Genomic DNA, 115,343 nt, shown 5'->3' on the forward strand with positions numbered 1-115,343 from the left:
TAAATAACAGCCATTGCCACTCGATCGCCCTCCGATACCCCTTGGCGGAATCCTGGTCAGCCCACCTCTGAGAAACCTATGGATGCCTTTGCACCGGAAGCACCCGACTGGACAGACTCCGCCGTTCACGCCCTGGAGTTCTGTTGCCCCACCTGTGGCGCATCGGTTTTAGAAGCGGAGCGCGTGTGGATTAACCGGCGATCGCCCGTGCTCACGGAAACCTACCGCCGCAAGTGGCAGGAGTTCTATGGGTGTCATTGCGGCTGTGTGTGGTGGGCTTGGAGCGATGAACGCCCCCCGTCTGATTTGGTGGCCACGGAGCCGCCAGCACCCCCCGAAAATCGAGGAGAAGATTGGTTTTGAAACGAGTTGCGCTCTCGGAAGTCCCGATCGAGCGGGTTTCCCACAACCCCGCGATCGCCAAGCAAGTGCTGTTGCGACAAGGCGACCTTCCCCACCTCACCAACTTTTCCCGAGCCTGCTTTGCGCCCGGCCAGGTTTCGCCCGGCCATGCCCACTCGGATATGCACGAAGTCTTCTTCATTGAAGCCGGCCAGGGGACAATGATCATTGATGGCCAGCGCTTTGATCTGGTTCCAGGTGTTTGCCTGGCGATCGCCCCCCATGAGGTGCATGAAATTGCTAACACGGGCCCCGAAGAATTGGTAATTACCTACTTTGGCCTACGGGCGATCGGGGATTGAGCAATCCCACAAATCTCAGCTATCTTTGAGAATGATTCTCATCCCATCGACAATAGCCAGAACCATCCCCCAGCGCCTACCGGCCTAGCGTCCACCCGCTAACGGCCCATCCACGCCCTACTTCATTTCCTTTCATCAATCCCTGTCCCATGGCCACCAGTCAAGATCTAACCGCCCCCAGCCCAGTCATGGCCGCCCCTAAATTGGGCTTGCCAGTCACCATCATCACAGGCTTTTTAGGCAGCGGCAAAACCACCCTGCTTAATCATATTCTGAGCAATCAACAGGGTCTGAAGACGGCTGTTTTGGTCAATGAGTTTGGTGAAATTGGCATTGATCAAGAGCTGATCGTTGAAGTCTCAGACGATGACAGCGTGATTGAACTCGCCAACGGTTGCATTTGCTGCAACATCAATAATGACTTGGTGGATGCGGTCTATCGCGTTTTGGAACGAGAAGAACGGATTGACTATCTGGTGGTGGAAACCACGGGTTTGGCGGATCCTTTGCCCGTGGCGTTGACCTTCCTGGGCACTGAACTGCGGGATATGACGCGGCTCGATTCAATCATCACCTTGGTCGATTGCGAAAACTTCAGCCTCGATTTGTTCAACAGTGAAGCTGCCTATAGTCAAATTGCCTATGGCGACATTATTTTGCTGAACAAAACCGATCTCGTTGCGCCCGAAAAGGTGGAAGCGCTTGAAGAACGGGTCAGGGAAATTAAGCAAGGCGCTCGCATTTTGCGCACCCAAAACTCGGAAGTGCCGTTGCCTTTGGTTTTGAGTGTTGGTCTGTTTGAATCGGATCAGTACTATCACCCGGAAGAAAGTGCTGATGCCCATGATCATGACCATGAACAAGCGCATGATCATCACAACCATGATGCTTGCGATCATGACCATGGCCATTGTGTCCACGACCACGATCATGACCATCATCACCACGGCCATGACCATGACCACCATCATCACTCCCATCACCTAGAAAATGATGGGTTTGTGTCCGTTTCCTTTGAGAGCGATCGCCCCTTTGTGATCCGCAAGTTCCAGAGCTTTTTGGATGATCAAATGCCGGAAGCAGTCTTTCGGGCTAAGGGAATTTTGTGGTTCCAAGAAAGCGAAAACCGCCACATTTTCCACCTGTCCGGCAAGCGCTTCACCCTGGAAGATGATCTTTGGAAGGGGCAACCCAAAAACCAGCTCGTGCTGATTGGGCAAAACTTGGATCAGGCTACGTTGCTGTCGCAGTTGGAAGATTGCCTGGCCTAGGCTGAGGCGATCGGCTGCGGTGGGCGATCGCGCCGTTTCCCTCGCTGGTTCAGAATTTTGAGCCTGGGGGGTTGCCCAAATGCAAAACTGATGGCAGAATGACATCTGCCGAACAGAACGGCGCAAGGCGGCATGGCCAAGTGGTAAGGCAGAGGACTGCAAATCCTTTACCCCCAGTTCGAATCTGGGTGCCGCCTTTAATCGAAACTCAATAACAGCAAGCGTTACCGCTCTCGGATTTTCCAAGGGCGGTAACGCTTTTTAAGGTGCAAATTAAGGCGGGAAATTAAGGTTTAGGGTTTGAGTTTTGCCAGGCTCGATCGAGGTCTTCTTCTGCTAACCACTTTTGATAAATTCCGTAATGAACTTGTGGTTCGTGCCCCATTGAGCGGGCCATAACCGACAGTGACTGCCGGCCATGGCCCCTCAGTGCGTAGCCGTGCCTCAGGTCGTAGGCGCTAAAGGGAAAGCCGAAGCGCTTAAAGGCGTTTGCCACTCGGTGTCCCAGAGCGGCGTGGCTTGCGCCGGAGCAGTTGGGCCGGCGGATGACCTGCAATCCGAACCGATCGGGCCAATCAGGCATCAGGGGGTAGACCAGACGCGGGCCGGTCTTACCTTCGGTGACCCGGAGCCTGGGATAGGGGTCAAACTTGCAGAAAAAGACCTCATGAGGGCGTAGCCCGTAGGCAGCCAAGATCCCGAAAACCCATCGCCACTCTTCCGAGGCGATCCGCTCCCAGGCTGCCAAGATTTCCTCGTCTGAAGGAATTTCGCGTTTAGCCACGCTCTTGGGGCCGTAATTCCCCCGGTAGGGCTTGAGGTCGATCGCCAGTCCAGCAAATCGGGCCAGGGCCTGATAGGCGAGGCACACGCGGCGACGGGTGCGGGTGTCGGGTTTGGTGGTTTTGACTGCCTCCAAAATTGCGGTGGCGGTCAGTGGCTCGTAGGGGTGCAGGCGGCGAAACGGGCCGGCATAGTCCACTTTCCAGGTGACTTCTGTGTTGGGCGTTTTAGGGCGGCGGGCCCAATAGTCCGCCTCAAACTTCTCAACCCAATCAGCGGTTAGTAGTTGTTGAGCCGTGGGGGTCGATCGCCACAGGGCCCAGTCAAACTTGCCGCTCAGGAGTTGCTCCCCTAATTCCCGTGCCCGGCGTTCGGCTACCTTTAGGGATTGGAGGGTGGCGGGCAATTTTAGGGCGATCTTTTGCTGGTGGCGGTTTGGGTTTTTGCTTCCGGGAGCGGGCGGAAGTGTCGCCTGGAGGGAGAGGCGATCGCCACCAGATCGACTGCGAACCACGGTGATCGCCACTCGATACCCTTCTTCCTTCAGTCGCCCGTTTGATTGGGCGATCGCTCCTTTGATGCTGGATGCCATCGGTTAATCGATCCTCATCGATGGCGGCAGGTCGGCGGCGGCGCGATCGACTTCGGCCCAATGAGCAACCCAGTCGTTAACCAATTGAAGATAGGAATCTGCCCAGGTGCACGTTCGATCAATCAGTTCCGGGGTGATAGGGCGGGATTCGTCCCCCCAGTGGTTACGAATGGCGATCTTTTCGGCTTTTAGGTGGCGCAATTGCGCGTGTAGCTGTTGAGCGGTAGCCATTAATCGATCCTCATTGATGGCGGCAGGTCGGTCTCTTGCTCGTTGAGCAGGTGCTCCATCAAGTCCTTGGGGTCTCGTGCCCGCGCGTAGTGCGGCATGTATCGAGTGACCGTTGCGCTGGGGCGAAATTTAGCGCAGCCCTCTCGGATTCCATCGCCCAATGAGACCAGCACTAGCGATTCCCGGGCGCTCTTTTTCACGAACAAGAAGTGCCGCCAAACTCCCTCGTTGCAGTCATGCACTGCTCCGAGTGGCAGATCCTTGTAGGGGCATTCGTAGACGGGTTGAAATTGTTTGATCACTGGTCGGCTCCGAATAGGTTGAGTTGGCCCTGGCGCTCCAGGGCGATCGCCCGTTTGGTGGACATGGCCTGGAGATCCATGCGGCAATGGCAAGGCGCACAAAGGGCGCGGAGGTTTTCGGGGCGGCAATCTTCGGGGCGGTGGTTTAGGTGGGCCACCGTCAACACAAATCGGCCGGTTCGGAATTTGGCAATCGCGCCAAGTGGGCCGCCGTCGATCATGTCCACGAGGTCATCACGCCATCGGGGTGTGTTGTACAGGCGTTCCACCAGTTCTTCTGCGCTCTCGTCAGGGCGGCGGCAGGGGCGGCCGCATTGCTGGCAAGTCCAATTGGCAGATTCCTTGAGCGAACGGGCGATCGCGTCCCAGTTTTTGGGGTAAAGCTTGCGGTTCATCGGCATGGCACGCACCTAAAACAGGCTGAGTTGATGGGGTGCTGGGCGGCCGGCGGCGCGGTTTTTGTCGGATGCTTCGGTGCATTGAGCACATCCCGTGAACAGCACTTGTCGCTCTTTCCAAACCACGAGCCGATCGGTGCATCCACAACTGCAACGCCATCTGTCTTTAGCGATTCCAACCGACCCGAGAATCCCCCAGTGAGTCGATTCGGGATAAAGCTTTTCGAGGTTCATCGGCATATCACGCCCCCTTTTGAAGTTGAGCAAGGGTTTCCTCAAGTTGTTGCAAAGCCGCATCGCTGAACATTGGTTTAGCCAACTGCCAAATGGGTAGTAAATCCTCAATTGGATAGCCCCAGGTGCGAGGCGCAAACCCAAGCCAGTAAATGTTTATCTTGCAGTGCCCATCTCGTACAAAATTTCGCAATCGACAAACAACTTGCTGAAGAGTCCAACCACCATTGAAGTTGCGCCATTCGCCTTCGTAGTGGGTGTAAATCCTCTTTTGAGACTGAGGATTGAAGTACCAAATGCGCCCGCGCTTGTCGATTTCCAATCGAGCGATTCGGCCTTCATGTTCAAAGAATTTGCGCCCACGTTTTGCGATTTCTGCGATTACTTGATTCACCAATTCGAGGCGTTCTTGCTTGTTCATTAGGCGACCTCCTGGGCTTGGGTTGGGGGATAGCGGTAGGAGAGGACGGCGAGGCAGATGGTGGGCAGGAAGTGCCGATCGCCCTTGGGGGTTTCAATTTCGGCAAAATCGCCCGTGTAGGTGGCTGGACGGATGCCCCGTCGCGGTTTTTGGGTGAGCGATCGCACCTGGTGTTCCTGCCAGAGCCAATCGGCTTGGGTGATAGCCCGATGGTGGGCGTAGAGATCGAACAGGGGTTTGGCGGCGAGGATCACCCGATCGCCCGGCATGGGGTAGAACTGCCAGCCAAAGAGGCGGTCTTCGATCGTCTCGGTTCCGTCGCTGAGTTCGATCCAGGGCTGGCCGTCGTCGCCAATCCAGCGATCGACCAAGCCATAAACGGTGGGTGAAACTTCGGGCCGCCAAAGGAAATCGCCCGGTCTGGGGTGGGTCTCTGGGGTGTTGATCGAAAACATTTCTCTAGAAAGCGATCAACGCGATCAACAGGATCGCTAGAACGCTGATAGGGTTTGGATTTGAGGGCGTTGATCGGGCGATCAACAGCGATCAACAGCGATCAACGCGATCAACAGTGGGAAATCAAGGGTTTTGGGCGCTGGTGGGGGAGCGCTGCGCGGGTTGGTGACGGACGGCAGCGCGAGCAGCAAAAAGGCTAGTAACGCTTGCGGCGAGAGGCTTTCGGGTCTTCAGCGGTGGCAACAGCAACGGGCTGTTGATCGGTGTTGATCGCCGTTGATCGCTGTTGATCGTTTGTTGATCGGCGATCAACGGGGTCTATTGCTTGCGGGGTGGGCGGTTCGGCGATTCCGTTGATCGCGTTGATCGCTTCGCTAGAAACGGAAATGATCAACGCATCGTTTTCGACCTTGCAGCCGGGGATGGCAGCGGCGATCGCCTCGAACCGTTCCAAGACTTGGGGTTTTTTCAACCCTTTCATGGCCTGGCGACGCAACACCGTTTGGGTGGCTTCGCGGGCGCTGAGTTGCCCGCCACGCTTGCGGGCCGCGTCGTAAATTCGGAATAGTTCGCCGGTCAGGGTTTGGGCTTGCTGGTCTTCGGGTTCGGCGTGGGCCTGCACCAGGAGGAATTGACCGATATAAAAATCGGCCAGTTGAACGGCACGGGCGGCGGTGGTGGCGCTGATCCGATCGACCCAGGGGCGATCGCCTGACTCGCAAGCCCACTCCACGCAATGGAGCCAGAGGGACAGGCGTGGAAAATAGCTGCACATCTTGCCCAGGAAGAAGGCAAAGGCAGGGTTTTGGGTCTCGTATCGCTGGTAGCCGCGCCGGTAGCGCTCCCACTGTTGGCGCTTGATTGCGTCGGCTTCGGGGCTGAAAATCACCAGCCCATGGGGAACTCGTTTTAACTGCCGATAGAGCGCGTCGATCGTCCCGTAGATCGAAACCGTTGTATCTGACCACTGGGCAAAGTTGGCGGGCAGCGCGGGCCGGGCGGGCAGGATGCGGCTCAACAGGCCATCGGGGTCATCGAACTGGGCGAAGTGCCGCTCTGCGAGTTTGGGCTGAATGCCGCCTGCAATGTTCAGGGTTTGCCCTTTGAGCCTGAGCGATCGCTTGCCGTCGCTGTATTCCTTGCGGATCTTTAACGGTTTGTTCCAGGCCGTGAGCAACAATTGTTTACTGTTGCCTTTGCCCTGGCCTTTGTATTGATCCAGCCCTGCGAACAGTCCTGAAAGCTCGTCTTTGACCCAGCATGTGCCGGATTCTGGGGGGTTGTCGGCTAGGCGGCGGAGCATGGCTTCCATCTCGCCTTCATTGAGCAAAAAGGTGCGACGGGTTCCCAGAATCTCTTCCTCGTAGACCTTGGGATTGGCGGTGCTGTTGGCGTTGGCGGCCCGCTCGTCTTTGCCCATGGCTTCCCACTGGTCACGCACCATGGCCAACTCAGCTTCGGCCCGTTCCACGCGATCGTCCTCGCTGGACTGCATGGCCTCCAGGGGTGCAAAGATGGCATCCTGGGCGGCTGATTTGCCCGATGAGGGGCTGCTAACGTCCATCGTCCAGAAGATCGGGGCTTCGATCCAACTGTCGTGTTCACTCTCGCCCTGCTTCACGACGACGGCGACGCGGCCACCCAATAGAACCCCACAGGCGGGCAATAGGTTTTGCAGCAGGCGGATCGGGTCTACGCGATCGCTCGTGCTTTTCGTCAGCATGGCCCGGGCGATCGGGTCGGGCAAAATTCCCGTGGGGTCAAATTGCTTGCTGGACTGTTCAATCAGCTTTTTCAGTTCCAGACTGTCATCGGCCAGGCGCTGGCGCTCGGACAGTTCAGCGATCCGGGCTTCGACCAGGCGGCGCACGGACTGTTCCGATCGGCCACTGGCGGCGGCCAGCACGGGGATTTCAATTTCGGTGTCGAGGATCGATCGCTCAACCAGTCGGTCGATCGCTTCCTTCAGCTGTTCGGGGTTGAGGGCGGGGGCGGGTTCTGGCTTTTCGGGTTTGGTGGTTTTGGTGGGTTGGGCCTTGGGCGATCGCTTGGGTTGGACGGCGGCCAAGATTTGATGCCGGGTGGCTCCTTCTGCAATCCAGTCGGCAATATCCACGCCCTTGTCGCGGGGGAGGTTGTCCCAAATGGGGCTATCGGGCCAGGCGTATAACCAGAGGGCACGAGGGTAATCAGTGGCGACTTGTTCGGCATATTTCACGCCTAACTGGTCGCAATCAGGTGCTATGTAGAGATTCCATCCGTCGCCAAAATCCTGGCTGTAGTCGCCATAGGATTTGTAGCCACCGCAGCCGCCGATCGATGTGGTGGCCACCAAGCCCAATGCTTCCAGGGCTTCAACACAAGGCTCGCCTTCAACCCAGAAGATTTGCTCAGTGTCCCGAAGTTCTTTGATTTTTTCCCAGCGGAAGGGAGCTACGCGGCGCTTGTAGTCGGCTTTTTCGTCTTCGGTGAGCCGATCGGGTTTAACCCAGCAGCCGTGATACCAATACTCTTGCCAAATCTTGCGGCCACCTTTGCCATCATCTTCGCGGCGGGTACTGATCAGGGGGTTGCCCTGGCGATCGTAATATTCCCAGCGCTTGGATTGTTTGGGGCGAAGGGGCTTGGGTTTGGGCTTGGGGGCGGGTAGGGGGATAATGCCAAACAGTTTGCGGTCACCCGCGCCCTCGGGTTTGGCGGGTGGGCTGATTGCGTCGCGGATGTCTTTCTTGTGCTGCTCGTCGTCGGGATAGTCCCAGCACTGCCATTTCCCGGTCTTGAGGTCGATCTTTAGGTTGGTTCCATTGCAAGCGGGGCACTCGCAAACCAACTGTGTTCGGGTTTCTTTGGCAATATTAAGGCTATCCCGATGCTGCAAGAGGTCAAAAGTCATGGCATCGGAGAGAGGGGGATTGATGATGCGGCCCGCTGGGGGGCGGGCCGTGAGGCCTAAAACGGGATTTCGTCGTAATCGATCGGGTAGGCGAACTTAACCGGGTAGTCCCTGCGCCACCCTGCTTGCTCGATCGGGTGGAAAATCTGGACGCGGGGGCAATGCAGCCAGTTCACGTCAATTTCAATTCGTTTAGTCTTGAGCCGAACCGAGACCCAAAAGAGTTGGATCCAGGCAATTCGGTAGGACTGGAACTCCGGATCGTGCATGGCGGTCAGAATCCAGTCACGAACCCAGAGGGCGGCGAGGTGGAGGTTGACCATTGCGCGGGGCCTCCTGGATTGAGTCAATTGCCTTTGATTCCAGCGGATTAGGTTGCACTGAAGCTCCCGCACCGCAAGGCGTTTTAAGAAACTAACCATTGCGCGGGGCCTCCTGGATTGAGTCGATCGCCTCTTGCAAGGCCTTGGGTGAGGTGCAGCCGGAATCGATCGCGCCCTGAACGACGGCTTGGGCGATCGCCTGGGGGGAAAGTCCTGGATCGTCGTCTATGGCGGTCTGGATGCCGTTGGCGGTCAGGACTGCGAGCACATGTTCCCAGGTGGATGTAGTGGCGTTATTCATGGCCAAGTCCCAATAGGTGGTATTTTCCGGGCCGGCGGATTTTGCGGCGGCGGCGGCGTGGGGGTTGGGTGGGCCGATCGAGCGGCTCGCCAAAATCGGACAAATCAAAAATCGGAATCAGCCTCAATCCCGAGTCGATCGCCAAAACAGCGGTGTTGGCCGTCCTGGCGATGACGAGCAGCGTTGCCGAACATTGCACCAACAGCACATTCTGTTGGTGACTCGGGTTGGGGCAAAGGCGGGGCAAAGCATCGCGAATGTCGCTAGCCATGTGCCCAATGAGTTCCAGGGTTTGCCTGATGGGGTCGATCGGGTGGCTGCTGCTAGCAGGGCGCATACCGCCTCCGATCGATCGAGAAGGTGGGATAGCCCTTTTCCCGCACGGTTGCTTCCAGCCGATCGAGCTGGGCGGGCGAAAGGGCAGTTTCCGAAGTGACCAAATCGAGATGTGAGGCGAGCCGCCAAAGCGCGTCGGCGGCCAAGACTGTGCGGCCTTGTCCTAAGCCGAAAGCATAGGCCGCGACCTGTTTTTGGACATAGGGATCCAAGTGCTCAGGGCGGTGCAGCAAGTTAGTCATCTTGCCAGCCCTCCAGGGCAGAGAGCTGGGCCAGCAGTCCGGCTGAGGCCTCCGGCAGGAGCGCATCGATTTGGCTGATCAGAAGCTCGGGGGAAACTGAGCTGGCCCGATCGATCAAAGCGGCCCTCAGCAGGGAGCGATCGTGCCTGATTTGCAATTGCTGTTGACGGACGATCCGCAACAGCCTGAGCGCAAACTCGTTGAACTTTTCAAGCTCGAGTTCCAAGCGCTCGATCCTGGTATCTTGCCCCCCTTCCGGTGGATTTTGGAGAGGGGTGTGTAAACTTTGATGCATCGCGAAGACTCTGAAAACTGGGTTTTTCGTTGTCGGCTAGCGCGATACCCTTACAATCTTCGGTAGATACACGCAAAGGCAATCGCGGGTCTACGGATTCGTGGGTATCTAACCAAAAGGGGGCGGCAACCCGTCTTTTGGTCAGGGGCGAAGGGCGGCAACCCTTCGCCTCTGCTTTAGCTCTTATCAGTCAATGAACAAAGTTCGTGATAAATCAACTTGAACTTTGTTCATATCAAGCTTATCATGAGACAAGAGTTAGTCAACAAAAATCTCGTGAGTATCCGAGAATCACTACGGTTAAACCAACAGCAGTTCGCCACCGCCCTTGGTGTTTCGACTCGCACGATCTCTTTATGGGAAAACGGCAGGGTTCGTAATCCGCGACTGACTTTGACTCAAACAAAGCGCTTGGTAGAAATGACAGGTAAGACCTTGGATGAACTGGTGGAAATTTTTGAGGCGCATCTGGAGGATCCTCTGTCCTCTAACTAAAGCCTTGGTGAAATGCGCAAAGCCCACCCGATTGATCGAGTGGGCTTTGTTTTTTGTGACTTCGATCGCCGCCTTCAATCCTTCAGCGATTTAGAGTCCTGAGAGTGTTGGGACGCAGCGCATGAAAACAGCAACCGCCCTCGCCTTCTTGCTCACTGCATTGATTACCGGCTGTGAATCTGACGGCCCCGTCGTTTGCTCCGGTAGTAACTGCGATCGTCGTCAGGCAGACTTCAGTAACCGCAAAATGGCAGGCTCAAACCTCAGCCAGGGTTACTTCGAGAAATCGAACTTTTCAGGGGCAGACCTCACCGGATCCAATCTCGCCGGTGGCGACTTCCGGGACTCCAATTTCACCGGGGCCAACCTCTCCGGGGTCAACCTCAGCGGTGAGGCATACCTGAAAGGCGCAAACCTTTCCGGGGCTAATCTCAGCGGCGCAGATCTCACCAATGCTCGCCTAGACGAAACCGATCTCACCGGGGCTAACCTCAATGGGGCCAACCTCGCCGGAGCAATGCTGAACGATGCCACTGGCGTAGATTTGGCCGGGGCGAAACTCTGCAAAACGCGCCTCCCCGACAACTCAGAATCAGGCTGCCCCTAGGAATTTCTTATGCAAGTCGCTGCATTCCTGCTCTGGTCTTTGCTGGGTTTAGCGATCGGCTGGGCGGGAGCCGTGGCCAAAGCCGCCCTACTCGCCAACGATCCAGGATGGGCCGGCACGTTCTACATTGTGACCTGCGCCATTTGGATTGGTGGCTTATTCCTTGGGTCAATCCTGATTGCCCGTGGCTTCCAAGCCTGCGGTATCTGGTTCACGCGCACCCTCACTACTTGGTGCGGTGTCCTGACCGTTTTGCTGTGTGGACTGTCCGATCTGTCCTTCGACTACCTGCTTTGGCGCAAAACCCAACCCGCCAACACGCCCCCAACCCTCACCGCCTGGTGGCAGCAATACAGCACCAAAGACGTGATCTCCTACAGCCGTCGCCATGGGGCTACAACCTTGCCCCAGGGCGTACAGTTTGCGCTTCAGCTAGGGGTTGCCGCGCTGATTGTGGTGTCCGGTTGCTCCGGTCTGGGCTACGACCCTGAGGACGATCGCTAAGATATGGCCGCGCATGTCAAACAACACAACACAACCGCGATCAACCCTGTGGGGCGATCGCGGTTTTTTGTTGGGCAACTGGTAAGGATTACTTGCTAGGGGATAACTTGGAGATCGAAGGGCAGTGCCTTGACCCAATCAGATTGGAGGTCACAGTGGCGGATTTGGCGAATCCACTGCTTGCGATCATCCTTCCACCAAAAGCCCGCGTTTTTTGCCAGTTGTCGATTGTCGTAACCGACCAACGCGACAACCGTTACTCGCTCGGATTGGGTGCGGGTGATCGCCCCCTGAACAACAGCAGGTAAGCGATCACCCAACCGATCTAGGCAGGCCACCAGTGTCCGCACATCATCACCCGCCCGGTGCGCGTGCAACACCCCCACGCCCATCGACAGAGACAGGGCAATCTGAGATTGAGGTTTGCGAATCCAGTCAGCCGTCCACTCGAAATCGCTGTAGGCGCACAACCAAGGTTTACTGGACTCTGACTCAACCGCTTTCTTGAAGAACGGGCGATCAAACTCAGCATTAAACGCCACCCAATAATCAGCCAGTTCAGCGAGTTGGCGGAGGTATCGCAGCGCCCAATCCTGAGCGGACTCAACTTGGGTTAGGGCGGGGTCAATTTTATTGACCGACCAAGCGGGGTTGGTGGCACTGGGCAGCAGGGTAGAGACCGAAGCAACCGCGCCGCTCACCTCCCCAATGTGGTAGAGCGTGGCGGACACCTCAAGCGCGTGATCGTCAGTAGTTACGCCCGTAGTCTCGGTGTCAATCAGCAGTAAATTCATTGCTTTGTCAGAAATTGCAGTAATTCGGCGCGATTGGCATTGCGAGCCGTTTTCAGCCCCCGCTCACGGGCAATTTGTCGCAACTGGGCCACGTTGTATCCCTCCCACTGCCCCTCCTCGATGGCGGCTTCCTGGGCTTGGACTGGGGCGGGGCGAAGGGATCGTAGCCAGGCGATCGGGTCGGGCTGCTGGTCGGCCTGACGGGCAATCTCGGTTAACGCCTCATGAAACGATTGAGGCAGCCGAATCGGCATCGAGGGCGTGTTGCGCCACTTCGCCGCCCAGGTGGTTGAGGTGCGGCCCCCAAACCCCTCGCGGCGGGTCAAAGTTTCGGTGGTTTGCGTCACTGTGATTACCTAGCGCGTTACAGGCAATAGTCTAAAGCCTGTAACCGGCATATGTCAAGCCGGTTACAGGCTTGTTTTAAATCAAGCTCAATTGCTGGACTGCTGGATCGGGGGTGAGTGCCGTTTGCAGCGCTACACCAAAGTCCTGCCGCGCTCGATCGATAGCGGCCGGTGACGTGCTCTCATCATCCAGATCGTCATCAGGCCCCCAATACCCTGACCAATCAAAGGAAAACCATTCATCGCCATAAACCCAGGACAAAATCGGCTCGCCATAGGCGCTATATAGTGACCATCCATCGCGACTTTCGATCAGCTCATGGCCATCCGTATCTAGCGATGGTTCACCGCGATACCATCCAGCAGCCAACAACCCTAAAGCGACATCCCTAGGTGTTCCCTGCATCCATGCCGAAACGCCATCTAATAAAATTCGAGCCATAACGCCTCATTTCTCGTATTGCCTAGGGCGATTAGCCCTAGGCGTTGTCTTGGTCGATCCAATGGTCAAATCAGGCTCAATTGCTGGACTGCTGGCTTGGGAGTGAGCGATCGAACGCTGGTAATTTTGCCGAACAAATCCCGCTGAATCGCTACCGGCTTGGGGGTTGCGACGGGATTAGCCGAAGCATTGCAAAAATCACTCAAGAATCGGGCCAGCCCCTCATGATCGCCGGTTTTCCAGGAAACAAGGCTTTTACCATGCCCACCTAACTGAAGGCGATCACCGTCCAAGAGGCATATATAGAATCGGCCGCGAGAGAGCTTGATCCTGTACCACGGACGATCGGCGGGAGCTAGCAAAATGCCATCGCGAAATTTCCAGCCAAACCGTAGGGCCACCCGATTTATCGCATCCCAATCCGCAGTGTAATTGCGTGCCATATCAAAACCTTGTGTACTTGAACGCTGGCTTAAATCCCAGCTATTAGAGGCCGTAGCCCCTAATCGTGGGAATTAACCAACCAAAGTTAAGCGGGCAAAATAGGAAGCCGCTAGCGTGATTTGCCCCAGTCGGGATTGGCAAACAACCAAATCGCCAATCACGGAATCAACCGTAATTTCCAGACCACGAAACAACCAACGACTACCAGCAACAACCGGAAAGTTTTCGCCGTTCATGCCATCAACAACCTGGACAACCCCTAGCTCAATTCCGTCGGAGGGAATCACCTTGAAAACGGGATGGTCTTCTAACGCTACCGTCCAGCTATCTGAGTCAACAGATTCCACAACCGCGAAATAGCAATCGCTAGAAGTTTGTACCTTGATCCGCTTGCCAGTTAAGTCTTGCATTGCCTGTTACGCGCTTCAGAATGCTCTTAGCCTATAGCCTGTTACAGGCAAGTGTCAACCCCTAGCGCCAAAAAATATTTGCCTGTTACAGGCATTGACAACAGCCTGTAACAGGCATTATCTTAAAAAGCGAGCAATAGCTAACGCGACACGGCATTAAGGACGCGGGCTAAAAAGCCTGTGAACGGGTTAATGAACCTATTGCCAGCGTGAGAGACAGAACACTGAACCGGTGCTTTTGGCGTAGTGGCCATACCGCTATTAGCTAAGGGGACGTGCTGTTGGGCAAAGCCTAGGACTTGACCCGCTAACGCTCAAAAAATAATCAAACCAACCAAACAGAAACCCTAAACAAAATGAACAAGCGTAAGAGCCAAGGCAAGCGAAAACGAAAACAGGTTAGAGACTTTAAAAACCACGATCTAGCCGGTAGAGAACTAGCAGTAATTGCGGTCAATGATCTACACGTTGACCCCGAAAGATTCCAATACAAATTAAGAGCCGGTCGCGACGGTTCCGTTAACTCGCTAGCGGGGATTGCTGCATGGAGCTTTGCTGCTGAAAGCGTCCTAGATGTGTGGCGTGATTTTGATGGCAAGGTTTACGTGGTAAACGGGCACAACCGCCTAGCCCGCGCCAAACAATTAGGCGTAAAGAATTTGCCCTGCAAGTTTCTGAATGCGGTTTTCTGGCAACAGGCTAGGGAATTAGGAGCGATCGCCAATATCGCGGCTGGATGTGGCACTGCGTTGGATGCAGCCCGGTTCTTCAGGGACGGGAATTGGGATCGGGCCCGTCTGAAGCGCTACGGGATCCGCCTATCGCAGTCCGTTGCGGCTGATGGCTGGGCAATCGCTCGCCTATGCCCTGAGTTGTTCGATCGGGCCCTCAGTGGCACGATTACCGAAAAACGGGCAGCGATTATCGGATCGGCGGGCCTCACACCATCTCAGCAAATCGCCCTGGCTTCAGCGATCGACAGCCGTGAATCGGCCGGCAAAATTTGCACTGATGACCAGGTGCGCGAGTTGGCAGCACTAGCCAAAGTTTCGGCTACCGAAACGGTAGAACAAACCACATTGTTCGGTTTTGAGAGTTTCGAGCGCTCTCTAATCTTTGAAACGGCTGAAGTCCAGGCCGCGATCCGGGCCCAACTGTCGGGCGATCGCCGTCTCTACCGGGCCGCCGTGAAGGGAGCTGACACTTTGGAATCGGCCAGCGTGGCCACGGTCGATCGTTCCGCTGGGGAATCCCTAGCCGATCGGGCCAAGACCGCCCTAGAACGTTTCAACGCTGAAAAGCTGCTTGCTGGCCCCATTGCCCAAGCCGTCCAGCAAGCGGCCGAACAAATTGCAGCGGGCCAGCCCAAGACCTGCGCGATCGCCCAAGCCTATGAAGCCGTCCTGGCATTGCTGGCATAAAAAAACGGCCGAGCATTGCCCGGCCGTCTCATCTCTCCATGTTCTCAGGGGGAAGGTCGCACCAACTGCCTTAGCGCCACCTCGAAAGCCTTGCGAGCAACCACGTCCCGAGGGGTTACCATCCACGCTTGCAGCGCAAGAGCAACGCAACAGATAGCCTCTTCTGTGTCTTCCTCACTCTCTCGGTGACCCGGCTCAGGGGGTTGGCGGCTTTGGCTTGTCTCCATTGTCTTTTCTGATGCAACCTTTGGCAATATCTGACCCTGACTATCTGCCTCAGTCGCCTTAGTTTGCATAACATAATCCTCCAACCAGTCCCCCAAGCTCTTGCCCGCCGCTTCAGCTTCACGACGGCAAAACGCCTGAAATTCCGGGCTAATCCTGAAATTCTGAGTGACCTTGCCTAGGTATTTTCTGCCCATTCCGCGATTCTCGCATGGTGACTAACGAGATACAAGTTATTTTTCTTTGCATTGCCTATTGACATAGACGATACAAGATTGGTAAAAGTTGTACAAGATAAAACGCTGCGATTTCGCAGCGAGAACGCAACAACTTCGCAACACCACCAAACCCATATGGCCAAAGGATTTGGGTCTGAACCCCCGGTTGACCCGCAACCCATTCGCAGCACCTTCGCAACACCTTCGCAACACCTTCGCATCACCTTCGCAGAACCCTCGCAAGACCTCGCAACGGAAACCACCTATAGCGGCGTTGAGCTGGCCAACCTCCTGGGCTGGTCAGAATCCACCCTCCGTAACCGGTTTAAGACCGTGCTGATCCTGGTGCAGCGGGGTGTTTTGACCCGTGAGGAACTCAGCGAAAACGGCCGCTACACAGAACGGGCCCGCCACTTGCTTGAAAGCTTGGGCGCTACCCTCGCGACCGATCGGATGGGCGGCCCGCGCTGGCTTGAAGAACAAGCCAAGACCCTGAAAACGTTTGCCGCCATGGCCGAAGCTGTGCCGGTGGAAGTCGTGCAAGACGAACCGGGCTACTCCGGGGCGATCGCACTCTATCAGCAACGCACCACAGCGATCACTCAATCCACCGAAGAGATAGTGGAAAGCACCCTCACGCTGGTCTCGGGCTTACGCGCCCAGCAACTTGGTTTCCGTCGCCAGCGCCAAGAAGCCATGCGGCAACAGGCCAGGCAACATGCAGCGGAGGACGTTGCAGTTTACGAGGCCACCTACGCTCAGACCATGAACGAACTGGCGATCGCATCGGGAAACGCCTCAGTCGCCTAGCCGCCTGGTGGCGACGATTTTGGAAACGATGAGAGCCGGGGGGATGGCACTCCCACACCGGCTCAGTAAACCTCAACAGGTCTAAACCCTATGTTCGGACGGAAACGCCCAGACGGCAACTCTCAGAGCTTTGAAGAGCTGCGCCGCATTTATTTACAAGCCAACGATCTTCACACCGATGATCCACGGTTGGCAGAGCGGGCCGCTACCGCCCAGGCCAAAACTGCCAAGGGCTACCAATTATTCGAGAGCGATCGCCAGGCACTATCAGATCTCAATCGCGAATCGCGGAAGGATGCGCCGCCGCCGCCCAAAATGCACGCCGACGACGATTCGGCGTGGCGGTGGTGGTAGCTATGGACTTGATTCTGAGTTTTTGCCTGGCCGGGAGTCCAGGCGACTTCCCCGATCTGGCCAACTGGTTGCGCGGCTCTGGCCGCCGGGGCTGGGTTAGCCGGATCGAATACCGGCGCTGTAACGATCGCCGCGATTACGGGTGCAAGGGAGGTTTTCTGTAATGCAGCACTTCCAGCAGCGGCAGCGGCAACCGTCCCAGCCAGTCCACCCCGAAGCCCCAGACGGCGAAGGCTGGTTGCATGTGGCCGTCAAGCAGCAATCGCCGCCACCACCACCGCCGCCACCGTCGTATTACTATCCCCCGCCGAAATCCCCGCTCCGCTACTGGGTTCCTCGCATTGTGCTGGCGCTGGCTGGCTACTCCCTCGCGATCGGCTACCGGGACTGGGAAATCCTCCAAGCCAAAAACCGCGAAGCCCAAGCCCTCCAACAAGTCCAGCAGCTCCAGCAAGCCAAAGAAGTCTACTGCAAGAGCCTATGACGGCCCCACAGCAAAACGCCCTAGTCGTCGCCGCCTTGGCGGCCACCTGCCTGGTTGGCGGCGTAGCTCAGGGAAGCGGACAGGCGATCTTCGCCGGGTTCGGATTTCTCGCAGTAATTCCCACCACACTCAATCCCCCACCCGATCCGAAGTAACGAAGCAATCAAACCCCTAAGAATCAAGAGGCATCAACCATGTTCGGGATTCGCAACTTTTTGAAACGCCATCTTTCGGTGGAAGCTCTCACCAGCTCAGTTGAGCGCAAAATCGCCAGCGACATGGCCCGCGATCCTTCCCACCCCCGCAACGCGATCGGCGGGAAATTGATCGCCTCGATCCAATCCGTTCGAGAGCAAGCGATCGCCCGTCGTGAGCTTGAAGATTTAGTCCCGGCCCACAACATCCGAGCGATTGAAGTCAAGGCAGAAATGGATTTTTTCGTTAGTCAGACACCTGAATGGCAGGTTGCTCACGCCGACGAAAGAGAACGCATCCAGCGGGCGATCGATTCGCTCAATCAGACATCAGAGCGAATCAAATCCCTGGCTGACACCGCTGGCATTGAACTGAATGCCGTAGACATCCATCACGGCGCTCTCTCTACCTGGAAGCAACCCTAACCCGCCGCCCCCAAGTAACCCTAGCCACCCCGCCCGCGCGGGGTTTCGAGTTTTATGAAGCGCACTCAAATCGCAATCCAGATCGCTAGCTGCCTAGCCGCCGGTTCACTGATGGCCCACTCCTTCGACCAAAAAGACCTATCGCAACACTTGGCTACGGCTTGCGCTGCGATTGTGGCCACAGAAACGCTCGTGATCGCTTCTAGTGCTCTGGAGGATGAGTAATGCAGCCCGTCAACATCGATATCGACCTCCATGGCCAATCGCAGCCCACCGAGCCACGCAACCCACGCGCCAAGCTGCTGACCCTGGCCGCCTTTCCCTCGCTTCAGCCCGCCAGCGTGGCCGACGCGATCGGCCGCCTGCTTTTTGCGATCGGCTCCGGTTTTGGGCTGGTCGGAGCCGTTAGCCTGATGCCCCCCACGCCCCCAACCTGGGCGCTCCTGGCGTTGCTGGTAGCGATCGCCCTCACCGTCGTGGTGTTGGTGGCCAAATTCGGCCACCGCTCGGAACAGGCCGCCCTCACCGTCTACGGCGCAATGGGTGCGGTTTCCGCCTTGATTGCTGTTTTTGTGGGGTAAGTTGCTGTGATTTTTGAGCATCTACAAGACAAACACCAGGCGGCCACCGCCCTCACCCGGGCCACCTGGGGCGCGATCGCCGTGGGGGCCCTCTCAGTTGTTGCAGCTCCCTGGATTGCCCACCCCGCAGCCCGGTTACTGTTTGGCAGCAGCGCGGCCACCATGGGGGCGTTGGCGATGGCCACCGATCGGCAAAAGCGCAAGTTAGATGTGGTTTTGAAAACCGCTGAAGCCGAAGGGGCGATCGCCACCATCGCAGCCCTCCGGCGCGAGCTGGCCCCCGCCCGAATTGAGCAAGCCCTAGCGCTGCCGGAATCGTCCGACCCGCTGCCCATGGCCCAATGGTGGGGCGATGTTTTGGACGCACGGTTGCTGCTGATTTGCGGGCCTCAAGGGTCGGGTAAAACCAGCCTTGCCCTGCGACTGCTGGCCGATCGCGCAAGCCAAGGTCATCAGGTGCAAGTTCTCGACCCTCACGCAGCCAAGGGGCAATGGCCTTACCAGACCATCGGAGCAGGTAAAGACTACCGGGCGATCGATGCCGCGATTAAGGATTGGATCGATGGAGTGGAGGGGCACTACCGGGCGATCGCGCAAGATGCCAACGCACCCACACCCACGCCCCAAACACTGCTGGCAGAGGAATTAACCCAATGGGCTGATGAGGTTGAATCGGCTCCCAAGATGGTGCGTGTTGCTTGCTCGGATATCCGCAAGGCCAAGCGCTACCTAGTCGCTGTCAGCCATGGTCGGACACTGGCCACCCTCGGGGGAGCAAAGGGGTATCGCAGCACGATCGACAATGCGGCCATGGTGCTTGAACTTGACCGGGCTGCTGATGAGCTAGGCGCATCCACCGGCCGGCTCTACCGTCCCGGCAACCCGGAACCGATTCGAGTTGCGATCGACCGTTGGGCCCCCACTCCTGCGATCGCAGCAGCAGCCACCGCCTCAGCAATCCCAGGTGTTAACGCCACCCATTTCGCTCTCGAATGGGACTTGCGAGAAGCCATTGAATTGCCCCACCAAACAATCGCCAGGGCAGAAGTAAAACAGGAGATTTTAGACCTTGTTCTTAAGGCCTTGGATGGGCGAAGCAACTGGTTTTCGATGGCTCAGATCAAGCAGCTCCGTCGCCCCTTGCAGCGAGTTGATGACGCAGATTTAAAAAGTGTCTTAGACGCTGCTGTGACCATGGGAGACCTCGAAATTGACCAATCTGGCGCTATTCCCAAGTACCGTCTAAGTAACGTCTAAGTTGCCCATGCCACAAGGCTTAGACGGTCTTAGACACCCCCGTCTAAGCACCGTCTAAGCACCGTCTAAGCGTCTACAGACCGTCTAAGCTAGATAAATAAATTTTGCCCGCCAATCTTTTGGCGTTTTTTTATTAGCAAAACCTTCTATTTTAGCAAATTCAGCTATTGATTATTTCGTACAAAAAAGACTTGCAAAAACTTAATTAGTTGTGCTTACAATAATCAAAGACCGCACAAAAACACCCCCAAAAACGTGCCAGAGCCAACGCTCGAAGAAATCTTTGAAGGGGCCAGCCAAACGCTGGATTCGATCGTTTTGCCCAAGGAGGCGCTGGCTACCCTCGCCCCCAAAAGCAGCAACACTGGCGATCAAATCAGCGCGGCGTTGCTGTCCACGCTTCAGCGGTTCTATGTGCCAGAGCGTCGGGCGCGGGACGGCGATTGCTCGATCGTTTCCGATCCGCCAATCCAAATCCCAGACCTGTTCTCTGAGGGGCGATCGCATCATGTGCTGTCCTTGGGGTTCGCTCTCTACTACGAGAGCCAAGTGCCAGAACTCCGGGCCGATCTGCTGGGTTTTCCGGGGCCGCGCAAGCTGGCAGTGCGAGCCAGGTTGGCGCTCAGGATCACAGGCAGTTACCCGCGTTCTTTGGGTGGGTCGATTTGGGCGATCGCTCAAGTCAGGGTGGCGGCTCAAGCGCCAACCCTGTCCACTTGCTCAATCAGGGCGATCGCTCGGGTCGAGGTGGTCAGGGTTTCGGTACTGACTGGGGTGGTTTGCGTTGTGGCCCGCGTCCGAGTCGTCCTCGGCGCGGCTATCCCAATCAGGGCGGACTTGCCCACACGGGCGATCGTTCAAGTCAGGGTGGCGGCAATTTCACCCGCTTTGAGCGTTTTCCCAATCAGGGCGATCGCTCAAGTCAGGGTGGCGGCAGTTCCGATACTTCGCACAGATATCCCTGTTCGGGCGATCGCTCAAGTCAGGGTGGCGGCAATTTCACCCGTCCTGGCTGTGAGTCCGATCCGGGCAATCGCCCGCGTAGGGCTAGATCGCGTGGCTGTGCCGATTGCTCTTACTGCGGTTGAGGCGATCGTTCAAGTCAGGGTGGCGGCAATTTCACCCGCCTTGAGCGTTTTCCCAATCCGGGCGATTGCTCAAGTCAGGGTGGCGGCAGTTCCGATACTTCGCACAAACATCCCTGTTCGGGCGATCGCTCAAGTCAGGGTGGCGGCAGTTCCGACACTTCGCACAGATATCCCTGTTCGGGCGATCGCTCAAGTCAGGGTGGCGGCTCAAGCGCCTTGGGGTGTGGTTTTGCCTGTGCGGGCTACTGGGCAAATCCTGGTTGTGCGCCAGCACCCTCAATTGGTGGTGCTTTTCGTGGGGGTGCGGGTTGCGCTGCTGTCGCTAGTTTCCGTGCCCCGGCGAGTGGATACCCCTGTGCTCGCTGTCGTCCAAATTAGGCTTAGAGGTCAAAATGCCGATTGATGTTCCTTGCCGCGAGCTCGAGATAAACACGCTCGACTGGCTATTTAACTCCGGCCCAACCGTCCAGACAATCCACGGGATTTTGATCGACGGCACGACGGCGGAAATCACAAATCTGATCCAGCGGCCGAATTTATCGCTGGCGGATGTGGTTGCTTTCGAGCTGCCTGAAGCAACAGCAGCCACTTATACCCGGACAAGCCTTAAAGCTCCTGCCCCCTTACCAATCGTCTTCGATTCAGTCTCTGATCAGCGCTCCGAAATTGATCGTGTAATTTTTGCCACGACAATCACTCCGGGGCAGGTCTGGCCTTACTTAGGGCTGGGGGTCGTTGCCAGGAGTCGTCCTTGGGCTAGTCGCTTGCTGACCGCCACAGACGTAAACGCTGACTGGGTGCAATTTCAAACAAGGGGAGTAACTTTTGTTAACGGCGAGCGGGTGATCCTTACTGCCGAGCCAGGAGGAGTGCTGCCCGGCGGAATCAGCGCAAACACGGTTTACCAGGCAAACATTGTCGCTACAGACGCAAACGTCACCCACTTCAATCTTCGCACTCTGGGTAGTACGACAAACATCAACATCACCACTGCCCACACGGGCAACGTGAGAATTCGATCCGTAGACGGATTTTTGGCAAAGCTGACGATCGAGGGCACTGGGTCGATCGGTAATCCCGTGCTGCAACGGCAACAAGCCAGCGGTACTTTCCAGTTTGGCCTAGAGGCCGGCATTCAGGCGATCGCCTAACCCTAAATTCCAACAAAGACACCACACCATGGCCGAACTCACCCTCTCGCAACTCCTTCCGGGCGCGACGCAAGACGAAGACATGATCATGATCCCAAAATCGGCCCTGCCGATGGAGGCGGCGGCCGAAAACCGCGCCGACGTGATCACCGTGGCCCTTCTCAAGCGACTAAGCGCAGTCTTCACCCAGGCGAATCGCGATGGCGACCTCAGCCGATCGATTGTTGTCCAAGAAGGTCGCCCTTCGTTGCAGCAAACCTTCGACTCCTCTGGTAGCAGCACAAATTGGCTAGTTTACGCCTTTGATTGTTCAGTCTTTAAGCAGTGGGATCCAGACCCGCTGGACGCAAACATTTTCTAATGGTCACCCCCTTTCGTCCGCCTTCGGCCAGTGTTTTGCTCGACGGGCAACCCGTCAAAACCTTCCACAGCCCAGACGGCTGGGCATTGGTCGGGCTAACGCTCTTTTACGGCTCTGTGCAGACGGGACAAGTTCAGGTCGGGTACAACAGCAACCCCTGCCCTAACGGGGGGAGCTACTTACCCTTCTTTTACGATCCGGCGCGGGGATTCGTTGGGCGATGGGCCCGGGCGGAGGGCTGCTGGTCTGGGAACTGGTTTCCTACCGCCTCCTCGGTGGATTCCGCCTGGGGGCGCTGGTATGCCCCACCGTCGCCCGTGGGGCCGATTTACGAGCCGGTCTATTCGTTTTACCTGCGTTACGTTCCCAGCGCGATCGCCGCCAACGGCAGCGACGTATCCGGCCCCTTAGGCGTGGAACCCTACGAAGTCCTGTACAACTCCATGAGCGCTCGGGACGCGGCGATCAGCCGACACACCACCACGACGATCGGGCTGCTGGTCTGCGATCCCGCAACCCAAATCCGGTGCGGCCCTTCGCTAAAAACGAGCACCACCACCTGCTGTTTGGACTGTGCCACGGTTTCCGCCCAGTTCGGCGGGCTGGCGGCGGCCCTGCAAAGTGCGGCCGGGTTCACCCGCTTAAAAGCTGATGCCCTGATTGCCCAAGCCGCTGAAAATCGCAAAAACAACCCATGACCACTACTTGCGACGGAATCGAAGCTCAACTTGCGGGGATTAGGGGATCCCTGTCTGCCCTGACAGCCCAGGTGGCTCGCTTGCGTCTGGAAGGCGGCGGCGGCGGGGGAACTGTGGATGAGGTCGCCAGGCGCATGGCCAAGCAAGCGCTCGCGGAAGCGATCCGGGCGGATGCTCATGCACTTCGGGCCGAAGGTCGAGCTTTCGACGCGATCGCTCAGGCAAACGAAGCGAAGGCGATGGCGGCGATGGCTTTGGCGGCGGTGGCGGCTCTAGGGATAGCGGCTCTCTGGTCGGCAGTCAACGCAGCGATCAGTTTAGGATCCAAAGCGCTCAATATTGGTGCTCAGGGTCTCTCAAAAGCCGGACAAGCCGCAAGTGCCGCCTCGGATGCCCATGATCTCGCTAATTTAGGGTGCGATTTGGCCGAAAACGCCCGCAAGGTTGGGGTTAAAGCCGATGGGCGGGCAGGACGGGCACAGCTTGAAGCGGGCAAGGCCCAAGCCAATGCGGACTACGCCGGTCGGCAGGCTGAAACCGGCAGAGCTGAAGCACAGAAAGCCAGCCGAGAAGCCAAGGATGCGGATGGCCGGGCAAAGCGAGCCGATGACAACGCCGATGAGGCTCACACCAAAATCGAGATTGTAGCGGGTGACATTGCAGACGTTTGGAGCTTCGTCAAAGAGCTAGATAGCTTTATCAAGGAAGCTTTTGCAGTGGCAACGGGAGCAAAATCCCTGGCTGAAGCAGGCCTTGATTTGGCCCATAGCGCCCTCGACATTGTGGGAGATGCACGAGACAACGCCAACAAAGCTAAGGGGTTAGCCGGTGGTGCTTTGGCAACTGCTAATAGTGCTTTGGCAACTGCTAAAGGGCTGGCAGGCGGAAAAGGTAAGCAAGGCCCTGCGGGCCCGCCAGGGCCGAAGGGCCCACCGGGAGATAAGGGGCGGCCGGGTGACCCGGGCAAGGCTGGTGACCCAGGAAAGCCAGGAGATAAGGGGCGGCCGGGTGACCCGGGCAAGGCTGGTGACCCGGGTAAGCCGGGAGATAAGGGGCGGCCGGGTGACCCGGGCAAGGCTGGTGACCCAGGAAAGCCAGGAGATAAGGGGCGGCCGGGTGACCCGGGCAAGGCTGGCGATCCAGGTAAGCCGGGAGATAAGGGGCGGCCGGGTGACCCGGGCAAGGCTGGTGACCCAGGAAAGCCAGGAGATAAGGGGCGGCCGGGTGACCCGGGCAAGGCTGGCGATCCAGGCAAACCAGGTGACCCAGGCAAGCCGGGCGATCCAGGCAAACCGGGTAGGTCAGGTGACCCGGGTAAGGCCGGAAACCCAGGAAGGCCAGGTGACCCGGGTAAGGCTGGCAATCCAGGAAAGCCGGGTGACCCGGGCAAGGCTGGTGACCCGGGCAAACCAGGTGATCCAGGCAAACCAGGTGACCCCGGTAAGCCAGGCAGACCGGGTGACCCAGGCAAGCCGGGACGGACAGGTGATCCAGGTCGAACGGGCGATCCAGGTAAACCGGGTGATCCAGGTAAACCGGGTGATCCAGGCAAACCAGGTGACCCAGGCAAGCCGGGTGACCCAGGCCGCCCAGGTGACCCCGGTAGGCCCGGCCGTCCAGGTGACCCAGGCAGGCCGGGACGGCCGGGCGACCCCGGTAGACCTGGAAAACCAGGGCCAGACGGTCGCCCTGCTGACAACGATGGTGACGGCAATAACAATGGCGACGGCGATGGGGGTGATGACGTGGACACCGCAAGGATTTTGCGTGAAATCGAGAAAGTCCAGAAGGCAATCGGAGTAAAAGATTTACCTTTCAATGCTCCAATTCTCAACGAGAGCGCGGTGGGACTCACCTCAATGAATTCCCTGGTCGATATTGCCGAATGGCAAGTTAAGTGCCTCAATTCTGTGCTTGGGAGCTGGCCTCGGAAGGTTCCCTTTATTGATGAAAAAGGGAAGAAAAAAGATGTCGAGTTTCTGCATTTGGGTCACGCGATCGATGAATTGACTCAAATTGCTTTAACCACGGCCGAAGATGCTGATGCGGCGGTCAATGTTGCCTCACGGGCAGTGGTGGAAGCAGTTAACGGGAAAATCGCAGCTTTCCAGGCAACGGACTGGGCTAAAGCCAATGCTAAGTTTTTGGGTTATGCCGCTGTTCCGAAAGCCGAGAAAGTGAGGCTGGCAGTTACTCCCGCTGCTGCTGGAGCCAATAACAAGCTAGAAAACCAGGAAATGGCAGATTTCCTGAAGCCCTCTTTTCGTTTTTACCAGTCCGTGGAATGCCAGGAAAAGCATGATTTGCTTTCAATCGCTAAGAGAACTTTGGAGGATGGGGAAATTGCCCGCGCGGCTCTTTTCCGTCCGCTCAAGCCTACGATGGCCGGACTGACGGGCGAATCGATTCGAGAGGAGCGTAAAAAGGGCAAACGATCAGATAAGCAATGGAAGCAATTCTTGGAGGATATGAAACGCGCTGGGGTAGTGATTAAGGATAAAACCACTTCAGGCCCGAAAGGCTAACTAACTGCAATGCCGAAAACGCTTACACGATCTGAGCTGCCTTCTACGCGGATTGATCGCCAAATTGAAGTACGGCGAAAGGTTGCCAATGCTGGTGGCAAAATCTTAAGCAAAATTCAGCGACTTGGAATTAGTGCTTTTGGTGCAGTTGCTCGTTTTTTCAATCTCGATTTTTCGAGTCTTTGGGACACAATTGTCCAGGGCTATTTCACTCTCAAATACTTTGATTGGAATAGCTCTGACAAAGAAATTGAGCAAATGATCGAAGCGAACAACAAGGCCATCGTGACCCGTGCGGCTGAGTCGCTGGGGGAACAGCTTGGGATTGGCGTTGTGCGTCTGGCTAATTTTTTCCTGGGCAAGGCGGCCAAGGCAGCGGGGTCAATCAAAGTCCCAGTTTTGGCGGCACGGGTGGGGCTAGCTCTGGCTGAAGAGCAAAACGATGAGGCGATGGCAGCGGTGCGATCGCTGTTGGGGGCAGCATCTCAGGCGATGGTTTCTAATGCCTTCCTTAGTTCGATTTTGTACCTAAGACGTAACGAGTTATTTGGGCAAAAGAGCATCACCGACGACAACTTACCCACCGGGTCAATCGCTGAAAAAATCGACTCGCAGATCGAAAAGCTGCCGGAGTTTTGGAGACAGCCCGCCGAAGCTTTTATTGATGGCTTTGAGGACGGCATTGTAAGCGCGGGATACGTTGTGGCCTTCACGATCGACGATCACATTTCGGCGCTGCAATTTGCCCAGCAAGAGAAGGGGCCAATGCGCCGAATTGAAATTGTGCCCGACCCCGACGACCCCGACGAGGTGATCGAAATTTCGGCGCGACAGGGTGACATGAGCGCCGTGATTCCTCAAGTGCTGGCAACCCATGAGCAGCTTCGGGATAAGGATATTGGGCAGTTTTTCGGGGAACCGATCGACGATCGCACCAAGCCCAAGCGGTCTACGCGGTTCCTGAAAATCAGCTATAACAGCCGCCCGCGCCCACCTTGGACTGTTAAGGGGAAAGAGTCCGTCCGCGCCGAAATCACGATTTCGGACGCGAAGGAGGGGCTTGATCGATCGGACTTGCTCAATTTACCGAAATACACGCGCGGGCCGGTCTATTGCCACCAACGGCTAGACAATGGCCGCAATGTCTCGGTTTGGTCTAGCAGTGAAGGCGAGGGGCGGCGACTGTTGCAAACGCTAGTGGACAAACTCAGCACGGCCAAGCTGGTGGAAGGTACGTTTCGCTCATCGACGGGCGATCGCACCGGCACACGCGAGATCACCCGAGTTCCGATGCATCCAGTCAGGGCCTCGCTACTCGACTACGAGCGGATCACCGAAAAGGGAGAAACTTCCGGAAGAGCCGCGAAGAACTTCCAACTTTTCAGCAGGAGCGGAGCAAAAGATAAGTAATTTCTATCATTCAATCCACGACAAAACGCGGCCCTTAAGGGCCGCGTTTTATTTGACCGTCCATTGATCGCAAAAAGACTACACCACAAGCCTTTGAGGACTTGCTACGCTAACCGCAGAAGCTCGATTCCATTCGACCCCTTCAACCGCTACAACCTATTACTACGGACGCTGTATGCTGCAATCCACCTCGCTTCCCGGCGCTTTGCTCGAAACCGCAACTCTGTTGAGCGCCGCCGAAAAGGCACTGGCAACCCCTCGGGATAACATCCAGATTTCTTATAACTTCGAGACCTTTATCGCCAACGTGGTGGCGACTTTGCCTTTTACGGTTGATCTTTCCGGCACGGATCAGGTTGGGTTGGTGCCCACCGATTACGCTCCGGTCTCTGGGTTTAATGCCGCAGCGGTTGCGGGCCTAACCGGCGGAGCTTCGATCACGTCTCCCGCCACGGCTCTGCTGAAGATTGCCGCTGCTATGGACGTGGCCGAAAAAGCCAAGGTCGCCGCTGGTGGATCGATTCCGGACGGTGTGGGAATTGCCATTACGGGCGACCTGGAAAACTTGCAGCTTGGTTTGGCGATCGATGTGCCGTTCCAAGTTGCCGTGGGTTCTGGTGGCACTCAGGTGCTAACTGCCGTTAACTACCTGGCCTAGTTAGCCATACTTCAAACTCATCCTGGTAGGTAGATACCTATGGCAACTAAAAAAGACCCAAACATCGTCCCCGGCGATGGTGTCCGCATCATTGCCAAATTCGGCACTGTAATGCGGAAGAAACCAAGCGGCACGGGCAAAGAACCGTATGTCGCCTACATCCACGTCACGCAGCGCGTGGCTGATGCCCTGGGGCTTGCCCCAGCAAAAAGCAGTGAGCTAGAGCGAAAAGGGAAAGGAGATCGAGTCTATCAAGCCGGGGTGTCTAAGGGGAGTAAATCGGTCAAGGTAGACAACCCCAAAGAACCCGGAAAATTCATGAGTCTGCCTGTCCCCGGCAACGCCAACATCAAGCAGATTGCTGACTTTTTGGCTCCTACGAAAGCCAGCCGCTTTTCGCTAGGTGGTCGCTTTTACCCTTGCACTGGAGAAGAAGCCGAAGCAGCTAAAGAGGCAGTTCGGTCGGCTGCGGCGCAAGAGGCCAAGAAGAAGAAATCGGGTGGCTAGGCTAGGTGAAGCTCATCCATGACCAATCGCACAGCCGCAAACCCGGCAGTGAATACCTGTCGATACCCCGATTTCGGGTGCTGAAGCCAGGGACTTACTCGCGGGTTGCGGTTGCTGTGAGTGCAAATGCTCCTGGATGGACACGTGCCGGGCGGCTGGACTTGATTTCTCGGGTCGATTCCAGCCGCCTGGAGGTGATTGCCCAGCAGATTTCCGTTCCGCTCAATCAGGAGCCAATCCTGATCGAGCTGCCGGGTGGACAGGAGGTGCGCTACTTCGCCTTTGAGGCCTGGCGATCTCGCCGGGCTGGTTTTGCACGATTCCGGCTCAAAATTTGGGCTGAGGACTACTCTTCTCCAGGGGGACAAAGTGCTTGAAACGCTGGTAGAGGACTTGCGACAGCGGTTGGGGCGAGTGGAGCTGTCCCTGTTTGGGTCGGGTGATTCGATCGCCCGGCTCGTGGCCACTACCCAGGCCCAGATGGATCAACTCTCAAAGCTGCCCGGAGATCTCAACGAACTTGAAAACCGCACAATCCTGCTTGAAAACCGAGTCGGGGCACTTGAAGAGCGGGTCAAACGGGCCCGCACAAGCCTCCACCTTCGGGAGCTGATTGCCCTGGTCGATCGAGTGCCAGGCGGCTGGCGAACCCTCCTGATTGCTTGGGGCGGGGCGACGGCGGTCATTGATATCGGCCTCGATCTGGTCGGGGTCTCTCGGATCCTTAAAAATTTCCTTGGGCTTTAAGGCGCGGTTTAAGGATCTGGCGATCGCCCCGCAAAGTGCCCCTCTGAGGGTTCGATCGCCATGGGGGATATCCCAGCGATTTAAGGCGCGGTTTAAGGAGTGGAAATAGTCCAAAGTCTCAAAGCTTTGCAAATCAAGCTTTTGTGATTGTGTGGCTGGGTCTGCAAATCCTTTACCCCCAGTTCGAATCTGGGTGCCGCCTTTTAAAAGACTTCAATCAACCCTTTGTCTTCAAATTTGATGATGAAGGTATTCTCTTTGGCGCTAGTCGCGATGGTGACTAAACCCAAGCCCCGTCAAAGTTTGAAGACGGGACTATTATCATTAATAATGTTGCATTTGCTAAAACGCTGAAACCTAGACTCCATAACGGTTAAACTGCATTTAGCTCAACGCAGGGAAAATAATCACTCCCTGATTGCATTTTCCCCTCATTGCTGACAGCGCCCCAGGCTCTCCCCGATCGTCCCATCATCGATCTGCTATGCCAGTTGAGATCGCCCGATTTCATTTCCGACTAGTCAGGAACGGAATGGGCTACAAAATTTGTGGGCAACCAATCAGAACAGCGCCCAGGTCAAACTCAAAAATAGTTCCCGATCGGCTTCTGATGAACTGGATGCTGACGGCGACGCACAAATAGTCCAAAGCCCCTGAGGATGCAGTGTCCTAGGGGCTTTGGAATTGGCGGGGGTTGGTGATCTTTCCGATCACAACGCTACTCCCATAAACACGCAAGCGGCTTATAGAAGTGCTTCCTGCTCAAAGGCGCTTATCGCACCCTTAGCGAGTCAGGCAGTGGCTATCCCAACAGAAACGAGTGGGAGCCAACCGAGTTCACACTGGTACACACAAACTAGCTGATATCAAGTTGTTTGACAAGCGCGTAACCATGAAAACACTGGAGTTCAAGGCCCATCCTACGCAAGCCCAGATTCTCGTGCTGGAATCTTGGCTGGCAACTCAAAAATGGGTATGGAACCGATCGGTTGGATTGATCAAAGACTTCAATCAGTTCAACGTCTACCACAAACCCGATAAGCGCACCTACCCTGCCAGCCCGATCGTTGTTGAGCATCGATGGCTGTGGCAACCGCGCACCCTGTGGGCTGATGAGGCTGGCATCGAATCACCGCTGCTGACGCGGGAAGTCGTCACCAAAGGCGACAAGGAACTAGAGAGCTATCGAGTGGGTGGCGTTGAGGTGAAGCCCTGGCAATCAGGCGAGTATCCCTGTTGCCCGATCGGCTGGCGGGTGGCCGATGGGCAAAACATCGAACCAACGGGGAAAAAAGGCGATCTGATCCATCCTGTGCGGATGGCTGATGGTGGTCATCCGGCTGTGTCGCTATCAGCCTTGGGGATGGCTTATGCCTTCGCCCAAAAACTGAATCCAGGGTTGAAGGATTGCCCTGCCAACTTCAACCGGGGCACGGTGGCGGCCGCGGCTAAATCCTGGGATGCTTTCAAAAAGGATAAGACGGGAACCCGACGGCCGCCCAAGTTCAAGCGCAAATACGATCGAGTGGACACGCTGATTCACAACGATTCCAAGGGGATTCGGATCGAGGGAAATCGGATTCAAGTGCCGGTGCTGGGATGGCTACGGGTGCAAGGACTGTCAAAGCGCTGGCCCCAAGGTGTGCCGTTTTGCCCCCTGAAGATTTGCCGCAAGGCCAGTGGGTGGTATGTGCAACTAACGGGTGAGGTGGGCGATCGCCCGCCGGTCAAGTTCACGGGCAAGGTTGCCGGGTTGGATGCTGGCGCAACCCAGGTTTACACGGATGACGCGGGGCGATCGCTTGAACCGCCGCGCTACCTGAAGGCCAGTGCCCAAAAGCTGGCCCGCCTTCAGCGCAAGTACGCCCGATCGTTCCAACAGAATGCGGAAACGGTGGCCGGGCGCAAGCGGTGGGGGGCTGATGGGCCAACCAAGAACGCCCAGAAGATCCAGAAGCGCATCGCTCGGTTGCATGAAAAAATCGCCCGATCGCGCCGTGCCTTCAACCATTGGCAGTCAACCAAGTTGGTGCGTCAGTTCGATGCGATCGCGGTGGAAGATTTGAATTTGCGAGGCATGACCCGCGCCCCCAAGGCCAAGGCTCGCGACGATGGCAAGGGGTTTGCCCAGAATGGGGCCAAGCGCAAGGCGGGGCTAAACAAGGTGCTGCTGGACAACGCGATCGGGCAACTGTTCCAACTGACGGAAACCAAGGCGACGGCGGCAGGCAAGGCGTTCATGCGCGTGCCGCCTCACTGGACTTCACGCCGTTGCCCTAAGTGTGGGTCTGAGAAACCCGAGAACCGGCCGCGGCCGGGTGCGCCGTTCCGTTGTGTGGACTGCGGGCACTATGACTCGGACGGCGATCGGAATGCGGCGATCAATATCAAGGCGATGATGACGGGCGATCGACCGAAGCCGGAGGACAAACCGAAGGCGACCAAGGCCCGGAAGGGCAAGGCGAAGCCCAAAGATACTCCTGTGGAGAATGCGCCGATCGAGATTGTGGGGGATGTGGGCGATCGTGACTCGCAAGGGGCTGTGCAATTTGGCGATCAGTTATCGCTGTTTTGAGACGTTATGCCCAAATACAAGCACCTCTCGACGCTTTGCGGGCGATTGGATGAGTTGCCCGTATTGTGGGGACTATAGCGATTTCAGCAGTTTTAGATGCTTGTATTTTCTGAAAGCTTTTAAGGATAGATGTTTCAGCAATTCAAGCTTGTGGTTTTGCTGCGGAAGTTGCTTGGTCAGCTATTCTTTTAGAAGGGTGCTTGTAAAAGTGCCTGGGAAGCCTTGCGGGGCCGATTCTTTGCAGGGTACCCTGATCAACGTGTTTTCCCCTTGGCGGGGGTTGCACCACGGATCACCACCGTGTCAGAACTTCAGTCAGGCTCGGTCTGATCAACGTGTTTTCCCCTTGGCGGGGGTTGCACAGAAACGATCCCGTTCATTTGTAGTTCTCTGAATGGTCTGATCAACGTGTTTTCCCCTTGGCGGGGGTTGCACAAGGATTAGCTGAAGTTGCTCGATCGCCTCGTCACTGATCAACGTGTTTTCCCCTTGGTGGGGGTTGCACTGTAAATGCGGAGAAGAACTAGACATGGCAACCGACTGATCAACGTGTTTTCCCCTTGGCGGGGGTTGCACATTGCCCGCCCTGACAGGGTAGACAGCCGATAGACTGATCAACGTGTTTTCCCCTTGGCGGGGGTTGCACAACAAACGAGCTGGCAATCGCAATACCTCCATTCCTGATCAACGTGTTTTCCCCTTGGCGGGGGTTGCACATCGAGGTAGTGGGCCGCAAGCACTGGATTGCTTCTGATCAACGTGTTTTCCCCTTGGCGGGGGTTGCACCTGTGCTGTGCTGCCGCTGACTTGACCGGCGACTATCCTGATCAACGTGTTTTCCCCTTGGCGGGGGTTGCACCATCCCAACACTCTCAGGACTCTAAATCGCTGAAGGACTGATCAACGTGTTTTCCCCTTGGCGGGGGTTGCACGGCGCAACGGAACCGATGGAACCGATGGGACTGACTGATCAACGTGTTTTCCCCTTGGCGGGGGTTGCACAGGGTCAAGGTGGTATCGAGCGAACGAAAGGGCGATCCCTGATCAACGTGTTTTCCCCTTGGCGGGGGTTGCACATAGACGGAATAGGGTAGTCTTCACCATCCAGAAGACTGATCAACGTGTTTTCCCCTTGGCGGGGGTTGCACTGTCTCGCCTCTACGATTCCGAGGGCTACGTTGACTGATCAACATGTTTTCCCCTTGGCGGGGGTTGCACAAGTTGCCGAGCAAGGCCAAAAAGCAGGATTGGATCCTGATCAACGTGTTTTCCCCTTGGTGGGGGTTGCACCCGATGCGGCGGTCAATGTTGCCTCACGGGCAGTCTGATCAACGTGTTTTCCCCTTGGCGGGGGTTGCACGGTCTACAACCTTGCCCCAGGGCGTACAGTTTGCGCTCTGATCAACGTGTTTTCCCCTTGGCGGGGGTTGCACTCTCGACTCCAAAATCGCGACTGCCAATAGTGCCTCGCCTGATCAACGTGTTTTCCTCTTGGCGGGGGTTGCACTACAAGATAAATCGCAGCGAAATCGCTGATCAACGTGTTTTCCCCTTGGCGGGGGTTGCACTACAACAACAATGACAACAACTACCGATCGATCAGCTTTCAAGGATCTCGGAGTCTTCAAAATAATTAGATAAATAACTCAACATTAATTTCTTCGTTTCCTGCACTAAGCGGGTTTGTGCCAAGTCCGTCTGCCCGAAAGTAAACCATAGCAATGTGCCAATTCCCTTGACGATCACAAAGGCGATCGCCTCATAGGTTTCTGCCATTTGACCGGGATAGCGATCTTGAAAATAGTCAATGTAGCCCTGGATCAGGCGATCGTCATTTTCTGCATCAATTTCGGCCAGTTCTGGCAGTCCTTGCAAGGGCATGAGAATGGCTAAATAGCCCGGGTGGGTTTTCAGAAATTGATCGAAAGAATCAACAATCCGATCAACATAATCCTTGAGGGATAAATTTTTAGCCTCTGAGGCATGAAGTTGGAGAAATAGCGCATACATCTGATCGTTATAGCGCTCCGCCAAGGCTCCGACGATGGCGTTTTTGTCGGGAAAAAACTGATAGAGCGACCCGATCGGGACTTCTGCTTGGGCCGCGATCGCCTGGGTGGTGGTGGCGTTGTAGCCTTCGGCGATCAAAAGTTTTTCCGCCACATCCAAAATTCGATTCACGCGGGCTTGGCTGCGGGCCTGGCGTGGTTTCTTGCGGGCTGCTGGCTTGGGGGGAGCTTTGGTTCCGGGAGTCATCATGCGTTGAACTGGGGCCAATAGGGGGCTTGACAAAAAACGAGGATCGCTCATATCTTGAATATGAGCAAATTTCATATTTATCTTTCCACTTCAAGGTTCTTATGTCTAGTTCCCCGCGCTGAAGCCATTTTTGATTGGGCTTAATTAAGCCTAATTGGGTTTTCTGGAGCTTTTTCTCGGAATTTCATCGCTGAATACGACGTTTCACCGGCTTAATCGTATGTTCAACGTGGCGTTTTTATATCGAGCATTTGAAATAAAAAGTGCGCCCTCAGTCCTCAATCCCTTGAAACCGATGCTGCGGACGATTTCAAAACTCACGCTGACTCCAGCTTCTGTTCCTGCCGAATCGAAGCCTGCTAGCAACCGGCCTCGCTGGCCCTGGGTGCGTTTCTGGCGCTGGGGTCGCTTGCGACTTGCTCCTTGGATCGCGCTGCTGACGGCCGGGTGGAGCCGCGTGGCCGCCTGGGGAGATCAGGATCACCACGAGCGATCGCGCTGGTTGGTGGCCCTCAGTCGCATCAATTTTGTGGCGGTGTATGGATTGTTGAGTGAACTGCTGTGGTGAACGGTTTGAGTCGGTGATGGCAATCAGTGTGAGGTGCGTCCAATGTTGAATTTGAAACGGTTGCGATCGAGACCGGCCCGACAGTTTTTGTACCTGTGGGCGGGTCAGACTTTAATTTTCTGTGCCGCACAAATTTGGTTGGTAGCCCTGACTTGGTTGGTGTTGCAAGAAACCCAATCTGGTTGGGCGGCGGGGTCGGTGTTGATGGCGGCGGCGATTCCTCGGGGGCTGTTGATGTTATTGGGGGGAGCCATGAGCGATCGCCTGCCCACCAATCGGGTGGCGGCGCTGGCGGGGGCAATCGCATCCCTGGCAATTATGGGCGTGGTGGCGATGCTGCTGGCCGATCGCTTCTCCCTGGAAGGGATGATCGCCATTGCGGCCCTCTTTGGTTCCCTGGAAGCCTTTCTTTATCCTGCCGTTTTGGCCCTGTTGCCGAAACTGGTTCCCGCCGATCGCCTTTCTCAGGCCAATGCTTGGATGCAAGGCAGCGAACAGATCACGAATGTGGTTGGGCCGGCGGCGGCGGGCTTGGCGATCGGGGCTGTGGGGTTGACGGCCACTTTTACCCTCAATGCCTTGTTACTGTTGCTCGGCAGTCTTTGTATTTTTCTGGTGCAACCCAAGGCTCCCGGGCGATCGGCCCATTCTTCTCAGTCAACGCCGAAACAGGCCCTGGCCGCAGAAATTGGCGAAGGGTTGCGCTATGCCTGGCAGCGATCGGACATTCGGATCGGGTTGCTGCTGATTGCGGCCATTAACTTTGCCATCCTGGGGCCGATCGTGATTGGCGTGGCCCAACTGGTAACCGTGCGCTTACAGGGCAATGCCACTACTTTTGGATCGCTTCAGGCCGCCTATGGCGTGGGGGCCTTGCTGGGTGTGGTGATTGCGGGGCAACTCAACGTGATCGCCAACCTCAAAACGCCCCTGGCTTGGCTGGCGGGAGCCTTGGGATTGGGCTTAATTTCCCTGGGCTTTGTTCACAGCACCGCCCTCGCCGCGATCGCGATCGGGGGAATGGGGATCGGTGGCGGCATTGTGGGTGTTTTGGCCATGACTTGGCTGCAACAGCAAACCGCCTTCCACATGCAGGGGCGAATGATGAGCCTGATTATGTTTGCGGCGGTGGCCTTGGATCCCTTTTCGCAGGCGGCCTCGGGTGCGTTGTTGGAAATCAGCCTCACTGGATTGTTTGTGGCGGCGGGGATCGTCATGTTGTTGACGGCAATAGGCGCGGCGATCGGGCCGGAAACTTCCCGATCGGCCTAAAATCCCGAACCATCAATAACCGTTGATTAACCCCAACGCATATCCCAAAACCATTCGCCTAAAATCATTCGCCCAACATCCACAACCCTGCATCCAGCAAAAGCAATCGCCCGCAGAGGCCCCAACCTCCACGGGCGATGTCTTGCTAGACTTGCCCATCGGGCAAAATCCTAGATGTCCGACTCGCTCAGTTCGCGGGTCATGTAATCAAACGGTGCATCCACCACGCTGGCATCCACACCGGCCGCCGTCACCAGCGACTTCACAATATCCTTCATGATTTGAATGCCGCGCACCGTCGGAGCCGGAGGCACACCCAAAGAGTTGTAGGTTTCGCGCAGACCGTTCAGCACACGCTCATCCAACACATCCGCATCCGCCGCCACGATCGCGTAGCTGGCATAGCGCAGGTAGTAGTCCATATCCCGCAGACAAGCCGCATAGCGCCGAGTGGTGTAAGCATTGCCACCCGGACGAATCAGCTCGGGCACTTCCTCAAATAAAGCCAAGCCCGCTTGCTTGACAATATCTGCCGCATTGGCATTAATCACCGAGGCCGCCTTGATCCGAGTTTCACCCGACGCAAAGTAGGCCTTCAGGTCGTCCATTGCGTCGCGATCGAGGTAGCGACCCGTAATGTCATAGTTTCTGATTAAAGTCGTCACAGCATCGCGCATCATGAGCGATTCTCCCAACAGTCTTTATCGAAGAGAAATATTGACAGTAGCCTACATTAAGGAAGCTGCTTGTCTTAAACTCGTCCCGGGACTCGGCTGAAATCGCTACACATCAGACGGTGCAACGGATTTCTGCGGCGACGCTCGGGCCCTCTCAATCATCGCACACCGCAGCGCCTAGCCCAAAGTCTCAGCACTAAGTTTTGTATCTCCCCTCAGCAGAGAAATAGTAGTTTCTGATACAAAAACCGCCCTAGCCTCTCTTTAGGATGTGACGAATGTAGCGCTACCCCGAGTAAGCGTCATTTATAGGTTTTGCTCTAAGCGCAACCGTGACAGAGGGGCAGTGCCTCGCATCTATTCCAAAGAGCGACTAAACAAACAGGTTCAAGGAGTTCGTTCATGACGACTGCCCAAGATGTCTTGAAAATGATTCAAGACCAAAATATCGAGATGATCGACCTGAAGTTTGTCGATCTCTTCGGGATCTGGCAGCACTGCACCTTCCATCGCAGCCTTATCGACGAAGAAGCCTTCACCGAGGGCGTGGCCTTCGATGGTTCCAGTATTCGCGGTTGGAAGGGCATCCAAGCTTCCGACATGTCCATGGTGGCTGATCCCAACACCGCCTGGATGGATCCGTTCATGGAAGTGCCCACCCTGAGCATGGTCTGCTCGATCAAAGAACCCCGTACCGGCGAGTGGTACGATCGCGACCCCCGCTCGATCGCGGCTCGCGTGTTGGGCTACCTGCAAAGCACCGGCATCGGCGACACCGTATATTGCGGCCCTGAACCGGAATTCTTCATCTTCGACGATGTGCGCTACGGCCAAAACGAGCACGAATCCTACTACCACGTGGATTCGATCGAAGCCCAGTGGAACTCGGGTCGGATTGAAGCTGGTGGCAACCTGGGCAACAAAATTGGCTACAAGCGTGGCTACTTCCCCGTTGCTCCCAGCGACACCCTGCAAGACATCCGCACCGAAATGCTGCTGACCATGGGCAAGTGTGGCGTGCCCATTGAAAAGCATCACCACGAAGTGGCAACCGCCGGCCAGTGCGAGCTGGGCATGAAGTTCAGCGACCTGATCAGCGCCGCTGACAACGTACTGACCTACAAGTACGTGATCAAGAACGTGGCTAAGAAGTACGGCAAAACCGTCACCTTCATGCCCAAGCCGCTGTTTAACGACAACGGCTCCGGGATGCACACCCACATGTCGATTTGGAAGGACGGCCAGCCCCTGTTCTTCAGCCCCGATGGCTATGCCAACCTGAGCAAGATGGCATTGAACTTCATCGGTGGTTTGCTGAAGCACGCTCCCGCTGTGTTGGCCTTCACCAACCCCACCCTCAACTCCTACAAGCGCTTGGTGCCGGGCTTTGAAGCGCCGGTGAACTTGGCCTACTCGGCGGGCAACCGTTCGGCTTCGATCCGGATTCCGTTGACCGGCTCGAACCCCAAGGCCAAGCGTCTGGAATTCCGTTGCCCCGACGCAACCTCCAACCCCTACCTGGCGTTCTCGGCCATGCTGTTGGCGGGTCTCGACGGGATCAAGAACGAAATCGATCCGGGCGAACCGCTGGATGTGGACATCTACGACCTCAGCCCCGAAGAACTGAGCAAGGTTCCTTCGACCCCCGGTTCGCTGGAAGGCGCTCTGGAAGCGTTGGATCAAGATCGCGGCTTCTTGACCGCTTCGGGTGTGTTCACCGATGACTTCATCGACAACTGGATCACCTACAAGCTGGATGCGGAAGTGAACCCGATGCGCCTGCGTCCGCACCCCTACGAGTACCTGCTGTACTACGATGCCTAATTCCTGAATGGGTTAGGTGGCTGGGTTGCGCTGGGGCCGATCGCCCTGGCCAACCCAACCGGTAATCTCACAATCAAAGAGGCGATCGAGTCGTTTGCTCTGTTGGCAAGCCCGGCTCGATCGCTTCTCGTTTTTTGGGCGGGTCAAGGCTGCCCCGATCGCCCCACCCATCATCAACGCTTTAATGGGTATGGCTGCCCAGCCCTTGGCCCATCTGCTGATCTGCAATTCCTAATGCCGCCAGTGAACCGCGATCGACTTCAGGCGTTTGTCACCTTTTGCCAAACCTATATCCTGTCGCAACCCGCCGCGACGGAACGCAGTAATAGCGGGCCGTTCCTGGAGGCATTCTTTCAGGCGTTTGGGTATGCGGGAACCAAGCAGGCGGGAGCCACGATCGAGCAAGTGGTTGATCAGGGTAGCCGCAAGGGCCAGACGGGTTACGCCGATTTGTATTGGCCCGATGGTTCGCTGTTGATTGAACTGAAGCGGCGATCGGAGCGACATCTCGATCGCCACTACAACCAAGCCTGGGGCTATGCCCAACGCCTCACGCCCCAACCGCAATACATCATCCTTTGCAACTTCGAGCAGTTTTGGATTTACGACCTCACCCAATCGGTCAGCATTCCCGTTGAACGGTTAGCCCTCGATGAATTGCCGTTTCATCCCGAAGCCTTCCGCTTCATGGAACGGGGAGCCGCAAAACCCAAGTTTCGCGATGGGCAAATTGTGGAGGTGACGGCGACGGCGGCCCAACGGATGGGGCTGCTGTATCGATCGCTTTGTGACCGGCGCGATCGCCTGAAAAATCCCCCCTACACCGAAGCCGATGCCCATGAATTACTATCGAGCGTGCCGCCGCAACCGCAACGCTACGTGATTGATTTTCATCCCCAATCCCTAGAGACTGCAAAAACCTATCCAGCAATTTTTAAACAGATTAAGAATGAGGTCTTACCGACCCGGCAACAGGCCGCCCAAGCAGAAGCCGATCGCAATCAAGCGGTCTTGAAGAAAAACCCAAAAGCGAAAGTTAATCATCACCACCAGAATTTTTTAAATCGCTGGTGGCTCCTGTCTTACCCGCGTCCTGAAATGATTACAAAAATCAGCCAGGGGGATCGTTATATCGTCTGCGGGCGAGTGACGAAACGCCCTGTCTTTGCCCTCATTAGCTCTGCAATTCGGCCGAGTGATGCCTTACAGGTTTTTGCCCTTGATGATGATTATTCCTTTGGCATTTTGCAATCTTCGTTGCATTGGCAATGGTTCACCCGCCAATGTTCAACCTTAAAAGGCGATTTTCGCTACACCTCCAACACCGTTTTTGACACCTTTCCTTGGCCGCAAACGGTGACGATCGCCCAAATTACGGCCGTGGCAGAAGCCGCCCGCGCCCTGCGCCAATTGCGCGAAACCCTGATGGCCGAAGCCCAATGGAGCCTGTGCGATTTGTATAAAACCTTGGATCAACCGGGCGATACCCCGCTGCACCGGGCCCATGCCGCGCTCGATCGGGCCGTAGCTGCGGCCTACGGTTGGGACGATCGCACCGATCCCCTAGCCTTTCTGTTTCAGCTCAACCAAACTGTGGCAGCAGCCGAGCGATCGGGAGAACCGGTTTTGGGGCCTGGTTTGCCCCCTTGGGTGGGCGATCGTCAGCCTTTAATCAGCGCCGATTGCATCACTAGCTAGCCCGTTGGCATTCCAGAGTTGGTCATCCTAGGCTAGGGCAAAACGGGAGGCCCGAAACCACGATGGCGTGTTAGTAGAGGTGGAGACGGAGGAGAACGAGGCGCAACAAATTCCGAAATTCTGAGGAAACAGCAGGGGGAGTTGATGCAGTGTGCTTAGACTAATAGGGTGATTTTTGTAGGAATTAAGTCAACTCGGTGAAGAGCTAAATTCTGCCAAAATCGCCTTGATTTTTTCTAAATCTATTCTCAGGTCGTACCAAGCTGGTTCCTCTTGAAACAGTCCATCTGCGCGCTGAATGGCTTCCCCAATCACATAGCGATAATTTAAGTCCACAAACTCGCTGATCACTTTGTAGCAGACTGGTCGATAGGCAATCGATAGCAATTCAAGAACCCAGGTTCCAGGCGAGGCAAACACTAAATTAGTTAGCCCAGCCCCATGGGGCGCAACCACCACTTCCGCAGTGGCAAACATGGCTACTTGTTTCAACAATGGCAGTGTTTCCAGTTCAACAATCTCAAATCCTTCGGCTATAAGAAACTCCATCACTTCTGTCTCATTGAGCAACCGCCGGTAACTCGCTTTACTGCGTGTGATATAGATTTTTTTGGCTGACTTGTCAGCGCCCAAGGGATGAATAGACAAGCTGCTTGTTTCCCTAGCCAGATGGTTCTCTGTGGGTTGAGCGTCTGTGGCTTGTAATTCCACGCTGCCAGTGATCGCCGTCAATTCCTGCGGCTGTAAGGCGCGGCTCAAGAACGTATTTCGCAAAAAATTACAGGCATAGCGTGTGATGCCGTTCATATAGGACGGTACTAGGACAGACTCAAAACATAAGACTGCTTGGTTGCCTGTTTCTATTACTTTGCTAGCTTCGATGCCAAGCAAACTTAAGGATTCTTTGTGAAATGGGTGATTGATTTTGTCAAAAACAAAATAATCAATTTTATCAAGAGCATTCTTGTCCTGATAAAACTTTTCTTTGTATCTGCCAATCCTAGGCAAGATATCAAACATCCAGTGATAGTAATTTTCTCCGCATAAAGTAGACAGAATCAATGCTTTTCCTGGCTGAACTTCTGGCCAATCAGGTGCAAATTTTTCCCGTATCAGAGTTGATAGCTTGCCACTACAAGCTTCCACTAGAAACTTTTTCTCATGATTTAAAATTGCAACAGCTTGTGATTCAATCCAAACCATGGCTGCCTTAAGCTCAAAGCAATCACCTAATTGGGGGTTAAGTGTTAATGCTCCGTCATCTTGATTAGATGAATTTTGGGGCAATGCTGTTGACCAAACAAGGCTATCGTCACAGGAAATAATTTGACTAAAGCGATGCAAGAGCGAGGGAGTTAAGTCATGCTGAGAGCAGAAATCAAACCAATCTTGGCGCTGATGGTCAACACCCAGGCGTTTGATCGCCTGATAGGCTACATCCGAGCCAGGATTGATTGCTAGCAGATGCAAATAGCCTTCAATGGCCGCCTCCCATCGTCCTTGTTGTTCCAAGCACTGCGATCGAAGTTGCCATAAATCACCTGCCCCAGGAGAAACCTTCAAACCGCGATCGCAAGTGGCAACTGCGTCCTCTAGCTGTGCCAAATATTTATGCAGCCGAGCCAGGCACAGATAGCTGTGATGCCAATTAGGATCTAGTAAAATCGCCTGCTCATAGGCCCGTAAGGCAGCAGCAAAATGACTTTGAGTTAACAGCAAGGTTGCTAGATTGACATAGAGCGTGGCTTGCTCTGGAAAAACTTGAATGGCCTGCTGATAAACAGTGATTGCTTCCGGCACAGCTTCTTGTTCGGTGAGTATTTTGGCTAAGAAGTTGTAGCCATCTAACCATTCGGGACAGGCATCTAGTTTTTGGCAATAGTGAGAAACTATGGCAAATACCTGTTCTTGATCAGTCAAAGCTTTCGCTTGGGCAATTTTCTCGCCTAAACTACTGATTTTCATAACGCCATTCTACTGATTGGGTTGGACTGTATTGCTGAAGCTCATCAACATACGATACATCTATAGCCAGCTTTTGCTCATCGATCTCACTTTGGGTTGGCTATTTTCCACAGCTCTATCACGCTACCCCTGAACAACGCACCCAGTGGCGACCCATTGGCGACGGCGTTGGGATGCACTAGGGAGCAGCCGCGACATAGCAGCGGTGCGTAGGGCGAAAAACCCACCTCGGGAACCTGCGAACCGTTGCCCTACGCACCCTACGGCAGAATTGGGGATTAAGCTAAAATCCAACTCAGCTAGCAAGCCTAACGCGATCGCCCAAGACAATTTCTATGGCCAAAGATCTATTTCACCAAGCCGTTCGGAACGCATTAGAAAAAGAGAATTGGTTTATTACGGATGATCCCCTGAGTCTCAAGCTCGGCGGCGTTGATTTGTATATCGACTTGGGGGCAGAAAAGCTGCTGGCAGCAGAACGTGCCGGCCAGAAGATTGCTGTAGAAATTAAAACCTTTGGCGGACGATCCGAAATTGCTGAGTTTCATTTAGCACTCGGTCAATTTTTAAACTATCGATTAGCCTTACAAGTCGGCGATCCCGATCGGGAACTCTTCCTGGCTGTTCCCCAAGTTATTTATGAAAGCTTCTTTACGCTTGAATTTATTAAAATGTCGATTACGAATTACCAAATCAAACTGTTAGTTTATGAACCCGCAACGGAGACCATTGCCCTATGGAAAAACTAGCGACCTATCGGCAATACGTCAAAGAAGTGCTGAACGATTTTTGCGAATTTCGTCGCAACGCTTCCATTCGTCCCGAAGCCAGGGCGATCGCCGTTAACCCCATCTTTGATGAAGCCAACGATCGCTATGCCGTCGTCATTGATGGCTGGACAACCAAGCGACGCGACTATGGCCTGATCATGCACATCGACATCAAAAGCAGCAGCCCAGAGGATGCCAAAATTTGGGTTCAATACAACGGCACAGAAGTCGAAATCGTGCAACAACTGCTTGATCTCGGCGTACCCAAGGAAGATTTGGTGCTGGGCTACCATCACCCCAGCATCCGCTCCTTCACTGAATTTGCCCTAGGTTAGAGGTTGATGGATTGCTGCATTCTTGGAGGAAACCATGCCAGACACCCTCGCGATCGCCCAATCCTTCCTCAGCCTGCGCCAGGTCGAAACGCGCTTTCAGCTCAACCCCACCGTTGACCCCGCCTTCTTTGCCGAAGCAACCGCCGCCCAAACTGCCCAAATCACCCTCAGCCCAGCAGAACGCCAAACCCTCGATCGCATTCGTGCCAGCTATCGCTACAGCAGTGCCGAAGGAGATTTGACCGAAGCAACGGTGAACTTATTGTTGGTTTCGCCGTTGCTGTATCTCGCAGGATTTTGCGATCCGCCCTTTCGACTCCAAGCAGAAGCGAGCGTCGAAATTGTGGTGGACGATCGCAATGAACGCTACACCGGGCGAATTGATACGTTGGTGATTTGTCAAGAACTGTGGGTGGCGATCGTTGAGTCGAAACGCACCCGATTTGCCGCTTCAACGGGCATTCCCCAAGCCTTAGCCGATGCCTGTGCCAACCCCGATCGCGATCGCCCCCTGTTTGCGCTAGTCACCAATGGCGATAACTTTTTATTTTTGAAAATTCAAGGCAATCACTACGCGATTTCCAACGATTTTTCAATCTATTCCCAACCAGAGAATGGACTCTATGGCGTATTGCGATTACTAAAGTCCATTGCCTCGCAGGTCGAGGAGATTCGCGTCTAACCACCCTGCCAAAACCCAACAGTGCCACAACATCCAAATTGCGATCGATCGCCCTCAGCACCCTAAAGATCGGTTGTTTGGTTATATCGATGCTGGGAGAAAACCGCGCCAGCAGGCTGCTTCGCTGCCCGATCGCCCGATTGATCGTAAAGTTTTCGTTACAATAGACCCTCAAGACCGCCCCAATTGCCATCGGGGTTTGGTTTTCGCCGGGGACTTGCCCCTTAATAATCCAAGCGATCGACGCATTCCCGGTCTCGGGTCGATCGCCCTTCAAAATTTCCCATTGCCATGACTGCCACCACCGATCGCCGCCCACAGCAACCTTTTCCGCTGCCGAATCCTAATGACCTGCTGAAGCTGGCCTATCAGACGTTTCAGCAGGGCAAGGGGGCTTTTAGCTTGGCCCACAAGCAAATGAACACGCGGGTTTTGAATGCGATCAAACCCCTGCCCCAACGAAATCAAAGCCTGCCGCCGGAGGTATTTCAGTTGTTGCAGCGCCGGATGCAAACGCTGCTGGAAACCGATTGGCAGGATGTGGAGCGGGGGGTTTATGGGCCCGAGTTGGTGTTTGAAAATGCTTGGGATGAGTTCCTGAAGTTCTATCCGTTGGTGATTTGGGATGGGTTTCAAACTTGGATGCGCCTGTCGGAAAAGCGCTTTCAGGAGTTTTCGCCCTCGATCGACACCAATGGTTATCCGAAGTATTACCTACAAAATTTCCACTACCAAACCGATGGCTATCTGAGCGATTGGTCTGCGAATTTGTACGATTTGCAGGTGGAATTGCTGTTTAACGGGACGGCGGATGCGATGCGGCGGCGGGTGTTGGCCCCGATCGCCCAGGGGGCACGCGCTTTCCCAGAAGTGACGGGGCGCGATCTGCGGGTGCTGGATGTGGCTTGCGGGACGGGGCGCACCCTGCGATTCATTCGATCGATTCTGCCCAAGGCGGCGCTGTTTGGGCTGGATCTGTCGCCGGCCTATCTGCGCAAGGCGAATCAAATGTTGTCGCAACAGCCCGGTGAGCTGCCCCAACTCGCCCAGGGTCAAGGGGAAGTGCTGCCCTACGTGGATGATTATTTCCACATCACCACTAGCACGTTCCTGTTCCACGAGTTGCCCGGGCCAGTGCGCTCCCAGGTGATCCAAGAGCTGTTCCGGGTGACGAAGCCGGGGGGCACGGTGGTGCTGTGCGATTCAATTCAGGCGGCCGATGCGCCGGAACTGGAGCCGGTGTTAGCAGGGTTCCCGGCGGCGTTCCATGAACCGTTCTATCGCCACTACATCACGGATGATTTGGTGGCCTATTTGGACAAGGCCGGGTTTGAGCAGGTGGAAACCTCAACCCATTTCCTGAGCAAATATTGGGTGGCCCGGAAGCCGAGCGATCGCCCTGAAAATCCTGAAAATTAAGATCCCGAATATCCAGCAATAGATATTCAGCATCAGACGCTCAGCAATAGACGTTCAGCATTAGACATTCAGTATCAGTTGCATCGATCGAACGTTGCGACCACACTGGATGGGGTGGGCATGGGGCGATCGGGCGGCTGGCCTGTGGCCAGTTGCTCGGCTCCTGCGGGGCGAAATCCCCTCCAGCCCGCTAACCTGACTCAACACTTGACTTAGACCTATGACAACGGCGGCGGAAGAAGCTTTGTTGGACGTAGCAGAAGGGCCCACCAGCGCGATCGAGACGATCGAAACGGTGATCTCCAGCTTGGCCACAGAAAACAGCGCCATGGTTAATCGCAGTGGCGGATCGTCCCTTTGGCGGTTTCAATACGGCTCGGTGGAGGTCTATGTGCAACTGACGGGCGAAACTGACGATGACACTTTGACGGTGTGGTCATCGGTGTTGAATCTGCCGGTGAAGGATGAGGCCGGGTTGCTGAAAAAACTGATGGCGGCTAATTGGTTGAGCACCTTTGAGGCCCGCTATGCGATCGCGGAAAATTCTGTGGTGGTGACCACAACCCGCACGGTGGCGGAACTGTCGCCGGGGGAAATTTCCCGATCGATCACGCTGGTGGCTTCGATCGCCGATGACAATGACGAAGCACTGCAAGCGGAATTTGGTTAAAGCGGCTTTTGCTGGCGAGTTGCGGGGCCGCGATTGATATATCCACAAATTGAGGCTATTCACCAATTGAGGCCATGGGCGATCGCTGGCGACTGATCCCAACCTTGAACGAATCCGGCGCGGTGCAAATGGCGATCGATCGCTGGTTGTTTGAGCAGCATGTTCAAGCAGCGGGCCCGCCGGTTTTGCGGTTTTATACCTGGTCGGAACCCACCATTTCCCTGGGGTTCCATCAACGGCGTTACCCGGCCGCTTGGGAACAGTTGCAATGGGCCGATCGCCCAATTCCCCTGGTGCGGCGGCCCACGGGGGGCCGGGCCGTGCTCCATGGGGATGATCTCACCTATGCGGTCATTGGCTCCCAGTTCGGCAGCCGTCGGGATGCCTATTGCCGCATTTGTCGATTTTTGATTGCGGGTTGGCAGGCCCTGGGGGTGGAGTTGCGGTTTGGCGAAGGGCGATCGGTCGGTTTGCGTAACCAAGCCAACTGTTTTGCGCTGGCCACCGATGCGGATTTGGTGCTGGCTGATGGCGGCGAAAAGTTAATCGGCAGCGCTCAATATTTGCGAGGCGCGACGGTGCTGCAACATGGTTCGATCGCCCTGCATCCCAACCGATCGCTCCATGGCCAGATCTTTGGCACGGAGCCGCTGGAACCCCGGTTGCCGCCCCTGTCCCGATCGCACCTGGTGGCGACCCTGACCCAGGCAGCTCGGGATACGTTCTCGATCGAGCTGGAGGAACAGCCCTTGAGCGATCGGGAATGGGCGGCCATTCGGGCCCTGGCCCAGGAACAGGAGTTGCCCGATCGTTCCCGGGCCGATCGCTAATGCCGTGGTCAATTGCCGTAATCAATCGGTACGCTCAGACAATACGCTCAAACAATACGCTCAAACAGCATTAACAATTTCCCCAACCCAGCGCCCTCATCTCCGTCCAGCGTTATCGTGGATTTAGCAGAGAGATTGCAACGCCTGTCGTTGTCCTCGCGATGGTTTCCTCCACCCGCCTTCCGGATCTCAAGCCTGAATACGATCGCCTCTGGGAAACTTGCCAAATCCGCTCCAACTGGCAAGCCAGGGCCAAGCAAGCAGCCGATCGCGCTTTGAAGTTTCGATCGCGCTATGGGGCCATTGAGACCGCGATCCAAGTGCCCTGGTGGTTTGTGGCGGCGATTCACAACCTAGAGTCCACCTGTGACTTTCGCTGCCATTTACACAACGGGCAACCCCTCAGCCAGCGCACCACGATCGAGCCGATCGGGCGGGGCCCCTTCAAAACTTGGGAAGAAAGTGCGATCGATGCCCTCACCCTCAAGGAGTTTGACGGCCCGCGCGTGAAGGATCGCTCCTTGGGGGCTTGGTTGTGGCGAGCCGAACGGTTCAACGGCTTTGGCTATCGGCTCTATCGCCCCACGGTGCTCACGCCCTATCTGTGGAGCGGGAGCAATCACTATCAAGCGGGAAAATATGTGGCCGATGGCAAGTTCGATCCCCAAGCGGTGTCGGAACAAGTGGGGGTGGCGGTGTTGTGGAAAGCTCTTGAGGCCATGGGGGCGATCGACCTGCCTTGAGAGGCGGTTAAGTCGGGTTTGTTAATGATCGTGGCAATCAGGAATTTCGCCGTAGAGTCCCGTTGTTGGTTATGGTTCCACCAGGAATCGCGAGAAGTTGCCTAGAGTTGCTGCCATGACTGTTTCGGCCCCGTTCCCCTTGCCTGACCTCGATCGCCTGACCCTGCGCCAACAGATTGCCCAAATGGTTGTTGTGCGGGCTTCGGGCTTTCTGTTTGATGCCCAAATTCGCTATCCCGCTTGGGAGCCGATCGCCTCGGTGCTGGAATCTTGGATCCAGGAGTTGGGCGTGGGGGGCGTGATTCTGCTGGGTGGGGGCGCGGCAGAGGTGGCGCTGCGAACCCATGAGTTTCAACGGTGGGCTCCCGTGCCGCTGCTGATTGCGGCGGATATTGAAGAGGGCGTGGGGCAGCGGTTTGGGGGAGCCACCCAAGGGCCGCCCCTGATGGCCCTCGGCGCGTTGGCACAGCAGGACTTACCCCAAGCGCTGACCTTGGCCCACAACTTGGGAGCCATGACGGCAGCGGAAGCCCAAGTGATCGGGCTGAATTGGTTGCTGGGGCCGGTGGTGGATGTGAATAACAATCCTGCTAATCCGGTGATTAATGTGCGATCGTTTGGGGACGATCCGCAATTGGTCGGGCAACTGGCCGCAGCCTTCATCGCCGGGGCCCATCAGTTCCCGATTTTGACGGCGGCCAAGCATTTTCCGGGCCATGGCGACACGGCGATCGATTCTCATTTGTCTCTGCCGGTGATTCCCCACGATCGCCCACGATTGAACGCGATCGAGCTGCCTCCCTTTAGGGCGGCGATCGAGGCCGGTGTGGATGCGGTGATGAGTGCCCATTTGCAAATTCCCGCCCTTGATGCCCAACTGCCCGCCACCCTGTCGCGATCGATTTTGACCCAGTTGCTGCGGCAAGACTTGGGCTTTGGGGGGCTAATTGTGACCGATGCGCTGGTGATGGGGGCGATCGCTCGGCACTATGGGGCCAACGAAGCGCCCGTGATGGCCGTGGAAGCGGGGGCCGATATTTTGTTGATGCCGGTGGATCCCCCGGGGGCGATCGAGGCCGTGGCGCAGGCTGTGGAGGCGGGACGCATTTCCCCGGAGCGGATTCGGGAATCGGTGGCGCGGATTTGGCAAGCCAAGGGCAAGGTTTTTCAGGCGGCCGATCGACAGGCGGCCGATGCTCCCCCCAGCGCGATCAACCTGCGGGGACAACTGGGCCAGCCCCAGCACCAAGCCACCGTGACAGCCATTTTGGAGGGCAGTTTGGGCGGTGGTAACGGGGTGTTGGCCCTGCCCCGATCGCCCGAGACACCCGAAACGCCCAATCGCACCTTGGCCCAGGAAGCCTTGGAAAATTTGGGCACTTTGGCGGAGCTGACCCCCGAAGCGGCGATCGATTCTCCAACCCAGCGCCCGATCGCCCGCAATTTGATCGTGGTAGATGACGCGATCGCCAGTGACTTCCTGGGGCAATTTGTCCCGGCGATCGCCTGGCCGCGCCAGTGGGGCATCGGGCAACTGCAAATTGTGGACAGCTACAGCCCGGTAGATTTCGAGGCGATCGGTTCCCTGGCGGCCCAGCAACCCACCCTTTTGCAAATTTTTGCCCGGGGCAATCCCTTCCGAGGCAGTGCCAACCTCACCCAAGGGGCGATCGCTTGGCTGAAAGCCCTTCAAGAATCCCACCAATTAGCGGGCGTGATTTTATACGGCAGTCCTTACCTGCTAGAAACCATGCGGCCGCTGTTGGGGTCACAAATTCCCTACCGATTCAGCTATGGCCAAATGCCTCGGGCCCAAGCGATCGCCCTGGGCAGCCTGTTCAATCAAGTGATGTCCTAATTGCCTTGCCAATCGCCATCGACCCGGCAAAACACTATGATGAGAATGAGACGCGCGAATGATGAACTAGAGCCTTATGCCGATCGCGAATAGCAAGCTCGTTTTAGGTGCGGCGGCCACAACGGTGGCTGCTGTGACTCTGACAGGCGCGGGCATTCACCTTTCGCAAGGTCATGCTTTCTTCCAAGAAAACCCGAAGGAAGTGATTGACGAGGTTTGGCAAATTGTCGATCGGCTCTATGTGGATGGCACCTTCAACCAGGTGGACTGGCAAGCGGTGCGCCAAGATTATTTGAACCGCGACTATACCCAACCCGAAGCGGCCTACAAAGCGATTCGGGAAATGCTGGAAAAACTCGGCGATCCTTACACTCGCTTCATGGATCCCGATGAGTTCCGCAACATGCAAATCGACACCTCCGGTGAACTGACGGGGGTGGGATTGCAGTTGGGTGAAGACAAGAAAACCAAGGAATTGGTCGTTGTTTCCCCGATCGATGGCTCCCCGGCGGCCAAGGCGGGCATTTTGTCGAAGGATAAAATCCTGAGCATTGACGGCAAATCCACCAAGGGGATGGATATTAACCAAGCCGTGAAGCTGATTCGCGGCCCGGTGGGAACCACGGTGGTGTTGACCCTGCAACGGGGCGATCGCACCATGACTTACACGATCGAGCGGGCCCGCATTGAGCTGCATCCGGTGAGCTTCAGCGAGCGGCCCAAGGACGGCACAGCCCCGATCGGCTATATTCGCCTGACCCAATTCAGCGCCAACGCCGCCACGGAAATGCGCGAAGCCATCCAAAAGCTAGAATCCCAAAATGTTTCTGGCTATGTGTTGGATTTACGCTCCAATCCCGGTGGCTTGCTGTATGCCAGCATTGACATCGCGCGGATGTGGATGAATGAGGGGGCGATCGTGTCCACGGTCGATCGCAACGGCGAGACCGATCGCCAACAGGCCAACCGCACCGCCCTCACGAACAAACCCCTCGTGGTTTTGGTGGATGGGGGATCTGCCAGCGCCAGCGAAATTCTGTCTGGAGCTTTGCAGGACAATCAACGCGCCGTTTTGATTGGTACGAAAACCTTTGGGAAAGGGTTGGTGCAGTCAGTTCGGAACCTGGGCGATGGTTCCGGGATGGCGGTGACGGTGGCTAAATATTTGACTCCCAGCGGTCGCGACATCAACAAACACGGGATCGATCCCGATATCAAGGTGGAATTGACCGATCAACAACGGGAGTTCCTGAGTGAAAACCGCGACAAAATTGGCACGCTAGAAGATGCCCAATACGCGAAGGCCCTGGAAGTGTTGCAAGGGGAAATTGCCAAGCTGAAGGACGGTGAAAATGCTGGAGCCAGCGCCGCTACTGCTCCCCGATAGCTGATTAGATCTTTGATTAGATCTTTGAGGAAGCAAGCTGCTGTTCATCAACGGGCGATCGACTCGGTGATTGCTCAATTGGGTAATTGATTAATTAATTGGCTGGTTGATTAATTAATTGGCTGGTTGATTAATTAATTGGCTGATCGGCAACTTCGGTAATTAGGGTTAATCAACAGATTGAAGACGTTGATGGAAGTCCCGGGATTCTATATTGTGCGCTGTGCAGACGATCGCTGCGAAATTGTCCCGAGCGATCGCCTGGCCGATTTGCCCAATCCCCATCCAACGGGCGATCGGTGGGGCCCCTATGGCGAGCTGGCGGAGGCGATCGCTAAGCGCGTGGGTCTGATTCGTGCGGGCAAATGCAAACCCCAGTAGGCACAATTGGGCGATGTCGGTAGCCCATGACCCCAAAATTGCTCCCCGAAATACTGCTCAGGCATCCTTTAAGATCAATATCTCAAACGTTCCGGTAGTTCTCATTCATGACCGACTTTGCGACTCCCCAGCCGATCGGAAAGGTTTATTTGGTGGGGGCGGGGCCTGGCGATCCGGGCTTGCTGACCCTGAAGGGAAAAACATTGCTCGAATTGGCCGATGTGGTGGTTTACGATGCGTTGGTGAGTGCCCCAATTCTGGCCATGATTAATCCCCAGGCGGAACGAATTGACGCGGGAAAACGCCGGGGCCGCCACTCAAAGTTGCAAGCAGAAACCACCCAATTACTGATTGAAAAAGCCCAGACAGCGGCGATCGTGGTGCGGCTGAAAGGGGGCGATCCCTTTGTGTTTGGCCGAGGGGGCGAGGAAATGCAAGATCTGTTGCGATCGGGTGTGCCGGTGGAGGTGGTGCCGGGCGTGACGGCTGGCATCGCTGCGCCGGCCTATGCGGGCATTCCCTTAACCCATCGCGACTACAGCTCATCGGTGGTGTTTGTGACGGGGCACGAGTCGGCGGGGAAATACCGTCCCCAGGTGAATTGGTCGGCGATCGCCCAAAGTGCTGAAACGATCGTGATCTATATGGGTGTGCATAACCTGAACCAAATTGTGCCCGCCTTGATTTCAGCGGGGCGATCGCCCACCGATCCCGTGGCGCTGATTCGGTGGGGAACCCGTCCTGAACAGGCGGAATTGGTGGCCACCTTAGAAACGGTGTGCGATCGAGTGACCGAAACGGGATTTTCTGCCCCGGCGATCGCCATCATTGGCCCCGTGGTGCAGTTCCGGGCAGATTTGGCCGCGATCGCAGCCCCGCAGCAGTTTCAAATTCCGCTGACTGGGTGGGAAATCTCAGAATCAGGGGTCGATTTTGCGCCGACAGGGGTAAAATAACAGGGCTTACCGGGAGAGGTGGCAGAGTGGTCGAATGCGCTCGACTTGAAATCGAGTGAGCCGCAAGGTTCCGTGGGTTCGAATCCCACCCTCTCCGTTGATCTTTATTCCCACCACCCTAATTCCACCGTTGATCGATCAACGGCGGAATCAGGGTTTCAGGCGATTTGACGACACGCTCTAGCCCCATGGCCCTTCCAAGTGGCGGCTGGGGGCTGGGCATCACAGCGCGTCCGGGTGCAGCACTTCCACTTCTTCGCTCAGGTCATCGCCCCGATCAACCGCTGCCAGAATTTCAATTTCTTCGAGGGTTTGCCAGCCCGCTGCCCACAGATCACGGTTTTTGAGATTGCGCGCATCAATCCAAAACCGCGCATTGGGATCGCAGGAGGACACCAGTTCCGCATAGACTCGATTGCCCTCGTTTTTGCGATTGTTCACCTGGAAATGTCGCCAGCCGAAGGTGCGCTGGCGGGCCGTCCACTTGGAACCCAAGAGATGCGGAAATTTTTGCTTTTTAGCCATGGTTGCTCATGGGTGCTGAATCATGAATTGGGCAACCAATTTAAACATTGGGCAATCAACTTAAATTGGGCAGCTAACTTAATCGGGCAGCCAACCGCAGAGAATTTCCACGATCCGATCGCCCCGTAGGCGCAAGGTCAAAAAAGCCCCGTCATCGGTCAGGTAGCCCCAGCGATCGGAATCGCGCCAATTGGGTTCTCCGTAAACGGCCAGGATGCGGCTGGAGCGATCGCCCACCCGTACCCCTTCAGCCGTGCCCCAGCTAGGTCGCGTCGTCGTGATCATGGCCAACGCTCCATCACCAAAGCCCAAAATCAGGTTGGGGTAATACCAAGCCTCGTAGCGGTCATAGTTGCCAGGGGGCTGGTTTTGGGTGCGTTGGGGCCGGCCCAGTCGGGCCCGCACCCGCTGGGGATTGTCGCCCAAGCGCAGGCCATTGAACCCCAGCCGATCGCTCCGGATCCCTGCCGGTTGGTTCGGGGTGGCTTGGGCGAGTGGGCTAGGAGGCAAACCCGCGATCGCCGCCGGGGCGATCGCCCATTCCAGGCAAAGGGCCAAGACCAGGGCGATCGGGATCATAGGGGCTATGCGTCCGACTCAGGAGCGCGGCTAGGTTTCGGTTTCAAATCCACCAACCGAATCGGAGCCTTAGGCGCAGGGGCCGGTTCTGGCTTGGTGGCGGGTTCCGCTGCTGCCGGGTTGTCTGGCGTTTCCGGGGCGATCGCCTCGGGGCTGGCCTGGGCTGCGGTTGATTCGCTTGATTCGCTTGACTCGTTTGAGTCAGTCGGTGCGATCGATTCTGCGGCTTCCGGGGCGGTGGGCTGCTCAGTTGGCTCCGGGCTGGACTCCGCGATCGGCTCCGGCTCTGCATCCCAGTGGGGATAAAGCTGGGCATGACGGGCGATCGCCTCGGTCATCACCGTGGCCTTGTTTTCCAACATTTCGCCCCGATGATTTTCCAGCACCGCTGTTGAAAGGGCGATCCGTCCCTTCCACTCATCAATTTCCATAATCACTGCCCGGATCCTTTCGCCCTGGCTGAACAGATCCTCGATCGAGGCCACATGGGCTTGGCTCATTTGCTTGACATGCAGCAGCCCTGTGTTGCCCTCAAAGCTCACAAACACGCCAAAGGGGCGAATCCCGGTGATTTTACCTTCAATGAGTTGGTTCACCTTCAGGCGTGCCATCAGGCCCACCTTGGCCGCTTCCCGGTTCGAGAGCACCAGTTTTTTGGCATTGCGGTTCACCTCGATCGGCACGACGGTCAAGGTTTGGCCCACCAACGAGTCCAAATCCTCCCGCTCCACCAGGTGCGATCGGGGAATGAACCCCCGCAAGCCCATCACGGCCGCCGTCACGCCGCCTTTGTTGACCCCATTCACACGCGCGGCGATCGCCTGTTTTTCCTCTTGGGCCTTGGCTAACTCTTTCCAGGCTTGATCCAACACCATTTGTCGAATCGAAATGGTCACCTGACCATCTGCGTTGGCTTCCTTGAGCACAATGAACTCGCGCTCCACATTGGGCGGCAACAGGTTTTGCAGTTCCTCAGCGCCCGAGGGTTCGCGCATGGCGGCTTCGCGCACCGGCAAAAACGCAGCGGATTTGCCGCCAATGTCTACATAAACCCCGTCGTTGGCGTACTCAAAGGGTTTGCCCTTGACCCGTTGCCCCGCCTCAAAAGAGACGGTTTTTTCGTCGAGGGCAGCCATGAAGTCCTCCATGGAAAAGGAGGGAGCAGCGGGTTTTGCGGCCATGATGGGTTTAATCAGCAAATAACAAGTCAAAAATCCGAGCCGGACGGGCGATCGCGCCGTGATTGGCTCCATCCCCTCACTATAGCTGAGGGGCGATCTTCCGGGGTCAGCGGGCATCTCTGATCAAGACATGGATTCAGACATGTAGGTTGATCCATGATGCTCCTGATCCGGCTCTGGTCACCTGCTGCTGATCGCGCTTGGAATGGTTGGGCGATCGCAATCTGCGGCCGGTCGTTAGATGGCCGAAGCTGGCTGATCGCGCTGCCAATCGACCGGATCGGTTAGCCGATCGAACGCCTAAGGGCCCATCGCGGTAAGCTGGAAAGCCGAAGCGCCGATCGCGATCGCAGCCGTTTGAACTTGACCTCCCCGAATGCAAAACTTCCGCAACTACTACGCAATTCTCGGTGTTGCCAAAGAGGCCAGCGGCGACGAAATTAAACGGGCCTTCCGGCGACTGGCTCGGCAATATCACCCCGACCTGAACCCCGGAAACAAGGAAGCCGAAGAGCGATTCAAGGACATTGGCGAAGCCTACGAGGTACTTTCGGACACAACCAAGCGGGCCCAATACGACGAATACAGCAAATTTTGGAAACAGAAGGGATTCCAAAATGCCCGGCGGGCAGCGGCAGGACGCACCTGGGGCGATCGCTCCGAATCTCGGGTGGCCGACAACCTGGACTACAGCGAGTTTATTGACTTCAATAGCTTTGTCGATCGGCTGTTGAATCGACGCGGCGAACCGACGGCCCCACCCCAGCCCGGCAATCGAGATTACTACCGGCCCGGCACAACCCGCACGGCCTATACCGTGAAGCCACCGGTTGCCCGGGATGCGGAAGCACGGTTAACCATTCCCCTGGAAAAGGCTTTTAGCGGTGGCCGGGAACGAATTCGGCTAGAAGACGGCCGATCTCTGGAGGTGAACATGCCGCCAGGGTTGGTGACTGGCCAGCGGATCCGCCTTAAAAATCAGGGGATTAATGGGGGTGATTTGTTCTTGAAAATCACCGTCGCCCCCCACGACTTTTTCCGGCTGGAGGGGGTCGATCTCTATTGCGAAGTGCCAGTCACCCCCAGCGAGGCGGTGTTGGGCAGCGCGATCGAAGTACCAACCTTGGATGGGATGGTGAAGATGAACCTGCCGCGCGGGGTGCGCCACGGCCAGCGGCTGCGTCTGTCGAATAAGGGCTATCCGATCAACCGTGATCGCCGGGGCGATCAGATTGTGGAAATCCAAATCGCTACGCCAACCCAATTGAGTACCGATGAGTTGGCGTTGTATGAACAATTACGGGCGATCGAGTCGTTTGATCCCAGAGCCAACCTGCCCATTTAAGAGCAAGGTTTGAGCGGCCGGTGCGATGGGCAATGCCCACCTGTTAATCGCTTTATGGCATCTGTTTCATGACTTGTCGATCGTTTTAGATCAAGGCTGGAGGTGAAGGCGATCAGGCCATATCGATCGATTGGGCCTAGATATCACCAAATTCCTGACCACTGCCCGTCCAGTTGAAATCCGTGATCCGCAGTTGCAGGGAGCCGGATTGGCGCTCTGGATCAACGCGCAACAGCAGACCGTAGGTGCGGCGGCTATATTCCAGGGTGTAGTTACTGTCGATCCGTTCGCCCGTATCAACGTTGTAGACCTGCTGGAAGCCAACCCGGAAGGGGCCATAAATTTGCTGAGTGAGGCCAACGACCACCACCCGCGCATCACCGACGCGATCGAACAGGAACGGTGAGGAACCATGCCGCCAGTTTTCGATGTAGCCCAAGGTGAAGGCTGTGTAGTCTAGCCAAGGACGGGAAAAATGGCCCAACTGTCCCTGGAGGACGATCGAGCCGGTGAGCACATTTTGATAGTCGCCGCTGCTGTAGTTTTGCCAAACCATTTGCAAGCGAGGAACCAGCACAATGCTCGGCCGCAGGGCCACGGGACTGTAGCGCAGGCCGGCTTCGGGTGTGGCCGGCAAGGCTTCGCCACGCCACAGGACGATCGGGCGGGCCACTGCAATGGCCATTTGGGTGCGATCGAGGGTGATTCGATCGTCCGTGTTGCGGCTGGGTTCATCAATCAAATTACCAAAGTCCGATTGGGCATTGATGTTTTGGTAGCCCAATTGGTAGTTGGCAATGAAGCCGGTGTTGCCAATTCGGATTTGGGGCGAGGCAAAAACGGCCCCGATGCTGCGTTGCACGGTGCGGAACCCAAAGGAGCCGTTAAACAACCGATCGCGATAGCTATATTCCAGGGTGAGGGAGTGGGGGCCCCAACCGGTGGGGATGATTTGATTAAGCCGAACGCTGCCTCGGAAGTCATCTTCAAAGCGATCGGGATCGAGCGTCACGGCCCGCACCACACCCAGCAGAGAAGTGGTGGGGGACAGTTGCGCTGTCAGTCGAGCCTGCAAACCCAACACATCCAACCCGATCGGCCCGTTGGCTTGTTCGTCAAATAGGGCCCGCTGGATCAGGTATTGAGGCGTGACCCGCAGACGAACTCGGGGCGTGCGAATTACATCGAATTGCCGTTGAATGTATAGCCCGCCTCGATCTTCACCGTCGTAGCGAATTTCAAAGGGCTGGGGTGGCCGTTCCCGGCGATCGATCACCGTTCGGCGCACCAACAGGGGCAGGGTGAAGCGATTGTCAAACACCACCCGGGGGCGATCGGCAATTAGCTCATCCCGCAAGGGCGACAAGCGCCGCAACCGGGCCCGATCGGCCCGAATTTCCGTTTCCGGGGGCGAGAAGGGATCATTGGTGATCCGCACGTTTTGGGCCACCCAGCCATTGGGGTCAAAATCGACCCGATCGGCCTGGAAGCGGAAGTTTTGCACCTCGCCCACCTGGCCCGGCGGCGGATCCAATAGCCCAAAATTGCCCGTGCCCACTTGCAGCCCAAATTGACCCGTTTGGCGCACATCCCGCAGCGGCTCATTGGCCGAAATGCGATCGCTCAAGGGGCGATCGAGCGCGGGATTATAGGGCCCGGCGGTGATCACCTCTGCCGGGGCAAAGTCTTCGCCAGTGGTGGGCTGGAAAATTTCGCCGTAGCTCTCAAACAGGGAACCATCCCCCTGCACCAGGTTGTATTCCATCCTTGCACCCCGAATCACCTGCTGGCCACGGGTGAGGGCTACGTTGCCTTCTGCGAGGGCAATTCGATTGTCAAGGCTGACCTGGAGTCGATCGGCATTGATCACGGCTCCTTGGTAACGCATGGTGACGTTGCCGATCGCGATGAAAATTTGTCGAACCGAGTCGAATTCCTGTCGATCGGCCGTTACTTCAATCGCCCCGATCGCGCCGGGGGGCAAATTGGGCAACTCTGGCCGCGGGGGCCGACCGCCACCGGGTCGATCGGTTCGGTTCGGTGAATTGTTGGGGTCGCCCGCATTCACCGGTTGGGGCGGTCGATCGGGGTCGATCGGTCGCTCCGTCGGCTGCGGATCCGTGGGGGATGGGGGTTGATCGCTCGATCGCGGCGGGAATGGTGGATCGCCCGTGGCTGGCTCGGGAGGCGGTATCTCCGGCCCCTCGGTTCCATTGGGTGGTTCGGTCACCGGCCCTGGCCCTTCCCGAGGAAACAGGGGCGGCACATTCCGCAGGGGATCCTCATCGGGATTGTCTGCCCGGAGCTGTTGCCCAGCGCCTTGAGCATTGGGTTGGTTCGTTGGATCCTGAGCGGCGTAGACCGTTGCTCCCTCAGTTGTAGCTCCGACTGCTGTGGATCCGACTGCTGTGGATCCCCCGAGTCGGCCAGGGTTGGCGGCTGACGGTCGATCGGTGGACTGGGTTAATTGGGGGGGCGTTGTTTGATCGCGAGTGGGTCTTGCCCAGCGACGTAGCGGCGGCAATCCAGCCGGCGGGTTCTTCCCGTTACTGGTGGCAGTTGTCCGCTCTTCGGTCTGCGGGCGGGGTGGGTTTTGTCGGTTGGGCGGATCCACTTGCCGATCAATTTGTCGATCGATTTGTCGATCGATATGAATCAAGGCCCGATTCGGCCCCAATTGGTCGGCGGCCCGTCGGTCTTGGCGGTGCTGTTGCCGAAAATCTCGCAAGGATCCGGGCCGCAAGCTGCGAGCCGGCCGAGGCGGCAGAGATCCTAACCGGCGCAGGGGAACCGACGCGGGGGCGGTTGAATTTGGCTCAGGGGGGCGATCGCCCTCGGCGGCCGTCGGCTCAGTTTCCCGCGTTACAGCCACGTCCTGGACTAGCGGCGGCATCTCGGGCGGTAGCACCGGGTAGGGCATAAATCAGTCGTCCAATGGGCAAAAAATCACGACAATCAACCACACCATCGAGCCGGATCTCGATCGCAAGTAAACCATCCAGCCGGCCACTACTCAGCCCCAAACAATCCCTTGGGTGAGCGTGCTTGCGTGGTCATTGTACTGGGGATATGGCAAGAGATGCCGCCATTGGGATCCTTGCTGCCACACACAAAAACTCAGCGTAGCAAACTGGTCGCTATCGCTGAGTTTCATCATCAACACAAGGAGCAGGATTGAAGCTCGGAATTGCGATCGCGCCGATGGACAACCCATCGATGGCTAGCGATGGCATTCCAAAATCCAGCTCAGGTTTATTCAAAGTCGCGACGGTTGGGGTTCCGGGCCGGGTCGTTGGACAGAAAACCAAACACAAACAGGCCAATGAAGAACGAGACAACAACGTATACAGTGATTTTAAGCGCCAGCATTTGTATTGCTCCGAACGAGGAAAGAGGCTTGGGCAGCCAAGTTGTGGGGCAAGCCGGGGCAAAGGCCAACGCGATAGCGAAGTTGCCAACGGTGACTCAGTGCCGACGGGGGCCCACAGGGGCACTGTCGAATCGCGATCGAACGCTTGGCTAAGGCAGCCCCGATCGAACACGACGCGATAGCCCCCCTATGATACCAATCGGTTGATACCAAATCTGTTCACTGTTAATTAGCCCTCCTAATTTGAATCTGTTTTGAATCTGTCCCGATCGCACCCCACTGCACCTTCCACGGAGCGAGCTGCCTGGTTGGCCTGGTCGCGGGTTCCGGATGTGGGCCCTGTGCTCTTGCAGCGGCTCCAGCGGGCCTTTGGTTCCTTGGCCGCCGCTTGGCAGGCAGCGCCCGGGGACTTAACCCCCATCGAAGGCATCGGCCCCCAACGGCTGGCGAAAATCCTGGCCGGGCGATCGGCGATCGACCCTGAGCAGCTCTTGGCCGATTGGACTCAAAAAAATCCCCAGTTTTGGACTCCCGCCGATCCAGACTATCCCCAACTGCTGCGGGAGTTGCCAGATTTCCCAGCTCTGTTGTATTACCGAGGCCAACCCCACCCGGCGGAACTTCAGGGAACGCAACCTCTGGTGGCGATTGTGGGCACGCGCCAACCGTCGGACTATGGCCAGCGATGGACTAATCGGCTCACCACCTGTCTCACCAAAGCGGGGTTTGGCATTGTTTCTGGGTTGGCGGAGGGCGTAGATGCGGAAAGCCATCGTGCTTGTTTGGCGGCGGGTGGGCGCACCATCGCCGTCTTGGGAACCGGGGTCGATCGGGTCTATCCCACGGGCAACCGCGATCTCTATGGTCGAATTGTGGGTACGTTTGACTATCCCGGCTCCGGGTTTGCCCTCAGTGAATATCCCAGCGGCACGGGGCCCGATCGCGCGCACTTTCCGCGCCGTAACCGAATTGTGGCGGGGCTGGCGCGGGCAACCATCGTGATTGAAGGCGGCGAGCGATCGGGCGCATTGATCACTGCAAACCAAGCGGCCGACTATGGCCGAGATGTTTATGTGTTGCCCGGGTCATTGGACATGCCCCTTTCGGCCGGTTGCCTGAAGCTGATTAACAGCGGGGCGCAGGTCATTTTGAGCGAAAACCATCTGTTGGATTGTTTGGGGGCCCTGCCCCAGCTCGATCGGGCGGAGTCCGCCACCGTTATTGAAACCGCCCGATCGCCCGTTCCGGGGCCCGCTGCTTCTGGGCCAACCCCAACGGCCAAGCCGGCCGTCGCCCCAATGCCGCCACCACCAAACCTGGCTCCGGCTCCGGCTGCCGTTTTGCGGGCGATCGACCCAACTCCCACGGCCCTGGATGCGATCGTGGCGGCCAGCGGCCTCAGTCCCGGAAACGTGATGGCGGCCCTTACGGAATTGGAGCTATTGGGCCTGGTGGAAAACTTGCCGGGAATGCGCTACCGCCGAGCTTAAGCCCGAGTGGCGGTTCAATGGCTCAAGGGGTGATCCGTAACCATCGCAGGATTGAGAATCGTAACCGGGAATCAGTAGCCGATCGGTTTGGGTTCAGTGGGTTGTTGCCCCTCACCCGTGGCCGGTGGCAACGCTGCGGGCATGTTGGGCGATCGGCCGGTGGCTTCCGTCGTGTTGGCGGGCTTCAGGAAAATCAGTTGTTTCGGTGGGGGGGGTTGCAAGGTGGAGTCGGTCGCCGCCGCTTGGCGGGCCACCTTGTCTTTCAACACCTCCAGGGCCACGCGCAAATCTCGTTCTTGGCGCTGAAGACTTTGGAGTTTGCGATAGTCCATCGTCCAAGCCTGTTGCAACTGCACCGTTTGGGCATAAACCAACACGGCCAGAGCGATCGAAACCATTGCCGCAATGGCCGACCAACGCTGAATTCGCTTCAGGCGCTGAATGGGCCGCGGTAGTGGCGGCTTGGGCGGTAGGGGAGACACCTTGCGACTGCGGGCCGCCCGCCGCGATTGCCACAACGACAGCAGCGTCACCCGCGATCGGGAGGATCGAGGCGATCGGGCAGGGCGATCGGGGCGGGCCCGGCGAGCAGTCGGCATAGGGGTGGAGATGAGGTTGATCGGGTTCGATCGGGGTTTAGTGGGTTCGATCGAGCTGTTTCAGGCAGAATCATGCTCGATCGAACCATGCTCTGAAGCCCTAGTCGATCGAGATAGTCGTGGGCCCGGCATTGCTGCTGGAGCTGGCACTGGCCGCACCGGTCAAGGGCGTGCGAAAGTCACGATAGAACTGATCGCGCCAGTCAAAGAAGCGAGCATAGGCCGGATTGTCAGCAATGCCCGGAATGCCGCGCCCGCGCAGCCCGATCGGCACATCAAAGTAGGGCGTGCTGGGAATTTTCACCAACACACTCACCGCCGCCACCGCCACATCGGCCAGGGTGGGTTGACTGCCAGTCAGGTAGGGATTTGCTTCCAAAAGGCTGCATAGACTTTCGATCGCGCGGCTGAGGTTGTCCTTAGCCTTTTTCAGTACCTCCGGTGTGAGACCCACACCGGCTCCCATCACCCCAAAAACCTCGCCGGGAATGAAGCCCACCAGGGTCTTCAACGGATCCGGCGTTTCATCCGGCAACAGGGCCGTGCGGTAGCCCGGATCTTGCCCCAGGGTGGCCAGAAAAACCTTACGGGCATCGGCATAGAACGAATCATCGGCCCAAGCTTCCAGCACCGTCGCCAAGGCCCGCTCGGCAGGATTGGGGGGCAAAAGGGGGCGATCGGGATAGGCGCGATCGAGATAGTTCAAAATCGCGGTTGAGTCGGCAATCACCTCGTTGCCGTCCTTCAGCAGGGGCACTTGGCGCTGGCCCGACAACCGAAAAACATCAATTTGCCCGACTCCGGGAGTCACTTCAACTTTGCGGTAGTCCAGGCTCTTGTAGTCCAGCGCAAGGCGCACCTTCTCGCAGTAAGCCGACAACTCAAATTGGTACAGTTCCAGCATGGTAGTTTGCGGCGTGGGTTCAAAGAGCCGATCGAATCGTTGCTCCCGTTAGCTCTTGGGCGATCGGGGAGCGTTTGATCGCAGTATAAGGCAAGGGTTTCGCCCTTTGGAGATTTGTCCTTGGTTTGCTGGGGGCGACGTGACCCGTTGGGGTTGGTGTTTTGGTCTTAATGAACCCGGCGCAACTTTGGCGCAATTTTTGGCGCAACTTTGGCGCAATTTTAAGGATCATCGGCTTGGGCCAGCTCCTGCACTTGCTCGATCGACAAGCCCGTCACCCGGCTGACCGTTTCCGGATCCAGCGTTTTCAGCAGCTCGCGGGCAATTTCCAGTTCTCGCTGCTTTGCACCTAAGGTGATCCCCTCAGCACGCCCTGCTGCCAGCCCTTCAGCCAGCCCTTCCGCTAGTCCTTCAGCTAGTCCTTCCGCAAGACCCTCGTCCCGAGCGCTGAAAATTTGCCCTTGCATGACGCGCAGTCGATCGAGTTCCGCCTCAAAAAAGCGCAACTCCGCCGGAGACAGTTGACTTTCGTTGGCAATGTCTAGGGCTGACTGTAAATCATGATCGCTGGTCAATTCTGGAGGAGCTTGTTGCAACTCCCCTGCCCGTTGCAGGAAAAATAACCAGCGATCAACCAGCCCTTCTAAGTCCACCAAATCCTTACCAAATTTCGGTAATTCCACAAAAATCCAGCGCAATTGCGAGGTGCAAAGGGCGTGGGTTTCTTCATTCAGAATGCTGAACCGAGAAATGGGCAATGACTGATCCACATCTGGATCGTCGAATAAGATAAAGTCTGTGATGGTGACGGCAATCACGGGCCTCAAATCCCAATAATACTTACCCCGTCCCAGTTGGCTGGCATAGGCTTTGGTGGTGTTATACAAAATGCGCTGTATAAAGGCTTCCACCTTGGCCACCTGCATTTCAATAATCACGGTGGAGCCATCATCAAGCTGAGCTTTCACATCCAAAATGCTCAACTTAAAATCGGGAATTTCCGGTTGCTGATAGGGATCTAAAATTTCCAGATCCTGAATCCGCAGTTGCCCATCATAAACGAGGGCATTGAGCAGGCTTTTCAAGATGGGCCTGCTGTTAGGAGAAGCGAAGATTCGCTTAAAGCCAAAATCCGTTTTTGGGTCAATGAAGCCCATGGTTCACAGGGTGTTTTGCGATCGCTCATTACCAGCCTAAACCAGATGTCTGGGATCTGAATGACCGCTGGGGAAGTGGTGCTGGGGGGAAACGCAGGATCCCGAGGGGCCGATCGCCTGGCAAGATGGGCTAATCAACAGAACCACCCGCACAGAACCGTTGATTAACCCTCTGTTTCGTTGCACTGAAGTTGGCGCTAGGGTTGCTCTCGGTTGTTGTTCATGGGTTCATCAATGAACCCATGACTGATGGCGATCGACATTCGGTTCAACACCCTGGCCCCTTTTTCCAAACCTCCATGATGTCTGCGATCGCCCGGCTTCGACAGCTTTTGATTGACCCCGAGCCAGCCCGTTGGGTCGATCGGCTCTGGTGGATTGCCAGTGTTCTGTTCGGCTTGGGCTATGGCTTGGCCATCTTGCCGGAAGCCTTTGCGGATCCCTATGTGGTGGCCGATGACGGTCGGCAACATTTGTTCTGGATGCTGCGGCTCAGTCACCCGGATGCGTTTCCGGGCGATTGGATTGCGGATTATTTTGAGTCCGTTGCCCCCTGGGGGTTTCGAGCCATCTACTGGTTCCCGGAAGTGATGGATTGGGGAGCGGTGACGGCGGCCAAGGGGTGGCCGTTAATTCTCAGTGGCGCGATCGGGGGATTGGCTTGGGCCGTCACGCGAGCCATTTTGCCGGTTCCCTTTGCCGGTTTTGTGGCGGCGCTGCTGTTTCTCCAAAATCTTTGGCTGAAGGATGATTTGGCTTCGGGCACGGCGCGGGCTTTTTTGAATCCCCTGTTTTTGATGGTGCTGTGGGCTTGGGTGAAGCGATCGCCCTGGGGGCTGTGTTTGGCGATCGGGCTGTTGGGGGGTTTTTATCCCCACTATGTTTTGGTGACGGCGGCCATGTTGACCCTGCGTTTAGCGATCGGGGTCTGGCGGCGGGAGGCCCATTGGCGCATTTGGGTGATCGGGCTGGGGGTTTGTGTGGCGGTGTTGCTGCCCTTTGCGGCCAATGCGTCTGCCTTTGGCCCCACCATCACCGTTGATCAAGCACGTCAGTTGCCAGAATTTTTACCCAATGGGCGATCGCGCTTTTTCTATGAAGATTTTGGGCGTTTTTGGCTGTCGGCGGGTCGTAGCGGCATTCAACCGCCGCTGGAGCCGCCTTTGCTGGTCTTGGGGTTGGGCTTGCCCCTGATTTGGCGCTGGCGCGATCGGTTTCCCCTCTGGTCTCAAGTGCGATCGGGCATTGAAGTTCTGCCGTTGTTGACCCTGGCCAGTTTCGGTTGCTTTGGGTTAGCCCATCTGTTGCTGTTTCGGTTGCACTTGCCCAGTCGCTACACCCAACATGGCCTGCGAGCTGTTTTGGCGATCGCCACAGCAATTGTGCTGGTGTTGCTGCTCGATCGGCTTTGGACTTGGGCCCAAGGACAGCGGCGACTCCTGGCTTGGGGTCTCACGCTCGGGGCGATCGGGCTGTTAGTTGCCTATCCGTTGGCCGTGCGCGGGTTCCCGAAAGCGAACTACGTGATCGGCCAGGCACCGGATCTCTATGAAATTTTGGCCGACTATCCAAACAACACACGCATTGCCACCCTTTCCGGCGAAGCCAGCAACATCCCCACTTTTGCCGGTAAATCCGTTTTGGTGGGGGCCGAATTTGCAATTCCCTACCACTGGGGCTATTACCGCGAGTTTCGATCGCGCGTGGAAACCTTGCTGCGGGCCCAATACAGCCCTGATCTCAGCCTGTTGCGAGCCGCGATCGCCCAATATCAACCCACTCACTGGTTACTGGATCCGGGCGCGTTCGATCGCGACTATTTGGAAAATAATGACTGGTTACGGCAATACCAACCCGCCTACGGAGAGGCCCGGCGCTGGTTAGCCCGTGGCCAGCGATCGGCGCTGGCTCAACGGGTCGATCGATGCTTGGCAGCTCAATCCCAAGAGGGACTCTTGCTCTTAGATGCCAACTGCTTGGCCCAAACGCTCCCCCCAACGGCCCCAGAATTACCCCCGATCGGGCAATGATGCAGATCTCAGCTCATTGGGCGCAGAAGCCGATAGACCAAGACGCTAGTAAATTCGCCCCAGAAACCTGTTGCAGAAAGCTTCTAGACAGGTCGTAGAAAACTTCTAGACAAGTTGCAGACAAGGGGCTTAAGCCCCTTGTCCCTCACGATTTCGCAACGGGTAGACAAGGGGCTTAAGCCCCTTGTTCCTCACGACTTTGCGGCTTCGCACCAGCAAGATTTAGACACTTGAGGATCTGATGACAGATCCTCAGTGCCCTGCCTTAAAACCTAGAACGACGGCTGATGCCGAATCAGGTTCAGAAACTCTTCGCGGGTTTTTTGGTCTTCTTGGAACACACCCACCATGGCACTGGTCACCGTCCAGGAACCCGGCTTTTGTACCCCACGCATCGACATGCACATGTGGGTTCCCTCCATCACCACAGCCACCCCCCGAGGCTCCAGGACTTCTTGGATCGCTTCCGCCACTTGACGGGTTAGGCGTTCTTGCACCTGCAAACGACGGGCATACATTTCCACAATCCGAGCCAACTTGCTCAAGCCCACCACCTTTTGGTTGGGAATGTAAGCCACATGGGCTCGGCCCATGAAGGGCAGCATATGGTGTTCGCAAAGACTGAAGAAGTTGATGTCGCGAACGAGAACCATTTCATTGTGGCCCTCATCAAAAATGGCCCCATTGACCAATGTTTCCAACGACATGTCATAGCCGCTGGTGAGGAAACGCATGGCCTCCGCCACCCGGTGCGGGGTTTTCAGCAGCCCTTCGCGCTCGGGATCTTCACCAACCCCTAACAGAATCGTCCGTACCGCGTCCATCATGTCATCCTTGCTGACTGCTGGAGGCTGGTTCACTTGCGCAGGTTGTCCGTCATGGGTGTTGCGATCGGGACGGGTTAAAAGCCCTTTGCCCTCGTCTTCCGTGGCTGAACTATTGGGATTAACCATCCCATTTGAGATCGCATTAGAGGCGGCGATAGTCATGATTGAAATAATGAGGGAAATCCTTCCAAGAAGAACGCGCAGTGCTCCAAACACTGAGTCTCTGTTAAAAAATGGTAATACTTTTTGGCGGCTGGCGGCGAAACCCGGCCAATTCACGATCCCCGGCGTTTGGATAGCTCAAGGCGATCGATCTGTATGAGTGGGGCGATCGAGTTGATGGATTTCTGAACCAATGGGGCCTGATGAAATCTATAAAAAAAATCTATCAATCCCGTCGATGGATCCAGCGCGGGGAATGGGGAGCCACCGGCTAGGGATTGCGCAAAATCATGGCCAGTAATGTATCAATGACGCGCTGGGGATCCATGGGAACCAAGTGCTTACCGCCCAGCATCTCTTGCGTAATGTTGAAGTGAGCCAAAGCACCAATAAAAACGCGGGCGGTTGCTTCTGGATCGTCAATCTTTAGCTCCGGATGGGCTGCTAAGTAGCTGGTGAGGGCTTCGCAACCGCGCTGGCAAAAATTTCGAATAAACAGTTCGGATAGCTCCGGGAACCGCTCCGACTCGGCCATGATCAGGCGAATGAAGGCCATATGTCCTTCGTCCTGGCCCACCTTGAAGATGAAGAGATTGGCCAAATGCCGCAAAAAGTGGTGTGGGTCAGCCCCCAAGAGGGTTTCGTCAAACATTTCCGGAAACTTGCTGCGGGCCAGCTCTTCCACCAGCGCCCCAAAGAGACTTTCCTTGCTTTGGAAGTGGCTGTAAACCGTTGCTTTGGAAACGCCTGCGGTGGCCGCCACGCGATCCATGCTCGTGCCTGCATAACCTTTGGCCAGGAAGGTTTTCATGGCTCCGTCCAGGATCTGGCGTTTTTTGCTGAGGGGGGCGATCGGGTGCGCAGCCGGAACGGACATGGTCATTACCTACAAAATAGCAACGGAATTGAGCAAGGGGGGCTGGGCTGCCCCGATCTCTGCCCAGGATCTTCCTGCCCAGAATTGACAGGATTGGCGGGATGAATGATTGACAAAATGGAGGCGGTGTAAGCGTTAATTCGCGGCTGATGCGCGTTGACTTTTGACGGGTTCCAACCCATGACGCTTCCGCAAGGTTTCAACCTTAACTCTCCTCTGGGCAGTCATTAAAGATTAATGGGCGATCGCCTTGGATTGCATCAGGTGATTTTGAGCGGTAAAAGGCCGTTGTGGTTAAAGGTTTGGAGAGATCGAGTCCGCAAATTACGATTTGGGATGAATTCCGCATTAATTCCTATTGTACTAAACGGTTTAGTCTAGCTATACTCAAAATTGAACTAGACAGTTCAGTTTGATTACCTGCTATACCTCTCTCACTCCACAGCTCGCTGCACAAGATTCGGAGGGCGACATCGTGACCAGTCCGGTTCCTTGGAAATTGCTCAATCCCCGTCAATGGACTCAAGCGACGATTCCGATCGCCCTGGGAGCGGTGGTCTTGGTGGGTGGGGGAGCGGTGTTGTTGCGCAGCCGGGCAGCGGAAACTCCGGCCCCGGTGGTTACGCCCTTGCCGTCGCCAACGGTGGTGACGGCTCTGGGGCAACTGGAGCCAGCGGGGGAGGTGATTACGCTGGCGGCTCCGCCCTCAAGCACTGATTCGCGAATTGCCCGCCTGTTGGTGGAAGAGGGCGATCGGGTGCGGGCGGGCCAGGTGGTGGCGGTTTTGGATGAGGCGGAACGGTTGGCGGCGGCGGTGGAACGGGCCGATCGCCAGGTGGATTCGGCAGAAGCGGCCCTCGATCGGGTGCGAGCCGGGGCCAAACGGGGCGAACTGAATGCCCAGTCGGCAGAGATCGATCGGGTGCGGGCCCAGCGGGATGGCGATTGGCGCTCCCAACGGGCCACGCTCGATCGACTGCTGGCGGAACGGGATACCCAACTGGCCGCCCAGCGGGCCACGATCGCCCGTTTGGAAGCGGAGTTAGCCAACGCCCAGGTGGAAGCCGATCGCTATGCCAGCCTCTATGGCACGGGGGCGATTTCTGCCTCCCAACGGGACAGCAAAACCACCACCTTGGATACGGCCCGTGCTCGGTTGGTGGAAGCGCGGGCTAATTTGGCCCAAATCGACGCTTCCTATCGAGAAAAAGTGGTAGAAGCCCAGGCCAGCCTCGATCGAATCCGGACAACAGGCGTGGCTCAGCTCACCGCCGCTCGGGCCACCCTCGATCGAATTGCGGAGGTGCGCCCCACGGATTTGCGGGTGGCCGAAGCAGACCTGGCCGCTGCGATCGCCGCCGCCAAGCAGGCCCGGGCGGATCTCAACCGCGCCGTCATTCGCGCTCCCCGAGATAGCCAGGTACTGAAAATCTATGCTCGGCCCGGCGAATTGGTCGGTAGCCAAGGCATTGCCGATTTGGGTCAAACCCAATTCATGGAAGTGGTGGCGGAAGTGTATGACACCGATGCACCCAAGGTTCGCGTGGGGCAAACGGCCACCATCACGAGTGATGCATTTTCCGGTGAACTGCGAGGATCGGTGGTGCGATCGGGGTTGCAGGTGCGCAAACAAACCACCCGCGATGTTGATCCCTCTGCCAATTTGGATGAGCGTGTGGTGGAAGTGCGAATTCGGCTGGAGCCAACCGACGGTCAGCGGGTGGCCAATCTGACCAATTTGCAAGTGAAAGCCACCATCGACCTGAAATCTCTGCCCCAGCCTTGATCGATCGGGCTGCCTAGCACGCCCTGATCTGCAATTTTTGCGCACCGTTGGCAGCCGGGTTGCCCCAATCGCTGCCCGCGCTGCCTGAGAACCCTTCGGGATGGATGCCCATCATGCTCGATCGCCTCACTCGCTCTGCCGACTCAGCCCCTGAATCTCTGGCTCCCGGCACGGCTGACTTGGGAGCTGCCCCCCAGCCTCGCCCCAATCCCGAAACCAAGACGACCCCCGCTTGGGTTGCGGCCCTGCAACGTCGCATTCCCCTCGGTTGGCTACAGCTTCGGCACGATCGGGGACGGCTACTGACGGCCTTGGCGGGCATTGCCTTCGCGGACTTGGCGATTTTTATGCAACTGGGGTTCCAAAATGCCCTTTATGACAGCAACACCCGGCTGAACCGGGCCATCACCGCCGATGTGGTGTTGATCAGCGCCCAGGCCCGCAACCTGATTGGCCTATCCAGCTTTGCCCGTCGTCGTCTGTTTCAAGCAGAAGCGATCCCCGGCGTGGCCAATGCGGATCCCCTCTATGCCACGATTAGCAACTGGAAAAATCCCGAAACCCGCAAGGAAAAACAAATCCTGATTTTGGGAACCAATCCCGATCGCCCGGCCTTTGATTTCCCTGAAATTCAACAGCATCAAAATGATCTGAAGCTGCAAGATCGCTATCTGTTCGATCGGGCAGCCCGGGGGGAATATCAAAAAACCATTGCCCAGCTCGATCGGGGCCAACCCGTGCAGACCGACCTCGATCGCAAACGAATTGAGGTCATTGGTACTTACAAAGTGGGCGCGTCCTTCGCCGCCGACGGCAGCATTCTCACCAGCGATCGCAACTTTTTGCGGGCCTTTCCCCGGCGGGATCCTGGCAGCGTCAGCATCGGCCTAATTTACCTGGAACCGGGAGCCGATCCCGTCACCGTGCGCACCCAACTGCAAGCCGCCTTGCCAAACGATGTGAACGTGCTGACCAAAGCGGAATTTGTGCAATTTGAAAAGGACTACTGGGCCAAAAACACCGCCATTGGGTTCATCTTCAGCTTTGGTGTGGCCCTGGGGTTTGGCATTGGCGTAATCATCGTTTACCAAGTGCTTTCCACCGATGTCAACGACCACATTCGGGAATATGCCACCCTCAAGGCCATGGGCTATCGCCACCGCTATTTCATTGGCGTGATTTTGGAAGAAGCGCTGATCTTGGCCATTGTTGGGTTTGTGCCCAGCTTGGCCGTGTCCGCTGGGTTATATGCCCTAACCCGTAATGCCACCAACTTGCCCATGTTCATGACCTTGGGGCGGGCGCTGTTGGTGTTGATGGTCACCTTCGTAATGTGCTGTTTGTCGGGGGCGATCGCCTCGCGGCGTTTGCAATCGGCGGATCCGGCAGACATGTTCTAGGTGCGGTAACCCGTGCGGCAACCGGCACGGCAACCCGTGTGGCAATTTCAGACAGGCAAACCAACCACCATGACTCACCCCATCCTCAACCAAGCCGCCACGGGACAGCCAAACGGGGCGATCGACAGGCTGAACACAGCGATCGACAGCGCGCCCGAAGCCGACTGGGCCATTGAAATTGCCAATCTCAATCACTGGTTTGGTCACGGAGACCTGAAAAAACAAGTCCTCTTTGAGATTAATTTGCAAATTCGGCGCGGGGAAATTGTGTTGGTGACGGGCCCTTCCGGTTCCGGCAAAACCACGCTGCTGACGCTGATTGGCGGTTTGCGTTCCGTCCAGGAAGGACACCTGAGCGTGTTGGGGCGAGAACTCCACGGGGCCAGCTCCGAAGAATTGGTCTTGGCGCGACGATACAATGGCTATATCTTCCAAGCACACAACTTGCACCGCAGTCTAACCGCTGCCCAAAACGTGCAAATGAGTTTGGCCCTGCATGTGGGTTGGAGTGTTCAGGAGATGCGATCGCGCGCGATCGAGATGCTAGAACTTGTGGGCCTGGGTCATCGCACGGATTACTATCCCGATGATTTATCCGGTGGGCAAAAGCAACGGGTGGCGATCGCCCGCGCCCTTGCCAGCCATCCCAAAATCGTGTTGGCCGACGAGCCGACTGCTGCCCTCGACAGTCAATCTGGCCGGGAGGTGGTTAACCTCATGCAAGGCCTCGCCAAGCAGCAGGGTTGCACAATTTTGATGGTGACCCATGACAATCGCATTCTTGATGTTGCTGATCGCCTCGTTTCCGTTGAAGATGGACGGCTTGTTTCCACGCCCCGATCTGCCTAGCTCGATCCGAACTAGCCTGCTCTGACCTAGTTCGATCCGAACTAGCCCGATTTCCATGAGCCTGATTGGCATGAGCCTGATTGGTACGAGTCTGATTGATTCGCCCAGCCGTTATCCACCCTCACCGGCCATTCAGCCATTCGCCCCGATCGCCAGTTGCTCCGATCAGTGGAATCGATGATCTCGATCGTTGCACCCAAGTTGGGTTGATGCAACTATCACCCCACCATCGTCTGAACCATCTTCTATGGTCAAAGTCGGCCAAACTTCGTGATCCATCTGCTGTGCCGCGAGTCAACCGGGTTTCCAACCCCTCCAAGGCTCGCCAACTCGGCATTATTGAGGTTGTCTCCGCCTAGTCGCAAAATTGGTGGCTTAAAGTCCGGCTTTTGCGGATTTCGAACGAAAAAGCAATTATTCGACCCGTGACCCCCCGGATCGGGTCGGCCGAATAAGCCTACGATCACGGATACCCATTCACCGGTAACCGATTTACCAGTAACCGACCACTGATCGCTAACAACTGGTCACAGGCCCACCGAGCACGCGCCAGTGATCGCTGACAATCGCTAACAGACAATCGCTAACAACTGATCACAGACAACCGATCGCCCGCAGTGATCGATTTATGCTTGGGGTAAGTCAAAGATCGAGGGCGATCGTCACCCATCTGAATCAGCCATTGCCAATTATTGAGGGTACGAGGATACGCAGAGTTGATGTTGAGGCAAACATCAGGGATTTCTAGACTGAGGGCGTTGCTGACAACGATCAATGCCAAGCAGCTCTCGGGTGTTCTGTCGCTTACCGACACCAAGCACACCTGGTTGCTCCCGTTTTACCGTGGCAAACTCGGTTATCCCACCTGCGAAATTCACCGTGTTCGTCGCTGGAGCCGCGCCATCAAACGCAGTTGCCCGCAATTTCGCCCCAGCCGAATTCGAATTGAATTTGCCAGCCCTTCAGAATTGCGTTTTTGGGAACAGCTCACCCTGGCCCGTGGCCTGAAAGCCGAAGAAATTAACCCAGAGCAGGCTCGCGATATTGTTTGCACGGCGGCCAAGGAAATGCTCTTTACGGCGGCCAGCATGATGGAGCCGCAGTTTAATTGGCAGCCCTTTCCCCTGTTGGATCATGACACCGGATCCCAGGTGACTTTGGAACAATGCGAAGTTCAGTCTTTGATGCAGGTGGCAGAGCAACTTTGGCAGCGCTGGCAACTGCTGGGTTTGGATTTGGACTATAGCAATCGTGCGCCGATGTTGAAAGATTCGTCGGCTTTGAATACCAAAATTCAAGAACAAACGGAAAGCACATCTTTTTATAGTTTGCAGCCGCTGTTTAATGGTCAGCGAACCTTTTGGGATATTGACGTTAAGCTGCAACAATCTTCGATGGTGGCCATTCGCATTTTGCGCTATTTCTTGCAACAAAATGCGGTGGAATTTCGGAGCTTGCCAGATTTACCCAATCCCCTTTCGGGCTTGCTGGAACCAACGGCGGGGGCACTGGTGGCTTGCATTGATGACAGTATGGTGATTTGTCGGTCTTTAGAAAATATTGTGACCCATGCGGGTTATCGGTTTGTGTCAACGCAGGATCCGGTGCAGGCGATTCCGTTGTTGCGCAAACACCGGCCGGATTTCATCTTTTTGGATTTGAATATGCCGGTGGTGAATGGGTATGAGATTTGTACTCAGATTCGCCGTTTGGAAGGGTTTCGCGATACGCCGGTCACAATTTTGACGGGCCAAGATGGGCTGGTCGATCGCGTGCGGGCCAAGTTGGTTGGTTCTACGGACTTTTTGCCCAAACCGCCTCGCAAGGAAAAGATTGTGGCTCTGTTGGAAAAATATTTGGGCGATCGCGGTGGCGCGGGAACTGCGAAGTCCCCGTCTCCATTGAGAAACTAGACCTCTTGCCCCAATCAAAACCCTCACCCTAAATCCCTCTCCCGACTTAGGAGAGGGACTTGGCGACTGATAACGAAATCGCTGTTATTCCTTAAAAACCAGATCACCCAACCAGGCCACCAGAGAAGGCTATTGGGTGGGAATTCCCAAGCATTCGCGGACGGTGACCACGGGCATGTCCAGCAGGTATTCAGCGGGCCAGTTGTCAGGATCGAAGGTGTCGGCGGCCGCTTGGCCGCGACGATAGGCGGCCTGGACTCGATCGCGCCATGGGCCGGTCAATTGTCCGGATCGCCCCAATCGCCGTAACAGACCCGCCACGATCGGCAGATGGAGATGGCGGAATTTGCAGCCCAACAGAAAAACTTGCACTTCCAATTCTCCCCAATCGTCGGTGTCATAGCCGGTCAGCACATGGATCGCATCGTGCAATTGCTTGCGACGGGGGCCGCTGGTGAGCAAGGGATAGCCATTGCGGGTGACTAACTCAATCCATTCCCGGCCGAGGCTCTGGGGCGGGCAGGCTTGCAACTGCTCGCGGGTGACCACGGGCGGCTGGCTCAGCCCAAGGCGATCGGACAGGCGATCGATCCACTGAAACAGGGCTTCCGCCGAAAACAGTTGACCCGAAAATTGGAGAGAAGGGAGTTTCTGCATGGTGTTGGAGCGCTGATGGTGTTGAGGCGCTGAACTCCTTTAGGATGGCAACTCCGTTTGACGATGCTGTGGCGATCGGCTGGCGTTGGCTTGGCGAATGGGCTACGAACGCACTACGAATGGGCTGTGAATAATCTGTGAATGCACGGCGAGTAGTTTGCGAATGCACGGTGAATGATCTGCGAACCGCCCAAAAAGACCACAGCTTTTCTACACTGAAGGGGTTGGGGGCTGTGGATGGCCCGGCTCGATCGCGCCCTTGGGCTGATCGATTATTTGCTTTCAAGTTCTATTTCTCGCCAGCCTATGACCGCTCACAGCACTAGCCCACGGATTGTGATTTTGGGAGGGGGCTTTGGGGGTTTGTATGCGGCCCTCCGCCTTGATCGCTTGGATTGGGGGGATCATCGCCCGGAAATTCTGTTGGTCGATCGGGGCGATCGATTCGTGTTTTTGCCCTTGCTGTATGAGCTGATGACCGGCGAGCTGCAATCTTGGGAGGTGGCCCCGCCCTTTGCAGAGTTGCTGGCCGGAACCCAAGTGCGGTTTGTGCAAGGAACCGTGGAGGCGATCGACCTTCAACAGCGGCAGGTGAGCCTCAGCCCTGTCTTCGGCCAACCACAAACCTTGACCTACGATCGGTTGGTGTTGGCCCTGGGCTGCGAAACGCCGATGGACTGGATCCCCGGCGCGGCGGAACATGCCCTGCCCTTCCGGTCGATCGCCGATGCCTATCGGTTGGAAGATCGGCTGCGGGCCCTGGAAGCAACCGATCGCGACAAAATCCGAGTGGCGGTCGTTGGTGGCGGCTACAGCGGTGTGGAACTGGCTTGCAAACTTGCCGATCGGCTTCAGGATCGAGGGCGGTTGCGGCTGATTGAACAAAGCGATCAAATTCTGCGCAATTCGCCCAACTTTAACCGTCAAGCGGCTGACAAGGCCTTAGAACAGCGCGGTATTTGGATTGATTGGGAAACCAGCGTGCGCGACATCGGCCCCGATCGCATCATGCTCGACTATCGCGGCCGCCTAGAAGATATTCCCGTAGAGCTGACCATTTGGACGGTGGGGAATCGAGTGCCTGAGCTGGTTCGAGGGTTGCCCCTGCCCAAAAATGGTCGCGATCAACTGCTGGTGGAACCCACCCTCCAGGCGATCGACCATCCCGAAATTTTCGCCCTCGGGGACATTGCCGAAATGCGCGATGCCAACGATCCCCAAGGCAGTCCCGTGCCCAGCACCGGCCAAGCGGCCCTGCAAGCGGGGGACTATGTGGGCTGGAATCTTTGGGCTTCCTTGTGCGATCGGCCCCTGCTGCCGTTCCGATATCAGCATTTGGGCGAAATGTTGGCCCTCGGCAACACCAGCGCCACCCTCACCGGCCTGGGGGTGCAATTGGATGGGCCCCTGGCCTATGCCCTGCGGCGACTGGTGTATTTGTACCGAATGCCCACCCTAGAACATCAAATTAAGGTGGGCTTGAACTGGATGACCAAGCCCCTGCTCGATCGCTTGGCCGAACTCAATCCCGATCAGCGCTGAGGAATCAGTGACCAAAAGAAGCAAGGAAATTGCAAGGATAGTGGTAGCCCAAACTAGCCGCTCTCCAAACTAGCTACCCAAGAAAGTTGTGCTGACCAACACATCGCTAGCATCCAGATCAACCCCTGCCACGATCGCCATCAGGTCAGCCCCACCCGTCAGAAACGGAGACCGGGCATAAACATAAACACCATCCGGAGCGCTGACAAATTCAGTGCCTGACACATTAAAGCCAGGATCTCCCTGCTTAGTTCCTAAAATTAAGCGATCCTTGCCCGGTTCAAAATTCTGAATGCGCACAAAATCTGAATTGCCAGCAGCGGTGTAAAAGGGGCTGTAGTTGATGCCAAATCGGGTGGTGAGTTGGCGGCCCACTTCAAAGGAATCCACACCGGGCCCGCCCGTCAATGTATCCAGTTCATTGGCTCCCAAGGAGAGATATTCTCGGCATTGTCCACCGGTTAACGTGCCACCCGCAAAGCATCGTCCCGCATCCATTTCGACCCCTGTGAGCGTATCGAGGGCCCCATTGCCAACCACCAAATCATTACCTTTGGTTCCCGAAAATGTGGCCACTCGCCCTTCAACGCGGCCCGATTGATTGAAGTGATCCCAGCCGGATAAAAACGCCGCGCCGTTGTCCCTGGCTGCTTTCACATCGGGATAGGCTTGAAAATAGTCAAAGTCAAAAAAGGTTGAGGGGGCACGCTGTTCGCCCCGCCCAAACCGCACGTAATGTTCTAATCCAGAAGTAAAGGTTTTTTGGGCGACAGCGTTGTTCACATCCGAGAACCGTTTGCGATACCACTGCTCATCAAATGCGCGGGGAAACAGGCTGCGGCCTTCCGATTCTCCTGACTGGAAATAGTGCTGCAAACCGGAGGCCAAACCACCCGATCGAATGGCTGCATCCACGTCGGGATAGGCTTGACGATAGGCCAACTCCCGATCGGGTTGGCTATAGAACCGGCTGATGGCTGTGCGCCCTTCCCGCATCCCTGAATTCAGGAAATGTTGCAAACCGCTGACCTGTTGACGATTGCGAACGGCTGCTGCCACGTCGGGATAGGCTGCCAGATAAAAAGATTCATCAAACAAGCTATTCAAGGCTGTCATTGAGTTGAGTCCTGACTAGGGTTAATGGGCAAGCGAAACTGGCTCCCGACCAATGGGGGGAGCAGTTTCAAATTTCAAAGAACAGACGAATCGATCGCGCAAGCTAATCGCGCAATCTTTTGACTATTCAAGATCAAGTTCACAAGTTTGTGTTCACAAGCTTTTGCTCACAAGTTTTTATTTACAAACAAGATCAAGAGACGCTGTGTGTAAATAAAAACCGGCTGTGAACAGGGGCCAGAATTTCGTGATTCGATATTTCGCTCAGAACAAGCTTGTCCAAACTTGTCCAAAAAACGCTCTCTATCCATATCCCAAGAGAAACTCTGTTTTAGCATCTGCTATAGAGCCAATCCTTATTTCAGCCAAATCTTTTAATCTATTTTGACCTGGTGAACATTGCGATTGAATTCATAACACCCTGACTGGTGTGAGGCTTGTAGAAGTTCCATGATCGCGACAAGATTTGAGCTTGGCGCTAGAATATTTACATAAATTTATAATCGCTCCCTAAATCTAGCCCCATGACTGCCGTGAATCTCCCGATCGCCCCAAATCTTGACCGCCGTGCTCAGTTGGCGGCGGCCGATGCGCCCCCCAGCCAGTTTTGGCAGTGGCGCGATCAAGCGATTCACTACGTGCGATCGGGAACGGGCCATCCCCAGCAACCGCCCATTCTGTTGGTGCATGGGTTTGGGGCTTCGACGGATCATTGGCGCAAAAACCTTGCGGATCTTCAGCAAGACTTTGAAGTCTGGGCGATCGACCTGTTGGGCTTTGGGCGATCGGCCAAGCCCGATTGGGTCTACAGCGGTCACCTGTGGCAAGCGCAGCTCCAGGAATTTATTCAGCAGGTGATCGGTCAGCCGGTTGTGATCGCCGGGAATTCCTTGGGGGGCTATGCATCCCTTTGCGTGGCTGCCAATCATCCCGAATCGGTTTGTGGGGTTGCCCTCTTGAACAGTGCGGGCCCCTTCACGGAAACCACAACCCAAACCCAGCCCAATGGGTTCCAAAAACTGGTTCGATCGCTAGTTCGGAATGTGCTGTTGCAGCCGTTGCCCAGCTATTTACTATTCCAAAATGCCAGACGCAAATCCACCATTCGCAAAACCCTGCAAAAGGTGTATTTAGATCAAACCGCCGTGACCGATCGCCTGGTGGAAGAAATTTATCGCCCTTCTTGCGATCCGGGAGCCGTGAAAGTGTTCGCTTCGGTGTTTAAATCTCCCCGGGGTGAAAACGTTGATCAACTCCTGGGCAAGTTGCAATCTCCCTTGCTGTTGCTGTGGGGCGAAGGAGATCCTTGGATGCAAACCAGGGCGCGATCAGCTCAGTTTCATCAATACTTCGATCAGATCACGGAGCACTTTTTAAATGCGGGCCATTGTCCCCATGATGAAGTGCCGGATCTGGTGGATGATTATTTGCGCAATTGGATTCAATCCCAAGTCCAAAAACGAGAATAGCACCCAGGCGATGGACTGCTTCTGTTCTCCTCTCATACGTTGATCCTTAGCGGATTCGGTCTCAACACTGCCATGATTCACACAGGATTCATGAAGGTTGAAAATTGCTGTTTCAGCAACTTAAACCGAAATTCCCTGGATAATTAAGCTGGGGAGAAATGAGCGTCTCAGCAGGGTGCTATTGCTCGATCTTGAACGAAAAACAGCGTTTTGCAATCAAACTATTTGCAATTGACTCTTCAACAGGAGTCGTTAGGAGGCTGTTTCGGAGCTGAAGCTCTCTCGCTTCATGTTGTTAATCTACCATCGAGTTTTTGAGGATAGTCTCTGTTGCAATCAATGTTTACTCATTCGTTGAGTAATGGCTGATGAATATAACAGCCTTGTATCAGAAATGCGGTGAGCTGCTATTTCAGGTAACGGCTCTTGAATTTATGTTTTAAATTTATGCGACCACTTGCCTGGGGATCTGTCAGTATGTTTAAGAAATGGCGATCCCAACGCTGAAAGCCCTGCTACGTCCTTGGACGGGGATCGCAGGGCCGTGAAGCGTCTCCGGTTTTTCCGTATAGTTGCTGAAAGCGCCACCCCATCTTTGGGCCCAAGGGCGATCGCCTGTTTCGCCCATTGTTCGGCTGGGATTGGGGCCGGGTTGATGGTTGGTTGGTTTGTTGGTTGATTGAATGAATTTCTGTTTGACTACGTTCTTTAAATGACGCTGTTATGACTGCCACGCCTGACCAAATTCGCGAGTTGCTGCATTCTGAGAATTTGAGCGATCGCCTGCGGGCGGTGAATGATATTCGTGCCCTACCGCCGGATCAAGGATTTGCGCTGATTCAACTGGCGATCGGGGATGCCAACACCCGAGTTCGCTATGCGGCGGTGAGCCAGTTTGACAGCCTGGGCGGGCAAGATCCCGATCGATCGCTGGAGCTGTTGCGGGAGTTGCTGTCGGATCCGGAACCGGACGTGCAGGCCGCGGCGGCCGACTGCCTCGGTGGCTTGAAGCTGACGGCGGCCTACGAAGACTTGGTGGCCTTGTATCAATCCAGCGGGGAATGGCTGGTGCGCTTCAGCATCCTTTCGGCCCTGGGAGAATTGGGCGACCTGCGGGCGGTGGATGTGCTGCTGTCGGCCTTGGCTTCGGACAACGAGTTGGAGCGGCTGGCGGCCATTGGGGCCCTGGGCGAGTTGGCGGACGATCGCGCCTTGCCCCATCTGTTACCGTTTATGGACAGCAGCGATTGGCAGGTGCGCCACCGGCTAGCCCTCACCTTGGGGCAATTCGATGCACCCCAGGCCCGGGCAGCGTTGGAGACCCTCAGCCAAGATGCGATCGCCCAGGTATCCGAAGCGGCGGCGGCCCAACTGGGTTGATGGGCGGCCGGGCGGCGGCGAATGGGCGGCTGACTGGCGGTCAGTTCTTTAGTATCGGTGCGGTACAATCGCCCCGTAGCATCGCCGGTCGATGGGGCCCTGGGCCTCGTTAGTTTCCGACTTTGAGCTTGGAGATTTGAATGCCGCTCGATCGCGCTTTCAACGCTGGTTTTACGCTGTTCCTGAGCCTAATTGTGGAGGCACTGCCCTTCCTGCTCATGGGAGTGGTGTTTTCGAGCGCGCTGTTATTGTTCATTGACGAAGGGCGCTTAATTTCCCTGCTGCCGCGCCATCCCGTTTTGGGGGCCTTGGCGGGCAGCGTCATGGGATTCTGCTTTCCGGTCTGTGAATGTGGCAATGTGCCCGTGGCGCGGCGGCTGTTGTTGCAGGGAATTCCGGCCCCGGTGGCGGTGGGGTTCTTGCTGGCTGCGCCCACGGCCAATCCGGTGGCCATTTGGGCCACCTGGACGGCCTTTCGCGATCGACCCGAATTGGTGGTGTTTCGGGTTTTGGCGGCCTTGCTGATTGCGGTGATTGTGGGCTGTGTGTTTGGGGCCCAAAAGGATTTACGACCTTTTCTGAATCCGGGTTTGGCCCGTTCCATGCTGCGATCGCGCGAGCTAACGGGCATTGAGCGAGTGGCCCAGGAGCGGGGCTTGCTCACATCAGGAACCTACTGGCCAGGGGTGACCACGGGCAAACCGCTGGAGTCTTCATTGGCCACGATGCAGTCCTTAGCGGTGGATCGATCGCGCGAGCGCATGAGCGGAGCCGAGCGCTGGCGATTGTTTTTGGAGAACGTGGTGCGGGAGCTGCGAGAACTGGGCGGCGTGTTGATTTTGGGCAGCGCGATCGCGGCGGTGGTGCAGGTGGCCGTACCGCGCGAGGTGGTGCTCAGTTTGGGACAAGGGCCTGTCACCTCAATCATCGCCATGATGGTGTTAGCGGCGGTGATTTCCATTTGTTCCACCGTGGATTCCTTCTTTGCCCTTTCCTTTTCGGGTGCGTTCACCAGCGGTTCTTTGCTGTCCTTTTTGGTATTTGGCCCCATCATTGACCTGAAGGCGATCGGGCTGCTGCTGTCCATTTTTCGGCCCCGCGCAGTGCTGTATATGTTCGTGCTGGCGGCCCAGTTGGCGTTTTTTGTGGGGCTGTTTATGAATTTCCAAACGGGGTGGTAGTGGGGTGACGCGGCGATCGAAGCGATCGGCAAGCCGAGGATTCAGCCGTTGGTTTGCCCTGGGTTTGGCCCTTGGTTGGGGGTTCATGGCTTGGTTAGGTTGGCCGTCCGTGGCCCAGGCGGGCCCCCTGCTCGATCGGGTCAATGCTTTTCCCTATTGGGTCACCAAACCCCCCACCAAACCCGCCGCCGGAGACTTGATCTATCCCCCGTGGATGGCGGGTGATTGGCAGGTCACCAGTACGTTGCTGGAGTTGTCGGCTCCGTTCGCGCCGGAAATTGTGACTCCCGGTTTTGAGAGCAATCGATCGCTCCTGGGACAGCCCGTGAGCTTTGCGGTGCGATTTGGCCCCCAAACCATTGCGCCGGCCCTGAGTGCCTTTCCCCTACGGAAATATCAACCGCCCGATCGGGCCCCGATTGTGGCTGATCGCGCCTTGAACGGTTTGAATATTGCCGCTGCTTACCTGGGACGAGGGGCTATTGCTGGGGTGGTGGCGGATCCGGGCAATCCCAACGAGCAGATTTTGAAGTTGGCCAATCAGCGGGCCTTGGTTTCCACCGTGACCGATCGAGCCAGCGAAACACCGAGTGATCGGCGGTTTCTGGCCACGGAAGTGATTGTGCAGTCCTTTCAAAACGAGGGGACTCAGCAAGGGCGATCGGTCTATGCCAACGCGGTGGAAACCACCACGGATTATCGCCGCACCGCCCCGGACGCGATCGAAGCCGATCAGTTCACGGCCGTTTATCTGGCCCCGCGCGATCGCTATGCCTCCGTGACCCGCAACCGCCCCGTGGCCCTCTACCATTACCGATTGACCCTCCAGGCGATCGCCCCGGAGGTGAATTCATCACCGTAACCGTTGCCACCTTAACCAAAGGAACGCAAAAAATTCGCCTATAATCGGTCTGAAATTTGGATTTGGGGCTGTGGCTCAGATGGATAGAGCAAGCGCCTCCTAAGCGCTAGGTCGCGGGTTCGAATCCCGCCAGTCCCGTGTTTGTGGGGCCCCGTGGGGCCCGTTGCCCCTTGAGTCGCCCGTTGCCATGACCCCTTCCACCAGCGATCGGCCCCAAATGACCGAAACCCTGCCTGCTCGGCCCCTGCTGCAAGCCAAGCAACTTTGCAAAAGCTTCGGGGGCCTGAAAGCCGTGAAGGGAGCCAACATTGAGGTGCGATCGGGCAGTATTACCGGCCTGATTGGCCCCAACGGCGCGGGCAAAACCACCCTCTTTAACCTGCTCTCTAACTTCATTCCCTCCGATAGTGGTGAAGTGTTTTTGGATGGGCAACCCATTCACAATCTGTCACCTCACCAAATTGCCCGCCAGGGGATGGTGCGAACCTTTCAGGTGGCGCGGGTGCTCTCCCGGCTGTCGGTGCTGGAGAACATGATTTTGGCAGCCCAAGACCAACGGGGCGAACGGTTTTGGGAAGTTTGGACCCAAAGCAGCCGCATCCGTCGCCAGCAGCGGGACTTGGAATTGCGAGCCATGGAACTGTTGGAGGCGATCGGCCTGGCCCACATGGCGCGGGAATATGCCGGTTCCCTGTCCGGTGGGCAGCGCAAACTGCTGGAAATGGGACGGGCCCTGATGGTGCAACCCAAGTTGGTGTTGCTGGATGAGCCAGCGGCCGGCGTGAATCCAGCCCTGATTGAGCAAATCTGCGATCGAATCCAAACCTGGAATCGGGAAGGACTGACCTTCCTGATTGTGGAACACAACATGGATGTGATTATGTCCCTGTGCGATCGGGTGTGGGTTTTGGCGGATGGTCAAAATTTAGCGGATGGCTCCCCGGACATGATCCAAGCGGATCCAAGGGTTTTGGAAGCCTATTTGGGGCAAGCGGCATGAGCCGGGCAGCTCGCTGGATGAGCGTTGGCTTGGGGGCGATCGGGCTGGGGTTTGGCCTGGCCTGGCCCTCGGGGGCCCACCAGGTGAAGACGGGAGCCGACGTGGCGGCCCTGTTTCACTTGGAACCCGACCACAATCCCCGATCAGGGGAGCCGGCCACCGTTTGGTTTAGCCTCACTCGCAAAGGCGGCGCAACGATCCCCCTCGATCGCTGCAACTGCCAACTCACCATCAGCCCCCGCTTGCAAAGTCCGACAGCCCCCCAACCCTGGCAGCCGCCCCTCACACCCAAGGCCGCCGAAGGGTTTCAAAACATGCCCGGCGCAACCACCGTGTTTCCGGCAGCGGGGGCCTATGACTTGGTGTTGAAAGGTCAGCCGAAACAACCGGGCGACTTCCAACCCTTTGAGTTTCGATACGAAACCACCGTGCTGGCCGGAGCTGCCCCCACGACCAGTCCCGCTCCCGTGGCCGCTGCGATCGCCTCACCAGTGGCCGCCACCGCTGAAACGACCACCGAGACCCCATGGCATTCTGGGGAACTGGTGTGGTTGGGTGTGGGCGGTGTGGGTTTGGGATTTTTGGGACTTTGGGCAATCACCCGATCGCGCCGTTAGCCGAGTTAGCCAAGTTAACCAAGTTAACTAAAAAAATTTGGTCGAAAGTCGATTCGTTCAACTGGCTGATTATGACCTTTAGTATCGCTTTGATTATTGCTTCGTAAAGTTAGCAAACCGAGAAGTTGCAAAGCGTTTCAATTCGCTACAAGTTAGTGATGTTTGATCGGCTTTTTCCAGTTGCGTCAAGGGATCGAGTTAGGCTGGCCTTAAGCAAGCACCGTTAGGACTCAATGAGCGTTATGAGCGAATTTCTAGACTTCCTGAAGCATCAATATGCCTACGTGGCGATCGGGGAATTTCGGCCGGGCAAATTTGCCGAAGCTCAACAACTGTTTGAAGCGGCAGTTTCCACCTACAAACAGGGTTTTGAAGGGGCTTATTTGCTGCAAGAGACCAACAGCGATCGCGGCATTGCGGTGATCTTTTGGGACAACATTGATGATATGGATGCCAATCGCAATGAAGCTTGCGAGGCAATTTTTGCCAAAATGGCTCACCTTTTCCTGAAACCGCCGGTCACGAATTTCTACGAAGTGTGCAGCAAAGTTGATCCCAAACCGGCCGATCGCCCCCTGGCTTCGGTTTAGGCCATTGGTTTAGACCATTGACGAACGGCGTGGCATTTGGGACAGAGGCGCGATCGGGATGGATGAGTGGCAACGGGCGCGATCGCTCTTTCAAACCCTGTGGGGCTACGACGGATTTCGCGGCCCCCAGGGCGACATCATCCAAACCATTTTGCAAGGGCGGGATCTGTGGGCCCTGTTACCAACGGGAACCGGTAAATCCTTGTGTTTTCAATTGCCGGCCCTGTTGCGATCGGGCTTGACTGTGGTGGTGTCGCCCCTGGTGTCGCTGATGGATCGGCAAGTGGCAGACCTGCGGGCCAAGGGATTGCCGGCCGCCACCCTGCATAGTGAAGTGCCTCGATCGCAACAAAAAGAGGTGCTCGATCGCTTGGAGCGGGGCCAGTTGCGATTGCTGTATCTGTCGCCCGAGACTCTGTTCAGCCAGCGAGTTTGGTCACGGTTGTTGCGGTTGGCTCCCCAAATTCAGGGCCTGGCGATCGATGAGGCCCATTGCTTGGCCCAGTGGGGCGAAACCTTTCGGCCCGCCTACCGCCGGTTAGGGATCGCCCGCCAAACCCTGGAAGCAGCGGCCCAAAAGCCAATCCCGATCGCCGCGTTCACGGCCACCGCCACCCCCACCGATCGCGCCATCATTGCCCAAGTGCTGGGGTTGCGGAACCCAGCCCGGTTTGAGCAATCCCCCTATCGAGCCAACCTGCGATTACAGGTGCAGCGCTGTTGGGTTCCTGCCCAGCGTCAGTGGCGTTTGTGGCGGTGGTTACGCGATCGCCCCGGCCAAGGGGGCTTGATTTTTGCCCGCAGCCGCCAAACCTGCGAAGACCTGGCCCGGAATTTGCGCGATCGGGGCCACCAGACAGCCGCCTATCATGCCGGGTTACCACCGCCCGATCGCCGCCGGTTGGAAGCTCAGTGGGTGGGGGGTGAGTTGCCCTTTTTGGTCTGCACCAGCGCCTTTGGCATGGGGATCGATCGCCCTGATGTGCGCTGGATTGTTCATTGGCATCGGCCGCTGATCCCGGCGGAATATGTGCAGGAAATTGGTCGTGCCGGTCGGGATGGGCAGCCGGCCGATATTTTGCTGTTGGTCAGTGAACCCACCGGCTGGCTGGACAGCACCGATCGACGGCTTGATCGCCACTTTCAGCAACAAACCCGCCAACAAATTCAAAATTTGGGTCTTGTGGCCCGGCATTTGCCCCAGGAAGGCGCGATCGCTGAAATTGCCGATCAGTTTGCTGAAGGGGCGATCGCCCTCAGTTGGCTCCATGCCCTCGGTCAACTGGACTGGCTCGACCCGTTCCACTACCAATTGTCGGGGCAATGGCCAGTGACGATCGCCCATCAAGCTCGCATGGGTCGATCGGTTGAGCTTTCGATGCGTCGCTACGGGGGCGATCGGGGTTGTCGGTGGCGTTTTCTGTTGCAAGCGTTGGGGTTACCGCCCAAGTCGGCTAACTGGCGCTGTGGTCAGTGTGATCGATGCCGCCACACCGGTCAGCGGTGATCCCTGGGTGGTATGCAGCCAATCTGGATCAAGAACTGGCCCCAGCAAATGCCAGCAAAAACCGTAAAAGGGCGACCCGTTGGGGCCGCCCTTTCACAAATAGGCAGTAGTGCATCCCCATCAAGGGCTGGAACTGAGCTGAACTGAACCTGATCGCGTCTTGATCTCGTTCGATTCAGTGTTACTCAGCCCCTTGACCCACCAGCTCGCGGGTTTCAGCGGGCGGTGCACCGGCCGTCACGTCCACCTTCACGTTGCGGTCTTCGTCGAGGTCGATCGTTGCCGTGTCGCCGTCCTTGATCCGGCCGGAGAGGATCTCCTCCGCCAGCACGTCTTCCAGCAGGCGCATAATTGCCCGACGCAGTGGCCGCGCCCCGTAGCTGGGGTTGAAGCCCTCTTCGATCAACCGTTCGCGGAACTTGTCGGTTACCGCCAGGGTGATGCCGCGCTCGGTCAAGCGGGCAAACACTTCCTTGAGCAGGATTTCGGCGATTTCCTTCACCTCGTCCTTGCTCAGTTGGCGGAAGACGATGATTTCGTCCAGGCGGTTCAGGAACTCGGGGCGGAAGTAGTTCTTCAGCTCCTCGTTCACCAGGGACTTGATCCGGTTGTACTGAGACTCGGCTTGGTCTTCGCCAAACTCGAAGCCCAGACCGCCGCCACCCTTTTCAATCACCTTGGAACCGATGTTCGAGGTGAGGATGATCAAAGTGTTCTTGAAGTCCACCGTGCGGCCCTTGGCATCGGTCAAGCGACCATCTTCCAAGATTTGCAGCAGCATGTTGAACACATCGGGGTGGGCCTTTTCGATTTCATCGAACAGCACCACGGTGTAGGGACGACGACGCACGGCTTCCGTCAGTTGACCGCCTTCGTTGTAGCCCACATAGCCCGGAGGCGAACCGATCAGTTTCGAGACCGTGTGCCGCTCCATGTACTCCGACATGTCGAGGCGGATCATCGCTTCTTCGGAGCCGAAGAAGTAGGCCGCCAAGGCCTTGGTCAGCTCGGTTTTCCCAACCCCGGTGGGGCCAGAGAAGATGAAGCTGGCGATCGGGCGGTTGGGGTTCTTCAGACCCACGCGGGCCCGACGAATGGCGCGAGACACGGCCTTCACCGCTTCGTCTTGGCCGATCAGCCGCTGGTGCAACACGTCTTCCATATGCAGCAGCTTTTCGGATTCGGACTCGGTGAGCTTGTTCACCGGCACGCCCGTCCAGGAGGCGACGATTTGGGCGATGTCCTCCTCGTCCACCACCGGTTGCAGCGGATCATCGGCCCGCTCTTCCGATTTCTTGGTTTGGGCGATGTTGCGGATTTGCTGCTTAATTTCCATTTCCTTGTCGCGCAGCTCGCCGGCCTTGTCAAAGTCCTGCGATCGCACGGCTTCGTCCTTTTGCTTGAGGACTTCCCGCAGCTCCTTGTCCAATTCCTTGGCGGCCGGAGGCAGTTGGGAGTTCAGCAGGCGCACCCGCGATCCCGCTTCGTCGATCAAGTCGATCGCCTTATCCGGCAAGTAGCGATCGCTGATGTAGCGATCGGACAGCTTGGCCGCCGCCTCTAGCGCTTCATCGGAAATCTTCAGCTTGTGGTGTTGCTCGTAGCGCTCCCGCAGACCGCGCAGAATCTCGATCGTTTCGTCCACGGTCGGCTCACCCACCATCACCGGCTGGAAGCGCCGCTCCAGGGCCGCATCCCGCTCGATGTGCTTGCGGTACTCATCCAGGGTCGTGGCTCCGATGCACTGCAATTCGCCCCGTGCGAGGGCTGGCTTCAGTATGTTGGCGGCATCGATCGCCCCTTCCGCAGCACCCGCGCCAATCAGGGTATGGACTTCATCGATCACCAGGATCACGTTACCGGCCTGGCGAATCTCATCCATGATCTTCTTCAGGCGCTCTTCAAACTCCCCGCGATACTTGGTACCGGCCACCAACAGACCGATATCCAGCGTCACGACCCGTTTGTCTTCCAGGATGTCCGGCACATCGCCATTGGCAATCCGTTGGGCCAACCCTTCGGCGATCGCGGTTTTACCCACGCCCGGCTCCCCGATCAACACCGGGTTGTTTTTGGTGCGGCGACCCAAAATCTGAATCACCCGCTCAATTTCCTTCTGGCGACCCACCACCGGATCCAACTTGCCTTCAGCGGCCTGTTGGGTCAGGTTAGCCCCAAACTCATCCAGGGTTGGGGTCTTGGTGCGGCCTTGGGAGCCACCGGCAGTCACTTCCGCCGTTTCGCCCAACATCCGAATTACTTGGGTGCGCACCTTCGACAGGTCAACGCCCAGATTTTCCAGCACTCGGGCCGCGACCCCCTCTCCTTCGCGGATCAGGCCCAGCAGCAGGTGCTCTGTGCCGATGTAATTATGACCCAGTTGGCGGGCCTCTTCGAGCGACAGTTCCAGAACCCGCTTGGCCCGGGGCGTGAAGGGAATTTCCACAGCCACGAAACCGGAGCCGCGACCGATAATTTTTTCGACCTCAATCCGAGCGTCCTTGAGGTTGACACCCATGGATTTCAGGACTTTGGCGGCTACACCAGTGCCTTCGCCAATGAGTCCGAGAAGGATTTGCTCAGTGCCCACGAAGTTATGACCCAGGCGGCGGGCCTCTTCTTGGGCGAGCATGATCACCTTAATGGCTTTCTCAGTGAAGCGTTCAAACATTGGCGGTTCCCTATCACCTGCGAAGTGCTGGCAAATCTGATTTTAACACGCGCGGTTTGGGCAGTTTGGGGCTGACCTGGCCGGCAATTGGGGGGCGATCGGGCGGTTTCCCTAACTCGATCGCCTTCCCCTTGGCAAGCTCAAGAACTCGAGAAATTGCCATGAACTTTCGGGGGATTTTGTTCCCCGATGGGGTAGGGGGGGATCAAGCCTTTTGGGCGATCCTGGGGGATGGATTGATGAATGCTTTTAGGATTTTTAAAGAACGTTTGGGTTGAAAATCGGGTCTTGGGATTGCTGATGGCAAGGGCCAGCGGCAAAACGGCCCGATCGGGAGTGAAACATGGGCCAGCTCAAGGGTTAGCCAGAATTTGGCAGACCCCCATTGAGCCAGCGGACTGGGGTGAATCCCAAAAATTGGGTGAACCTGTTGGGCAGGATTGAAAGATAGGTTTTTAATCTAGCGCATGGCTTGGGGGGCTGCCGACCCCGGCGGTTGGGGGCACAATCTCTCCCCACCACTGCCATTGATGTTGCGCCAGCCGATCGCTCAGGTCAGCAGCGGTGCGATCGAGCTGTTGAGCAAACTGGGGCCAATCCAACTTGCCTAACCACAGGATCGCCGCATCTTCGCCATCGGCGTAGTAGCGTTTGCGACGGCCGGCCTCCTGGAAGCCAAATTTTTCGTAAAGCGACAGGGCGGCTTGGTTGCTGGGTCGCACTTCAAGGGTGGCGCGTTTCATTTCCCGTTGCCGCGCCAAGCTCAACAGGCCCCACAGCAGGGTTTGCCCCAAGCCCTGTCGCTGCCACTCGGGCCGCAGGGCGATCGCCGTGATGTGGCACTCGTCAACAATCGCCCAGGCGCAACCAAACCCAATCAGTTGCCCTTGCGGATCGATCGCCCCGAGCAAATCACTATTCGGGCTATCCAGTTCCCGGCGATAGGTGTCGGCGCTCCATAGACCACCCAAGGCTATCTGGTCGATCGCCACCAATTGATCGAGATGGTCATGATTGAGTAGTTGCAAACGGAGCGATCGCATAGATCCAAAACCTTATAATCCAGCAAGAATAAATGAATTTTGGTTGGTGATAGGCAAATGATTCGTTATCAACTTATACAGGCAAATGGGCAGTGGTGTTTTGTTAATGAATCTGAATTGGAAAACTTTGTTTGGGAAAATCTTCAGACAGCCTTAGGACTAACACCCATCAAGCGGCAATTCTCACTAGGAGGACAATTTATTGATATCTTGGCAGTTGATGAAGAACGAAACTTAGCTATTATTGAACTCAAAAACATAGAAGATCGACACATCATTCAACAACTAACTCGCTATTACGACTTGATCATCAGTTCTGATGAAGTGCTGCCTGAATTTTCTGGAGACAAGAAAATTCGCCTGATTGGTATCTTGCCCAATATTCATCCATTCAATGAATTGGATTGCAAGTATCACAGGTTAGAATTTGAATTGCTTGAATTCTCTATCATTGCAGAAAATGAAAAATTTTATTGGAATTTGGAAGCATTGGATAAGAAGATTCTAATTGCCGCCTGGACTAAAGAGACAGAATTAACCATGGAACCGCCTTCGCAGTCACTAATTAAGTTAATGAATAAAAATTGCCAAGAAAATAAGATTGCACAATTGCTCCACATCAGAGAATTTTTACTCTCATTTGATCCCAGAATGAAAGAAATTCAAGAAAAGGGGAGCTTAATGTATGGCAATACCAAATCGAAAGTATGTGCCGAGTTGCATATTAAGTCTAGAAGAGGTTCTGGAGGCTTATTACTCCTTAAATTGCCAGACCGTACCTGCTTTTCCAAGGATCGGCTAAGACTATTTATTGTTTTTGAAGATGGGACGAAATTTACGAATATATATTGGGTAGGAACAATGAATTTCAGTGGTGGCTTATCCTTTGAGCAAATGGTTCAATGGCTTGGAGACATTGCAGAATCAGGAAATACAGAAGCTCAAGTTGCCTATAATCGTTATCAAGAAGTGATTGCTGCTGGAAAAACCTTGAAATCCTTAATTCAGGTAGCGATTACCTACTGGCAAGAACGCTTATAAAATTAATGGTCGTGAAATAAAATTAAAATGCTGTGATGCTGAGGACTAGAGATAATGCTTCAAGCCCAGTTGCTAGGGGTTCAGGATTATTCCAGTTTGTACCGGTTCAGTGTGGCTGACTATCAGCGCCTCTATGAAGCGGGAATTTTGGCGGCCGATCGACGGACGGAATTGATTGCAGGAAATATTGTTGAAATGTCGCCTATTGGAAAGCGCCATGCAGCTTGTGTAAATCGATTAGTGCATTTGTTGACGGCGCAACTTCAGGGACAAGCGATCGTCAGTGTGCAAAATTCGGTGCAGATGACCGACTCATTTCCCCAGCCGGATATTGCAGTGCTGCGATGGCGATCGAACTTCTATGAAGATGCCTATCCAACTTCCGCTGATGTTCAGTTGCTCATTGAAGTTGCTGACAGCACCGCTCGGTACGATCGCCAGGTCAAAGGCGCACTCTATGCCCGCGAGTCGATCGGGGACTATTGGTTAGTAGACTTGGAGCAGCGACACTTAGAAGTTTATCGATCGCCCCGTGCTGATGGCTATGGCGATCGGCTGATCTTGCAACCTGGTGAGACGATCGCCCCGATCGCCTTTCCCGATCGAATTATTGCCGTTGAGCAATGTTTTGCAGCCTTGTCTAGCCCTTGATTGGTAGTTGAATCAAAAACTCAGTTCCCTGTCCTAATGCTGACTGAACTGTCAAACTGCCGCCATGTTTTTTCTCGACAATTTGGCGGGCGATCGTTAGCCCTAATCCCGTCCCCTTGCCCACGCCCTTTGTGGTAAACAAATGGTCAAAGATCTTGGCTTGCACCTCTTCGCTAATGCCCTTGCCATTATCCCGAATTGAAATCTGCACTTGATCACCAACAACAGTTGTACTGATTGTGATGATTTGGGGATGTGCTTCTAATTCCTTGAACGATCGACCCTGCACCATTTCATCAAACACATCGATTGCATTGGCCAGGATATTCATAAATACCTGGTTGATTTGTCCTGGGAAACAATCAACTTCTGGTATGTCTCCGTAGTCAGTTTTGACTTCGATGGCAGGCCGAAACTGATTTGCCTTGAGTCGATATTTCAAAATCAACACCGTGCTGTTAATGCCCTCATGCAAATTAGCACTGACCTTATATTCTGTGTCGGCACGAGAGAAAATGCGAAGGCTGGTGCTGATCGATTTGATTCGATCGGTTGCTCCCTGCATTGAGTTCAGCAACTGGGGTAAATCTTCGCAAATATACTCTAAGTCAATGTCTTCAGCATGATCTTGAATAGGAATAACTGGATTGGGATAATGTTGCTGATAAAGCGCCAAATGTGCCAACAAGTCTTTGACGTGATCCTTGCCATTGTTAATGCTGCCATTGAGAAAGCCGATCGGGTTGTTAACTTCGTGAGCTACCCCTGCCACGAGGTTGCCAAGAGAAGCCATTTTCTCGCTCTGCACCATTTGCAATTGGGACTGTTCCAACTGTTGCGCATAGGTTTGAGACTGTTGGTAAAGTCGAGCATTTTCCAAAGAAATGGCGGCTTGGCTGCAAAGGAATTTCAAAATAGTGATTCGATCGCTGGTAAATACGCCACTGGTTGATCGATTTTCCAGGTATAAAATAGACCGCACATTTCCTTGGTTAAGAATTGGCAAACACAAGACACTCTTGGGTTGATAGCAGTTTAGATAATCACCAATGACGGGTAAATCGGTATCAAGATCATTGACAACAACCGTCACTGCCCTGTTTTTGACGTATTGAATCAGCTTGATCGGAATGTCGGGGTTATCGTCTAAGGGAGTCGATTGCAATGTCACCTGCTCTGGGTTGGCCATCACTCTCACCTGCCATCGATCGCCCTCCCAAAGGATTAAGGCACATCGATCGGCTCCCGAGTTTTTCAACATCGTCTGAGCTAGGGTTTGCAGCAATTCATCTAGGGCGATCGTACTGACCAGATTTTGAGAGACCTGTAGCAGGGCAGTAAAATCAAGCATTTGGTTAATGCTGCCGCTAGAACTTCCATGCGGAGTGGCGCGTGATGAATCAGCAGGATTTGTGATCGTCGCTAGGGTTTCTAAAAGGGCGAAGGGTTGATTGGCCGCTTGCAGAATCGGTTGTAGTAATTGGGCGTAGCGTTGCTCTAAATCAACCACTTTAGCTTTCGCTCCCCAGCGAGCATAGCCATAGTAGGCTTCCTGCATATAGCTGGCGGCGATTTTCTCCTTACCCCAATCGAGATAAAATTGCGCGGCCAGTTCATATGCTAAGGCTTCTTCTTGAATGAAACCATTAGCCTTAGCACCCGAAATTGCCCGCTCATAGCCATTAATTGCCTCCAAGAAATTGCCCAAAAATCGATGTTTTTCTGCTGTCAGCAGATCCAGTTTATGCTGATAATTCATCGGGGCATTCTCTGCCCAAGTTGATAGGTTGCTGTGGTGCTGTTCCACCAAGGCAAGTAGCTCTAATCGCTCATTTTCGGGCTTGCCGATCGCGACTGCCAAACAGGTTAACCCTCCATAAAAATGGATGGCGGGAATATGCAACATTCCGACGATGTTATCTAGATACTGCTTGACTTCATTGAGATATTCAAGAGCAAGCCCATAATCACCAAATAAATAGGCCAAGATCAATTTGTAGGTGTAAGCAATTCCAAGACCTGTTAATTGCTGATTTTGAAGATGTTGTGGAAAAATTTTCGTCTCGTCATAACGATCGCCAATCAAGAGAGCGGGCTGGCGGTGTGTGACCAACAATCGTTCAAGAAACTCACTCGTCATCTGCAAGTATGCTAGAGCGTTATCTTGCTTTGACGAAGCAATAGCAGAACAGAATTGATCAACCTCGGCTTGCAGTCCAGATAATTCCTTGCCGCCATAGAAATAAGCATAAAAATAGTGGGCTAAACAATAGCCTAAATATAAAAAGTCACCGGCTTCTATACCGGTTAAATACCCCTGCTTAAGCAGAGCTGCTATGGAAGTCATGGCTTCTTTCTGGTGCTGAACACAGGCAGCAAAGAAAAGAATGCTCAAACACTTGTATGCTTTTGTGTTGAGTCGATCAATTAGGGTCAAGGACATTTTTCCCAAGCGATAGCCCCGATCGACCTGACCGAACCCCGTGGCTAAAACTAAGCCGTAAGTAGCGTAGCCAACACTAGAAACAGGTGTATTACCAAATTGCAGCGACAAACTCACAATTTTTGCGCAAACAAAGGGCAGAAAAGTGGGCTTCGCAATAAATACCATGGGCATAATCATACCCAGCAATTCCATGGCGGCAATGGTCTTTGGGTCAGTCATCACCGGCAAATTGACCAAATCCTCAATGACCGTTCCTTCTAGCTCAGTTTCCACAGTTTGCAAGGTTTGGGCGATGAGGCTTGGTGTGATGTCGTCGGGAAACTGAACTCCCAATTCAGTGATAGCTTGGGCAGCAATGGCGATCGCCTCTGCCAATTGATTTTGAGCCGTCAACACCCTGACTTGCACCATATAAACAGGCACTTTATCCAAGACGGTTTGAGCTTGCTCTAAAACCTGTTGAACTTGGGCGATCGCCCCCTCAAAATCAGCCTTTAAACAGGCCACATCTGCCGCCATTTGATGGAGTTTTAAGCTCAATTCATACTGGTTTTGCCAAGGCTCTTCTGAAAGTAGCTCCAGCCCGATCGTCACGAGGTCTTGAGCCGCACCGTAAGCCGTTGCCTTTTTCGCCTTGTCAATGGCAGCAAGGTTCAGTCGAATCAATGCCTCTCGTTCATTTTGCTGACTTAATAGCCCATGCCCCAAATTCAAATGTCCGACAATATCAAATAGCTTCTCCTCGCGCTCTGCTGCCGACAAGCGGTTTTGGAGTAACTGACCCATCTTCAGGTGAGTAACCTGTTTTTGATCTTCAGGAATCAGGGAATAAGCAGCCTGTTGCACTCGGTCATGGAAAAAACGGTATTGAATTTGCCCAGAAATCTCTTCGCTCCAGGCTTGATCGATCTGGGACGAATCACGATCCGCATAGAACTTATAAATCTTGCCCTCTGGCAAAATTAGCCCCTCTTGCAGTGCTGGCCATAGGGCTGAAGCCGCTTGAATTTCGTTTTGTTCTGAAACAATCGCTAAGGTCTTGAGGTCAAACTTAGCCCCAACACAAGCGGCAAACTTCAGTTGTTCTTGGGTGACCATGGGCAACTTTTGGAGCTGCAAGGCCATGAACTCCACCACATCATCCGTTAAGGCTGCGTCCTGTACTGGTACTAAGTCGCATTGCCAGTGACCCGCCTCCCGATCGAAGGTAATGAGACTGTCTTGGTGTAGTGCTTTGAGGAATTGGGTCGCAAAGAATGGGTTGCCCTGGGTTTTTTGCATCACCAGATGGGTCAAGGGCTGCACTTTGCTGTTTGAGGTTCGGAAAGTATCAGCAATTAACTGGTTGAGACTCTCCGCACTTAAGGGGCCGAGGATGAGGGTCGTCAGGGAAACATGGGCCTCTTCTAAGGCTTTTACTGTGATTAAAAAGGGATGACCGGGTAACACTTCATTATCTCGATAGGCTCCCAAAACCAAGAGACATTGAGCATGGGAGCGAGCCTCTGTTAACAGATTTTGCATCAACCCCAAAGAAGTTGAATCAGCCCACTGTAGATCATCGATAAAAATGACGAGGGGATGATCTGATTTTGCAAAAACTTGAATGAAATTTTGAAATAAGTGGTTAAAACGATTTTGGGCAGCTTCACCAGAAAGCTCTGGAGCGGGTGGCTGCGGCCCAATAACTTGTTCCAGCTCAGGAATGAGATCGATCAGAATTTGACCATTACTGCCCACGGCTTCCAGAATATAGGTCTTCCATTGGGCTAATTGCGCATCAGATTCTGACAAAAGCTGTCCCATCAGGTCGCGCAGTGCTTGTACAAACGCAAAGAGGGGAATACTGCGATTGAATTGATCAAATTTGCCCTTAATGAAATAGCCTTTTTTCTGAGTAATGGGCTTGTGAACTTCGTTGACAACAGCGGTTTTACCAATTCCAGAGAATCCCGCCACTAGCATCAATTCTGAACGGCCTTGAGCAACCCGATCAAAGGCTTTCAGGAGTGCTTGAACTTCCGTTTCGCGGCCATAGAGTTTTTCAGGAATCAGGAAGCGATCGCTTAAATCCCGTTGACCCAATTCAAAATCAGCAACAGTGCCTGTGTCCTGCCACTGGTTCAAGCATTGTTGTAAATCATGTTTGAGTCCCAGGGCACTTTGATATCGATCCTCAGCATTTTTGGCAATCAATTTAGCAACGATCGCCCCTACGATGGCTGGAATGGCTGGATTGATTTGCTCAACGGGTGTGGGTACTTTGGCAATATGACAATGCACCAGCTCCATTGGATCCTCTGACTCAAAGGGCAATTGGCCACTGAATAGTTGATATAAGGTCACACCCAAGGCATAAAAATCCGCGCGATAGTCAATCCCCCGGTTCATGCGTCCGGTTTGCTCCGGCGCAAGATAAGTCAGGGTTCCTTCAAGAACATTCGGATTTTGAATTTCCTGTGTCTCTTTGGGCAATAGGGACGCGATGCTAAAGTCAATGAGTTTGACTTGCTTGGATTCTGGATGAATTAGAATATTGGCCGGCTTAATATCTTTATGAATGACTCGTTGCTGATGCAGGTTATGCAGAATGCTGGTTAGTTGCAAGGCAATGTTGAGCACATCACCTAGGCTGAGTTGTTGTTGCTGACAATATTGCTGAAGAGAGATGCTGCCACAGTCTTCCATGATCAGGGCATAGCTATTGCCAATCGGCTCCAAATCTAAAGGCTGCACAATGCCTGGAACATCAAGATTTTGAGTGATGGCGTACTGATTTCGGAATTGAATTAATTCGCTAAAGGTGGGATAGCTTGAATGCAGCGCTTTTAGAATTACTAGTCGCTGACTATGGTGCTGGATGGCGCGATAAACGGATGTGCGTGACCCACGGTGAATTTGTTCAACAATTCTATAGCCAGAAATTTCAGGAAAAGAATTGATTGAAGAAGCATTCAGTGGAGACATCTAAATTAATCCGTGATGAAGCGTTGATAGAGTTGAAATTGATCGTGTTTTCATCAACTCAGACATCTAGCTTAGCAATTTCTTTTGGTAAGGTGTTAATCTTAATGTTTGTGCTGAGGGTGATGACGATCACCTGATTTTGTAACCTGGTGAACCGATCGCCTTTTTTGATCGCCTTTTTTTGATCGCATGGTTGCTGTTAAGCATGGTTTTGCTGCCCATTCTCACGCATTAAAAAAGCTTGGGCGATCGCCCCTGATGGTTTCTAGAATGGGAACCGTAGCCTTGGGAGTTGGCGGCAATGGTGCGATTGGCGCGGTGGCAGTGGGTGGTGTTGGCGCTGCCGTTGGTGACGATAGTGGGGGTGGTGCTGTGGGCGGCCGGCTCCCAGTTGCACGCCTGGGGCTTGAGTTGGATTTGGGGACTGTTTACCCTGATGCTGGTGGGCTGGCGCTGGTTACTGGTGCGCTGGACAAAATCCATGGTGGGGCAAGTGGAAGCGGCGATCGCCTCGGCGGGGCTGGCGGATTGGGAACAGCGGGGCGATCAGGTTGCTGTGCCGGTGAATGAAGGTGCGTTGGCGCGGGCGGAAGTGGCCTTAACGGAACTGTTGCAAGCTGCCCAAAACGACCCGGCCCCTTGGGAAAATTGGGATCAGTTTTGGCAGCGTTGTTTGAGCTTAACGACGGCGGTGGCTCGGGCCTATTACCCGGAGGCGAGCTATCCCTTACTCAGTATCTATGTGCCCCAAGCCTATCGATTGATGCGGGGGACGGTGGATGATTTGGATCGCTGGATGCAGCAACTGGAGCCGGTTTTAGGCCAGGTGACCGTGGGCCAAGCCTACGAAACCTATACGCTGTATCAAAAGCTGGAGCCTTCCATGCGCAAGGCGTTTCGGGCTTGGCAGTGGGCCCAGTGGTTTTTGAATCCGGTGGCGGCGGCGGCTCGAACGATCACCCAAGGCTCCAGCACTCGGGCCGATCGCGCCCTGTTGGCGAATTTGGGGCAAGTGTTGCGGGAAACGGCTTTGCGGAATTTGGCGCGCCAGGCGATCGCCCTGTACGGTGGGGCCGGGTTGCCGCCGGAAAATTTTGCCCCGATCGCCTCACCCATTCCCCAGGCCCAAACCGAAACCCTGCAAGCCTTGATTGCCCAAGCGGAACCGGAAGAGGCGATCGCCACCGCCGTGGTGAATGTGTTGTTGTTGGGGCGAACGGGGGCCGGCAAAAGCAGCCTGGTGAATGGGCTGTTTGCGGCGGAGTTGGCGGAAACGGATGTGTTGCCCAACACCGATCGGGTGGTGAGCTATGAGTGGGTGGCCGCCACGGGCGATCGGTTGCGGCTGTGGGACTCACCGGGCTATGAACAGGCGGGTAACCCAACGACCGGAGAGCGGGCCCGGGCGGCCGCTCGGGTCGCAGACGTGATCCTGTTGGTGACTCCAGCGCTGGATCCGGCGCTACAGATGGATTTGGACTGCTTGCGAGATTTGCAGGCCGCTGGGGTAACAGCTCCGGTGATTGGGGTCATTTCCCAGGTGGATCGCTTGCGGCCCCTGCGGGAGTGGCAACCGCCCTACGACTGGTTAGGGGGCGATCGACCCAAGGAGCAATCGATGCGGGAAGCGGTGCAATATCGCGCCGAGCTGCTGGGGGCCCATTGCGATCAATTCTTGCCTGTGGTGTTGGGAGAGCGGGGGCCTTGGGGGCTGGAAACCCTTTCCCTGGCATTACTAGAGGCGATCGGCTCAGCCCAGGAACTTCGCTTGGCCCGCTTCCTGCGCGATCGGGAAGCCCGCGCCACGGCCGCCGCTCGCATCATCGATCAATATGTGTTCCAAATGTCCACCGCCCAAGGGCTGGCCCTGTTTCTCAAAAGCCCCGTTCTGCAACTCATTTCGCGGGTGATGACCGGCTCTCCAACCTTGGCCTATCTGTTGGCCGAGCGCATCCCGATCGAGCAATTGCCCCTGGTAGTTGGTAAATTGCAACTGGCCTACGACCTGTTTAGCCTACTGCAACCAACAGCCAGCTTGGACGGCGAAGCGCGATCTCGCAACTTAGATTGGCTGTCCCTGTGGCCGCTGGTGACCGACAACGGTCAGCCACCGGAGCGGGAAGCTTGGGCCTTGGGCCATGCCTTGGTGGAACATTGGAGTCAAGAAACCCCGGCTAATACCCTGCGCGATCGGGTGCAGTTCTATCGCCAAGCGCGATTGGTCTAGGCAAAATTGGTTTAGAACCGCTGGAACGGGCGATCGCAGCCGATGAATCTCCATGGCGAAGGAACGCGCCTTGACCCGAACGGAGTTGAAATTTCGCGCTAATCGCATCTCTGCTGATTTTTGGCGAAAAATTGAGCAAAATTAATTCAGAACTTTAACGCACCACTGATCGGCAGCTAAGGTGGGGGATTAATTTGTGATGATGCATTATCGAAACTTTAACTACAAATATCACAAATTTACGGCGGCCATTCGGATCATCCGTTAACATTGGAGAAGACCTGGTGCTATTTGCACATTTTGCAACTCAAATTTAAAGTTCTAATACGCTGGTACTCTTTATAAATATTCAATCCAATGCAGATATTCATAATTATGGTCTGTCCTGGGCTGATTGTTTGATGTTTAGTGTTTGGATAGCTTGCTAAGAGTTATCCCTAAGTAGATGTCTGAAAAGCCATAGCTACTCCTTTCAGGTGTCATCGCAGATAAGGGGCTTAAGCTCCTTGACTTCGTGATGATTCGTGCTTGGCAAATAATCCAAGACGCTTTTCAGACATCGACTCAGCAAGATTGCTAATTTTCCTTCCATTCAACAACTGACTGTTATGTCAAACCAGTTTCTTGGCATCACTGAAAAACTCAGTTTCCTGATTCAGCAAACCCCCTTAGCGCTGATTGAATGGAACCAAAATTTCTGTGTCATCAGTTGGAACCCGGCTGCCGAAAAAATCTTTGGCTATTCTGCGGAAGAAATTTATCTACAACCGGTTAGCCGTATCGTGTCGCCAACCGTGCAAACCGAAATTAAGCCGCTGATGGTAGCCCTCTTACAGGAGCGAAAAACGGTTGTTTGTCAAAATGAGAATATCTGCAAAGACGGCAGTGTCATTATTTGTGAATGGATTAACACGCCGGTTTTTGATGACCAAGATCAGATGCTATCCATTTACTCGATCGCCCAGAATGTGACCGATCGAGTGATGGCCGAACGACGTTTGCAAGAATCCGAGGCTCAGCTCTTAGAAAAGTCCACGACCCTCGAGCAGGTGGTGGAACAGCTTCAGCAAGCGCAAATTCAACTGGTACAAAGTGAAAAAATGTCGGCCCTGGGGAATTTGGTCGCTGGGGTGGCCCATGAAATTAATAATCCTTTGGGGTTTTTAAAGGGCAATATTCGCCCTGCGTTGGAGCACCTGGAGGATCTGTTTGCCCTGTTGGATGCCTATGCGGAACATCACCCCGATCCCCATCAGCAGGTGCAACAACTCATTGAAGAAGTGGATTTAGAATTCATTCGCCAGGACTTGCCCAAGCTTTTGGAGTCGATGAATCAGGGAATTGATCGCATTAAAACGATTAGTGATAGCTTAAGAACCTTCTCGCGCTTAGATAGTGAATATCCAGTTAGTTTTGATTTGCAAGATGGATTGGACAGCACAATTTTATTGTTAAAACATCGCCTGAAGTCCCATGATCATCGGCCCGCCATTCAGGTCATTAAAAACTATGGTGATGTGCCTGAAGTGGAATGCTTTGCCGGTCAACTGAATCAGGTGTTTATGAATTTGCTAGCTAATGCGATCGATGAACTGGATGAAGCTTGTCGCGATCGCCCTGTCCAGGCGCTCAGCGAAAATCCCCCCCAAATCATCATCACCACTGCCCTCTCGGCGGATCAAAAATCGGTTCACCTATCCATCCAGGACAATGGGCGCGGCATTGCTGAGGAGCTACAAAGCCAGATTTTTGAGCATTTCCAGATTTTTGAGCATTTATTTACAACTAAATTGGTGGGCAAAGGAACCGGCTTGGGCTTAACCCTGTCTCGACAAGTGATTGAAGAAAAACATGGCGGTCGATTGTGGTTGGAGTCCCAGTTAGGGGCGGGCACAACCTTTATGATTGAGTTGCCGCTGGTTTGTGTAGACAGGAGTTAGGATTGAGCGTCACGGGTCAGGAAGTTGCATCGCTGCAACTTGGGATGCAACTGGAATCGATGCGGATGGCATCGATCGCCCTGTCGGTGGCGGGGAGTCGGCATCGGCGGGCGGCGGAACCTTGCCAAGATGCCAGTGGTTGGGCCTTGGGCGATCGGGCAGGATTTGCGGTGGTGGCCGACGGAGCCGGATCGGCCAGTGCCTCCGATCTGGGGGCCCAGGTGGCGGTGGAAACGGTTTTAACGCTGTTGCCCCGTTGGCAGCGGCGGCGATCGCCCCGATCGTTGGCGGATTGGTTGCCGTTGTTGCGGGCGGTGGTGCGGGCGGCTCGGTGGGCGGTCGATCGGGCCGCACGCGATCGGGATTTGGCCTTGCGAGAGTTGGCTTGCACCTTGGTGGTGACGGTGGCCTTACCAACAGGATTGGCGATCGGCCAAATTGGCGATGGGGCAGTGGTGATTCAAGATGCCCAGGGCAACTGGCAAACGCTCACGCAGCCGGAACAGGGAGAATTTGCCAACGAAACCCGATTTTTGCAGGAGCCAGGGGCCGCCCGATCGCCTCAGTTGGTTACTTGGCTTGGTGATTGGCAGTCTCTCGCGCTCTTTTCCGATGGTTTGCAGCGCTTGGCCTTACAGGAACCCGATCAATCGCCTTTTCAGCCCTTTTTTCAGCCGCTGTTTCAGTTTTTAGCCCAAAGCCCAGACCTGACCGTCGTGATCGATCGGCTGCGGGCGTTTTTAGAGTCCGATCGAATCGCCCAGCGCACCGATGATGATGTCACACTAATTTTGGTTCAGCGTTTGGCTGATTGAACCGAAGCCTCATTCCAAAAACAATCCCAAAAGCAATCCCAAAAGCAATCCCAACAACACTCTCAACAACACTCTTAAAACTAGCTATGCAACCGGATTTGCCCCCCAACTCCAATCCTCCAACGGCTCCCCGATCGCCCGATCGGCTCCTGCAAGCAACCCAGTGGATCGTGCTGGGGGCCATTGCCCTGGCTTGGGTTGGCCCAGCCTTCAGCCCCAGCGCCGAACCCACCCCCGAAACCCCCAAACCGGCGATCGAACAGGGGCGTTAGGGCGTGTTTGGTCGCAAAACCGGGGGGCAAGGCACGGATTTTCTGAGTCGTTGGGTCAGCGGCGTTGCGCCCACCGCTGGCGAGCCAGGGCCAAGGCGATCGCTGTGGAGTCGTTGGCAGCGATCGGCTCTGGCCTTGGGGGCTGGGGTGGTGATGGGGCTGGGGCCGGAGCCGGTGGGCTGGTGGCCGCTCCCCTGGGTGGCGATCGCCCCGCTGTGGTGGTTGCTGGCAAACCCAACGCTCAATTGGCGCGATCGACTCGGGTTGGGCTGGCTTTGGGGTTTGGGCTACAACCTCGTGGCGGTGTTTTGGCTCACGGGCCTACATCCCATGATGTGGCTGGGAGTGTCCTGGGCCACCAGCCTCACCATTGCCCTGGTGTGCTGGTTGGTGGCGGCCGGTTGGGCCGGGTCACAGGTCGCCTGCTGGGCGGTGGGGTTTGGGCTGCTACACCGCAAATTGGCGGGGCGATCGGCCGGCGGACGCTGGGCGCTGGGCCTGGCCCTGTGGTTGGTGACGGAATGGTTCTGGAACCAATCTCCCTTGGCTTGGACAGGATTGGGCCTGACCCAAGCGCCTCATAACTTGGCGATTTTGCACTTGGGCCAATTGTCGGGCCCCGCCCTGGTAACGGCGGTGATTGTGGGGGTGAATGGAGCCTGGGCAGAAGCTTGGCTGACCCGTCGGCGGCATTGGTGGGCCGGGGCGATCGCGCTGTTGCTGTTGGGCCATGGCTTGGGGGCCGCTTTGGCCGCCCAACCCTTAGCCGATCGCCCCGCTGCGGCCCTGACGATCGGGGTAATCCAAGGCAACATTCCCAACGATCTGAAATTTGGCTCCGAAGGTTGGCGCAGGGCCCTCACGGGCTATCAACGGGGTTATGAAACTCTTGCAGAGGCGGGCGTTGACGGCGTGTTGATTCCCGAAACGGCCTTGCCAATTGTCTGGACAGCGGAGGCCACTCGCGATCGACACAATGAATTCCTGTCGGCAGTGCTCGATCGGGCTGTGCCCGTGTGGTTGGGCCTGTTTGCGCCCGATCGCCAGCAACCCGATCGCCTCACCAACAGCCTCATTTCCCTCGATCGCACCGGAAAAGCCGTGGGTCGCTATGACAAAGTGCGCCTTGTGCCCCTGGGGGAATATATTCCCTTCGAGTCTGTGATCGGCGGCTTCATCGATCGCCTATCGCCGCTGGACACCAAGTTGGCCCTCGGCCAGCCCAACCAGCACCTCAACACTCCCTTTGGCCAGGCGATCGCCTTGATTTGCTATGACTCAGCCCATGCGGAATTGGCGCGATCGCAGGCGGCCAGCGGCGGGCAATTCATCCTCTCAGCAGCCAACAACGCCCATTACCGGCCCACGATGTTTGCCCAACACCACGCCCAAGATGTGATGCGGGCGATCGAAACCGATCGATGGGTGGCCCGCGCCGCCAACACCGGCTATTCCGCCTTCATCGATCCCCACGGAGTCACCCACTGGCGATCGCGCCCCAACGTCTACGAACTCCACGCCACCGAAATCTATCGCCGCACCCAGCAAACACCCTACGTCCGTTGGGGCGATTGGCTCACACCCCTGGCTGTTCCCTTGGCCTTGGCGGTGAGCTGGGGATTGCGGCGTGCTGGTTCATCCTTGCCCGATCGCTAGGGACAATTCGCCCAGCGGAGCCAGCAATTTCCCCTGTCCCAATGCTCTGTTCCAACCCCATAATCAGCGGGTTCATTGGGATCGGCTAAAAATTTGCCACATGATGAATAGTGTGAAACCCACATAGCCAATCACCGTGGCCCAATCCATCCAATGGTCGCCCATGGTTGACTCCGAAACAGGTTAGGAAGGTGGTCAGCAATTCAGGGGTTAGGATTAGCGCTTGATTAGCGCTTGACTAGCGCTTTTTATTTTTGCTCATCCACTCTTCAACAAAATTGGTATAAACTTCGCCGCCAATAAACTCTGGCGATTCCATGATTTTTTGGTGAAAACCAATCGTGGTGTTCACCCCGGTGATGGCACATTCGCGCAGGGCACGCTTCATCCGGGCGATCGCACTGGAGCGATCGGGGCCCCAAACAATCAATTTGCCAATCAAAGAATCGTAGTAGACCGGAATTTCATAATCGGGATAAACGTGGGAATCGATCCGCACCCCCGGGCCACCCGGCGGCAAATAGGCCCCAATCCGACCGGGGCAAGGGCGGAAATTTTGATCAGGATCTTCCGCATTAATTCGACATTCGATCGCATGGCCGCGCAACTGTACCTGATCTTGGGTGAGGCGCAGTTTTTCCCCTTGGGCAATCCGTAACTGTTCAGCGATCAAATCCAGGCCGCAAACCATTTCCGTGACTGGATGTTCAACCTGAATGCGGGTGTTCATTTCCATAAAATAGAAATTACTCGATCGATCCACCAGAAACTCCACCGTTCCTGCGCCCACATAGTCGATCGACTTGGCCGCTGCCACGGCCGCGCTGCCCATTTTTTCCCGTAACTCCGGATTCAACACAGGGCTGGGCGCTTCTTCCAGGAGCTTTTGGTGGCGGCGCTGAATGGAACAATCGCGCTCACCCAGGTGGATCACGTTGCCATGGCTGTCGGCCAAAATTTGGAACTCAATGTGCCGCGGCCGTTCAATGAATTTCTCAATGTAGAGGCCCGGGTTGCCAAAGGCCGCTTCCGCTTCCCCTTGGGCCGCTTGGAACAGCTTGGGCAACTCTTCCGCACTGCGCACCAAACGCATTCCGCGACCGCCACCACCCGCCGTGGCCTTAATCATCACGGGATAGCCAATCTCATTGGCCAGCTCCAGGGCCGATTCTTCGTTTTGCACCAGTCCTTCGCTGCCGGGAACCGTGGGCACGCCGGCCCGTTGCATGGTTTCCTTGGCGGTGGACTTGTCGCCCATGGCCCGAATCGCGGCCGGCGAGGGGCCAATGAAGGCAATTTGGTGATCGTTACAAATCTCGACAAATTTTGCGTTTTCTGCCAAAAAACCGTAACCCGGGTGAATGGCCGTGGCGTTGTGGGTGAGAGCGGCAGCGATGATGTTGGGAATGTTCAGATAGCTTTTGCTGCTGGCTGCGTCGCCGATGCAAACGGCTTCGTCGGCAAGCTGCACGTGCAGGGCTTGTCGATCGGCAGTGGAGTGAACAGCCACAGTGGAAATTCCCAGTTCTTCGCAGGCTCGGATTACCCGAACGGCGATTTCTCCACGGTTGGCAATCAGGACTTTTGAAAAGCGCATTGTCGTACGATCGCAGGTGGGGCGCGGTAGCCAATCCTATCATCGTGGGTGGCCTGCGGGCGATCGGGCGGCGGAGTCTGGGGAAATCGGGCCGAGGGTGGTGCTTGTGCTGGATCCTTTGGGATCTCGTTCAATCTCGGCTCAAGATTTGGCTCAATCAATATTTGGATTTGGCTCAAGATTTGGCTCGATGCTCGATACCGATTGAATTTGACACTGATTGAATTTGATTCAGTATCTAGCCCAATTCTTCGATCTTGGCTCCAGCACCATCCCAATCTGCATCCCGATGTGTATCCCGATCTGCATGAATCTGTTGATGAACCTCAGCCAAGGCTCAACAAAACGATCGAAGAATGCTATACTGCTACGGCTGGTTTGACGGGTAACAATAATTTGCCCCCAACATCCTCAGTTGGGTTCGGCAATACTCCCAAAAACTCACACCAGCATCATCAGTGAATCACCTGCGGATGTGGCGGAATTGGTATACGCGCACGTTTGAGGGGCGTGTGGCTTTGCCTTGCGGGTTCGAGTCCCGCCATCCGCATCGAATTCCAGATTGGACTTCATCCAGAGCATTTTGAAACCTGGCTTGAGCGTCCTCAGCTCATAACCTGCGACCGGATCATTGATTTTCAGTGATCCGGTTTTTCATAGTCTCAGGTTCAGAGTTGTGGCTCAAGATTGCGACTCAAGGATTGCGACTCAGGCTCTCGACAGGATGAACGGGACTCTTAAATCGATCGAGACCCGCCGCGTCCAGAAATTCCAGGAATTCCAGAAATTCCAGGGGAGATGCTGAAAGCCGCATCACGAGGGTGGTGCTTCAGTCTCTTTTCTTTAGGTGAGTGTTAGGATCGAGAAAAGTTAAGAAATGCAAAGACCTTGACTGCTAGCGTTACTGATCGACAAGCGGATTTATCTGCACCTCAGCCCCCCGTCGATCGCCCCTCGATCGAGCTGGGATCCCATGGGGATTGGCATCGGCTGAAACCCACCTGGCAAGGGGATGAAACCGTTGTGCAGCAGGGCTTACCTCACCATTTTTTGGCTCCCCCTTGGCAAATGTTGTTGTTGGGAGATGGGTCACCCACTCGCCATCTGCAATTGCTGACGGGAGAACCAACCGAGGTGGATGTGATTGATATGTCGGTGGTGGGGCCGGCGGGGGACGGGGCCCCGGAGGCGATCGAAATGGTTCCGGGGCCGCGATTACGTCGCCAGGTTTGGTTACGGACGGCTTCCGGCCAGCGGTTGGCCTATGCCACGTCTTGGTGGGAAGCCAGCCATGTGGATGAGTATTTGCAAAATCGATCGCTGCCCATTTGGGCCAGTCTGGCTCGGTTGCGCACGGAGCTTTACCGCGATGTGCGGGGAATTTGCTATGGGCGATCGGCGGCCCTAGAGGCCGCGTTTGGAGAGTCGGGGCCGCTCTGGGGGCGACATTACCTGTTTTGGCATCGAAATCAGCCCCTCACGCTGATTTTTGAGGTCTTTTCCCCACATCTCCAGCGCTACTTGGGGCCGATCGCCCGCCAGTAGTGGCAATGATTGCAATGTAACGATCGCTAATGATCGATGGTGTTGGCCAGCTCGCGCGTGATGAAGGGCAGGTCGATCGCGTCGGTGGGGCAATGGTCAATCATGACGCTTAAGCCCGCGCCGCCCACTTTGGTGCGCAAATAGCCCAGCCCGATCGCCCCGTTTTCGGTGGCCACACAACTGGTGAGGGTTCCCACTTTCTGATCCGCTTGCAAAATCGGACAGGGGGTGGCGATCACCCGAGGCAGTCGAAATCCCCAAAGGTTCAGCTTCACGCCGTTGTAGGTGTTCAGGCGGGCGATCGTTTCTTGGCCGATGTAGCAGCCTTTGTTAAAGGAAACGGCTGTCCATAGCCCTGCTTCTAGGGGGTTGTAATCTTCCGTCAACTCATGGCCCACCGCCGGTCGCCCTTCGGTGATCCGCAACTGTTCCCAGGCCTGTTCGCCCAGGGGAACGGCTCCCGCTTGGGCGATCGCCTGCCACAGGTCACCGGCTCGATCGTTGCTCACCCAAAGGGTATAGCCATCGGTGGCCAGACCGCTGCTCCGTTGCACCCGCACGGGCACATCCTGAGCCAGGATCATGGTCTGGTGGGCAAAGGGGGCCAGGGCTGAAATGTCGTCAAGGGTCGCCCCCAACTGTTGCAAACAAAGGGCACTTTGCGGCCCCACAAGGCTGAAAATCGCGAATTGACCGCTAATATCCGCGAGGGCGACCCGATCGGCGGGGAAGATGTAGCGATCGAGCCAGCGAAACAGGGTTTGCCCCATCCCCGGCGACACCAATAAATCCAGCGCTTCCGCCGTCACGGCCACCATGGCCAAGTCCAGGGTGCGAGCGGTGGAGGTCACCAACACGGTTTGGCAACCCTGGCCCGGTTGCAGAGTTTTGATGTTGGCGGTGCTTTGGTTATGTAAAAACAAGGCTCGATCGTCCCCCGTTAATTGCAACAGGGCCCAGTGCGATCGATCCACCAGGGCCACCCCCGTCGTGACCGCCGCGATCGCCGCCGGATCGTTGCCGAAATGGGCGGGCACTTGCCCCTCGGCCACGGCGGGATCCCATACTGCTCCCATCTGCTGTTGTGCGTCTTGCAGGGTTACCATCGTTCAGAACTGCTCTTGCTACTGCTCAACTAGGATTGCTCAACGGTTTTTGTGCAATGGATACATTCCCTGTTCAGTGTGCCTGGTTTGGGCCAGACCTGCATCGGGGGATTTGCCTGGGAGTGTTCGATCGCGCCGCTCCAAACCCTAATGCAAAGCTGGCAACCCGCGTCAATGCTCCACCGTACTAGTCATGGCCAGAATGGCTGAAACTTTGGTCAGAAGCTGATCAGGAGTTGATCGATTGCCAACCGTTTCAAATCACTGCCTCCAGCGATTCCAGTTGCAAGACAGTGAGATCGAGACAGTTAAGCTGAGAGTCAGTTTGCTGCTCAAGACTTAATCCAGAAACTTCAATCCAGAGACTTCAATTCAAAAACGGTTGGCTATGCCATTGAATCACCATCAAGAGCAGGAGTTGGGACAACTGCCCGGTCAACTGCTAGATCAGGTGCTGGAGCCAGTGGGCAATCCAGCGTTAAATCAGGCGCTGGCGACTTTGGCGGATGGGGATTTTTATGAGCGCTGGCAGGCGATCGGGCAGCTCAAAACCCTTGGCAAGTCTGCGATTCCGGCTCTGGTGGCGTTGCTGACCGATGAAGCGCTGGATTTAGAGCAATGCTGGTTTGTGGCCAGGGCCTTGGGAGAGTTTGACGACCCGGCGGCGGTGCAATCGCTGGTGAATCTGCTGTCGATCGCGCCTGATCCCTCCGTGCAGGCAGCGGCGATCGAGGCCTTGGGCAAATTGGCAGAGCGATCGCCCCAACTGCGAACGGTGGCGCTGGATTGTCTGAACCCTTACCTCACGGATCCAAATTGGGGGCCCTTGGTGATCAAGGCGATCGGGCAAATTGACCACCCCGACGCAATTAATGGCCTCCTGATTGGGGCCGCTTCTCCTCAGCCTCCCCTGCGACGGGCCGCCTTGGAAGCCCTGGGCAGCTTGCCCCATCCCGCCTTGTTGCCCCACCTGCTGCAAGGAACTCAAGACTCGGAGGCCACGGTGCGGTTGGTGGCGGTGACGGCCTTGGGGGCCAAGCGTTGGGGCCACAGCCCAGTGGCCCAAGAAACCATCGCCCAAACCCTCACCCAACTGTTGAGCGATCCGGCGGCCTCGGTGGCGGAGGCGGCCGCCTTGGCCCTCAGCCACTGGGGCCATGAATCAGCGCGGGCCGCTTTGGTGGCGGCCTGGGAGCGGCGACAGTTACCACCAGCGTTAGTAGTGCGGCTGTTGGCCCAAATGGGATTACCCTCGGCCTTAGCGGCCTTGGGAGAGCGGTTGCCCCAAGGTGAAACAGAGCTGTTGTTGGGGGGGATTGTGGCGATCGCCCAGCATCACAGTTCCGATCAAACCTATCAACGCCGGGTGGCTCATCTGCTGCTCGATTGGCTCGATCGGCCCCTGGCTCCCTTCACCGACGGGGCAGTTCAGGGGGCCTTAATTGAAGCCCTGGGTAATTTGCGAGTGGCGGCCGCGTTCGATCGACTGCTGCCCCGGTTGTGCGATCGACCCGACCAGTCCCCGACCCTGGCCTTGCAAGTGTTGGCGGCACTGCGGCAAATCGACCCCCAACAGGGAGCCGATCGACTCGCGGCTTGGATTGATCAGGCGGCGGCCCAGCAGGCAACCGTCACCGCCCGCCAAGGCCTTCAGGAATGGCAGGCGATCGCCCAAGCGGCCCAGGACGGAGCAACCATGCCGTTAGCTTAAAGCGTCGTTAGCTTAAAGCCTCGTTGGCTGAAGGCTACTTGCTGAAAGCTACTCACTGAAAGCTACTTGCTAAGGGACGCAACAATTTGCTGCATTTGCCCGATCGTCGCCTGCTGGGCTTGGGTGGTGTCCGTCGCCTGGGTGAGGTTGGTCAATAGGGCTTCCAGGTGTTGCCGCAGGCCGGAAACCTGTTCAGACATGGGCTGAGTTAGGGTGTCCCCCCCTTGGCTGCCCTGGGTGATGGCCTCAATTTGCTTACTTTGCAATTCACGTTCCCGATCTTGCAGGATTTGCAATTGGGCCTGCACGTCCCCATGGCGCTGGTTCACGGTCATTTCCGCCTCTTGCACGGTGGATTCCAATGTGGAAATCCGATCGCGCAATTGGGACTGCAATTCCTCCAGGGCTTGCAGATCTTGCGTCACCCGATCGAGCAGCGGCGACAGATCCACGCCGCCCTCCGTCCGGGGAGCAGTCAGCCCCTGGCGCTTGTTCAGCACCGTTTTGTGGGCATGGAGCACCTCTTCCCGCTCTTGCAGGTTGCGCCGTTGCCCCACTAGGGTTTCTTCCAGCATCTGGCAACCGTCGCGCTCATCGGCCAGGTTTGCCTCTAGCTGAATGCGATCGTACTCATTGGCACTGTTGATTTGGCCTTGCAGTTCCTCGATCGCCTGGCGCTTGGCACTCAGCTCCTCTTCCTCATCACTCACCAGCCGCGATAGCTTTTCCAAGTCCCGCTGCAACTGGGCCGTCAGCTCTTGCAACTCCCCGATCGGCATGGCTTCCAAGGCTGCTCGATCGACCCGCTGGGCTGCATCGCTGTGGCCGTCCCCATTGGCCGCTTGTTCCAACAGGGTTTGCAAGCTGCGTTGGGTGGCCAGTTGCCCTTCAACGGCCGAAAGCTGCTGTTGATGAAGTTCGAGCGCCGTTTGTTGGGCCCGCCATTCGGCCCGGGCCCGATCCAGATCATCCCGCTGGGCATACCAATCTTGCCAAGCCGCCGCCAGGGTCTGAGTTTCTGACGTAATCCAATCCCGCACCTCTGGGGAAAGGGTTGGTTCCGCCGCTGGGGCGTGGTTGAGCAGGCTTTCCTGGGCCGCCGTAATTTGCAGGCAGGTTTCCACCGCCGACTGCAAATAGTCCATGGCCACCACCGAAGAAGCGGCCTGTTGCAGCAAATGTTGCAATTGAGCCGCCTGTTGGGCATCGAGACCCGCCGACTGCGCTAATTGCTGCTGCATTGCCAGGCGCTCTTGGTTGAGTTGCTCCTGTTGGGCCCGCAGGGCATGTTGAGCCTGCTCAATTTCCTGGCGCTTGTGTTGCACTTCCTGATTGAGGCGATCGGCCGATTCCCGGGCCTGTTGCACCTCTTGGCGCTGGCGATCGAGCTGCCGCAACTCCTGTTCCAGTTGCTCCAGTTTTTCGCGCCGCTCATCGAGCTCCTGTTCCCGCCGGTTCAGCTCCTGGCTTTGGTAAGTCAGGGACTCCATCCATTGCTGAATTTCTTCTTCCTGGCTCTTATTCTTTTCCTGTTGACGGGAATAGCTTTGCAGCAGGCTGACAATCTGCCGGGCCCCTTCTTGAATATTCTTGACTTTGCGATCGGCCCCTGACCCGATCGCATCCACCAGCACTAATGCCCCGTCTTTGTAATTGCTGGCATCGTCTGAAGCGATGGGATCCTCATTGGTAATTGCGCTCCACTGCTCTCCCTTTTGACAGGCCAGCAGCTTCAATTCTGACTTTGATCCCATCAAGCCGCGTTTTTGGACGACTTCTGCAAGATACAGCACGCTGCCCTTCCCCTCGTTCGTTCAGTGAGATCTTCGCGCTACGGATGATGGCGTTGGCCATCGTCTTTCAAGATGCAGCTTTTTTAAGGACGCAACTTATAAAGACGTGACTTGGCTGCCACTGTGAGATTGACACTTTTCCCTGCCCAGGGGCAAGGGGATTTTGGCCCCAGTCGAGCAACCCTATTTGCTCGATTAGACCACGGGTTGACGCTGCGTTGATCGTGACCAGTCATTGACCGTAACCGGCAAAAAAACTGGGGTGATCGGCACGTCAGCTTGACCCATTGGATTTCAAATCACCGATTCGCGATCGCGAGCCGGGCGTTTTACTCTCCGGTGCTGCAAAAGGGGCCTGTTTTTCGGTCAGACTGCCCATGGATTGCTGATTTTTCCCGCTCTTGGCCTTCAGACTCGGTTTCACAGCGCTAGGGCTGAGAGATCGCTGCAAGATGAGCAGAGTGGTTAAACCATGCTGATTTTATCAAACGCAGCCAGAAGCCACCTGAAAGGGACAATCTTCTATTTTCCGGCCAGCAGCCCGCTGGGGGCGAAGTTCTGCCAGCTCCCTGCGGTTGCTTAGGGTGGGTTGGCTGGAGTTGTTGAGATTCAAAACTAGCTCGGGGTTGAATCGCTGCTGAATTGAATCGCTGCTGGAGTAGATGCGCCGGGTTGCTTGGGCAACCGCCCTACTATACAAAATGTATTAGACAAAATGTATTTAAAAATTGAGCTTGAAAAAGTTGCGATCGAGCCATTCGGGATTGATCGATCGCGATAGCATGGAGCCAGGACTGGGTAACCCCACTCCCCCCTATCCCCGTGCCAGGACAGCCCTATGCAAGGACAGCTCAGCGAGATTGATATCCGCAGCCTCCTGCACCTGATTGAGTTAGGCCAGCGCACGGGTGAACTGTATTTAGAAGTGGAAGGCGCTCACCCGGGCGATCGCCGCAGTTGGTTCGTCTTCTTTCGCCAAGGGGCGATCGTTTACTGCACCTCCGGGGAAGGGGGCACAACCCGTCTTCGGGACTATCTCCATCGCTATGCCTTGGAAACCGCCATTGATGAGCTGTCGGTTTCCAAAATGGCTTCCATCAGCGAGCCGGAATATGGATATCTTTGGGCATTGCTGGAAACCCATCAACTGGAGCCGGTACAGGGCCGCAACATCCTCCAGGCAATGGTGCATGAGGCCCTGTTTGATTTGCTGACGGTGCATGAGGGGCGGTTCATTTTTAATATGGGCGAGGCGATCGCGCCCCACTTAACCAGCTTGGCCGTTAGCCCGCTGATTTCCCAAGTGGCCCAGGAATTGCAGGACTGGAAACAACTCTATCCCTACGTGCAGTCGCCGGATTTGTGCCCCGTGTTGACGGATGTTCAGCGATTGCGAGAAGTGCTGCCGGCCCAAACCCTCCAAACCTTTAGCGAGTGGGCCACCGGGTCAATTACCCTGCGCCAAATTGCTCGCTATCGCCAGCGGCCACTCCTGGCCGTGGCCCAGGCGCTTTATCCCTACATCCAGGAGGGGTTGGTGCAACTGATCGAGCCGCCTTTGGAGCATTCGGCCGCCCGATCGCGCTGGCATCAGGTCATGACCGTTCAGGATCCCAACCCGCGAGCACCGAGAATTGTTTGCATTGAAGACAGCCCCGCCGTTTGCCGCGCGATCGAGCAGGGGTTGCAGTTGTTGGGCTATGACGTGGTGGGCTTTCTCAGTGCCCTAGAAGCGATTAGCCAGGTGTTTGAGCTGCGGCCAGATTTGATCCTCTGCGATATTGCCATGCCCCATTTGGATGGCTATGAGCTATGCGCCATGTTGCGACAAACTCGATTGTTTCGGCATGTGCCCATCATCATGATCACGGGGCGGGAGGGGTTTCTCGATCGCACCCAAGCCCGCTTGGCCGGCGCAACTGATTACCTAACCAAGCCCTTTAAACGCCAGGAATTAAAAGCCTTAATTGAGCGATATATCGGCTCTGGTCGCCTGGAGCCAGCCCCTGAGGAGGAAATAAGCGATCTAGCGCTGTCTACGGCGGAGTCTCTCCCTGTACCCTAACAAAAGCGCCCAATTGGACTCAAATTAGCACCGGGCTAGGGCCTTTCGCGGAGAAACCCAAACGGGCGATCGCCCAGCCCCAACGGGATGTCAAATGGCCAGCGCGTTGCCTAAAGATTGCCCAAAGATGGCCAGAAAAGTTGAAAAACAACCCAACCATCGTTTACGCTTGCGCAACCGGGTTAGCCCCAACTCGGGCCAAGAATCGGGTGCGCGAGCTGTCAGTTCCTGCTAGCATTCAGGCGCAGGTCTGCGATTTCCGTGGGTGACAACCACCCGCAAAAAGACGTGGCCCGCCCATCACGACGCTATAATCATTGCCAGCCATCGCACTTGCATAGCGGCATTTTGCCAGGGTCTGAGTGTTCTTAGTCAACACCAGCCGTGATTGCTTGACATGGGTGAGGTTTCTGCCCGCCCATAGGCCAGCACCACAGCTCTATCAGCCGATCTTGTCAACGGCAATCCTGCCGAAAACAGAGCAATTGCCCCCAGGCCATTGATCGCCGGTAATAACCTGATTGCTGGTTCGCACCCACTCCCTATCTCCTAGTCGTTAAATTCTCGCGTGCCTCAATTCACCGGTAGCCATGTCCGTTGGCTGCCAGGGATTTGGGAACCCTAAAGCTGGCAGGATCAGGATGGTTCAAGTAAGAGCAGCACCGATCGCGTCTGGGATAAATCATTGCCCGTTCCGATGACCGGTAATGCAAGAGTTTGGGTGACGAGCCACCGCTGCGTCATGAACCCCATGCGCCCCGATTGACCCCCTTGGCAGGCAGAGTGAAACGAGAAAGATAGCCATGAGTGTAGTGTTAGTTGTCGAAGACAGCGTCGCCCAGCGAGAGATGATCGGCGAGCTCTTGCAGGGCAGTGGGCTGACCGTCAACATGGCATCCGATGGTGTTGAGGCGCTAGAAAGTTTGCAAAAGCAGCGTCCAGATCTGGTCGTTTTGGATATTGTGATGCCCCGCATGAATGGCTACGAAGTTTGTCGTCGCTTGAAGTCGGATCCCACAACGCAGGATGTGCCAGTGGTGATGTGTTCCTCAAAAGGGGAAGAGTTCGATCGCTACTGGGGCCTGAGACAAGGCGCAGATGCCTATATTGCTAAGCCCTTTCAGCCTCAAGAGTTGGTGGGAACAGTGAAGCAATTATTGCGCGGCTGATTGGTAAAGGTTGGAATCTGGTGATCTGAGTTCGGTGATCTAAGTTTGGTGATCTGAGTCCAGTGATCTGAATCTGGTGATCTGGAGTTGAGAAAATTGGCTTCTAATTGAGGAAACTTGCGCCAATCTGGCAGGATGGGTGTGGTTTCGCGAAATTAGCAACAATTGAACGGTGATTGAACGGCAATTGCGCAGTTTGGCTAGATCAAAATCTGGCTCTTTGCCCCCAGCGGGGTGATGACTGCCTGAAAGATCGGGTGCGATCGCGAATGCATGGCGTAACGTAATTGTGGGGTAGCAGTTGCCCTTCAGTCTGTTACGGAGCCAGAGGAAAGCGCTGTGGTCGGAAGTCCAGATTTTTTGGCCGGCGGAGGTGTGGATGATCAGTCGCCGGAACTTCAGGAGCTAGAAAATCCTGAAGGTGAGATGCACCTGCGGTTTTACCTACCCTCGGGACGGGAATTGGCGTTGCCAGCGGTCATTATCCGCGAGGTGAGTGAACCCTCTCCCGATCGGATCACGCCCGTGCCGAACGTGTCTCCCCTGTTGTTAGGAACCTTGAATATTCGGGGGCAGGTGATTTGGGTGGTGGATCTGGGGCAGTTTTTGGGGGAAACCATCCCGCTGAATACCGATCGGGCGGAGGTGCCGGTGATTGCGATCGAGGAAGGGGATATGATGCTTGGCTTGGCGGTGGCCCGGGTGGCGGGTATGTATTGGCTCAAGCCGGACAATGTGGAAGCCTTGAGTAGCGTGAATGATCCGATCGGGGAATTTTTGCGCGGAGAGTGGCGATTGAGTAACAATCGAATTCTGCAATTACTGGATCACGTGGCCATTTTGCGGTCTAACCGCCTGGGTCAATCCGCAGGATAGGAGTAGCATCGAAGTACGATGGGCGGCTATGCTCGTACCTGACTTGCCCAATTGTTTGCCCAATTGTTACAAGCGGCCCCACGCGCCCCCAGCCGCAATTTTCTAAACGCGCCAGAGTTCGATCGTCCCGGAGAAGGTCAATGGCATCCAGCACGGATTACAACCAGGATTACCAGCGGGCCAATGATGCCTACACCAGCGGTAATTACCCCGAAGCTGCCGCCGCGATCGATCGGCTTGCCCAGGCCTATCCCGATGATCCCAGCGTTCGCTTACTCCGAGGCCACATCTACTGCTATGGCCTAAACCAATACGACACGGCCCAGGTGGAATATCAGTCCGTGCTCAGCCTGACCAGCGACCCCACCTTTGTGGAATACGCCCATTCAGGGTTAGCCGCCACCAGCCAGGCTCTGAGCGCCGGTAATGGTTATGACGAAACTCCCAACTTTGACCAATTCGACTTTGGCGATCAGGAAACCACTACCAACGGTGGCAACACTCATCTAGCCGATCAACCGTTGATTGATGATGGGGACTTCAATTTTGATGAATTGATGAGTGACCCCCAGGGCACGGAAACGGGACTACTGGCCGGCAACAGCACCATGGCCGAAGCTCTGGGCGACCTGGAAAGTGACGCGGACTTTGCCAATGCTGACCTAGAGAGCGGCGAGCTTGGCAGCGCGGACTTTGGCAGTGCAGACTTCGGTAGTGTCAACTTTGAAGATGCGGATTTTGAGAGCGCCGATTTAGGCAATTTGGGCGCGCTGGATCTCGGGGATGGATCCCCGGGCAGCGATCCCAATGACCTCAACAGTTTTGATAACTTTGACTTTGGCACGGACTCGGGCATGGACTTGGGAGCCGACCCCGGGGCGATCGCCCTAGGTGCTGACCTAGGAGGGAGCGATGATCCCTTCGCCGCCTTGGGGTCTCCGGAACCAGCCACCCCCTCAGATCCGGCAGCGGATCCCTTCCTGATCGATCCCTTTGGGGGAAGCGAAGAATCCACACCCTCACCAGCA

The 115,343-nt window shown here is 55.8% G+C and carries 107 protein-coding genes, 4 tRNA genes and 2 CRISPR repeat arrays (1 of these 113 only partly in view); of the genes, 71 read left to right on the forward strand and 40 right to left on the reverse strand.

The annotated features are described in order from the left end of the window. Positions 1-78: 78 nt before the first annotated feature. From H6F46_RS06710 to H6F46_RS06725, 4 genes are all read left to right on the forward strand, one after another. Positions 79-363 (forward strand): hypothetical protein, encoded by a 285-nt coding sequence (locus tag H6F46_RS06710; protein WP_099531740.1) that lies wholly within the window; start codon positions 79-81, stop codon positions 361-363. Further along, entirely contained in the window at positions 360-704 is a 345-nt protein-coding gene (locus H6F46_RS06715; RefSeq protein WP_190354046.1) for a cupin domain-containing protein, read from the forward strand. Before H6F46_RS06710 ends, H6F46_RS06715 begins: the two co-directional genes overlap by 4 nt. A 149-nt stretch (positions 705-853) precedes the next feature. Further along, positions 854-1,975, forward strand: coding sequence for a GTP-binding protein (locus H6F46_RS06720; protein ID WP_190354047.1), 1,122 nt, complete (start codon positions 854-856; stop codon positions 1,973-1,975). 126 nt (positions 1,976-2,101) lie between these two features. Next, positions 2,102-2,172: transfer RNA gene (locus tag H6F46_RS06725), tRNA-Cys, on the forward strand. 89 nt (positions 2,173-2,261) lie between these two features. Here the strand turns inward: H6F46_RS06725 and H6F46_RS06730 are convergent. From H6F46_RS06730 to H6F46_RS06780, 11 genes are all read right to left on the reverse strand, one after another. Then, positions 2,262-3,350 (reverse strand): hypothetical protein, encoded by a 1,089-nt coding sequence (locus tag H6F46_RS06730; RefSeq protein WP_190354048.1) that lies wholly within the window; start codon positions 3,348-3,350, stop codon positions 2,262-2,264. 3 nt (positions 3,351-3,353) lie between these two features. Further along, positions 3,354-3,581, reverse strand: coding sequence for a hypothetical protein (locus tag H6F46_RS06735; RefSeq protein WP_190354049.1), 228 nt, complete (start codon positions 3,579-3,581; stop codon positions 3,354-3,356). A 298-nt stretch (positions 3,582-3,879) separates the two neighbouring features. Continuing rightward, the gene (locus H6F46_RS06740; protein ID WP_190354050.1) at positions 3,880-4,284 is read right to left on the reverse strand and encodes an HNH endonuclease; all 405 of its coding nucleotides are present in this window, start codon (positions 4,282-4,284) and stop codon (positions 3,880-3,882) included. A gap of 238 nt (positions 4,285-4,522) precedes the next feature. Further along, the gene (locus H6F46_RS06745) at positions 4,523-4,936 is read right to left on the reverse strand and encodes a hypothetical protein (protein WP_190354051.1); all 414 of its coding nucleotides are present in this window, start codon (positions 4,934-4,936) and stop codon (positions 4,523-4,525) included. Then, positions 4,936-5,391, reverse strand: a complete 456-nt coding sequence (locus H6F46_RS06750; RefSeq protein ID WP_190354052.1) for a hypothetical protein — start codon at positions 5,389-5,391, stop codon at positions 4,936-4,938. The genes H6F46_RS06745 and H6F46_RS06750 overlap by 1 nt, the downstream gene beginning before the upstream one ends. Before the next feature lie 197 nt (positions 5,392-5,588). Next, positions 5,589-8,285 (reverse strand): DUF3987 domain-containing protein, encoded by a 2,697-nt coding sequence (locus H6F46_RS06755; RefSeq protein WP_190354053.1) that lies wholly within the window; start codon positions 8,283-8,285, stop codon positions 5,589-5,591. 56 nt (positions 8,286-8,341) lie between these two features. Continuing rightward, a complete protein-coding gene (locus H6F46_RS06760) occupies positions 8,342-8,608 on the reverse strand; it encodes a hypothetical protein (protein ID WP_190354054.1) in 267 nt (88 codons plus the stop codon). A 91-nt stretch (positions 8,609-8,699) separates the two neighbouring features. After that, positions 8,700-8,909: a hypothetical protein gene (locus H6F46_RS06765; protein ID WP_190354055.1), complete on the reverse strand. Its 210-nt coding sequence runs from the start codon at positions 8,907-8,909 to the stop codon at positions 8,700-8,702. Further along, positions 8,902-9,246: a hypothetical protein gene (locus H6F46_RS06770; RefSeq protein ID WP_190354056.1), complete on the reverse strand. Its 345-nt coding sequence runs from the start codon at positions 9,244-9,246 to the stop codon at positions 8,902-8,904. Before H6F46_RS06770 ends, H6F46_RS06765 begins: the two co-directional genes overlap by 8 nt. Beyond that, the gene (locus H6F46_RS06775) at positions 9,233-9,487 is read right to left on the reverse strand and encodes a hypothetical protein (RefSeq protein ID WP_190354057.1); all 255 of its coding nucleotides are present in this window, start codon (positions 9,485-9,487) and stop codon (positions 9,233-9,235) included. Before H6F46_RS06775 ends, H6F46_RS06770 begins: the two co-directional genes overlap by 14 nt. After that, positions 9,480-9,713, reverse strand: coding sequence for a hypothetical protein (locus H6F46_RS06780; protein WP_190354058.1), 234 nt, complete (start codon positions 9,711-9,713; stop codon positions 9,480-9,482). The genes H6F46_RS06775 and H6F46_RS06780 overlap by 8 nt, the downstream gene beginning before the upstream one ends. A gap of 315 nt (positions 9,714-10,028) precedes the next feature. Here H6F46_RS06780 and H6F46_RS06785 point away from each other — a divergent pair, with 315 nt between their 5' ends. The 3 genes from H6F46_RS06785 (at position 10,029) to H6F46_RS06795 (ending at position 11,388) form a co-directional block, all read left to right on the forward strand. Then, entirely contained in the window at positions 10,029-10,277 is a 249-nt protein-coding gene (locus H6F46_RS06785) for a helix-turn-helix transcriptional regulator (RefSeq protein WP_190354059.1), read from the forward strand. A 121-nt stretch (positions 10,278-10,398) separates the two neighbouring features. Next, complete coding sequence (locus H6F46_RS06790; RefSeq protein ID WP_190354060.1) at positions 10,399-10,884, forward strand: pentapeptide repeat-containing protein; 486 nt, start codon at positions 10,399-10,401, stop codon at positions 10,882-10,884. A 9-nt stretch (positions 10,885-10,893) separates the two neighbouring features. Next, positions 10,894-11,388 (forward strand): hypothetical protein, encoded by a 495-nt coding sequence (locus H6F46_RS06795; protein WP_190354061.1) that lies wholly within the window; start codon positions 10,894-10,896, stop codon positions 11,386-11,388. 95 nt (positions 11,389-11,483) lie between these two features. Here the strand turns inward: H6F46_RS06795 and H6F46_RS06800 are convergent, their stop codons facing one another. The 4 genes from H6F46_RS06800 to H6F46_RS06815 all read right to left on the reverse strand — a co-directional run bounded on the left by H6F46_RS06800 (position 11,484) and on the right by H6F46_RS06815 (position 13,825). Next, positions 11,484-12,182 (reverse strand): 3'-5' exonuclease, encoded by a 699-nt coding sequence (locus H6F46_RS06800; RefSeq protein ID WP_190354062.1) that lies wholly within the window; start codon positions 12,180-12,182, stop codon positions 11,484-11,486. After that, positions 12,179-12,529 (reverse strand): hypothetical protein, encoded by a 351-nt coding sequence (locus tag H6F46_RS06805; RefSeq protein WP_190354063.1) that lies wholly within the window; start codon positions 12,527-12,529, stop codon positions 12,179-12,181. Before H6F46_RS06805 ends, H6F46_RS06800 begins: the two co-directional genes overlap by 4 nt. Positions 12,530-12,605: 76 nt before the next feature. Further along, positions 12,606-12,971: a hypothetical protein gene (locus H6F46_RS06810; RefSeq protein WP_190354064.1), complete on the reverse strand. Its 366-nt coding sequence runs from the start codon at positions 12,969-12,971 to the stop codon at positions 12,606-12,608. 515 nt (positions 12,972-13,486) lie between these two features. Continuing rightward, positions 13,487-13,825, reverse strand: a complete 339-nt coding sequence (locus H6F46_RS06815) for a hypothetical protein (protein WP_190354065.1) — start codon at positions 13,823-13,825, stop codon at positions 13,487-13,489. A gap of 575 nt (positions 13,826-14,400) precedes the next feature. Here H6F46_RS06815 and H6F46_RS06820 point away from each other — a divergent pair. From H6F46_RS06820 to H6F46_RS06850, 7 genes are all read left to right on the forward strand, one after another. After that, positions 14,401-15,246, forward strand: a complete 846-nt coding sequence (locus H6F46_RS06820) for a hypothetical protein (RefSeq protein ID WP_190354066.1) — start codon at positions 14,401-14,403, stop codon at positions 15,244-15,246. Between the two features lie 578 nt (positions 15,247-15,824). Then, on the forward strand, positions 15,825-16,499 hold the full coding sequence (locus H6F46_RS06825) for a hypothetical protein (protein ID WP_190354067.1): 675 nt from the start codon (positions 15,825-15,827) through the stop codon (positions 16,497-16,499). Positions 16,500-16,589: 90 nt separating this feature from the next. Then, positions 16,590-16,853, forward strand: a complete 264-nt coding sequence (locus H6F46_RS06830) for a hypothetical protein (protein WP_190354068.1) — start codon at positions 16,590-16,592, stop codon at positions 16,851-16,853. Positions 16,854-17,016: 163 nt separating this feature from the next. After that, positions 17,017-17,337 carry a hypothetical protein gene (locus H6F46_RS06835; RefSeq protein ID WP_190354069.1) on the forward strand — a complete coding sequence of 107 codons (321 nt, stop codon included), beginning with the start codon at positions 17,017-17,019 and terminating at the stop codon, positions 17,335-17,337. A gap of 194 nt (positions 17,338-17,531) precedes the next feature. Beyond that, entirely contained in the window at positions 17,532-17,957 is a 426-nt protein-coding gene (locus H6F46_RS06840) for a hypothetical protein (protein ID WP_190354070.1), read from the forward strand. Positions 17,958-18,181: 224 nt separating this feature from the next. Beyond that, positions 18,182-18,538 (forward strand): hypothetical protein, encoded by a 357-nt coding sequence (locus H6F46_RS06845; protein WP_190354071.1) that lies wholly within the window; start codon positions 18,182-18,184, stop codon positions 18,536-18,538. Positions 18,539-18,544: 6 nt separating this feature from the next. Next, the gene (locus H6F46_RS06850; RefSeq protein WP_190354072.1) at positions 18,545-19,795 is read left to right on the forward strand and encodes an ATP-binding protein; all 1,251 of its coding nucleotides are present in this window, start codon (positions 18,545-18,547) and stop codon (positions 19,793-19,795) included. A 201-nt stretch (positions 19,796-19,996) separates the two neighbouring features. On the opposite strand, the gene H6F46_RS06855 is transcribed toward H6F46_RS06850, so the two are convergent. Further along, positions 19,997-20,344 (reverse strand): hypothetical protein, encoded by a 348-nt coding sequence (locus H6F46_RS06855; RefSeq protein ID WP_190404985.1) that lies wholly within the window; start codon positions 20,342-20,344, stop codon positions 19,997-19,999. 539 nt (positions 20,345-20,883) lie between these two features. After that, a CRISPR array of direct repeats spans positions 20,884-21,091; the repeat unit is 19 nt; unit sequence TCAAGTCAGGGTGGCGGCA. Positions 21,092-21,275: 184 nt separating this feature from the next. On the opposite strand from H6F46_RS06855, the gene H6F46_RS06860 reads away from it, so the two are divergent. The 3 genes from H6F46_RS06860 to H6F46_RS06870 are packed head-to-tail and all read left to right on the forward strand — an operon-like array spanning position 21,276 to position 23,093. Further along, entirely contained in the window at positions 21,276-22,034 is a 759-nt protein-coding gene (locus H6F46_RS06860) for a hypothetical protein (protein ID WP_190354074.1), read from the forward strand. 28 nt (positions 22,035-22,062) lie between these two features. Next, positions 22,063-22,395, forward strand: a complete 333-nt coding sequence (locus tag H6F46_RS06865) for a hypothetical protein (RefSeq protein ID WP_190354075.1) — start codon at positions 22,063-22,065, stop codon at positions 22,393-22,395. Continuing rightward, the gene (locus tag H6F46_RS06870; protein WP_190354076.1) at positions 22,395-23,093 is read left to right on the forward strand and encodes a hypothetical protein; all 699 of its coding nucleotides are present in this window, start codon (positions 22,395-22,397) and stop codon (positions 23,091-23,093) included. Before H6F46_RS06865 ends, H6F46_RS06870 begins: the two co-directional genes overlap by 1 nt. 410 nt (positions 23,094-23,503) lie before the next feature. Here H6F46_RS06870 and H6F46_RS06875 read toward each other — a convergent pair whose 3' ends face one another. Beyond that, positions 23,504-23,722 carry a hypothetical protein gene (locus tag H6F46_RS06875; protein WP_190404990.1) on the reverse strand — a complete coding sequence of 73 codons (219 nt, stop codon included), beginning with the start codon at positions 23,720-23,722 and terminating at the stop codon, positions 23,504-23,506. Between the two features lie 238 nt (positions 23,723-23,960). After that, positions 23,961-24,851: a hypothetical protein gene (locus H6F46_RS19260; RefSeq protein WP_242027820.1), complete on the reverse strand. Its 891-nt coding sequence runs from the start codon at positions 24,849-24,851 to the stop codon at positions 23,961-23,963. On the opposite strand from H6F46_RS19260, the gene H6F46_RS19265 reads away from it, so the two are divergent. The 7 genes from H6F46_RS19265 to c2c8 all read left to right on the forward strand — a co-directional run bounded on the left by H6F46_RS19265 (position 24,839) and on the right by c2c8 (position 31,515). Beyond that, complete coding sequence (locus H6F46_RS19265) at positions 24,839-25,618, forward strand: hypothetical protein (protein WP_242027821.1); 780 nt, start codon at positions 24,839-24,841, stop codon at positions 25,616-25,618. The genes H6F46_RS19260 and H6F46_RS19265 overlap by 13 nt on opposite strands. Positions 25,619-25,903: 285 nt before the next feature. Then, the gene (locus H6F46_RS06885) at positions 25,904-27,028 is read left to right on the forward strand and encodes a hypothetical protein (RefSeq protein ID WP_206753576.1); all 1,125 of its coding nucleotides are present in this window, start codon (positions 25,904-25,906) and stop codon (positions 27,026-27,028) included. Positions 27,029-27,203: 175 nt separating this feature from the next. Beyond that, complete coding sequence (locus tag H6F46_RS06890; RefSeq protein WP_190354079.1) at positions 27,204-27,686, forward strand: hypothetical protein; 483 nt, start codon at positions 27,204-27,206, stop codon at positions 27,684-27,686. Between the two features lie 39 nt (positions 27,687-27,725). After that, positions 27,726-28,193, forward strand: coding sequence for a hypothetical protein (locus tag H6F46_RS06895; RefSeq protein ID WP_190354080.1), 468 nt, complete (start codon positions 27,726-27,728; stop codon positions 28,191-28,193). A 116-nt stretch (positions 28,194-28,309) separates the two neighbouring features. Continuing rightward, positions 28,310-28,570 carry a hypothetical protein gene (locus H6F46_RS06900; RefSeq protein WP_190354081.1) on the forward strand — a complete coding sequence of 87 codons (261 nt, stop codon included), beginning with the start codon at positions 28,310-28,312 and terminating at the stop codon, positions 28,568-28,570. Next, positions 28,563-28,940 carry a hypothetical protein gene (locus tag H6F46_RS06905; protein ID WP_190354082.1) on the forward strand — a complete coding sequence of 126 codons (378 nt, stop codon included), beginning with the start codon at positions 28,563-28,565 and terminating at the stop codon, positions 28,938-28,940. The genes H6F46_RS06900 and H6F46_RS06905 overlap by 8 nt, the downstream gene beginning before the upstream one ends. An 892-nt stretch (positions 28,941-29,832) precedes the next feature. Further along, complete coding sequence (gene c2c8 / locus H6F46_RS06910) at positions 29,833-31,515, forward strand: type V CRISPR-associated protein C2c8 (RefSeq protein WP_190354083.1); 1,683 nt, start codon at positions 29,833-29,835, stop codon at positions 31,513-31,515. 250 nt (positions 31,516-31,765) lie between these two features. Then, a CRISPR array of direct repeats spans positions 31,766-33,083; the repeat unit is 36 nt; unit sequence CTGATCAACGTGTTTTCCCCTTGGCGGGGGTTGCAC. Between the two features lie 31 nt (positions 33,084-33,114). On the opposite strand, the gene H6F46_RS06915 is transcribed toward c2c8, so the two are convergent. Further along, positions 33,115-33,849: a TetR/AcrR family transcriptional regulator gene (locus H6F46_RS06915; protein WP_242027822.1), complete on the reverse strand. Its 735-nt coding sequence runs from the start codon at positions 33,847-33,849 to the stop codon at positions 33,115-33,117. Between the two features lie 220 nt (positions 33,850-34,069). Here H6F46_RS06915 and H6F46_RS06920 point away from each other — a divergent pair, with 220 nt between their 5' ends. Continuing rightward, entirely contained in the window at positions 34,070-34,342 is a 273-nt protein-coding gene (locus tag H6F46_RS06920) for a hypothetical protein (RefSeq protein WP_190354084.1), read from the forward strand. 42 nt (positions 34,343-34,384) lie between these two features. Next, the gene (locus H6F46_RS06925) at positions 34,385-35,614 is read left to right on the forward strand and encodes an MFS transporter (protein ID WP_190354085.1); all 1,230 of its coding nucleotides are present in this window, start codon (positions 34,385-34,387) and stop codon (positions 35,612-35,614) included. A gap of 170 nt (positions 35,615-35,784) precedes the next feature. Here H6F46_RS06925 and apcB read toward each other — a convergent pair whose 3' ends face one another. Further along, a complete protein-coding gene (apcB, locus tag H6F46_RS06930) occupies positions 35,785-36,291 on the reverse strand; it encodes an allophycocyanin subunit beta (RefSeq protein WP_190354222.1) in 507 nt (168 codons plus the stop codon). Positions 36,292-36,693: 402 nt separating this feature from the next. Here apcB and glnA point away from each other — a divergent pair, with 402 nt between their 5' ends. After that, entirely contained in the window at positions 36,694-38,115 is a 1,422-nt protein-coding gene (glnA, locus tag H6F46_RS06935; protein ID WP_099531744.1) for a type I glutamate--ammonia ligase, read from the forward strand. Positions 38,116-38,127: 12 nt separating this feature from the next. On the opposite strand, the gene H6F46_RS06940 is transcribed toward glnA, so the two are convergent. After that, positions 38,128-38,343 (reverse strand): hypothetical protein, encoded by a 216-nt coding sequence (locus H6F46_RS06940; RefSeq protein WP_190354086.1) that lies wholly within the window; start codon positions 38,341-38,343, stop codon positions 38,128-38,130. A gap of 6 nt (positions 38,344-38,349) precedes the next feature. Between H6F46_RS06940 and H6F46_RS06945 the strand changes: the two genes are divergently transcribed. Further along, a complete protein-coding gene (locus tag H6F46_RS06945) occupies positions 38,350-39,813 on the forward strand; it encodes a type IIL restriction-modification enzyme MmeI (RefSeq protein WP_190354087.1) in 1,464 nt (487 codons plus the stop codon). 189 nt (positions 39,814-40,002) lie between these two features. On the opposite strand, the gene H6F46_RS06950 is transcribed toward H6F46_RS06945, so the two are convergent. Continuing rightward, complete coding sequence (locus H6F46_RS06950; RefSeq protein WP_190354088.1) at positions 40,003-41,778, reverse strand: glycosyltransferase family 61 protein; 1,776 nt, start codon at positions 41,776-41,778, stop codon at positions 40,003-40,005. A 335-nt stretch (positions 41,779-42,113) separates the two neighbouring features. On the opposite strand from H6F46_RS06950, the gene H6F46_RS06955 reads away from it, so the two are divergent. The 12 genes from H6F46_RS06955 (at position 42,114) to H6F46_RS07010 (ending at position 51,906) form a co-directional block, all read left to right on the forward strand. Further along, the gene (locus H6F46_RS06955; RefSeq protein ID WP_099531749.1) at positions 42,114-42,527 is read left to right on the forward strand and encodes a XisH family protein; all 414 of its coding nucleotides are present in this window, start codon (positions 42,114-42,116) and stop codon (positions 42,525-42,527) included. Further along, positions 42,515-42,883 carry a XisI protein gene (locus tag H6F46_RS06960; protein WP_099531750.1) on the forward strand — a complete coding sequence of 123 codons (369 nt, stop codon included), beginning with the start codon at positions 42,515-42,517 and terminating at the stop codon, positions 42,881-42,883. The genes H6F46_RS06955 and H6F46_RS06960 overlap by 13 nt, the downstream gene beginning before the upstream one ends. Positions 42,884-42,917: 34 nt before the next feature. Then, complete coding sequence (locus tag H6F46_RS06965) at positions 42,918-43,565, forward strand: type I restriction endonuclease subunit R (RefSeq protein ID WP_190354089.1); 648 nt, start codon at positions 42,918-42,920, stop codon at positions 43,563-43,565. Positions 43,566-43,856: 291 nt separating this feature from the next. Next, positions 43,857-44,984: a class I SAM-dependent methyltransferase gene (locus H6F46_RS06970; protein ID WP_190354090.1), complete on the forward strand. Its 1,128-nt coding sequence runs from the start codon at positions 43,857-43,859 to the stop codon at positions 44,982-44,984. A 220-nt stretch (positions 44,985-45,204) separates the two neighbouring features. Next, positions 45,205-45,654: a YbjN domain-containing protein gene (locus tag H6F46_RS06975; RefSeq protein WP_190354091.1), complete on the forward strand. Its 450-nt coding sequence runs from the start codon at positions 45,205-45,207 to the stop codon at positions 45,652-45,654. Between the two features lie 74 nt (positions 45,655-45,728). Next, entirely contained in the window at positions 45,729-46,484 is a 756-nt protein-coding gene (locus H6F46_RS06980) for a biotin/lipoate A/B protein ligase family protein (protein WP_190354092.1), read from the forward strand. A gap of 161 nt (positions 46,485-46,645) precedes the next feature. Further along, positions 46,646-47,227, forward strand: coding sequence for a hypothetical protein (locus H6F46_RS06985; protein WP_099531755.1), 582 nt, complete (start codon positions 46,646-46,648; stop codon positions 47,225-47,227). Positions 47,228-47,342: 115 nt separating this feature from the next. Further along, a complete protein-coding gene (locus tag H6F46_RS06990) occupies positions 47,343-49,085 on the forward strand; it encodes a glycoside hydrolase family 3 N-terminal domain-containing protein (protein ID WP_190354093.1) in 1,743 nt (580 codons plus the stop codon). A gap of 76 nt (positions 49,086-49,161) precedes the next feature. Then, positions 49,162-50,472, forward strand: a complete 1,311-nt coding sequence (gene ctpC, locus H6F46_RS06995) for a carboxyl-terminal processing protease CtpC (RefSeq protein ID WP_190354094.1) — start codon at positions 49,162-49,164, stop codon at positions 50,470-50,472. 192 nt (positions 50,473-50,664) lie between these two features. Then, positions 50,665-50,853, forward strand: a complete 189-nt coding sequence (locus tag H6F46_RS07000; RefSeq protein WP_099531843.1) for a DDE transposase family protein — start codon at positions 50,665-50,667, stop codon at positions 50,851-50,853. Between the two features lie 107 nt (positions 50,854-50,960). Beyond that, positions 50,961-51,809 carry a uroporphyrinogen-III C-methyltransferase gene (gene cobA / locus H6F46_RS07005; RefSeq protein ID WP_190354095.1) on the forward strand — a complete coding sequence of 283 codons (849 nt, stop codon included), beginning with the start codon at positions 50,961-50,963 and terminating at the stop codon, positions 51,807-51,809. A 12-nt stretch (positions 51,810-51,821) separates the two neighbouring features. After that, positions 51,822-51,906, forward strand: a tRNA-Ser gene (locus H6F46_RS07010). Between the two features lie 125 nt (positions 51,907-52,031). Here the strand turns inward: H6F46_RS07010 and H6F46_RS07015 are convergent. From H6F46_RS07015 to H6F46_RS07025, 3 genes are all read right to left on the reverse strand, one after another. Next, positions 52,032-52,334, reverse strand: coding sequence for a TIGR02450 family Trp-rich protein (locus H6F46_RS07015; RefSeq protein WP_190354096.1), 303 nt, complete (start codon positions 52,332-52,334; stop codon positions 52,032-52,034). A gap of 78 nt (positions 52,335-52,412) precedes the next feature. Then, on the reverse strand, positions 52,413-52,913 hold the full coding sequence (locus H6F46_RS07020; RefSeq protein ID WP_190354097.1) for a hypothetical protein: 501 nt from the start codon (positions 52,911-52,913) through the stop codon (positions 52,413-52,415). A gap of 5 nt (positions 52,914-52,918) precedes the next feature. Next, positions 52,919-54,211 (reverse strand): S1 RNA-binding domain-containing protein, encoded by a 1,293-nt coding sequence (locus H6F46_RS07025; protein ID WP_242027823.1) that lies wholly within the window; start codon positions 54,209-54,211, stop codon positions 52,919-52,921. A gap of 259 nt (positions 54,212-54,470) precedes the next feature. On the opposite strand from H6F46_RS07025, the gene H6F46_RS07030 reads away from it, so the two are divergent. Next, positions 54,471-55,439, forward strand: coding sequence for a DnaJ C-terminal domain-containing protein (locus H6F46_RS07030; protein ID WP_099531761.1), 969 nt, complete (start codon positions 54,471-54,473; stop codon positions 55,437-55,439). Positions 55,440-55,575: 136 nt separating this feature from the next. On the opposite strand, the gene H6F46_RS07035 is transcribed toward H6F46_RS07030, so the two are convergent. Together H6F46_RS07035 and H6F46_RS07040 are read right to left on the reverse strand one after the other, a co-directional pair. Continuing rightward, positions 55,576-58,359: a DUF3769 domain-containing protein gene (locus H6F46_RS07035; protein WP_190354098.1), complete on the reverse strand. Its 2,784-nt coding sequence runs from the start codon at positions 58,357-58,359 to the stop codon at positions 55,576-55,578. 332 nt (positions 58,360-58,691) lie between these two features. Next, entirely contained in the window at positions 58,692-58,808 is a 117-nt protein-coding gene (locus tag H6F46_RS07040) for a photosystem II reaction center protein I (RefSeq protein WP_099531763.1), read from the reverse strand. Positions 58,809-59,063: 255 nt separating this feature from the next. Between H6F46_RS07040 and dprA the strand changes: the two genes are divergently transcribed. After that, the gene (dprA, locus tag H6F46_RS07045; protein WP_242027824.1) at positions 59,064-60,299 is read left to right on the forward strand and encodes a DNA-processing protein DprA; all 1,236 of its coding nucleotides are present in this window, start codon (positions 59,064-59,066) and stop codon (positions 60,297-60,299) included. A 71-nt stretch (positions 60,300-60,370) separates the two neighbouring features. Here the strand turns inward: dprA and H6F46_RS07050 are convergent, their stop codons facing one another. The 3 genes from H6F46_RS07050 to H6F46_RS07060 all read right to left on the reverse strand — a co-directional run bounded on the left by H6F46_RS07050 (position 60,371) and on the right by H6F46_RS07060 (position 62,959). Then, positions 60,371-60,898, reverse strand: coding sequence for a hypothetical protein (locus H6F46_RS07050; RefSeq protein WP_099531764.1), 528 nt, complete (start codon positions 60,896-60,898; stop codon positions 60,371-60,373). Between the two features lie 100 nt (positions 60,899-60,998). After that, positions 60,999-61,802 carry a glutathione S-transferase family protein gene (locus tag H6F46_RS07055; protein WP_190354099.1) on the reverse strand — a complete coding sequence of 268 codons (804 nt, stop codon included), beginning with the start codon at positions 61,800-61,802 and terminating at the stop codon, positions 60,999-61,001. A 221-nt stretch (positions 61,803-62,023) separates the two neighbouring features. After that, positions 62,024-62,959 carry an Rpn family recombination-promoting nuclease/putative transposase gene (locus tag H6F46_RS07060; RefSeq protein ID WP_190354100.1) on the reverse strand — a complete coding sequence of 312 codons (936 nt, stop codon included), beginning with the start codon at positions 62,957-62,959 and terminating at the stop codon, positions 62,024-62,026. A gap of 242 nt (positions 62,960-63,201) precedes the next feature. Here H6F46_RS07060 and H6F46_RS07065 point away from each other — a divergent pair, with 242 nt between their 5' ends. Next, complete coding sequence (locus H6F46_RS07065) at positions 63,202-64,989, forward strand: hypothetical protein (protein ID WP_190354101.1); 1,788 nt, start codon at positions 63,202-63,204, stop codon at positions 64,987-64,989. 272 nt (positions 64,990-65,261) lie between these two features. On the opposite strand, the gene folE is transcribed toward H6F46_RS07065, so the two are convergent. Together folE and H6F46_RS07075 are read right to left on the reverse strand one after the other, a co-directional pair. Continuing rightward, on the reverse strand, positions 65,262-65,978 hold the full coding sequence (folE, locus tag H6F46_RS07070; protein ID WP_190354102.1) for a GTP cyclohydrolase I FolE: 717 nt from the start codon (positions 65,976-65,978) through the stop codon (positions 65,262-65,264). A gap of 271 nt (positions 65,979-66,249) precedes the next feature. Then, entirely contained in the window at positions 66,250-66,855 is a 606-nt protein-coding gene (locus tag H6F46_RS07075; RefSeq protein ID WP_199291432.1) for a TetR/AcrR family transcriptional regulator, read from the reverse strand. Between the two features lie 475 nt (positions 66,856-67,330). On the opposite strand from H6F46_RS07075, the gene H6F46_RS07080 reads away from it, so the two are divergent. The 4 genes from H6F46_RS07080 (at position 67,331) to H6F46_RS07095 (ending at position 72,803) form a co-directional block, all read left to right on the forward strand. Beyond that, positions 67,331-68,641, forward strand: coding sequence for an HlyD family efflux transporter periplasmic adaptor subunit (locus tag H6F46_RS07080; RefSeq protein ID WP_234406487.1), 1,311 nt, complete (start codon positions 67,331-67,333; stop codon positions 68,639-68,641). Positions 68,642-68,700: 59 nt separating this feature from the next. Further along, positions 68,701-70,041: an ABC transporter permease DevC gene (devC, locus tag H6F46_RS07085; RefSeq protein WP_242027826.1), complete on the forward strand. Its 1,341-nt coding sequence runs from the start codon at positions 68,701-68,703 to the stop codon at positions 70,039-70,041. A gap of 12 nt (positions 70,042-70,053) precedes the next feature. After that, positions 70,054-70,890 (forward strand): DevA family ABC transporter ATP-binding protein, encoded by an 837-nt coding sequence (locus tag H6F46_RS07090; RefSeq protein ID WP_347278288.1) that lies wholly within the window; start codon positions 70,054-70,056, stop codon positions 70,888-70,890. Between the two features lie 758 nt (positions 70,891-71,648). Then, complete coding sequence (locus H6F46_RS07095) at positions 71,649-72,803, forward strand: response regulator (RefSeq protein WP_158234318.1); 1,155 nt, start codon at positions 71,649-71,651, stop codon at positions 72,801-72,803. Positions 72,804-72,932: 129 nt separating this feature from the next. On the opposite strand, the gene H6F46_RS07100 is transcribed toward H6F46_RS07095, so the two are convergent. Then, positions 72,933-73,460 (reverse strand): hypothetical protein, encoded by a 528-nt coding sequence (locus H6F46_RS07100; RefSeq protein ID WP_190354104.1) that lies wholly within the window; start codon positions 73,458-73,460, stop codon positions 72,933-72,935. A 306-nt stretch (positions 73,461-73,766) separates the two neighbouring features. Here H6F46_RS07100 and H6F46_RS07105 point away from each other — a divergent pair, with 306 nt between their 5' ends. Then, the gene (locus H6F46_RS07105; RefSeq protein WP_190354105.1) at positions 73,767-75,002 is read left to right on the forward strand and encodes an NAD(P)/FAD-dependent oxidoreductase; all 1,236 of its coding nucleotides are present in this window, start codon (positions 73,767-73,769) and stop codon (positions 75,000-75,002) included. Positions 75,003-75,071: 69 nt separating this feature from the next. Here the strand turns inward: H6F46_RS07105 and H6F46_RS07110 are convergent, their stop codons facing one another. Then, positions 75,072-76,118: a hypothetical protein gene (locus H6F46_RS07110; RefSeq protein WP_099531773.1), complete on the reverse strand. Its 1,047-nt coding sequence runs from the start codon at positions 76,116-76,118 to the stop codon at positions 75,072-75,074. 524 nt (positions 76,119-76,642) lie between these two features. On the opposite strand from H6F46_RS07110, the gene H6F46_RS07115 reads away from it, so the two are divergent. The 9 genes from H6F46_RS07115 to H6F46_RS07155 all read left to right on the forward strand — a co-directional run bounded on the left by H6F46_RS07115 (position 76,643) and on the right by H6F46_RS07155 (position 84,724). Then, a complete protein-coding gene (locus tag H6F46_RS07115) occupies positions 76,643-77,587 on the forward strand; it encodes an alpha/beta fold hydrolase (RefSeq protein WP_190354106.1) in 945 nt (314 codons plus the stop codon). A gap of 723 nt (positions 77,588-78,310) precedes the next feature. Continuing rightward, positions 78,311-78,967: a HEAT repeat domain-containing protein gene (locus H6F46_RS07120; protein WP_190354107.1), complete on the forward strand. Its 657-nt coding sequence runs from the start codon at positions 78,311-78,313 to the stop codon at positions 78,965-78,967. Positions 78,968-79,107: 140 nt separating this feature from the next. Then, on the forward strand, positions 79,108-80,148 hold the full coding sequence (locus tag H6F46_RS07125; RefSeq protein ID WP_099531776.1) for a permease: 1,041 nt from the start codon (positions 79,108-79,110) through the stop codon (positions 80,146-80,148). A gap of 4 nt (positions 80,149-80,152) precedes the next feature. Further along, complete coding sequence (locus H6F46_RS07130) at positions 80,153-81,010, forward strand: DUF6816 family protein (RefSeq protein ID WP_199291433.1); 858 nt, start codon at positions 80,153-80,155, stop codon at positions 81,008-81,010. A gap of 64 nt (positions 81,011-81,074) precedes the next feature. After that, positions 81,075-81,148 (forward strand) — tRNA-Arg (locus H6F46_RS07135). Between the two features lie 49 nt (positions 81,149-81,197). Beyond that, positions 81,198-82,010: an ABC transporter ATP-binding protein gene (locus H6F46_RS07140; protein ID WP_242026098.1), complete on the forward strand. Its 813-nt coding sequence runs from the start codon at positions 81,198-81,200 to the stop codon at positions 82,008-82,010. Continuing rightward, on the forward strand, positions 82,007-82,627 hold the full coding sequence (locus tag H6F46_RS07145; protein WP_242027827.1) for a hypothetical protein: 621 nt from the start codon (positions 82,007-82,009) through the stop codon (positions 82,625-82,627). The genes H6F46_RS07140 and H6F46_RS07145 overlap by 4 nt, the downstream gene beginning before the upstream one ends. A gap of 242 nt (positions 82,628-82,869) precedes the next feature. Then, on the forward strand, positions 82,870-83,217 hold the full coding sequence (locus tag H6F46_RS07150; protein ID WP_190354108.1) for an antibiotic biosynthesis monooxygenase: 348 nt from the start codon (positions 82,870-82,872) through the stop codon (positions 83,215-83,217). A gap of 58 nt (positions 83,218-83,275) precedes the next feature. Then, a complete protein-coding gene (locus H6F46_RS07155) occupies positions 83,276-84,724 on the forward strand; it encodes an ATP-dependent DNA helicase RecQ (RefSeq protein WP_190354109.1) in 1,449 nt (482 codons plus the stop codon). Positions 84,725-84,905: 181 nt separating this feature from the next. Here the strand turns inward: H6F46_RS07155 and H6F46_RS07160 are convergent, their stop codons facing one another. Both H6F46_RS07160 and rimI read right to left on the reverse strand, forming a co-directional pair. Further along, a complete protein-coding gene (locus H6F46_RS07160) occupies positions 84,906-87,395 on the reverse strand; it encodes an ATP-dependent Clp protease ATP-binding subunit (protein WP_199291434.1) in 2,490 nt (829 codons plus the stop codon). Positions 87,396-87,850: 455 nt separating this feature from the next. Continuing rightward, positions 87,851-88,438, reverse strand: coding sequence for a ribosomal protein S18-alanine N-acetyltransferase (rimI, locus tag H6F46_RS07165; RefSeq protein ID WP_190354110.1), 588 nt, complete (start codon positions 88,436-88,438; stop codon positions 87,851-87,853). Between the two features lie 57 nt (positions 88,439-88,495). Here rimI and H6F46_RS07170 point away from each other — a divergent pair, with 57 nt between their 5' ends. Next, positions 88,496-89,479: an endonuclease NucS domain-containing protein gene (locus H6F46_RS07170; protein ID WP_190354111.1), complete on the forward strand. Its 984-nt coding sequence runs from the start codon at positions 88,496-88,498 to the stop codon at positions 89,477-89,479. Between the two features lie 54 nt (positions 89,480-89,533). Next, the gene (locus tag H6F46_RS07175; protein ID WP_190354112.1) at positions 89,534-90,130 is read left to right on the forward strand and encodes a Uma2 family endonuclease; all 597 of its coding nucleotides are present in this window, start codon (positions 89,534-89,536) and stop codon (positions 90,128-90,130) included. On the opposite strand, the gene H6F46_RS07180 is transcribed toward H6F46_RS07175, so the two are convergent. Then, positions 90,120-95,543: an ATP-binding sensor histidine kinase gene (locus H6F46_RS07180; protein WP_190354113.1), complete on the reverse strand. Its 5,424-nt coding sequence runs from the start codon at positions 95,541-95,543 to the stop codon at positions 90,120-90,122. The genes H6F46_RS07175 and H6F46_RS07180 overlap by 11 nt on opposite strands. A 301-nt stretch (positions 95,544-95,844) precedes the next feature. Here H6F46_RS07180 and H6F46_RS07185 point away from each other — a divergent pair, with 301 nt between their 5' ends. From H6F46_RS07185 to lnt, 5 genes are all read left to right on the forward strand, one after another. Beyond that, positions 95,845-97,770, forward strand: coding sequence for a GTPase family protein (locus H6F46_RS07185; protein WP_190354114.1), 1,926 nt, complete (start codon positions 95,845-95,847; stop codon positions 97,768-97,770). A gap of 608 nt (positions 97,771-98,378) precedes the next feature. Then, complete coding sequence (locus H6F46_RS07190) at positions 98,379-99,710, forward strand: ATP-binding protein (RefSeq protein ID WP_190354115.1); 1,332 nt, start codon at positions 98,379-98,381, stop codon at positions 99,708-99,710. Positions 99,711-99,712: 2 nt separating this feature from the next. Further along, on the forward strand, positions 99,713-100,525 hold the full coding sequence (locus H6F46_RS07195; RefSeq protein WP_190404986.1) for a PP2C family serine/threonine-protein phosphatase: 813 nt from the start codon (positions 99,713-99,715) through the stop codon (positions 100,523-100,525). An 86-nt stretch (positions 100,526-100,611) separates the two neighbouring features. Further along, positions 100,612-100,797, forward strand: a complete 186-nt coding sequence (locus tag H6F46_RS07200) for a hypothetical protein (RefSeq protein ID WP_190354117.1) — start codon at positions 100,612-100,614, stop codon at positions 100,795-100,797. A gap of 3 nt (positions 100,798-100,800) precedes the next feature. Continuing rightward, a complete protein-coding gene (gene lnt / locus H6F46_RS07205; RefSeq protein WP_347278289.1) occupies positions 100,801-102,453 on the forward strand; it encodes an apolipoprotein N-acyltransferase in 1,653 nt (550 codons plus the stop codon). A 238-nt stretch (positions 102,454-102,691) separates the two neighbouring features. Here lnt and accC read toward each other — a convergent pair whose 3' ends face one another. After that, the gene (gene accC, locus H6F46_RS07210) at positions 102,692-104,050 is read right to left on the reverse strand and encodes an acetyl-CoA carboxylase biotin carboxylase subunit (protein ID WP_099531788.1); all 1,359 of its coding nucleotides are present in this window, start codon (positions 104,048-104,050) and stop codon (positions 102,692-102,694) included. Between the two features lie 469 nt (positions 104,051-104,519). Here accC and H6F46_RS07215 point away from each other — a divergent pair. Beyond that, a tRNA-Leu gene (locus H6F46_RS07215) sits at positions 104,520-104,600 on the forward strand. Positions 104,601-105,007: 407 nt separating this feature from the next. Beyond that, entirely contained in the window at positions 105,008-105,595 is a 588-nt protein-coding gene (locus H6F46_RS07220; protein ID WP_099531852.1) for a chorismate lyase, read from the forward strand. Positions 105,596-105,621: 26 nt separating this feature from the next. Here H6F46_RS07220 and H6F46_RS07225 read toward each other — a convergent pair whose 3' ends face one another. Beyond that, positions 105,622-106,701 carry a folate-binding protein YgfZ gene (locus H6F46_RS07225; RefSeq protein WP_190354118.1) on the reverse strand — a complete coding sequence of 360 codons (1,080 nt, stop codon included), beginning with the start codon at positions 106,699-106,701 and terminating at the stop codon, positions 105,622-105,624. 388 nt (positions 106,702-107,089) lie between these two features. Between H6F46_RS07225 and H6F46_RS07230 the strand changes: the two genes are divergently transcribed. Further along, the gene (locus tag H6F46_RS07230) at positions 107,090-108,412 is read left to right on the forward strand and encodes a HEAT repeat domain-containing protein (RefSeq protein WP_190354119.1); all 1,323 of its coding nucleotides are present in this window, start codon (positions 107,090-107,092) and stop codon (positions 108,410-108,412) included. Between the two features lie 62 nt (positions 108,413-108,474). On the opposite strand, the gene hmpF is transcribed toward H6F46_RS07230, so the two are convergent. Further along, positions 108,475-110,205, reverse strand: coding sequence for a pilus motility taxis protein HmpF (gene hmpF, locus H6F46_RS07235; RefSeq protein ID WP_190354120.1), 1,731 nt, complete (start codon positions 110,203-110,205; stop codon positions 108,475-108,477). A gap of 838 nt (positions 110,206-111,043) precedes the next feature. On the opposite strand from hmpF, the gene H6F46_RS07240 reads away from it, so the two are divergent. The 4 genes from H6F46_RS07240 to H6F46_RS19695 form a co-directional block, all read left to right on the forward strand. Further along, positions 111,044-112,270, forward strand: coding sequence for a response regulator (locus tag H6F46_RS07240; protein WP_099531793.1), 1,227 nt, complete (start codon positions 111,044-111,046; stop codon positions 112,268-112,270). Positions 112,271-113,073: 803 nt separating this feature from the next. Continuing rightward, positions 113,074-113,439, forward strand: a complete 366-nt coding sequence (locus H6F46_RS07245) for a response regulator transcription factor (RefSeq protein ID WP_099531794.1) — start codon at positions 113,074-113,076, stop codon at positions 113,437-113,439. Between the two features lie 339 nt (positions 113,440-113,778). After that, the gene (locus tag H6F46_RS07250; RefSeq protein ID WP_099531795.1) at positions 113,779-114,315 is read left to right on the forward strand and encodes a chemotaxis protein CheW; all 537 of its coding nucleotides are present in this window, start codon (positions 113,779-113,781) and stop codon (positions 114,313-114,315) included. Between the two features lie 140 nt (positions 114,316-114,455). Next, positions 114,456-115,343 carry the 5' end (the start) of a methyl-accepting chemotaxis protein gene (locus H6F46_RS19695; protein ID WP_190354121.1) on the forward strand. It continues 3,135 nt past the right edge of the window, so only the first 888 of its 4,023 coding nucleotides appear in the window; the start codon lies at positions 114,456-114,458; its stop codon lies off the right edge, out of view.

It is taken from the genome of Limnothrix sp. FACHB-1083 (genome assembly GCF_014696485.1).
GTDB lineage: Bacteria > Cyanobacteriota > Cyanobacteriia > CACIAM-69d > CACIAM-69d > CACIAM-69d.

Bases quoted from the DNA above. Each gene is read 5' to 3' on its own strand.
- H6F46_RS06710 (WP_099531740.1), top strand. From the start codon at position 79: ATGGATGCCTTTGCACCGGAAGCACCCGACTGGACAGACTCCGCCGTT.
- H6F46_RS06720 (WP_190354047.1), top strand. From the start codon at position 854: ATGGCCACCAGTCAAGATCTAACCGCCCCCAGCCCAGTCATGGCCGCC.
- H6F46_RS06730 (WP_190354048.1), bottom strand. From the start codon at position 3,350: ATGGCATCCAGCATCAAAGGAGCGATCGCCCAATCAAACGGGCGACTG.
- H6F46_RS06735 (WP_190354049.1), bottom strand. From the start codon at position 3,581: ATGGCTACCGCTCAACAGCTACACGCGCAATTGCGCCACCTAAAAGCC.
- H6F46_RS06740 (WP_190354050.1), bottom strand. From the start codon at position 4,284: ATGCCGATGAACCGCAAGCTTTACCCCAAAAACTGGGACGCGATCGCC.
- H6F46_RS06745 (WP_190354051.1), bottom strand. From the start codon at position 4,936: ATGAACAAGCAAGAACGCCTCGAATTGGTGAATCAAGTAATCGCAGAA.
- H6F46_RS06750 (WP_190354052.1), bottom strand. From the start codon at position 5,391: ATGTTTTCGATCAACACCCCAGAGACCCACCCCAGACCGGGCGATTTC.
- H6F46_RS06755 (WP_190354053.1), bottom strand. From the start codon at position 8,285: ATGACTTTTGACCTCTTGCAGCATCGGGATAGCCTTAATATTGCCAAA.
- H6F46_RS06760 (WP_190354054.1), bottom strand. From the start codon at position 8,608: ATGGTCAACCTCCACCTCGCCGCCCTCTGGGTTCGTGACTGGATTCTG.
- H6F46_RS06765 (WP_190354055.1), bottom strand. From the start codon at position 8,909: ATGAATAACGCCACTACATCCACCTGGGAACATGTGCTCGCAGTCCTG.
- H6F46_RS06770 (WP_190354056.1), bottom strand. From the start codon at position 9,246: ATGCGCCCTGCTAGCAGCAGCCACCCGATCGACCCCATCAGGCAAACC.
- H6F46_RS06775 (WP_190354057.1), bottom strand. From the start codon at position 9,487: ATGACTAACTTGCTGCACCGCCCTGAGCACTTGGATCCCTATGTCCAA.
- H6F46_RS06785 (WP_190354059.1), top strand. From the start codon at position 10,029: ATGAGACAAGAGTTAGTCAACAAAAATCTCGTGAGTATCCGAGAATCA.
- H6F46_RS06790 (WP_190354060.1), top strand. From the start codon at position 10,399: ATGAAAACAGCAACCGCCCTCGCCTTCTTGCTCACTGCATTGATTACC.
- H6F46_RS06795 (WP_190354061.1), top strand. From the start codon at position 10,894: ATGCAAGTCGCTGCATTCCTGCTCTGGTCTTTGCTGGGTTTAGCGATC.
- H6F46_RS06800 (WP_190354062.1), bottom strand. From the start codon at position 12,182: ATGAATTTACTGCTGATTGACACCGAGACTACGGGCGTAACTACTGAC.
- H6F46_RS06810 (WP_190354064.1), bottom strand. From the start codon at position 12,971: ATGGCTCGAATTTTATTAGATGGCGTTTCGGCATGGATGCAGGGAACA.
- H6F46_RS06815 (WP_190354065.1), bottom strand. From the start codon at position 13,825: ATGCAAGACTTAACTGGCAAGCGGATCAAGGTACAAACTTCTAGCGAT.
- H6F46_RS06825 (WP_190354067.1), top strand. From the start codon at position 15,825: ATGGCCAAAGGATTTGGGTCTGAACCCCCGGTTGACCCGCAACCCATT.
- H6F46_RS06830 (WP_190354068.1), top strand. From the start codon at position 16,590: ATGTTCGGACGGAAACGCCCAGACGGCAACTCTCAGAGCTTTGAAGAG.
- H6F46_RS06835 (WP_190354069.1), top strand. From the start codon at position 17,017: ATGCAGCACTTCCAGCAGCGGCAGCGGCAACCGTCCCAGCCAGTCCAC.
- H6F46_RS06840 (WP_190354070.1), top strand. From the start codon at position 17,532: ATGTTCGGGATTCGCAACTTTTTGAAACGCCATCTTTCGGTGGAAGCT.
- H6F46_RS06845 (WP_190354071.1), top strand. From the start codon at position 18,182: ATGCAGCCCGTCAACATCGATATCGACCTCCATGGCCAATCGCAGCCC.
- H6F46_RS06860 (WP_190354074.1), top strand. From the start codon at position 21,276: ATGCCGATTGATGTTCCTTGCCGCGAGCTCGAGATAAACACGCTCGAC.
- H6F46_RS06865 (WP_190354075.1), top strand. From the start codon at position 22,063: ATGGCCGAACTCACCCTCTCGCAACTCCTTCCGGGCGCGACGCAAGAC.
- H6F46_RS06870 (WP_190354076.1), top strand. From the start codon at position 22,395: ATGGTCACCCCCTTTCGTCCGCCTTCGGCCAGTGTTTTGCTCGACGGG.
- H6F46_RS06890 (WP_190354079.1), top strand. From the start codon at position 27,204: ATGCTGCAATCCACCTCGCTTCCCGGCGCTTTGCTCGAAACCGCAACT.
- H6F46_RS06895 (WP_190354080.1), top strand. From the start codon at position 27,726: ATGGCAACTAAAAAAGACCCAAACATCGTCCCCGGCGATGGTGTCCGC.
- c2c8 (WP_190354083.1), top strand. From the start codon at position 29,833: ATGAAAACACTGGAGTTCAAGGCCCATCCTACGCAAGCCCAGATTCTC.
- H6F46_RS06915 (WP_242027822.1), bottom strand. From the start codon at position 33,849: ATGAAATTTGCTCATATTCAAGATATGAGCGATCCTCGTTTTTTGTCA.
- H6F46_RS06920 (WP_190354084.1), top strand. From the start codon at position 34,070: ATGCTGCGGACGATTTCAAAACTCACGCTGACTCCAGCTTCTGTTCCT.
- H6F46_RS06925 (WP_190354085.1), top strand. From the start codon at position 34,385: ATGTTGAATTTGAAACGGTTGCGATCGAGACCGGCCCGACAGTTTTTG.
- apcB (WP_190354222.1), bottom strand. From the start codon at position 36,291: ATGCGCGATGCTGTGACGACTTTAATCAGAAACTATGACATTACGGGT.
- glnA (WP_099531744.1), top strand. From the start codon at position 36,694: ATGACGACTGCCCAAGATGTCTTGAAAATGATTCAAGACCAAAATATC.
- H6F46_RS06945 (WP_190354087.1), top strand. From the start codon at position 38,350: ATGCCGCCAGTGAACCGCGATCGACTTCAGGCGTTTGTCACCTTTTGC.
- H6F46_RS06950 (WP_190354088.1), bottom strand. From the start codon at position 41,778: ATGAAAATCAGTAGTTTAGGCGAGAAAATTGCCCAAGCGAAAGCTTTG.
- H6F46_RS06955 (WP_099531749.1), top strand. From the start codon at position 42,114: ATGGCCAAAGATCTATTTCACCAAGCCGTTCGGAACGCATTAGAAAAA.
- H6F46_RS06960 (WP_099531750.1), top strand. From the start codon at position 42,515: ATGGAAAAACTAGCGACCTATCGGCAATACGTCAAAGAAGTGCTGAAC.
- H6F46_RS06965 (WP_190354089.1), top strand. From the start codon at position 42,918: ATGCCAGACACCCTCGCGATCGCCCAATCCTTCCTCAGCCTGCGCCAG.
- H6F46_RS06970 (WP_190354090.1), top strand. From the start codon at position 43,857: ATGACTGCCACCACCGATCGCCGCCCACAGCAACCTTTTCCGCTGCCG.
- H6F46_RS06975 (WP_190354091.1), top strand. From the start codon at position 45,205: ATGACAACGGCGGCGGAAGAAGCTTTGTTGGACGTAGCAGAAGGGCCC.
- H6F46_RS06980 (WP_190354092.1), top strand. From the start codon at position 45,729: ATGGGCGATCGCTGGCGACTGATCCCAACCTTGAACGAATCCGGCGCG.
- H6F46_RS06985 (WP_099531755.1), top strand. From the start codon at position 46,646: ATGGTTTCCTCCACCCGCCTTCCGGATCTCAAGCCTGAATACGATCGC.
- H6F46_RS06990 (WP_190354093.1), top strand. From the start codon at position 47,343: ATGACTGTTTCGGCCCCGTTCCCCTTGCCTGACCTCGATCGCCTGACC.
- ctpC (WP_190354094.1), top strand. From the start codon at position 49,162: ATGCCGATCGCGAATAGCAAGCTCGTTTTAGGTGCGGCGGCCACAACG.
- H6F46_RS07000 (WP_099531843.1), top strand. From the start codon at position 50,665: ATGGAAGTCCCGGGATTCTATATTGTGCGCTGTGCAGACGATCGCTGC.
- cobA (WP_190354095.1), top strand. From the start codon at position 50,961: ATGACCGACTTTGCGACTCCCCAGCCGATCGGAAAGGTTTATTTGGTG.
- H6F46_RS07015 (WP_190354096.1), bottom strand. From the start codon at position 52,334: ATGGCTAAAAAGCAAAAATTTCCGCATCTCTTGGGTTCCAAGTGGACG.
- H6F46_RS07020 (WP_190354097.1), bottom strand. From the start codon at position 52,913: ATGATCCCGATCGCCCTGGTCTTGGCCCTTTGCCTGGAATGGGCGATC.
- H6F46_RS07025 (WP_242027823.1), bottom strand. From the start codon at position 54,211: ATGCCCGCTGACCCCGGAAGATCGCCCCTCAGCTATAGTGAGGGGATG.
- H6F46_RS07030 (WP_099531761.1), top strand. From the start codon at position 54,471: ATGCAAAACTTCCGCAACTACTACGCAATTCTCGGTGTTGCCAAAGAG.
- H6F46_RS07035 (WP_190354098.1), bottom strand. From the start codon at position 58,359: ATGCCCTACCCGGTGCTACCGCCCGAGATGCCGCCGCTAGTCCAGGAC.
- H6F46_RS07040 (WP_099531763.1), bottom strand. From the start codon at position 58,808: ATGCTGGCGCTTAAAATCACTGTATACGTTGTTGTCTCGTTCTTCATT.
- H6F46_RS07050 (WP_099531764.1), bottom strand. From the start codon at position 60,898: ATGCCGACTGCTCGCCGGGCCCGCCCCGATCGCCCTGCCCGATCGCCT.
- H6F46_RS07055 (WP_190354099.1), bottom strand. From the start codon at position 61,802: ATGCTGGAACTGTACCAATTTGAGTTGTCGGCTTACTGCGAGAAGGTG.
- H6F46_RS07060 (WP_190354100.1), bottom strand. From the start codon at position 62,959: ATGGGCTTCATTGACCCAAAAACGGATTTTGGCTTTAAGCGAATCTTC.
- H6F46_RS07065 (WP_190354101.1), top strand. From the start codon at position 63,202: ATGACTGATGGCGATCGACATTCGGTTCAACACCCTGGCCCCTTTTTC.
- folE (WP_190354102.1), bottom strand. From the start codon at position 65,978: ATGACTATCGCCGCCTCTAATGCGATCTCAAATGGGATGGTTAATCCC.
- H6F46_RS07075 (WP_199291432.1), bottom strand. From the start codon at position 66,855: ATGTCCGTTCCGGCTGCGCACCCGATCGCCCCCCTCAGCAAAAAACGC.
- H6F46_RS07100 (WP_190354104.1), bottom strand. From the start codon at position 73,460: ATGCAGAAACTCCCTTCTCTCCAATTTTCGGGTCAACTGTTTTCGGCG.
- H6F46_RS07105 (WP_190354105.1), top strand. From the start codon at position 73,767: ATGACCGCTCACAGCACTAGCCCACGGATTGTGATTTTGGGAGGGGGC.
- H6F46_RS07110 (WP_099531773.1), bottom strand. From the start codon at position 76,118: ATGACAGCCTTGAATAGCTTGTTTGATGAATCTTTTTATCTGGCAGCC.
- H6F46_RS07115 (WP_190354106.1), top strand. From the start codon at position 76,643: ATGACTGCCGTGAATCTCCCGATCGCCCCAAATCTTGACCGCCGTGCT.
- H6F46_RS07120 (WP_190354107.1), top strand. From the start codon at position 78,311: ATGACTGCCACGCCTGACCAAATTCGCGAGTTGCTGCATTCTGAGAAT.
- H6F46_RS07125 (WP_099531776.1), top strand. From the start codon at position 79,108: ATGCCGCTCGATCGCGCTTTCAACGCTGGTTTTACGCTGTTCCTGAGC.
- H6F46_RS07140 (WP_242026098.1), top strand. From the start codon at position 81,198: ATGACCCCTTCCACCAGCGATCGGCCCCAAATGACCGAAACCCTGCCT.
- H6F46_RS07145 (WP_242027827.1), top strand. From the start codon at position 82,007: ATGAGCCGGGCAGCTCGCTGGATGAGCGTTGGCTTGGGGGCGATCGGG.
- H6F46_RS07150 (WP_190354108.1), top strand. From the start codon at position 82,870: ATGAGCGAATTTCTAGACTTCCTGAAGCATCAATATGCCTACGTGGCG.
- H6F46_RS07155 (WP_190354109.1), top strand. From the start codon at position 83,276: ATGGATGAGTGGCAACGGGCGCGATCGCTCTTTCAAACCCTGTGGGGC.
- H6F46_RS07160 (WP_199291434.1), bottom strand. From the start codon at position 87,395: ATGTTTGAACGCTTCACTGAGAAAGCCATTAAGGTGATCATGCTCGCC.
- rimI (WP_190354110.1), bottom strand. From the start codon at position 88,438: ATGCGATCGCTCCGTTTGCAACTACTCAATCATGACCATCTCGATCAA.
- H6F46_RS07170 (WP_190354111.1), top strand. From the start codon at position 88,496: ATGATTCGTTATCAACTTATACAGGCAAATGGGCAGTGGTGTTTTGTT.
- H6F46_RS07175 (WP_190354112.1), top strand. From the start codon at position 89,534: ATGCTTCAAGCCCAGTTGCTAGGGGTTCAGGATTATTCCAGTTTGTAC.
- H6F46_RS07180 (WP_190354113.1), bottom strand. From the start codon at position 95,543: ATGTCTCCACTGAATGCTTCTTCAATCAATTCTTTTCCTGAAATTTCT.
- H6F46_RS07185 (WP_190354114.1), top strand. From the start codon at position 95,845: ATGGTGCGATTGGCGCGGTGGCAGTGGGTGGTGTTGGCGCTGCCGTTG.
- H6F46_RS07190 (WP_190354115.1), top strand. From the start codon at position 98,379: ATGTCAAACCAGTTTCTTGGCATCACTGAAAAACTCAGTTTCCTGATT.
- H6F46_RS07200 (WP_190354117.1), top strand. From the start codon at position 100,612: ATGCAACCGGATTTGCCCCCCAACTCCAATCCTCCAACGGCTCCCCGA.
- accC (WP_099531788.1), bottom strand. From the start codon at position 104,050: ATGCGCTTTTCAAAAGTCCTGATTGCCAACCGTGGAGAAATCGCCGTT.
- H6F46_RS07225 (WP_190354118.1), bottom strand. From the start codon at position 106,701: ATGGTAACCCTGCAAGACGCACAACAGCAGATGGGAGCAGTATGGGAT.
- H6F46_RS07230 (WP_190354119.1), top strand. From the start codon at position 107,090: ATGCCATTGAATCACCATCAAGAGCAGGAGTTGGGACAACTGCCCGGT.
- H6F46_RS07240 (WP_099531793.1), top strand. From the start codon at position 111,044: ATGCAAGGACAGCTCAGCGAGATTGATATCCGCAGCCTCCTGCACCTG.
- H6F46_RS07245 (WP_099531794.1), top strand. From the start codon at position 113,074: ATGAGTGTAGTGTTAGTTGTCGAAGACAGCGTCGCCCAGCGAGAGATG.